The 111,541-nt window shown below is 68.7% G+C and carries 112 protein-coding genes and 1 pseudogene (2 of these 113 running past the window's edge); 60 read left to right on the plus strand and 53 right to left on the minus strand.

Going from position 1 to position 111,541, the window contains the following annotated elements:
- The 12 genes from glk to ACLBV5_RS05150 all read right to left on the minus strand — a co-directional run.
- Positions 1-35 carry the start of a glucokinase gene (gene glk / locus ACLBV5_RS05095; RefSeq protein WP_447605006.1) on the minus strand. The gene continues 934 nt to the left of window position 1, outside the view, so only the first 35 of its 969 coding nucleotides appear in the window; its start codon is at positions 33-35; its stop codon lies beyond the left edge, outside the window.
- An 11-nt stretch (positions 36-46) separates the two neighbouring features.
- Positions 47-1,936, minus strand: a complete 1,890-nt coding sequence (gene edd, locus ACLBV5_RS05100) for a phosphogluconate dehydratase (protein WP_447605007.1) — start codon at positions 1,934-1,936, stop codon at positions 47-49.
- Entirely contained in the window at positions 1,936-2,637 is a 702-nt protein-coding gene (gene pgl, locus ACLBV5_RS05105) for a 6-phosphogluconolactonase (protein WP_447605008.1), read from the minus strand. Before pgl ends, edd begins: the two co-directional genes overlap by 1 nt.
- Before the next feature lie 178 nt (positions 2,638-2,815).
- The gene (gene zwf, locus ACLBV5_RS05110; RefSeq protein ID WP_447605009.1) at positions 2,816-4,267 is read right to left on the minus strand and encodes a glucose-6-phosphate dehydrogenase; all 1,452 of its coding nucleotides are present in this window, start codon (positions 4,265-4,267) and stop codon (positions 2,816-2,818) included.
- A 41-nt stretch (positions 4,268-4,308) separates the two neighbouring features.
- The gene (hisIE, locus tag ACLBV5_RS05115; protein WP_447605010.1) at positions 4,309-4,935 is read right to left on the minus strand and encodes a bifunctional phosphoribosyl-AMP cyclohydrolase/phosphoribosyl-ATP diphosphatase HisIE; all 627 of its coding nucleotides are present in this window, start codon (positions 4,933-4,935) and stop codon (positions 4,309-4,311) included.
- A 160-nt stretch (positions 4,936-5,095) separates the two neighbouring features.
- Positions 5,096-5,863 (minus strand): imidazole glycerol phosphate synthase subunit HisF, encoded by a 768-nt coding sequence (hisF, locus tag ACLBV5_RS05120; protein WP_447605011.1) that lies wholly within the window; start codon positions 5,861-5,863, stop codon positions 5,096-5,098.
- A gap of 28 nt (positions 5,864-5,891) precedes the next feature.
- The gene (gene hisA / locus ACLBV5_RS05125) at positions 5,892-6,626 is read right to left on the minus strand and encodes a 1-(5-phosphoribosyl)-5-[(5-phosphoribosylamino)methylideneamino]imidazole-4-carboxamide isomerase (RefSeq protein WP_278070354.1); all 735 of its coding nucleotides are present in this window, start codon (positions 6,624-6,626) and stop codon (positions 5,892-5,894) included.
- Positions 6,623-7,222, minus strand: a complete 600-nt coding sequence (hisH, locus tag ACLBV5_RS05130) for an imidazole glycerol phosphate synthase subunit HisH (RefSeq protein WP_447605012.1) — start codon at positions 7,220-7,222, stop codon at positions 6,623-6,625. The genes hisA and hisH overlap by 4 nt, the downstream gene beginning before the upstream one ends.
- A gap of 184 nt (positions 7,223-7,406) precedes the next feature.
- Complete coding sequence (gene hisB / locus ACLBV5_RS05135) at positions 7,407-8,840, minus strand: imidazoleglycerol-phosphate dehydratase HisB (protein ID WP_447605013.1); 1,434 nt, start codon at positions 8,838-8,840, stop codon at positions 7,407-7,409.
- Positions 8,841-9,000: 160 nt separating this feature from the next.
- On the minus strand, positions 9,001-10,308 hold the full coding sequence (hisD, locus tag ACLBV5_RS05140; protein ID WP_447605014.1) for a histidinol dehydrogenase: 1,308 nt from the start codon (positions 10,306-10,308) through the stop codon (positions 9,001-9,003).
- A complete protein-coding gene (gene hisG, locus ACLBV5_RS05145) occupies positions 10,308-11,189 on the minus strand; it encodes an ATP phosphoribosyltransferase (RefSeq protein WP_447605015.1) in 882 nt (293 codons plus the stop codon). The genes hisD and hisG overlap by 1 nt, the downstream gene beginning before the upstream one ends.
- Positions 11,190-11,198: 9 nt before the next feature.
- Positions 11,199-11,495: a YerC/YecD family TrpR-related protein gene (locus ACLBV5_RS05150; RefSeq protein ID WP_376787726.1), complete on the minus strand. Its 297-nt coding sequence runs from the start codon at positions 11,493-11,495 to the stop codon at positions 11,199-11,201.
- 97 nt (positions 11,496-11,592) lie between these two features.
- Here ACLBV5_RS05150 and ACLBV5_RS05155 point away from each other — a divergent pair, with 97 nt between their 5' ends.
- The 4 genes from ACLBV5_RS05155 to ACLBV5_RS05170 all read left to right on the plus strand — a co-directional run bounded on the left by ACLBV5_RS05155 (position 11,593) and on the right by ACLBV5_RS05170 (position 16,427).
- Entirely contained in the window at positions 11,593-11,946 is a 354-nt protein-coding gene (locus tag ACLBV5_RS05155; protein WP_447605016.1) for an endonuclease domain-containing protein, read from the plus strand.
- A gap of 108 nt (positions 11,947-12,054) precedes the next feature.
- Positions 12,055-13,269, plus strand: coding sequence for an NAD(P)/FAD-dependent oxidoreductase (locus ACLBV5_RS05160; RefSeq protein ID WP_447605017.1), 1,215 nt, complete (start codon positions 12,055-12,057; stop codon positions 13,267-13,269).
- A 112-nt stretch (positions 13,270-13,381) separates the two neighbouring features.
- Entirely contained in the window at positions 13,382-15,667 is a 2,286-nt protein-coding gene (locus ACLBV5_RS05165; RefSeq protein WP_447605018.1) for a TonB-dependent receptor, read from the plus strand.
- A gap of 82 nt (positions 15,668-15,749) precedes the next feature.
- A complete protein-coding gene (locus tag ACLBV5_RS05170) occupies positions 15,750-16,427 on the plus strand; it encodes a Fe2+-dependent dioxygenase (RefSeq protein ID WP_447605019.1) in 678 nt (225 codons plus the stop codon).
- A 13-nt stretch (positions 16,428-16,440) separates the two neighbouring features.
- Here ACLBV5_RS05170 and ACLBV5_RS05175 read toward each other — a convergent pair whose 3' ends face one another.
- Positions 16,441-18,042, minus strand: a complete 1,602-nt coding sequence (locus tag ACLBV5_RS05175; protein ID WP_447605020.1) for an ATP-binding protein — start codon at positions 18,040-18,042, stop codon at positions 16,441-16,443.
- A gap of 118 nt (positions 18,043-18,160) precedes the next feature.
- Positions 18,161-19,549 (minus strand): UDP-N-acetylmuramate--L-alanine ligase, encoded by a 1,389-nt coding sequence (locus tag ACLBV5_RS05180; RefSeq protein ID WP_447605021.1) that lies wholly within the window; start codon positions 19,547-19,549, stop codon positions 18,161-18,163.
- Positions 19,550-19,625: 76 nt separating this feature from the next.
- On the opposite strand from ACLBV5_RS05180, the gene ACLBV5_RS05185 reads away from it, so the two are divergent.
- A complete protein-coding gene (locus ACLBV5_RS05185) occupies positions 19,626-20,465 on the plus strand; it encodes an LD-carboxypeptidase (protein WP_447605022.1) in 840 nt (279 codons plus the stop codon).
- Between the two features lie 21 nt (positions 20,466-20,486).
- Here the strand turns inward: ACLBV5_RS05185 and ACLBV5_RS05190 are convergent, their stop codons facing one another.
- Entirely contained in the window at positions 20,487-20,978 is a 492-nt protein-coding gene (locus tag ACLBV5_RS05190; RefSeq protein WP_025978628.1) for a retropepsin-like aspartic protease family protein, read from the minus strand.
- Positions 20,979-21,066: 88 nt separating this feature from the next.
- On the minus strand, positions 21,067-21,294 hold the full coding sequence (locus ACLBV5_RS05195; RefSeq protein WP_447605023.1) for a DUF1289 domain-containing protein: 228 nt from the start codon (positions 21,292-21,294) through the stop codon (positions 21,067-21,069).
- Between the two features lie 146 nt (positions 21,295-21,440).
- Here ACLBV5_RS05195 and ACLBV5_RS05200 point away from each other — a divergent pair, with 146 nt between their 5' ends.
- Both ACLBV5_RS05200 and ACLBV5_RS05205 read left to right on the plus strand, forming a co-directional pair.
- Positions 21,441-21,602 (plus strand): hypothetical protein, encoded by a 162-nt coding sequence (locus ACLBV5_RS05200; protein WP_167309526.1) that lies wholly within the window; start codon positions 21,441-21,443, stop codon positions 21,600-21,602.
- Positions 21,603-21,728: 126 nt separating this feature from the next.
- Positions 21,729-22,526: a crotonase/enoyl-CoA hydratase family protein gene (locus ACLBV5_RS05205; protein ID WP_134582286.1), complete on the plus strand. Its 798-nt coding sequence runs from the start codon at positions 21,729-21,731 to the stop codon at positions 22,524-22,526.
- Between the two features lie 194 nt (positions 22,527-22,720).
- Here ACLBV5_RS05205 and ACLBV5_RS05210 read toward each other — a convergent pair whose 3' ends face one another.
- The 3 genes from ACLBV5_RS05210 to ACLBV5_RS05220 are packed head-to-tail and all read right to left on the minus strand — an operon-like array spanning position 22,721 to position 25,685.
- Positions 22,721-23,737, minus strand: a complete 1,017-nt coding sequence (locus ACLBV5_RS05210; RefSeq protein ID WP_134582287.1) for an HlyD family secretion protein — start codon at positions 23,735-23,737, stop codon at positions 22,721-22,723.
- Positions 23,738-23,760: 23 nt separating this feature from the next.
- Positions 23,761-24,516 carry an ABC transporter ATP-binding protein gene (locus ACLBV5_RS05215; RefSeq protein WP_191744078.1) on the minus strand — a complete coding sequence of 252 codons (756 nt, stop codon included), beginning with the start codon at positions 24,514-24,516 and terminating at the stop codon, positions 23,761-23,763.
- Positions 24,513-25,685 (minus strand): ABC transporter permease, encoded by a 1,173-nt coding sequence (locus ACLBV5_RS05220; protein WP_134582289.1) that lies wholly within the window; start codon positions 25,683-25,685, stop codon positions 24,513-24,515. The genes ACLBV5_RS05215 and ACLBV5_RS05220 overlap by 4 nt, the downstream gene beginning before the upstream one ends.
- Positions 25,686-25,870: 185 nt before the next feature.
- Here ACLBV5_RS05220 and ACLBV5_RS05225 point away from each other — a divergent pair, with 185 nt between their 5' ends.
- The 4 genes from ACLBV5_RS05225 to ilvA all read left to right on the plus strand — a co-directional run bounded on the left by ACLBV5_RS05225 (position 25,871) and on the right by ilvA (position 32,482).
- Positions 25,871-27,964 carry a S46 family peptidase gene (locus ACLBV5_RS05225; RefSeq protein ID WP_447605024.1) on the plus strand — a complete coding sequence of 698 codons (2,094 nt, stop codon included), beginning with the start codon at positions 25,871-25,873 and terminating at the stop codon, positions 27,962-27,964.
- Positions 27,965-28,224: 260 nt separating this feature from the next.
- Complete coding sequence (locus tag ACLBV5_RS05230) at positions 28,225-30,342, plus strand: S46 family peptidase (protein WP_447605025.1); 2,118 nt, start codon at positions 28,225-28,227, stop codon at positions 30,340-30,342.
- Positions 30,339-30,866: a GNAT family N-acetyltransferase gene (locus ACLBV5_RS05235; protein WP_447605026.1), complete on the plus strand. Its 528-nt coding sequence runs from the start codon at positions 30,339-30,341 to the stop codon at positions 30,864-30,866. The genes ACLBV5_RS05230 and ACLBV5_RS05235 overlap by 4 nt, the downstream gene beginning before the upstream one ends.
- A 98-nt stretch (positions 30,867-30,964) precedes the next feature.
- Positions 30,965-32,482 (plus strand): threonine ammonia-lyase, biosynthetic, encoded by a 1,518-nt coding sequence (ilvA, locus tag ACLBV5_RS05240; RefSeq protein ID WP_447605027.1) that lies wholly within the window; start codon positions 30,965-30,967, stop codon positions 32,480-32,482.
- Positions 32,483-32,592: 110 nt separating this feature from the next.
- On the opposite strand, the gene ACLBV5_RS05245 is transcribed toward ilvA, so the two are convergent.
- The 5 genes and pseudogenes from ACLBV5_RS05245 to ACLBV5_RS05265 form a co-directional block, all read right to left on the minus strand.
- Positions 32,593-32,994 carry a host attachment family protein gene (locus ACLBV5_RS05245; RefSeq protein ID WP_025978619.1) on the minus strand — a complete coding sequence of 134 codons (402 nt, stop codon included), beginning with the start codon at positions 32,992-32,994 and terminating at the stop codon, positions 32,593-32,595.
- A 40-nt stretch (positions 32,995-33,034) separates the two neighbouring features.
- Positions 33,035-33,598: a methylated-DNA--[protein]-cysteine S-methyltransferase gene (locus ACLBV5_RS05250; protein WP_447605028.1), complete on the minus strand. Its 564-nt coding sequence runs from the start codon at positions 33,596-33,598 to the stop codon at positions 33,035-33,037.
- On the minus strand, positions 33,579-34,685 hold the full coding sequence (locus ACLBV5_RS05255) for a bifunctional transcriptional activator/DNA repair enzyme AdaA (protein WP_447605029.1): 1,107 nt from the start codon (positions 34,683-34,685) through the stop codon (positions 33,579-33,581). Before ACLBV5_RS05255 ends, ACLBV5_RS05250 begins: the two co-directional genes overlap by 20 nt.
- A 72-nt stretch (positions 34,686-34,757) precedes the next feature.
- Positions 34,758-35,885 carry a hypothetical protein gene (locus tag ACLBV5_RS05260; RefSeq protein ID WP_447605030.1) on the minus strand — a complete coding sequence of 376 codons (1,128 nt, stop codon included), beginning with the start codon at positions 35,883-35,885 and terminating at the stop codon, positions 34,758-34,760.
- A gap of 19 nt (positions 35,886-35,904) precedes the next feature.
- Positions 35,905-36,281 (minus strand): annotated as a pseudogene (locus ACLBV5_RS05265) (PadR family transcriptional regulator).
- A gap of 92 nt (positions 36,282-36,373) precedes the next feature.
- Here ACLBV5_RS05265 and ACLBV5_RS05270 point away from each other — a divergent pair.
- Complete coding sequence (locus ACLBV5_RS05270; protein ID WP_447605031.1) at positions 36,374-39,004, plus strand: M14 family metallopeptidase; 2,631 nt, start codon at positions 36,374-36,376, stop codon at positions 39,002-39,004.
- A 21-nt stretch (positions 39,005-39,025) separates the two neighbouring features.
- On the opposite strand, the gene uvrB is transcribed toward ACLBV5_RS05270, so the two are convergent.
- Positions 39,026-41,353 carry an excinuclease ABC subunit UvrB gene (gene uvrB / locus ACLBV5_RS05275; protein WP_447605032.1) on the minus strand — a complete coding sequence of 776 codons (2,328 nt, stop codon included), beginning with the start codon at positions 41,351-41,353 and terminating at the stop codon, positions 39,026-39,028.
- Between the two features lie 129 nt (positions 41,354-41,482).
- On the opposite strand from uvrB, the gene ACLBV5_RS05280 reads away from it, so the two are divergent.
- The 4 genes from ACLBV5_RS05280 to ACLBV5_RS05295 all read left to right on the plus strand — a co-directional run bounded on the left by ACLBV5_RS05280 (position 41,483) and on the right by ACLBV5_RS05295 (position 45,548).
- Positions 41,483-42,619: a beta-ketoacyl-ACP synthase III gene (locus ACLBV5_RS05280; RefSeq protein ID WP_025978612.1), complete on the plus strand. Its 1,137-nt coding sequence runs from the start codon at positions 41,483-41,485 to the stop codon at positions 42,617-42,619.
- Entirely contained in the window at positions 42,559-43,299 is a 741-nt protein-coding gene (locus tag ACLBV5_RS05285) for an iron-containing redox enzyme family protein (RefSeq protein WP_392354892.1), read from the plus strand. Before ACLBV5_RS05280 ends, ACLBV5_RS05285 begins: the two co-directional genes overlap by 61 nt.
- Positions 43,296-44,225, plus strand: a complete 930-nt coding sequence (locus tag ACLBV5_RS05290; protein ID WP_447605033.1) for a DUF6999 family protein — start codon at positions 43,296-43,298, stop codon at positions 44,223-44,225. The genes ACLBV5_RS05285 and ACLBV5_RS05290 overlap by 4 nt, the downstream gene beginning before the upstream one ends.
- A 102-nt stretch (positions 44,226-44,327) precedes the next feature.
- Positions 44,328-45,548, plus strand: a complete 1,221-nt coding sequence (locus tag ACLBV5_RS05295; protein ID WP_312446898.1) for a dicarboxylate/amino acid:cation symporter — start codon at positions 44,328-44,330, stop codon at positions 45,546-45,548.
- A 6-nt stretch (positions 45,549-45,554) separates the two neighbouring features.
- On the opposite strand, the gene ACLBV5_RS05300 is transcribed toward ACLBV5_RS05295, so the two are convergent.
- Entirely contained in the window at positions 45,555-45,773 is a 219-nt protein-coding gene (locus tag ACLBV5_RS05300) for a hypothetical protein (protein ID WP_278070378.1), read from the minus strand.
- A gap of 197 nt (positions 45,774-45,970) precedes the next feature.
- On the opposite strand from ACLBV5_RS05300, the gene ACLBV5_RS05305 reads away from it, so the two are divergent.
- On the plus strand, positions 45,971-46,297 hold the full coding sequence (locus tag ACLBV5_RS05305) for a hypothetical protein (RefSeq protein WP_025978607.1): 327 nt from the start codon (positions 45,971-45,973) through the stop codon (positions 46,295-46,297).
- Positions 46,298-46,398: 101 nt separating this feature from the next.
- Here the strand turns inward: ACLBV5_RS05305 and ACLBV5_RS05310 are convergent, their stop codons facing one another.
- The 6 genes from ACLBV5_RS05310 to ACLBV5_RS05335 all read right to left on the minus strand — a co-directional run bounded on the left by ACLBV5_RS05310 (position 46,399) and on the right by ACLBV5_RS05335 (position 49,298).
- Positions 46,399-46,689: a GNAT family N-acetyltransferase gene (locus ACLBV5_RS05310; RefSeq protein WP_025978606.1), complete on the minus strand. Its 291-nt coding sequence runs from the start codon at positions 46,687-46,689 to the stop codon at positions 46,399-46,401.
- Positions 46,690-46,715: 26 nt separating this feature from the next.
- Positions 46,716-47,090, minus strand: a complete 375-nt coding sequence (locus tag ACLBV5_RS05315) for a membrane protein (protein WP_025978605.1) — start codon at positions 47,088-47,090, stop codon at positions 46,716-46,718.
- A gap of 13 nt (positions 47,091-47,103) precedes the next feature.
- Positions 47,104-47,478: a serine/threonine protein kinase gene (locus ACLBV5_RS05320; RefSeq protein ID WP_447605034.1), complete on the minus strand. Its 375-nt coding sequence runs from the start codon at positions 47,476-47,478 to the stop codon at positions 47,104-47,106.
- 57 nt (positions 47,479-47,535) lie between these two features.
- Positions 47,536-47,925, minus strand: a complete 390-nt coding sequence (locus ACLBV5_RS05325; protein ID WP_447605035.1) for a dihydroneopterin aldolase — start codon at positions 47,923-47,925, stop codon at positions 47,536-47,538.
- A complete protein-coding gene (locus ACLBV5_RS05330) occupies positions 47,922-48,458 on the minus strand; it encodes a 6-pyruvoyl trahydropterin synthase family protein (protein WP_253119931.1) in 537 nt (178 codons plus the stop codon). The genes ACLBV5_RS05325 and ACLBV5_RS05330 overlap by 4 nt, the downstream gene beginning before the upstream one ends.
- Before the next feature lie 90 nt (positions 48,459-48,548).
- Positions 48,549-49,298 carry an SDR family oxidoreductase gene (locus ACLBV5_RS05335; protein ID WP_447605036.1) on the minus strand — a complete coding sequence of 250 codons (750 nt, stop codon included), beginning with the start codon at positions 49,296-49,298 and terminating at the stop codon, positions 48,549-48,551.
- A 193-nt stretch (positions 49,299-49,491) separates the two neighbouring features.
- Between ACLBV5_RS05335 and ACLBV5_RS05340 the strand changes: the two genes are divergently transcribed.
- The 10 genes from ACLBV5_RS05340 (at position 49,492) to ACLBV5_RS05385 (ending at position 58,726) form a co-directional block, all read left to right on the plus strand.
- On the plus strand, positions 49,492-49,965 hold the full coding sequence (locus tag ACLBV5_RS05340; RefSeq protein WP_447605037.1) for an NUDIX domain-containing protein: 474 nt from the start codon (positions 49,492-49,494) through the stop codon (positions 49,963-49,965).
- 8 nt (positions 49,966-49,973) lie between these two features.
- Entirely contained in the window at positions 49,974-50,420 is a 447-nt protein-coding gene (locus ACLBV5_RS05345) for a DMT family transporter (RefSeq protein WP_447605038.1), read from the plus strand.
- 16 nt (positions 50,421-50,436) lie between these two features.
- Positions 50,437-52,335 (plus strand): excinuclease ABC subunit UvrC, encoded by a 1,899-nt coding sequence (uvrC, locus tag ACLBV5_RS05350; RefSeq protein ID WP_447605039.1) that lies wholly within the window; start codon positions 50,437-50,439, stop codon positions 52,333-52,335.
- A gap of 168 nt (positions 52,336-52,503) precedes the next feature.
- A complete protein-coding gene (locus ACLBV5_RS05355; protein WP_447605219.1) occupies positions 52,504-53,004 on the plus strand; it encodes a carbonic anhydrase in 501 nt (166 codons plus the stop codon).
- Between the two features lie 79 nt (positions 53,005-53,083).
- On the plus strand, positions 53,084-53,710 hold the full coding sequence (gene pgsA, locus ACLBV5_RS05360) for a CDP-diacylglycerol--glycerol-3-phosphate 3-phosphatidyltransferase (RefSeq protein ID WP_025978596.1): 627 nt from the start codon (positions 53,084-53,086) through the stop codon (positions 53,708-53,710).
- Between the two features lie 167 nt (positions 53,711-53,877).
- Positions 53,878-54,957, plus strand: coding sequence for a quinolinate synthase NadA (nadA, locus tag ACLBV5_RS05365; protein WP_447605040.1), 1,080 nt, complete (start codon positions 53,878-53,880; stop codon positions 54,955-54,957).
- A 160-nt stretch (positions 54,958-55,117) separates the two neighbouring features.
- On the plus strand, positions 55,118-55,972 hold the full coding sequence (locus ACLBV5_RS05370; RefSeq protein ID WP_025978594.1) for a metalloprotease: 855 nt from the start codon (positions 55,118-55,120) through the stop codon (positions 55,970-55,972).
- A 3-nt stretch (positions 55,973-55,975) separates the two neighbouring features.
- Positions 55,976-57,550: an L-aspartate oxidase gene (locus ACLBV5_RS05375; protein WP_447605041.1), complete on the plus strand. Its 1,575-nt coding sequence runs from the start codon at positions 55,976-55,978 to the stop codon at positions 57,548-57,550.
- Complete coding sequence (gene nadC, locus ACLBV5_RS05380) at positions 57,551-58,426, plus strand: carboxylating nicotinate-nucleotide diphosphorylase (RefSeq protein ID WP_447605042.1); 876 nt, start codon at positions 57,551-57,553, stop codon at positions 58,424-58,426.
- A 90-nt stretch (positions 58,427-58,516) separates the two neighbouring features.
- Positions 58,517-58,726 carry a hypothetical protein gene (locus tag ACLBV5_RS05385; RefSeq protein WP_253119915.1) on the plus strand — a complete coding sequence of 70 codons (210 nt, stop codon included), beginning with the start codon at positions 58,517-58,519 and terminating at the stop codon, positions 58,724-58,726.
- Positions 58,727-58,732: 6 nt separating this feature from the next.
- Here the strand turns inward: ACLBV5_RS05385 and ACLBV5_RS05390 are convergent, their stop codons facing one another.
- Positions 58,733-59,815, minus strand: coding sequence for a cell wall hydrolase (locus tag ACLBV5_RS05390; RefSeq protein WP_447605043.1), 1,083 nt, complete (start codon positions 59,813-59,815; stop codon positions 58,733-58,735).
- Positions 59,816-60,242: 427 nt separating this feature from the next.
- Between ACLBV5_RS05390 and ACLBV5_RS05395 the strand changes: the two genes are divergently transcribed.
- The 4 genes from ACLBV5_RS05395 to ACLBV5_RS05410 all read left to right on the plus strand — a co-directional run bounded on the left by ACLBV5_RS05395 (position 60,243) and on the right by ACLBV5_RS05410 (position 62,989).
- The gene (locus ACLBV5_RS05395; protein WP_134582320.1) at positions 60,243-60,440 is read left to right on the plus strand and encodes a hypothetical protein; all 198 of its coding nucleotides are present in this window, start codon (positions 60,243-60,245) and stop codon (positions 60,438-60,440) included.
- Positions 60,441-60,661: 221 nt separating this feature from the next.
- A complete protein-coding gene (locus ACLBV5_RS05400; protein ID WP_025978589.1) occupies positions 60,662-61,024 on the plus strand; it encodes a DUF6481 family protein in 363 nt (120 codons plus the stop codon).
- A 167-nt stretch (positions 61,025-61,191) separates the two neighbouring features.
- A complete protein-coding gene (locus ACLBV5_RS05405) occupies positions 61,192-61,668 on the plus strand; it encodes a Dps family protein (RefSeq protein ID WP_025978588.1) in 477 nt (158 codons plus the stop codon).
- Between the two features lie 73 nt (positions 61,669-61,741).
- Positions 61,742-62,989, plus strand: coding sequence for a cell wall hydrolase (locus ACLBV5_RS05410; RefSeq protein ID WP_447605044.1), 1,248 nt, complete (start codon positions 61,742-61,744; stop codon positions 62,987-62,989).
- Between the two features lie 9 nt (positions 62,990-62,998).
- Here ACLBV5_RS05410 and trxB read toward each other — a convergent pair whose 3' ends face one another.
- The 11 genes from trxB to ACLBV5_RS05465 form a co-directional block, all read right to left on the minus strand.
- The gene (trxB, locus tag ACLBV5_RS05415; protein WP_447605045.1) at positions 62,999-64,006 is read right to left on the minus strand and encodes a thioredoxin-disulfide reductase; all 1,008 of its coding nucleotides are present in this window, start codon (positions 64,004-64,006) and stop codon (positions 62,999-63,001) included.
- A 76-nt stretch (positions 64,007-64,082) separates the two neighbouring features.
- Positions 64,083-64,424 carry a hypothetical protein gene (locus tag ACLBV5_RS05420; protein ID WP_134582324.1) on the minus strand — a complete coding sequence of 114 codons (342 nt, stop codon included), beginning with the start codon at positions 64,422-64,424 and terminating at the stop codon, positions 64,083-64,085.
- Positions 64,425-64,580: 156 nt separating this feature from the next.
- Entirely contained in the window at positions 64,581-65,558 is a 978-nt protein-coding gene (locus ACLBV5_RS05425) for a mitochondrial fission ELM1 family protein (protein WP_447605046.1), read from the minus strand.
- A gap of 157 nt (positions 65,559-65,715) precedes the next feature.
- Positions 65,716-66,189 (minus strand): transcription elongation factor GreA, encoded by a 474-nt coding sequence (gene greA, locus ACLBV5_RS05430; protein WP_003170051.1) that lies wholly within the window; start codon positions 66,187-66,189, stop codon positions 65,716-65,718.
- Between the two features lie 189 nt (positions 66,190-66,378).
- Complete coding sequence (locus tag ACLBV5_RS05435) at positions 66,379-66,579, minus strand: hypothetical protein (protein WP_227157431.1); 201 nt, start codon at positions 66,577-66,579, stop codon at positions 66,379-66,381.
- A gap of 42 nt (positions 66,580-66,621) precedes the next feature.
- The gene (locus tag ACLBV5_RS05440; protein ID WP_447605047.1) at positions 66,622-66,819 is read right to left on the minus strand and encodes a cysteine protease; all 198 of its coding nucleotides are present in this window, start codon (positions 66,817-66,819) and stop codon (positions 66,622-66,624) included.
- Positions 66,820-66,889: 70 nt separating this feature from the next.
- Complete coding sequence (locus ACLBV5_RS05445; protein ID WP_447605048.1) at positions 66,890-68,206, minus strand: amidohydrolase; 1,317 nt, start codon at positions 68,204-68,206, stop codon at positions 66,890-66,892.
- Positions 68,207-68,563: 357 nt separating this feature from the next.
- Entirely contained in the window at positions 68,564-71,863 is a 3,300-nt protein-coding gene (gene carB, locus ACLBV5_RS05450) for a carbamoyl-phosphate synthase large subunit (RefSeq protein WP_447605049.1), read from the minus strand.
- Between the two features lie 10 nt (positions 71,864-71,873).
- Positions 71,874-72,194, minus strand: a complete 321-nt coding sequence (locus tag ACLBV5_RS05455) for a ribonuclease E inhibitor RraB (RefSeq protein WP_134582329.1) — start codon at positions 72,192-72,194, stop codon at positions 71,874-71,876.
- Positions 72,195-72,369: 175 nt separating this feature from the next.
- Positions 72,370-75,690 (minus strand): TonB-dependent receptor domain-containing protein, encoded by a 3,321-nt coding sequence (locus ACLBV5_RS05460; RefSeq protein WP_447605050.1) that lies wholly within the window; start codon positions 75,688-75,690, stop codon positions 72,370-72,372.
- Between the two features lie 223 nt (positions 75,691-75,913).
- Positions 75,914-76,612, minus strand: a complete 699-nt coding sequence (locus ACLBV5_RS05465; RefSeq protein WP_025978577.1) for an HAD family hydrolase — start codon at positions 76,610-76,612, stop codon at positions 75,914-75,916.
- 133 nt (positions 76,613-76,745) lie between these two features.
- Between ACLBV5_RS05465 and ACLBV5_RS05470 the strand changes: the two genes are divergently transcribed.
- The 4 genes from ACLBV5_RS05470 to ACLBV5_RS05485 all read left to right on the plus strand — a co-directional run bounded on the left by ACLBV5_RS05470 (position 76,746) and on the right by ACLBV5_RS05485 (position 80,992).
- Complete coding sequence (locus tag ACLBV5_RS05470) at positions 76,746-77,459, plus strand: SDR family NAD(P)-dependent oxidoreductase (RefSeq protein ID WP_447605051.1); 714 nt, start codon at positions 76,746-76,748, stop codon at positions 77,457-77,459.
- Positions 77,460-77,468: 9 nt separating this feature from the next.
- A complete protein-coding gene (locus ACLBV5_RS05475; RefSeq protein WP_447605052.1) occupies positions 77,469-78,776 on the plus strand; it encodes an amino acid permease in 1,308 nt (435 codons plus the stop codon).
- Between the two features lie 86 nt (positions 78,777-78,862).
- Complete coding sequence (carA, locus tag ACLBV5_RS05480; protein ID WP_447605053.1) at positions 78,863-80,023, plus strand: glutamine-hydrolyzing carbamoyl-phosphate synthase small subunit; 1,161 nt, start codon at positions 78,863-78,865, stop codon at positions 80,021-80,023.
- Positions 80,024-80,992, plus strand: coding sequence for a hypothetical protein (locus ACLBV5_RS05485; RefSeq protein ID WP_025978573.1), 969 nt, complete (start codon positions 80,024-80,026; stop codon positions 80,990-80,992).
- 6 nt (positions 80,993-80,998) lie between these two features.
- On the opposite strand, the gene ACLBV5_RS05490 is transcribed toward ACLBV5_RS05485, so the two are convergent.
- Both ACLBV5_RS05490 and ACLBV5_RS05495 read right to left on the minus strand, forming a co-directional pair.
- The gene (locus ACLBV5_RS05490; protein WP_447605054.1) at positions 80,999-81,262 is read right to left on the minus strand and encodes a hypothetical protein; all 264 of its coding nucleotides are present in this window, start codon (positions 81,260-81,262) and stop codon (positions 80,999-81,001) included.
- A gap of 184 nt (positions 81,263-81,446) precedes the next feature.
- Positions 81,447-82,658 (minus strand): patatin-like phospholipase family protein, encoded by a 1,212-nt coding sequence (locus ACLBV5_RS05495; RefSeq protein ID WP_447605055.1) that lies wholly within the window; start codon positions 82,656-82,658, stop codon positions 81,447-81,449.
- Between the two features lie 172 nt (positions 82,659-82,830).
- Here ACLBV5_RS05495 and dnaG point away from each other — a divergent pair, with 172 nt between their 5' ends.
- On the plus strand, positions 82,831-84,705 hold the full coding sequence (gene dnaG / locus ACLBV5_RS05500; RefSeq protein ID WP_447605056.1) for a DNA primase: 1,875 nt from the start codon (positions 82,831-82,833) through the stop codon (positions 84,703-84,705).
- Positions 84,706-84,780: 75 nt separating this feature from the next.
- Complete coding sequence (gene rpoD / locus ACLBV5_RS05505; RefSeq protein ID WP_134582339.1) at positions 84,781-86,703, plus strand: RNA polymerase sigma factor RpoD; 1,923 nt, start codon at positions 84,781-84,783, stop codon at positions 86,701-86,703.
- Positions 86,704-86,900: 197 nt separating this feature from the next.
- On the opposite strand, the gene ACLBV5_RS05510 is transcribed toward rpoD, so the two are convergent.
- The 4 genes from ACLBV5_RS05510 to ACLBV5_RS05525 all read right to left on the minus strand — a co-directional run bounded on the left by ACLBV5_RS05510 (position 86,901) and on the right by ACLBV5_RS05525 (position 88,828).
- The gene (locus ACLBV5_RS05510; RefSeq protein WP_134582340.1) at positions 86,901-87,254 is read right to left on the minus strand and encodes a DUF1428 domain-containing protein; all 354 of its coding nucleotides are present in this window, start codon (positions 87,252-87,254) and stop codon (positions 86,901-86,903) included.
- Positions 87,255-87,413: 159 nt separating this feature from the next.
- Positions 87,414-87,908, minus strand: a complete 495-nt coding sequence (locus ACLBV5_RS05515) for a VOC family protein (protein WP_447605057.1) — start codon at positions 87,906-87,908, stop codon at positions 87,414-87,416.
- Positions 87,905-88,381 (minus strand): SRPBCC family protein, encoded by a 477-nt coding sequence (locus ACLBV5_RS05520; RefSeq protein ID WP_447605058.1) that lies wholly within the window; start codon positions 88,379-88,381, stop codon positions 87,905-87,907. The genes ACLBV5_RS05515 and ACLBV5_RS05520 overlap by 4 nt, the downstream gene beginning before the upstream one ends.
- Positions 88,382-88,384: 3 nt before the next feature.
- Positions 88,385-88,828: a VOC family protein gene (locus ACLBV5_RS05525; protein ID WP_447605059.1), complete on the minus strand. Its 444-nt coding sequence runs from the start codon at positions 88,826-88,828 to the stop codon at positions 88,385-88,387.
- A gap of 123 nt (positions 88,829-88,951) precedes the next feature.
- Here ACLBV5_RS05525 and ACLBV5_RS05530 point away from each other — a divergent pair, with 123 nt between their 5' ends.
- The 3 genes from ACLBV5_RS05530 to ACLBV5_RS05540 all read left to right on the plus strand — a co-directional run bounded on the left by ACLBV5_RS05530 (position 88,952) and on the right by ACLBV5_RS05540 (position 92,284).
- Positions 88,952-89,611, plus strand: coding sequence for a winged helix-turn-helix transcriptional regulator (locus ACLBV5_RS05530; protein WP_447605060.1), 660 nt, complete (start codon positions 88,952-88,954; stop codon positions 89,609-89,611).
- Positions 89,612-89,784: 173 nt separating this feature from the next.
- Entirely contained in the window at positions 89,785-91,782 is a 1,998-nt protein-coding gene (locus tag ACLBV5_RS05535) for a DEAD/DEAH box helicase (protein ID WP_312446954.1), read from the plus strand.
- A gap of 181 nt (positions 91,783-91,963) precedes the next feature.
- The gene (locus ACLBV5_RS05540; RefSeq protein ID WP_253119878.1) at positions 91,964-92,284 is read left to right on the plus strand and encodes an Mpo1-like protein; all 321 of its coding nucleotides are present in this window, start codon (positions 91,964-91,966) and stop codon (positions 92,282-92,284) included.
- A gap of 224 nt (positions 92,285-92,508) precedes the next feature.
- Here the strand turns inward: ACLBV5_RS05540 and ACLBV5_RS05545 are convergent, their stop codons facing one another.
- Positions 92,509-93,072, minus strand: a complete 564-nt coding sequence (locus ACLBV5_RS05545; protein WP_134582347.1) for a 3D domain-containing protein — start codon at positions 93,070-93,072, stop codon at positions 92,509-92,511.
- A 394-nt stretch (positions 93,073-93,466) separates the two neighbouring features.
- Here ACLBV5_RS05545 and ACLBV5_RS05550 point away from each other — a divergent pair, with 394 nt between their 5' ends.
- The 3 genes from ACLBV5_RS05550 to ACLBV5_RS05560 are packed head-to-tail and all read left to right on the plus strand — an operon-like array spanning position 93,467 to position 96,328.
- Positions 93,467-94,498: a S1/P1 Nuclease gene (locus ACLBV5_RS05550; RefSeq protein WP_447605061.1), complete on the plus strand. Its 1,032-nt coding sequence runs from the start codon at positions 93,467-93,469 to the stop codon at positions 94,496-94,498.
- 52 nt (positions 94,499-94,550) lie between these two features.
- On the plus strand, positions 94,551-95,486 hold the full coding sequence (locus ACLBV5_RS05555; protein ID WP_447605062.1) for a nucleoside hydrolase: 936 nt from the start codon (positions 94,551-94,553) through the stop codon (positions 95,484-95,486).
- Positions 95,483-96,328, plus strand: coding sequence for a ribokinase (locus ACLBV5_RS05560; protein ID WP_134582350.1), 846 nt, complete (start codon positions 95,483-95,485; stop codon positions 96,326-96,328). Before ACLBV5_RS05555 ends, ACLBV5_RS05560 begins: the two co-directional genes overlap by 4 nt.
- A gap of 178 nt (positions 96,329-96,506) precedes the next feature.
- On the opposite strand, the gene ACLBV5_RS05565 is transcribed toward ACLBV5_RS05560, so the two are convergent.
- Positions 96,507-96,716 (minus strand): hypothetical protein, encoded by a 210-nt coding sequence (locus ACLBV5_RS05565; RefSeq protein WP_025978559.1) that lies wholly within the window; start codon positions 96,714-96,716, stop codon positions 96,507-96,509.
- A gap of 125 nt (positions 96,717-96,841) precedes the next feature.
- Here ACLBV5_RS05565 and ACLBV5_RS05570 point away from each other — a divergent pair, with 125 nt between their 5' ends.
- Positions 96,842-97,615: a YebC/PmpR family DNA-binding transcriptional regulator gene (locus tag ACLBV5_RS05570; RefSeq protein ID WP_447605063.1), complete on the plus strand. Its 774-nt coding sequence runs from the start codon at positions 96,842-96,844 to the stop codon at positions 97,613-97,615.
- Positions 97,616-97,618: 3 nt separating this feature from the next.
- Here the strand turns inward: ACLBV5_RS05570 and ACLBV5_RS05575 are convergent, their stop codons facing one another.
- Positions 97,619-98,317, minus strand: a complete 699-nt coding sequence (locus ACLBV5_RS05575; RefSeq protein WP_447605064.1) for a hypothetical protein — start codon at positions 98,315-98,317, stop codon at positions 97,619-97,621.
- A 128-nt stretch (positions 98,318-98,445) separates the two neighbouring features.
- On the opposite strand from ACLBV5_RS05575, the gene ACLBV5_RS05580 reads away from it, so the two are divergent.
- From ACLBV5_RS05580 to tilS, 16 genes are all read left to right on the plus strand, one after another.
- Positions 98,446-98,964, plus strand: a complete 519-nt coding sequence (locus ACLBV5_RS05580; RefSeq protein WP_025978556.1) for a hemerythrin domain-containing protein — start codon at positions 98,446-98,448, stop codon at positions 98,962-98,964.
- Positions 98,957-99,658, plus strand: coding sequence for an MgtC/SapB family protein (locus ACLBV5_RS05585; RefSeq protein ID WP_447605065.1), 702 nt, complete (start codon positions 98,957-98,959; stop codon positions 99,656-99,658). The genes ACLBV5_RS05580 and ACLBV5_RS05585 overlap by 8 nt, the downstream gene beginning before the upstream one ends.
- A gap of 59 nt (positions 99,659-99,717) precedes the next feature.
- Positions 99,718-100,440 (plus strand): MgtC/SapB family protein, encoded by a 723-nt coding sequence (locus ACLBV5_RS05590; protein ID WP_253119865.1) that lies wholly within the window; start codon positions 99,718-99,720, stop codon positions 100,438-100,440.
- Between the two features lie 81 nt (positions 100,441-100,521).
- The gene (gene ruvC / locus ACLBV5_RS05595; protein ID WP_227157511.1) at positions 100,522-101,034 is read left to right on the plus strand and encodes a crossover junction endodeoxyribonuclease RuvC; all 513 of its coding nucleotides are present in this window, start codon (positions 100,522-100,524) and stop codon (positions 101,032-101,034) included.
- A complete protein-coding gene (gene ruvA / locus ACLBV5_RS05600; protein ID WP_227157510.1) occupies positions 101,031-101,657 on the plus strand; it encodes a Holliday junction branch migration protein RuvA in 627 nt (208 codons plus the stop codon). Before ruvC ends, ruvA begins: the two co-directional genes overlap by 4 nt.
- 172 nt (positions 101,658-101,829) lie before the next feature.
- Positions 101,830-102,861, plus strand: coding sequence for a Holliday junction branch migration DNA helicase RuvB (gene ruvB, locus ACLBV5_RS05605; protein WP_447605066.1), 1,032 nt, complete (start codon positions 101,830-101,832; stop codon positions 102,859-102,861).
- Positions 102,862-102,966: 105 nt separating this feature from the next.
- Positions 102,967-103,317: a hypothetical protein gene (locus ACLBV5_RS05610; protein WP_227157509.1), complete on the plus strand. Its 351-nt coding sequence runs from the start codon at positions 102,967-102,969 to the stop codon at positions 103,315-103,317.
- Positions 103,318-103,323: 6 nt separating this feature from the next.
- Positions 103,324-103,773 (plus strand): tol-pal system-associated acyl-CoA thioesterase, encoded by a 450-nt coding sequence (gene ybgC / locus ACLBV5_RS05615; RefSeq protein WP_303703085.1) that lies wholly within the window; start codon positions 103,324-103,326, stop codon positions 103,771-103,773.
- Positions 103,774-104,075: 302 nt separating this feature from the next.
- Positions 104,076-104,831, plus strand: coding sequence for a protein TolQ (gene tolQ / locus ACLBV5_RS05620; protein ID WP_025978549.1), 756 nt, complete (start codon positions 104,076-104,078; stop codon positions 104,829-104,831).
- A gap of 3 nt (positions 104,832-104,834) precedes the next feature.
- Positions 104,835-105,299 (plus strand): ExbD/TolR family protein, encoded by a 465-nt coding sequence (locus ACLBV5_RS05625; protein ID WP_025978548.1) that lies wholly within the window; start codon positions 104,835-104,837, stop codon positions 105,297-105,299.
- Between the two features lie 6 nt (positions 105,300-105,305).
- Positions 105,306-106,178, plus strand: coding sequence for a TonB C-terminal domain-containing protein (locus tag ACLBV5_RS05630; protein WP_227157508.1), 873 nt, complete (start codon positions 105,306-105,308; stop codon positions 106,176-106,178).
- A 124-nt stretch (positions 106,179-106,302) separates the two neighbouring features.
- Entirely contained in the window at positions 106,303-107,685 is a 1,383-nt protein-coding gene (tolB, locus tag ACLBV5_RS05635) for a Tol-Pal system beta propeller repeat protein TolB (protein ID WP_025978546.1), read from the plus strand.
- Between the two features lie 151 nt (positions 107,686-107,836).
- On the plus strand, positions 107,837-108,391 hold the full coding sequence (gene pal / locus ACLBV5_RS05640; protein ID WP_447605067.1) for a peptidoglycan-associated lipoprotein Pal: 555 nt from the start codon (positions 107,837-107,839) through the stop codon (positions 108,389-108,391).
- 107 nt (positions 108,392-108,498) lie between these two features.
- A complete protein-coding gene (locus ACLBV5_RS05645) occupies positions 108,499-109,647 on the plus strand; it encodes a DUF3667 domain-containing protein (RefSeq protein ID WP_447605068.1) in 1,149 nt (382 codons plus the stop codon).
- Positions 109,648-109,690: 43 nt separating this feature from the next.
- Positions 109,691-110,539 (plus strand): tol-pal system protein, encoded by an 849-nt coding sequence (locus ACLBV5_RS05650; RefSeq protein WP_025978543.1) that lies wholly within the window; start codon positions 109,691-109,693, stop codon positions 110,537-110,539.
- Positions 110,539-111,541: the 5' portion of a tRNA lysidine(34) synthetase TilS gene (gene tilS, locus ACLBV5_RS05655; RefSeq protein WP_447605069.1), read on the plus strand. It continues 389 nt past the right edge of the window; only the first 1,003 of its 1,392 coding nucleotides appear in the window; it begins with the start codon at positions 110,539-110,541; the stop codon falls past the right edge of the window. The genes ACLBV5_RS05650 and tilS overlap by 1 nt, the downstream gene beginning before the upstream one ends.

Consider the following 111,541-nt stretch of genomic DNA (forward strand, 5'->3'; position numbering starts at 1 on the left):
CCGACGTCGCCGACCAGAAGCGGGGCAGAGGTCATGCTTTCCTGCGTCATGCGTCCACCGCGCGATCGACCAGGTTCGGATCGGGCGGGCCGTCGTCATGGCCGTCGGCGCCGATGGGGGCGCTGAAACAGACGCTGGCGCCTTGCTCGGCCGTCGACACCGCCTGGCGGAAGGCGCCGAACAGCTCGCGCCCATAACCCCAGGACGAGCCCTCTGCGTGGGCGCGTGAGCGGGCGGCCGCAGGACGGGCCTTCAGGTCGCCGGCGCCGACGGTGGTCAGCACCCCCGCCTCGGGATCCAGCCGGATCACGTCGCCGTCGCGCACATAAGCCAGCGGCCCGCCCGCCAGCGCCTCGGGGCTGACATGGATGGCGGCGGGCGTCTTGCCGCTGGCGCCCGACATGCGGCCGTCGGTGACGAAGGCGACCTTGAAGCCCTTGTCCTGCAGCACGCTGAGCGCGGGCGACAGGCTGTGCAGTTCCGGCATCCCATTGGCGCGCGGCCCCTGAAAGCGCAGCACCACCACCACGTCGCGGTCCAGCTTTCCATCCTTGAAGGCCTGCAGCGCGTCTTCCTGGGTCTCGAACACGGCGGCGGGGGCCTCGACGATGCGGTTCTCAGGCTTGACCGCCGAGATCTTGATCACCGCCCGGCCGAGGTCGCCCTGCACCAGCCGCAAACCCCCCTCGCGGTCGAACGGGTCCGTGGCGGGCCGCAGGATGGTCAGGTCCAGGCTCTCACGCACCGTGTCGCGCCAGACCAGTTCGTCGTCCTCCAGCCGAGGCTCCTTGAAATAGGCCTCCAGCCCCTGGCCCATGATGGTCGTCACGTCGGGATGCAGGTTCCCCGCCTCGACCAGCTCGCGGGTGACGAAGGCCACCCCGCCCGCCGCCTGAAAGGCGTTCACATCGGCCGATCCGTTCGGATAGACCCGCGCCAGCAGCGGCGTGACCGACGACAGCTGGTCCATGTCGGTCCAGTCGATCAGCACCCCCGCAGACCGGGCCATGGCCACAAGGTGGATGGCGTGATTGGTCGACCCGCCGGTGGCCAGCAGGGCGACGATCATGTTGACGATGGTCTTTTCCGACACGACGTCGGCCATCCGGCCGCGCCCCTCGCGCGCCAGCTCGATCGCCCGCTTCGCCGCCGCCGCCGTCAGGGCGTCGCGCAGGCCGGTGTCCGGGTGGACGAAGGCCGTCGACGGCATATGCAGTCCGGCGACCTCCATCATCATCTGATTGGAGTTGGCCGTGCCGTAGAAGGTGCAGGTGCCGGGAGAGTGGTAGCTGGCGATCTCGCTCTTCAGCAGTTCGGCGCGGTCGATCAGCCCTTGCGCGTATTCAGCCCGAACGCGGGCCTTCTCGGCGTTGGGGATGCCGCTGGGCATCGGCCCGGCCGGGGCGAAGACGACGGGCAGATGGCCGAACGCCAGCGCCCCCATGAACAGGCCCGGCACGATCTTGTCGCACACCCCCAGCATCAGGGCCGCGTCGAAGGCGTCGTGGGTCAGCGCCACCCCGGTCGACATGGCGATGACGTCGCGGCTGAACAGGCTCAGCTCCATGCCGGGGCGCCCCTGGGTGACGCCGTCGCACATGGCCGGGGTTCCGCCCGCCACCTGGGCCGTGGCTCCCGCCTCGCGCGCCGCCTGGCGGATGATCTCGGGGAAGCGCTCGAACGGCTGATGCGCCGACAGCATGTCGTTATAGGCGGTGACGACGCCGAGGTTCGGCTGGGCGCCGGTCAGGGCCGTCAGCTTATCGGCCACGGTCTGGCCGGCGAAGGCGTGGGCCCAGTTGGCGCAGGACAGCTTGGCCCGGCCCGGTGCTGTGCCTGTCGCGGCGTCCATGCGGCGCAGATAGTCGGCGCGGGTCTGTCGGCTGCGTTCGACGATACGGGCGGTGACCTCGGCCACCACAGGATTGAGCGCCATCACTCGGCCTCCGTCCAGAGCACTTCAAGGGGAGCGTTCGCCGCGATCAGGGCGGCGATGGGGTTTACGGCGGGATCGCTCGCCGCCTCGCGCTCGAACACGGCGCGCTTGTTCGCGCCCGTCAGGGCCAGCACCACGCATCGAGCCCTGGCCAGCCACGGCAGGTTGAGCGTCAGCCGCTCCTGCGGCGGCGCCGCGCCGTCGCGCCCGGCCGGCACGCCATAGACGGCCGGTTTCAGCCCCGGCGTCAGCAGGGTGGTCAGCATCGGGCTGCCGGGGAACATCGAACAGATATGCCCGTCCTCGCCCATGCCCAGCAGTACGGCGTCCAGCGCCCGCCCCTCGGCCGCCAGAGCCTGAGAGGCGAGGGCGGCTGCGCGATCCACCGTCACGGCCGGGCTATAGAGCGGGACGAACCGGGCGCCCGCGGCCGGGCCGGTCAGCAGGGCGCGCTTCAGCAGGGCCGCGTTCGAATCCGGCGAGGCCTCGGGCACATAGCGCTCGTCCACCAGCGTCGCCGTGACCCTGGCCCAGTCCAGATCGGCCTGCGCCAACTGGGCGTAGATAGGCGAGGGCGTCGATCCGCCCGACCCGGCGAACAGCGCGCGCCCGTCGGCGGCCAGGGCCTCCGCCAGCGCTTCGGCCAGCCGGTCTGCGGCGGCCTCGGCCCAGGCCTCGCGGGTGGGAAAGTTCTGGATCATGCCGTCACGCTCCTTCTCCCCCGGGGGGAGAAGGTGGGCCGCAGCGCGGCTCGGATGAGGGGGACGCCGGATGCAGACGCAACTTCAAAGGTCGAGCGGGCGGACACAGCCCCCTCATCCGTCCTGCTTCGCAGGCCACCTTCTCCCCCGAGGGGAGAAGGAAGAGTGTTGGCGTTTCTCATCGCACGTTCCACTTCCGCCCAGTGCGCGACAGCAGCAGGTCCGCCGCCTCCGGCCCCCAGCTTCCCGCTTCATATTCCAGCGGCCACTCCCGGCACGACCAGGCGTCCGCCACCTCGTCCACCCATTTCCACGCCTGCTCGGCCTCGTCCCGGCGGACGAACAGAGTGGAGTCGCCGTGCAGGGCGTCCAGCAGCAGCCGCTCATAGGCGATGCGGCGGCGCGGAGCCGCGCCGTCCTTCCCGTCTTGCCCCCATGACAGGCTCATCTGGATGGGCTGAAGCTGCATCCGCTGCTCCAGCCCCGGCTTCTTGTTCATCACCGACAGGGAGATGTCCTCGTCCGGCTGCAGCTCGATCACCAGCCGGTTGTCGTAGATGGCCCCCCGCTCGCCATGGCCGAAGATGGAGTGGGGCACCGGCTTGAACTGGATGACGATCTCAGTGCGTTTCTCGGCCAGCCGCTTGCCGGTGCGCATGAAGAAGGGCACGCCGGCCCAGCGCCAGTTGTCGATATCGGCGCGGATGGCGACGAAGGTCTCGGTGTCCGACGGCTGGCCGCGCTCGGCTTCATAGCTCTCGACCGACCGGCCCTCGACCTCTCCGGCCCTATACTGGCCGCGAACCGTCACGCGCTCGGCGTCCTCGGCCATGATGGGGCGCAGCGAGCGCAGCACCTTCACCTTCTCATTGCGCACCGAGTCGGGGTCCAGGTCGCTGGGCGGCTCCATCGCCACCAGACACAGCAGTTGCAGCATATGGTTCTGCACCATGTCCCGCAGGGCGCCGTATTCGTCGTAATAGGGCCAGCGGTCGCCGACGCCGACCGTCTCTCCGACCGTGATCTGCACATGGTCGATCGTCAGATTGTTCCACAGCGGCTCGAAGATGGCGTTGCCGAAGCGCAGGGCGATCAGGTTCTGCACCGTCTCCTTGCCCAGGTAGTGATCGATGCGGAACACCTGCCGTTCGTCAAAGGCGTCGGCCACGGCGTCGTCGATTTCGCGGAAGCTCTCCAGATCGCGCCCGACCGGCTTTTCCAGCACGATGCGGTCGTCAGGTCCGGCCAGACCGGCCGTTTTCATGGCTGTGACGATGCGGCCGTACAGCGACGGCGACACCGCCAGAAAGGCCGTGATCGGCCCCTCGCCAGCGCGGGCCTTCAGCGGCTTCAGGCTATCAGCGTCGGTGGCGTCTACGGCCATGTATTCCAGCCGCTCAGTCAATCGCCGCCAGCTGTCTTCGCTCCAGGCGTTGTCGGCTTCGGCGCGCGGCTGCACCGCCTCGCGCACCTTCTTCAGATAGGCCTCGGTCGTCTCTTCGGTGCGCGCGGCGGCGATGATCGTCAGCCCGTCCGGCAGCAGGCCGTCGTGATCGAGGAAGTACAGCGACGGCAGCAGCATCCGCAGGGCGAGGTCGCCCCCGCCTCCGAACAGTATCAGCGCCGCCATTCAGGTCTCCTTCGCTTCAGGCCGACCCGCACAGCGGGCCGTCAGCCTTGATCTTCAGCCGGTTCCGCCCGCCGGGCCAGCACGTTCAGCACGTCCTGGAACACCATGTCACGGGCGTGCAGAAGCACCAGCAGGTGATAGATCAAATCCGCCGCCTCGCTGGCGAGTTCCGCATTATCTCCCGCCGCCCCGGCCAGAGCCGTCTCGACGCCCTCTTCGCCGACCTTCTGCGCCGCGCGCTTGGGGCCCTGCGCGATCAGGCGGGCGGTCCAGCTGTCGTTCGGATCGGCCTGAGCCCGAACATGGATGGTGCGCTCCAGCCGCCCGATGCGGCCCAGGCCGGGGGCGTCCTCCTCGCCGAAGCAGCTGATGCGGTTCAGGTGGCAGGCGTTGCCGACCGGGCGCACCTTCACCACCACAGCGTCGCCGTCGCAGTCAGGCGTCACCGAGACGACGTTAAGAAAGTCGCCCGACGTCTCGCCCTTCCTCCACCGCCCGCCGCGCGAGCGCGAAAAGAAGGTGGCCTGCCCGCTGTCCAGCGTCTCGCGCAGCGCCGCCTCGTCCATATAGGCCAGCGTCAGCACCTGCAGCGTGTCGGCGTCCTGCACCACGGCCGGGATCAGGCCGTTTCCCTTGGCGAAGTCGATCTGGGAGAGATCGACTGTCATTTTCCTTCTCCCCTCGTGGGAGAAGGTGGGCGCCGAAGGCGCTCGGATGAGGGGGCTGTGTCCGCACGCGAGACGGTGGAGGATGAGGCAGGCAGCCCCCTCATTCGTCTCGCTGCGCGAGCCACCTTCTCCCTCGAGGGGAGAAGGGAATCGATGGTCGTCATATCCTGACCTCCACGCCTTGCGCGTCCAGATAACGCTTCAAATCCGGGATCGAGATCGCGCCCGAGTGGAAAACGCTCGCCGCCAGCGCGCCCGACACGTCCGCCTCCACGAACACGTCCCTGAAATGCTCCACCGCCCCGGCCCCGCCCGAGGCCACCAGCGGAACGGTCAGCCGCCGCCGCGCCTCGGCCAGCTGAGCCACGTCATACCCTTTGCGCACCCCGTCCTGATCAATGCAGTTCAGCACGATCTCGCCCGCGCCCAGCCCCTGCGCCTCGACGATCCAGTCCATGGTCAGCCGCCCGGCGCCGCGCCGCGCGTTCGGATCGCCGGTGTATTGATGCACCCGCCATTCGCCGTCCTGAAAGGCGCTGTCGACGCCGACGACGACGCACTGGCGTCCTAGCCGCGCGGCCATCTCGCCGATCAGTTCGGGCCGCTCCAGCGCGGGGGAGTTGATCGACACCTTGTCCGCCCCGTGGTCGAGACAGCGCGCCGCCTGTTCCACCGTGCGGATGCCGCCGGCGACGCAGAAGGGAATGTCCAGCAGCCGGGCGATGTCCTGCACCCAGCCATAGTCCAGCGTGCGTCCTTCGGGGCTGGCGGTGATGTCGTAGAAGACCAATTCGTCGGCCCCCTGATCGCGATAGCGCGCGGCCAGTTCGGCGGCGTCGCCCATGTCGACGTGGCCCTCGAACCGCACGCCCTTGACCACCCGTCCGTCCTTGACGTCCAGGCAGGGGATGATGCGCCGGGCGGTCATCGGACCGCCCCTATGCAGAAATGGGCGGTCATCCCGCGACGGCTCTCAGCGCCTCGGCCACGGTGAAGCGGCCGGTATAGAGGGCGCGGCCGGTGATGGCCCCCGCGCAGCCGATGGCCTTGGCCGCCCTCAGGTCGTCCAGGTCGGCCACCCCGCCCGAGGCCTGGATCTCCAGCTCAGGCCGACGGCGAACGGCCTCGGACAGAAGGTCCTGGTTAAGGCCGGTCAGGGCGCCGTCGCGACCGACGTCGGTAATCAGGATGTGGCGCAGCAGCCCCGCCGGATAGCGCTCCAGCACGCTCCACAGATCCACGCCGGACGACTGGGTCCAGCCCTTCAGCGCGGGCACCGGCAGGCCGTCCTCATAGCGGACGTCCAGGGCCAGGGCGATGGCTTCGGGGCCGAACTGCTCCAGCCACTTCAGCACCAGATCCGTATCGGTGACGGCCAGCGAGCCGACGACGACGCGGCTGATCCCGGCCCCCAGCAGGTGTTCGATATCCTTTTCCGAGCGGACGCCGCCGCCGGACTGGACCTTGATGTCCACGGCCCGGGCCATGTCGCCGATCAGCGCATACTGACGCGCCTCGCCCGCCTGCGCCCCGTCCAGGTCGATGACGTGGATCCACTCGGCCCCTTCGGCCGTGAAGGCCGCCAGCCGGTTGGCGGGATGGGAATCGTAACGGGTCACGTGATTGAAATCGCCGTGCAGCAGGCGAACCGCATGGCCGTCGATCAGGTCAATGGCGGGATAGATGATCACGCGGGCAACTCCAGGAAGTTCTTCAGAATACGCGCTCCGGCGGCCGCCGAGCGCTCGGGGTGGAACTGGCAGCCCCAGCGGTTGGCGCTGTTGACCACGGCGGGCACGGGCAGGCCGTAGTCGGCTGCGGCGATGGTGGCGGGGCCGTCAGGGCAGACATAGCCGTGGACGAAATAGGCCCAGTCGCCGTCCTTGATCCCTTCCAGCAGCGGATCAGGCCGACGGAGGCTCAGCCGGCTCCACCCCATATGGGGCGAAGGACGCGACGGCGCGGGCGCGATCGCCCCCACCCGTCCGGGGATCAGGTCCAGCAGGTCGGCGCCCCTGTCCTCGTCGCTGGTCTCGAACAAGAGCTGCTGGCCCAGACAGACGCCCAGCAGGGGGCGAGGAAAAGCGCGCAAGGCCTCGACCAGACCCAGCGCCTCCAGCCGCTGCATCGCATAGCCCGCCGCGCCGACGCCCGGCAGGATGACCCGCTCGGCCTCGTCCACATCGGCCGGATCGTCGGTGATCCGCACCCGCGCGCCCAGCCGCTCCAGCGCGAACCGCACCGAGGCGACATTGCCCGCCCCATAACCGATCAGGGTGACGTTCATCGCCCTTCTCCCCCGCCGTAGTTCCCTTCTCCCCTCGGGGGAGAAGGTGGGCGCCGGAGGCGCTCGGATGAGGGGGCTGCCTCCGCAGGCGACAGGGCGGAGGGTGACGTCGACGTCCCCCTCATCCGTCTCGCTCCGCGAGCCACCTTCTCCCCCAAGGGGAGAAGGAAAGCGGCGGCCGCCATTACAGCACCCCCTTGGTCGACGGCACCACATCACCTTCCACCCGGATCGCCTGACGCAGGGCGCGGCCCAGGGCCTTGAACACGGCCTCGGTCTTGTGGTGGTCGTCGTCGCCGGTAACGCGGACGTGGACCGCCGCGCCCAGGTTCTCGGCCAGCGAGCGCACGACGTGGGCCGTCAGGTCGGTGCGATAGCCGCCCAGCATCGGCGTGGCGAACGTCCCCTCGAACACCGGATAGGGCCGTCCCGACAGGTCGATGGAGACCGACGCCTCGGCCTCGTCCATCGGCAGGACGAAGCCGTAGCGGCCGATGCCGCGCCGCTCGCCCAGCGCCTGTTTCAGCGCCTGGCCCAGGGCGATGGCGCAGTCCTCGATGGTGTGGTGCGGATCGATGTGCAGGTCGCCTTCGCACGCCAGACGGATCGCGAACCCCCCGTGCGCCGCCACCTGTTCGATCATGTGGTCGAAGAAGCCGACGCCGGTTTCGATTGTCACCGGCCCGGCGCTGTCCAGATCGACGGCGCAGACGATGCGCGTCTCCTTGGTGTCGCGGATGGCCTGACCGGTGCGGTTGCGCCGCGCGCCGGGGGCGGCGGCGCCGAGCGCTGCCAGCAGGCGGTCGTTGACCTCGGGCTTCAGCGAGACGGGCAGGCGCACCCGGTCGCCCGCAAGATCGGCAGCCAGCCCGTAGCGGCGCAGGGCCTCGAGCGCGCCCTCCGGATCGGAGGGTCTGGCGATGATCACCGGTCCCACGCCGGCCTCCAGCGCCATGATGCGCGACAGGGCCTCGGCGACGCGGACGCGCTCGCGGCGCACGCCGCTGATGCGTTCGGCCGTCTCCATCATCCGCGACGGGTCCAGCGCCTGCATCGCCAGCCGCACCGAGACCTCGGGCAGGGCGTAGGGCTCCAGCGCCTCAGCCAGCCGCGCCAGCGTCTGCGCCTGCGCGACCGCGGCCCCGACCCGCGCCCCGGCCAGCCCATAGGCCAGCGACAGGCTGCGCAGCACGATCAGATTGGCGTGGTCCTTCACCAGGGCGGCGGCCGAGGGCGCCTCGGCGAACTCGACCATCCCTTCATCGACGACCAGCAGGGCGGGGGCGACGCGCGCGGCCATCTCGGCTACGGCCTCGGGCGAGCTGAGGGCGCGGATGACCACGGCGGCGGTCCCGGCGTCAGCAGCCGGGCGGGCGTAGAGGGCGGCCAGTTGCGCATAGGGCTCGGCGTCGGGCGCCTGCACCTTCAGCCCGTCGCGCGCGGCCAGGCGCCAGACTAGCTCCAGCCCGTGCGTCAGCCCGCGCGTCGGCAGCGCCTGATCGGCGTCGACGCCATAGAGCGCGGCCATGCGGGCCGCCAGCGCAGCGGGCTCCGCCGGATAGCGCTCGAGGCCGTCGCCGCCCGAGACGAGCGGCGGATAGGGGGCGGGCAAGCTCATGACCCTTCTCCCCTCGTGGGAGAAGGTGGGCGCCGAAGGCGCTCGGATGAGGGGGCTGTGTCCACGCGCGAGACGGATGAGGGCGAAGCCAACGTCCCCCTCATCCGACCTGCTCCGCAGGCCGCCTTCTCCCTCAAGGGGAGAAGGAAGAAATCGTTGGTCATCCCGCGCTCCTCAGATCGGCCGCCCGGGCGTGGGCCTCCAGCCCCTCCAGCCGCGCCAGGGCGGCGGCGACGGGGGCCAGCGCTGCGGCGCCTTGTTCGGTGACGGTCTGCACCGACATCGCAGTCATGAAGCTGGCGGTGACGACCCCGCCCAGCGTCCGCGCCGCGCCGTCGGTCGGCAGGACGTGGCTCGGCCCCGCCGCATAGTCGCCCAGCGTCTCGGCCGCCCAGCGCCCGACGAAGACCGCGCCCGCGGCGCTGATCCGCTCGACCAAGCGTTCGGCTTCTTCCGTCTGGATCGACAGGTGTTCGGGACCATAGAGGTTCGCGACCTCGCACGCCTCGGCCATGTCGCGCACCCGGATGGCGCGGGCCTCGGCCAGCGACGCGCGGGCGATGGAGGCGCGCGGCAGGCTTTCGACCTGTCGTTCGACCTCGGCGATAATCTCGCTCAGGGCCGTGCCGCTGTCGGACACCAGGATCACCTGGGCGTCGGCGTCATGCTCGGCCTGGCTGAGCAGGTCGGCCGCGACGATCTCGAAATCGGCGTCGCGGTCGGCGATGACCAGCAGTTCCGACGGACCCGCCGGCAGATCCTGCGCCGGGCCGCCGGGCAGGGAGGCGGCGTAGCGCTTGGCCTCGGCGACATAGGCGTTGCCGGGACCGAACAGCTTGTCGACCGGCGCGATGACGCCGTCCTCCAGTTCGGCGCCGAAGGTCAGGGCGGCGATGGCCTGCGCCCCGCCCAGCAGCCACAGCTCGTCCAGCCCCGCCTCGGCGGCGGCGGCGATCATGGCCGGGTGGACCGAGCCGTCCTTCGACGGCGGGGTGACGGCGACGCGCCGCCCCACGCCAGCCACGCCCGCCGGTATGGCCAGCATCAGCAGCGACGAGAACAGCGGCGCCGTCCCGCCCGGAACATAGAGGCCCGCCGAGCCGATGGGCCGCCAGGCCAGCTTCGACTTCACGCCGGGCGTCGTCTCGATGAAGGGCGTGTCCTCGGGTTTCGTCGCCTGATGGAAGACGCGCACATTGTCGGCGGCGACCCGAAGGGCGCGGGCGGCGGCGGGCGGCAGGTCGCGACGCGCCTTGGTCGCAGCGGCTTCCGTGATTTCGATGCGGCGCGGCGCGGCGCCGTCCAGACGCGTGGCCCAGTCGGTCACGGCCTCGCCGCCGCGCGCCTGCACGTCGTCGAAGATCTCGCGCACCACGCTGGCGACAAAGCTCTCGGTGCGGCGCTGCGGGCGGGCCAGGGCGGCCTTGCGTCCGTCGGTGTCCAGTTGGTTCCAGTCGATACGCTTCATCACATCATCTTCTCGATGGGCAGGACCAGGATGGCCGACGCCCCTTCGGCCTTCAGTTTCTCCAGCGTCTCCCAGAAGACGGCCTCCTGGCAGACGGCGTGGACAGCCACGGCGTCGTCGCGCCCCGACAGGGGCATGACCGTCGGCGACCCTGCGCCGGGCAACAGGGCGGTGATCCGATCCAGCGCCGCGCGCGGGGCGTTCAGCATCACGTATTTGGCGCCCTGAGAGGACACCACGCCGGCCATCCGCTCGACGATGGAGTCCAGCAGGTGTTGAAGCCCCGCCTCGGGCGGCGTCGGCGCCTTGATCAGCACCGCCTGACTGTCCAGCACGGTGTCGCGCGCCATAAGCCCGTTGGCCTCCAGCGTCGCCCCGGTCGAGACCAGATCGCAGATGGCGGCGGCCAGCTTCAGCCGCGGGGCCACCTCGACGGCGCCGCGCATGGTGACGATGTCGGCGTCCACCCCCGCCTCATCCAGAAAACGACGCAGAATCTTCGGGTATGAGGTGGCGATCCTTAAGCCCTGCAACGACGACGGCCCGGCGTAGTCCAGCGCCGGCGGCGTGGCGATCTTCAGCGTGCAGCGGCCGAAGCCCAGCGGCATGACGACTTCGGCATTCGGCCCGCCGTTCCTGACCTCTTCCAGCACATTCTCGCCGACGATGCCCAGATCACAGACCCCGTCCGCCACGAAGGTCGGAATGTCGTCGTCGCGCACCCGCAGCAGGTCGATCGGATAGTTCTCGATCCGATACAGCAGGTCGTTGTTGCCCTTGACCACGCGCAGGCCCGCGTCGCGGACCAGGTCGAGGCTGCGTTCGGCCAGGCGGCCGGATTTCTGGACGGCGATGCGCAGCCGCCCCTGAACCGTGCTCATGATGTCGTCTCAGGCTTTCAGTCTGTCCAGCACCAGGCGATAGCCCTGGTGCGGCATGTCCTTCAGGGAGCGCGCGACCCGCACCACGGTGGTGGGGCTGGCCGGCGCCTCGGCGGCGATCTCGCGATAGGTCTTGTCCCCGGCGTCCAGCATCCGCGCCACCTGCCACCGCTCGGCCATGGCGCGCAGTTCGGCCGGGGTGCACAGGTCGGCCAGAAAGGCGTCCGCCTCCTCCCGCGTCTTCAGCGAGAGCAGGGCGTCCAGCAGGGCGGTCTTGGCGGCGTCGGTGCTCATGGCGCGTTCCATTATGCTGTAACAATGGAACGGTCAAGGGGGGGAAGTTGACCTCCGTCTTTCCTCCCCATGACAATGGGGAGGGGGACCACGAAGTGGTGGAGGGGCCATGCCGCCGACCGTCGAAGCCTATCGCCGCGCGTCCAGAATGCGCCGCGCTCTCACGCCGCCCGAGGCCCGCCTATGGGCGCAGATCAAAGGCGGCGGCCTCGAAGGCCTGAAGTTTCGCCGCCAACATCCGGTCGGCCCATACATCCTCGACTTCTACTGCGCCGTTGCTCGCCTGGCGGTCGAGATCGACGGCGCAACGCACGACGCCCTCGATCAAATCGCTCACGACGCGCGGCGAACCGCATGGCTGAAGGCGCATGGGATTGAGGTGTTGCGCATCCGGTCCACGGATGTTCGGGATCATCTCGACGGGGTTCTGGCCGTGATCCTGCTTCACGCAACGGGGCGGTAGAGAGCCCCTCCACCACTTCGTGGTCCCCCTCCCCATTGTCATGGGGAGGAAAAGCCTGACCGCCACTCGCCACTCGCCACTCGCCGCTCGCCGCTCTATCTGTCCGCCATGACCAAGGTTCTGATCATCGGCGCGGGACACGCGGGGGGCTCGGCGGCGGCGCTGCTGAGGCAGTATGGCTTCCAGGGCGAGATCGTCCTGGCGGGGCAGGAGAGCGCGCCGCCCTATCAGCGACCGCCCCTGTCGAAAGCCTGGCTGAAAGGCGAGGCGGGTCTGGAAGACCTGCTGCTGCGCCCCGAGAGCTTCTACGCCGAACAGAACATCGTCCTGCGCACCGGCGTCACGGCGACCGCCATCGACGCGGGCGCCAAGACCGTGACCTTCGCTGACGGGACGGTCGAAGCTTACGACGTGCTGATCCTGGCCACCGGCTCGACGGCGCGCAAGCTGGCCATCCCCGGCGCGGATCGGCCGGACCTGCTGGAGCTGCGCACGCTGGAGGACGCCGAGCGGCTGAAGGCGGTTCTGGCGCCGGGCAAGAAGCTGGCGGTGGTCGGGGGCGGCTATGTCGGGCTGGAGGCGGCGGCCTCGGCCCGCGCCCTGGGCGCCGAGGCGGTGGTGATCGAGCGCATGGACCGGGTGCTGGCGCGCGTGGCCTCGCAGCCCCTGTCGGCCTTCTTCACGGACCTGCACAAGAAGCACGGCGTCGAGATTCTGACCGGGGCCGAGGTCGCGGGGTTCGAGGATGCTGGCGTGCGTCTGGCCGACGGGACGCTGATCGCGGCGGATGCGGTGCTGGTCGGCGTCGGCGCCTTCGCCTGCGAGGCTCTGGCGCGCACGGCGGGACTGACGTGCGAAAACGGCGTAGTGGTGGATGAGACCGCCCGCACCCGCGACCCTTTCATCTACGCCATCGGCGATGTGACGCGGCGGCCGATCCCAGTCCATGGCGGCGTCATGCACCGGCTGGAGAGCGTGCCCAACGCCCTTGAACAGGCCAAACAGGCGGCCTCGGCCATCGTCGGCCGCGCCGCCCCGGCGCCGGAAGTGCCGTGGTTCTGGTCCGACCAGTACGACGTCAAGCTGCAGATCGCGGGCGTGCCCTTCGACGCAGACCGCCAACTGGTGCGCGGCGATCCGGCCAGCGGCGCCTTCTCGGTCTTCCATCTGGCGGGAGAGCGCATCGTGGCGGTGGAGGCGGTCAACGCCCCGGCCGACTTCATGGGCGGGCGCCTGCTGATCAGCAAAGGGGCGCCGGTCGACGACGTTCTGCTGGCCGACCCTGCGGTCTCGATCAAGGCGGTGGCCAAGACTCAGGCGTGACCTGCGTGTGACATTGAAGTCGCAAGTGCGATTTAGTCGCAGGAGTCAGATTGTCGCACCCCTAAATGGTGCTAATGCGAGCCGGTCTCAATCATAGATCGGTTCCTCCCCCATGTCCGACGCTCGCCCTGACACTCGCTCCGCCGCTCTCAAGGCGCTCCTGTTCGCGTCCAGCGCCGCCGGCATGCTGTGTGCGGCGCCCGCGATGGCGGCCGCCGCCGACGAAGCCGCTCCCGCCGATGGCGTGATCAGTCAGGACGCCACCCACCTGGGCACGGTGGACGTGAACGGCCATCGCGTGAAGCGCGAGCCGAAGGACCCGCAGTTCGTCGCCCCCCTGGTCGACACGCCGCGCGCCGTGACCGTGATCCCGCAGCAGATCATCGAACAGACGGCGGCCACCTCGCTGCAGGACATCCTGCGCACCTCGCCGGGCATCACCTTCGGCGCGGGCGAGGGCGGCCAGCCCCTGGCCGACCGGCCGTTCATCCGGGGCCAGGCCTCGGGCAACAACATCTTCGTCGACGGCGTGCGCGACACCGGCGGCCAGCAGCGCGAGGTCTTCAACCTGGAGCAGGTCGAGGTCATCAAGGGCGCCGATTCCGTCTATTCCGGCCGGGGTTCGGGCGGCGGCAGCATCAATCTGTCGTCCAAGGCGCCGCGCCTGACCAACTTCGTCCACGGCTCGGCCGGGGCGGGCACGGACGATTATCTGCGCGGCACGGTGGACGCCAACTGGCAGGTCGGGCCGACCGCCGCCATGCGCTTGAACCTCATGGCCTCGCAAGGCGACGTGCCGGGCCGCAACGGCGCCGATTTCGACAAATGGGGCGTCGGGGCGTCGATCGCGGCGGGTCTGGGCACGCCGACGACCGTCACGGCCAGCTACTACCACCTCGACAGCAATCAGCTGCCTGACTACGGCGTCCCGCTCTACACCAAGCTGGGCGGGGCGACGGCGCCGCGTCCGGACGCCTCGGGCGTGCTGGACGTCCCCTCCGACAGCTTTTACGGCCTGAAGGCGCGCGACTATCTGAACAATACGGTCGACAGCCTGACGCTGGAGGTCGAGCACCGCTTCAGCGACAATCTGGCCCTGCGCAACGTCACCCGCTACTCGCAGACGCTGAACGATTACGTCGTCACCAACCCCGGCGACGGCGGCGCGGCGCAGCTGATCGACGGCGTCTGGTGGATGAAGCGGGGCCTGAAGTCGCGCTGGAACCCGGCCGAGACCCTGGCCAACGTCACCGATCTGCACGGGTCCTTCCTGACGGGTTCGATCAAGCACGACTTCGACGTCGGCGTGGAGCTATCGCGCGAGAAGAACCGCAACGCCTCCTATACGGTCACGACCCTGACCGGCACGGCCTGCCCGGCGCCGCTGACGGGGCTGGACTGCACCCCCGTCTATGCGCCCAATCCGAACGACCCGTGGACGGGCACGAAGACGCGCGGTCTGGTCAGCCAGGCCGACACCGATTCCGTGGGCGTTTACGCCTTTGACGCCATTCACCTCAGCGACCGGCTGATCCTGAACCTGGGCCTGCGCTGGGACGACTATTCGGTCGAGGGGCAGAACGCCTCGGGCACGGTGGCGGCGCCGGTCTATACCGCCACGCGCGGCGACTGGGACTTCGTCAACTATCAGGTCGGCCTGGTCTATAAGCCGACGGCGAACAGCAGCGTCTACGCCGCCTGGTCGACGGCCTCGACGCCGCCGACCATCTCGGCCGGCGATCAGAACACGGGCACGACCAACGGCAGCGCCAACTTCGTCGCCACCGTTCTCGACCCTGAGGAGACCGAGAGCTTCGAGATCGGCGCCAAGGCCAATCTGTTCGGCGACCGTCTGGCGCTCAGCGGCGCCCTCTTCCACCTGACCCGCAAGAACGCCGCCATTCTTGTGGCGCCGGACCGCTATGAGCAGGCGGGCGAGGCCAGGGTGCAGGGTCTGGAGCTGGGCGTCTCGGGCAACATCACCGACAAGTGGCAGGTGTTCGGCGGCTACACCTGGATGGACTCCGAGCTGGTGCGCGGCGCCTACAACAGCATCAACGTGGGCGATCCTCTGGCCAATACGCCCGAGCACAGCGCCAGCCTGTTCACCACCTATCGCGTCCTGCCGAAGCTCAGCCTGGGCGGCGGCGTCTACTACGTGTCCAAGTCCTGGGGCGGCAACCAGGGCGGGGCCGGCGGCGGCGCCAATCGCGTCTATGCGCCGGACTACACGCGCGTCGACCTGTTCGCGTCCTACGACATCAACGAGCGCGCCTCGCTGCAGCTGAACGTCCAGAACGCCGGGGATGAGGACTACATCATCCGCACCAACGGCGTGCACCACGCCGACGTCGCCCCGGCGCGCCAGGCGATCCTGACGCTGAACGTCCGCTACTAAGAGGCCGCGTTTCGCGTCATCCTGTCGGCCCCGCGCTTTCACAAGTCGCGGGGCCGATATGTCTCCAGACGGTGAGAGAGCCATGCTGCTGCACATCCCCGACGTCTTCACCAAGGCCGAGGTGAAGGCGCTGCGCCAGACCCTGGACGCCGGTCCCTGGGCGGACGGCAACATGACCTCGGGCCATCAGTCGGCGACGGCCAAGAGGAACCGGCAACTGCCTGAGGACAGCCCACAGGCGCGCGAGGTCTCGGCCCTGGTCGTTCAGGCGCTGAACGCCAATCCGATGTTCGTCTCGGCCGCCCTGCCGCACACGATCTTTCCGCCCCTGTTCAATCGCTATGAGGGCGGCGGCGAGTTCGGCCTGCACGTCGACAACGCCATCCGACAACGCGGCGCGCACCGCATCCGCAGCGACCTGTCGGCCACCCTCTTCCTGTCCGAGCCCGAGGACTACGACGGCGGCGAGCTGATCATCGAAGAGATGTACGGCGCCCAGTCGATCAAGCTGCCGGCGGGCGACCTGGTCCTGTATCCGTCCAAGAGCCTGCACCGGGTGACGCCTGTGACGCGCGGCGCCCGCGTCTCCAGCTTCATGTGGCTGCAGAGCCTGATTCGCGACGACGCCGACCGCGAAAGCCTCTTTCGCCTCGACGTGGCGATTCAGCGCGTGAACCTGGACAAGGGGCCCAAGGATGCGGCCGTGATCGAACTGACCGGCGTCTATCACAACCTGCTGCGGCGCTGGTCCGAGGTGTGACGCCTCGGCGCGCTCAGGCCGCCTTCGCCGCCTCGCCGCGCGACAGGGCCAGCCGGATCGCGTTCAGCAGGGCGTCGGGCTGGATCGGCTTCTGCGCCACGCCGTCCATGCCCGCCGCCAGATAGGCCGCTTCGTCGCGCGGATCGGCGTTGGCGGTGAGGGCCAGAATGGGCAGGGCGGCGGCGGGGCCGGGCAGGGCGCGGATCGCCCGCGTCGCCGCCACCCCGTCCATCACCGGCATCTTCACATCCATCAGGATCAGGTCGAACGGCGCGGCGGCCGCGCGCTCCACCGCCTGGCGCCCGTTCTCGGCGGTCTCGTGAGTGCAGCCGAACAGCTCCAGCACCTTGCCGGCGACGAAGCGGTTGGCGGCGTGGTCGTCCACCACCAGCACGTGCAGGGTCTCATGCAGCGTCGGCGACGCCTGACGATCCTCGGCGCGGCGAGCGTCGCGCTCCGCCAGCGGCAGATGCAGTTCGAAGCCGAAGCGCGCCCCGCCCTGCGGCGAACGCTCCACGGTCAGCGCGCCGTCCATCCGTTCCACGATCTGGCGGCAAATGGCCAGGCCCAGCCCGGCGCCGGCGCCCTGTCGCCCCGCCTCGCCGGTGTTGAACGGCTCGAAAATGGCGCGCGCGGCCTCGTCGCTGACGCCCGGGCCGCTGTCGTCCACGGTCGCGGACAGGCGCACTCGTCCATCATCCAGCGCCGTCGCCAGCCGCACCGCGACCGATCCGGCCTCGGTGAACTTCAGGGCGTTGCCGATCAGATTGTTCAATAGCTGTTTGAGCCGCATCTCATCGCCGACGACCCATCGCGCGGCCGTCAGCTCCGCCTCGACCTGCAGTTCCAGCGCCTTCTCCTCGGCGCGCGGGCTCCACAGGGCCGACAGGTCTGCGGCCACCGACTGCAGGTCCAGCGGAGCGGGCTCCAGCGTCAACATCCCCGCCTCGGCCCGTGACATATCCAGCGCGTCGGTCAGCAGCCGCAGCAGGCTGGCGCCCGAATCGAGGATGGTGCGGACGTGGGGCCGCAGGTCGTCCTGCGTCAGCTGCCGCTCCATCAGGGCGGCCACCCCCAGAACGCCGTTCAGGGGCGTGCGGATCTCGTGGCTCATCACGGCCAGGAATTCGGACTTGGCCCGGCTGGAGGCGCGGGCTTCGGCCTCGGCCCTCACCAGGTCCTGGGCCAGATCAGCCATGGCCTCGGCGCGGCGTTTGTGGATGGCCACCCCGGCCTGGAGCACGTGCAGGCCCGCCCCCACGCCGACGTAACGGCCGCGCGAGACGACGATAAAGCCTTTCAGCAGCGCGCCCAGCCCGGCCGCGTCCATCGACTGGAACAGCATGTCGGCCGAGGCGTCGGCCTCCACCACCATCGGCGCCGCGTCCATCAGCGCCGAGATCGGGCGCCGGACATACAGGGCGCGTCCGAACTCGGCCGCCAGCTTCAGGGTGAAGGCGTTGCGCTCGATCAGGCCGACGGGGCGCCCCTCGGCGTCGGCCACGGCGATGACCAGGGTTTCCGGCTCGGCCTCGAACCGGGCCAGAGCCTCTGCGCCCAGGGCGTCGGGCGCCATCGGCGCCGAGGCGTCCACGAAATCTCCTATCCGGGCCATTTCCCAGCCGTCTCCTGCTTCTTGCCGGAGCAGGGTTAGGCGAGGCGGCTTAACAGCCGCTTTGCCGGAAATGAATGTTTTACAAGGCTAATTTGACGGATGGTCCGACGGCGGACAGTCAGATCCGCGCCAGCAGCTCGGCCGCAAAGGTCGACAGGCTGTCGTCGCGCGCGCCCATGACCACCACCCGGTCGCCGGGCCGGGCCATGTCCACGATGCGGTCGCCGCAGTCGGCGCGGGTCGCCAGCGCCTGCGCCCGACGTCCCGCCGCGCGCACGCCGGCCGCTATGTCCTCGCTGCCGACGCTGCGGTCGGTGGTCCCGCCGTAATAGACCGGCTCGGGCATCAGCAGCACGTCGTCCTGCCGCATCAGCCCGGCGAAGCCCTCGACGAACTCCTGCTGCATCAGCTTCAGCGGGCCGAAGCCGTGCGGCTGGAACAGGATCAGCAGCCGCCCGTCAAAGGCGTGCAGGGTCTTCAGGGTGGCGGCGATCTTGTCCGGGTTGTGCGCGAAGTCGTCGATGACGGTGACGCCGCCCTGCGTTCCCACCACCTCCAGCCGCCGCCGGATGCCGCTGAAGGTCTCCAGCGCCGCGACCGCCTGATCCAGGCCGACGCCCAGCGCCCGAACCGCGCCCAGCGCCGCCAGAGCATTGGCGACATTGTGCGCGCCCGGCACGGTCAGCGTCACCGCCCGCGCCGCCTCGCCGCGCACCCGCAGCTCGAAGGTCATGCCGGTCGGCAGAGGCTGAAGGTCGTGCGCCGACAGGTCCGCCTCTTCCTCGCCCAGCGCAAAGGTGATCGCCTTGTCGGGAGCCAGCGTCTGCGCCAGCGCCGCCGTCTCGGGATTGTCCAGGTTCAGCACCGCCGTCGCCGCCCGGCCGACGAAGCCGCCGAATAGGTCGCGCAGCTCCTCCATCGACTTGTGGTCCAGCGAGATGTTGGAGACCACCGCGACCGTCGGGTCATAGCGGGCGATGGAGCCGTCGCTCTCGTCCACCTCGGCGACGAACAGATCGGGACCGCCGACCAGGGCGCTGGCGAACGGCTGGTCGGGCGTGGCGAAGTTCTTCATCACCGCCCCGTTGACCACGGTCGGCGCGCGCCCGGCCTGATCCAGGATCCAGGCCACCATGCCGGTGATGGTCGACTTGCCGCTGGTGCCCGCCACGCCGATCGAGGTCGGGGCCGCGTTGAACAGTTCGCTGAGCAGTTGGGGCCGGGTCTTGATGACGGCGCCGACCCGCTTGGCCGCGCCGATGTCGGGCACGGTGTCCTCGACCGCCCCGGTGGCGACCACCACCTGATCGGCGCTGACCACGCCCGATCCGTCCTGCGGGTGAAGGGCGACGCCGTGGGCGCGCAGCCAGTCGAACTTCTCGGGCGTGCGTCCCTGATCCAGCGCCCGGTCGGAGCCTGAGATGCGGCCGCCCTGCGCCTGAACGATCATGGCCAGCGGCATCATGCCCGAGCCGCCGACGCCGCAGAAGAAGTAGTCTTTGTTCATCGGCTTGATTTCAATGCGGGAAACCGGGGAAGGTCCGGCCTGACTAGCACGCAAGACGCTCAAGGCCATCCCGTCCATGCAGACCAGACCGTTCCGAATCGGCGTCGTCAACGCCAGCTCCCGTCTCGAACCGGCGCGGGGCGAGGCGATCCGGGCCTGGGCGGCGGCGCAGTGGCCGGACGGGGCGGTCGAACTGGTGCTGCACCCGGCCCTGTATGACGTCCACGGCCATTTCGGCGGCGACGACGCCACCCGCGCCCGCGCCTTGGTCGAGACGGCCAACGACCCCGACATCGACGCCGTCTGGTTCGCGCGCGGCGGTTACGGCGCCTGCCGCATCGCCGAGGCGGTGATCCCCGAGCTGACCGCCCACGCCTGGGCCAAGCGCTATCTCGGCTATTCGGACGCCGGCAGCCTGCTGGCGGCGCTGTATCGCGCCGGGTTTCCCCACGTGGCGCACGGGCCGATGGCCTCGGACGGGTCGCGCCATGACGCCACGGGCCTGCGCGCCGTGAACTGGCTGAGGCACGGCGACCCGGCCTCGCTGGAGCCGTCCCTGCGGAGCGACCTGCGGCCCGCCGTCGGCTTCAACCTGACCATCCTCAACGAACTGGTCGGCACGGCGATCGAGCCGGATCTGACCGGCCACGTCGTCATGCTGGAAGAGGTGTCCGAGGCGCTTTACCGCGTCGATCGGATGATGTTCCACCTGACCGGCCAGGCCTCGATCCGCCGCATCGCCGGCATCCGTCTGGGTCGGGTGTCGGACGTGACGGCCAATGATCCCGAGTTCGGCCTGACGGCCGAAGAGATCGTGCGCCACTGGTGCGTGCGCTCCGGCATCCCCTATCTGGGCGCCGCCGACATCGGCCATGACCGGGACAATAAGGTCGTGCCGTTCGGCCCGCGCGGCTGAGGCCCAAGCTGCCTTTCAGGATCAGCCCTTCAGGATCAGCCCGTCGGGCCGCGCCTCAAAGGCCGACAGCCGGCCCAGGAAGCTCATCCCCAGCAGGGCGGCGGGCATGTCGCGGTCGATCACCAGGGCCTCGACCGAGGTCAGCTCGACCCCCGCCACCGACACGGACGTCAGCAGCACCCGCGCGGCGGGCGTCTGGCCCGAGGCGGTGTTCAGGGTCTGGTTGAAGTCATGCGGCTTCAGCCGCACGCCCAGCCGCTCGGCGTCGGCGCGGCTCAGCGTCACCGCGCTGGCGCCGGTGTCGACCAGCATCCGCATCGGCCGCCCTTCGACGGTCGCCTCGGCCCAGTAGTGACCATCGGCCGCGCGCGTCACCGACGGCGCCTCCTTCAGCGCTACGGCGGCGTAGGCCTTGGCCGGCCCCTCCCACCACATCAGGGCGCCGGCGCAGGCGCAGGCCGACGCCAGGGCGGCGGCGAAAACGACAGCAGAGCGCGGGTCAAAGCGGATCATGAAAGCGACTATGCCGCCGGGGTCTTCCCATGCGGTGAAGCGACGTGGCGAACGAAAGGTTGACGCCGGACCGCTGATCGCCGCCGGCTCACTCGCCCAACAGCCTGGGGTCGATCCGGCTCTTGCGGCCCGGCAGGTCGGCCATGACGTCGGCGCGGCCCTCGTCCGTCATCCGGCTCCAGGTCGCGATCTCCTGCAGCGTGCGCAGACAGCCCAGGCACAGGCCCGAGGCGCCGTCGACGGTGCAGACCATGACGCAGGGGCTGGCGATGGAGCGGGGCGGGGGCGTGGGACATGGTTCGTGACGGTATCGCAACAATGAGTCCGAGGACGGACTATAATTTCTTGACTTTTCGCGCCAGGCGGCTATATTCACCGTCGACGCGAAACGACTGACAGGGTGAGAGTCCCAAAAAGCACGACGTGTCTTCTTTCATCGTTCAACGAAAGGAGACGCCAAAAATGAACGAAAACAAAGAGCGTAATCTCCAGCACGCCATGATGTCCTTCGCCCTATTCGGCGGGATGCTGGTGAACACGAAGCAGATGAACGGCGCCGGCGACCGCGTGGTCAGCCACCCGTCCAACTTCGTACCCATAACGATCAAACGGCCGCGCGCGTAGTCGCGAGACTGGATGATCCAGCCAGAAGCCCCGGTCAGAACGACCGGGGTTTTTCAATTCCGCCCTTGCCATCGCCGCGCGCCCTGGCCGAAACCGACGGCTTCACCGGCAAGGAGGAAGCCCGCCATGAGTCTGATCGTCCAACAGCGCAAAGGCGCGGTCATGGTCTGGACGCTGGACCGGCCCGACCGGCTGAACGCCCTGCCGGACCTGGAAGACGGCGAGGCCTTCGCCGCCGCCTGCGACGCCGTCAACGCCGACCCCTCGATCCGCTGCGTCGTGATGACCGGGGCCGGACGCGCCTTCTCGGCCGGCGGCGATCTGAAGGCGATGAAGGACCGCCGCGACCTGTTCGAGGGCTCCGGCGCCGCCATCCGCGAACGCTATCGCCGCGTCGTCCACCGCATCGTGCGCGCCCTCTATGGGTTGGAGGTCCCGCTGATCAGCGCCGTCAACGGTCCGGCCATGGGGCTGGGTTGCGACATCGCCGGTCTGGGCGACATCCGCATCGCCTCCGAGCGCGCTAGCTTCGGCGTGCCCTTCATGAAGCTGGGCATCATCCCCGGCGACGGCGGCTCATGGCTGTTGCCTCGGAACATCGGCTACGCCCGCGCCGCCGAACTGCTGTTCACCGCCCGCTCGATCGACGCGGCGACGGCCGAGCAGTGGGGTCTGGTCAACCGCGTCGTCGCCCATGAGGCGCTGATGGACGAGGCGATGCAGACGGCGGACCAGATCGCCGCCCAGCCGCCCCAGGCCCTGCGCATGGCCAAGAGCCTGCTGCGTCAGGGCCGCGACATGAACTTCGACCAGATGCTGGAGCTGTCCGCCGCCATGCAGGCCCTGGCCCACCTGACCGACGACCACATCGAAGGCGTGAGCGCGGTGCTGGAGAAGCGGGCAGGGGAATTTACGGGGAACTGAGTTCCTCTCTTCCGCTCACCCCGGCGGACGCCGGGGCCCAGTGAGAGCCGCGTGCACAAGGTCTGCGATCCTTGTCATCGCGCTTGAGGCCAAAGGACTGGATCCCGGGTCCGCCGGGATGAGCGGGAGAGTATGCGCCAACAAAAAAGGGGCCCCTCGCGAGGCCCCTTTTCCGTCTTCATCCCGATCCGCCCTTACGCCCGGGCGGGGGCCTTCATGGCGCGCGTGGCGGGCACGCCGGTCGAGGCGTTGTCGCGCTTGGCGCCCGCCGTTTCGCCGGGCTTCATGAACTTGACCAGCACGCGCTGGCCGATCAGCAGCGGGGCCTCGTCGACGGCGACCACCACCTCGACCACGCGCTCGTCGGTGCGTTGCGACGGGTCGTCCGAGGCCAGCTTGCGGGCGCCGAAGACGGCGGCGCGGCGCAGCACCTTGCCGACATAGACCTTGGTCGGATCGCCTTCGGGAGTGATCTCGACGGCCTGATCGACGCTGACGTTGGGGATGTCGGCCTCGACGATCTCGGCGCGGGCGATGCGCGGGGCGGCGGGCTCCAGGTCGAACATGTTCGACACGTTCAGGGTCGAGGCGCCGGCGCCGGGGTTGGCGTAGCGGCGCACGATGCGGCCGTCGGCGGGCGAGCGGATCACCGTCAGCTCGACGTTATAGGCGGCCTGATCGCGGCGGGCGCGGGCGGTCTGGACGGCGGCCTGCTGCGAGGCGAGGCGGGCCTGCGCCTGGGCGATGGCGTCGCGGGCCTGATCCATGCGCTGGGCGGCGACGAAGTTGGTGGCGACCAGTTTCTGCAGCCGGTCGTGCTCGCGCTGGGCGGTGGCGATGTCGACGTTGATCATGCGCAGCTGGCTTTCGGCCTGTGCCAGATCGGCCGCCGCCGTCTGCAGCGACAGGCGCGGCTCGTCGTCCTCCTGACGGGCCAGGATCTGACCGGCCTTCACCAGGTCGCCTTCCTGCACCAGGACGTCGCGCACCACGCCGCCGCGGCGCGCCGCGATCTGGATGATGCCGCCCTCGATGTCGATCTTGCCGTTGGCGATGGCCGAGTAGGGGCTTTCGACCTTCTTGTCGGCGGCCTGCGCCAGTTCAGCCTTCTTGGCGGCGCCGGCCTTCTGCATCAGGCTCAGGCCGATGACGATGGCGATCACCAGCGCCAGGCCGATCCAGAGCCATTTGTTTTTCAGGAATGCGGGCATGGGGGTCCTCAAGGGGATCGGGGTCAGTGCGACGCCAGGATGGCTTCGGGATTGGGGGTGCGGCGCTGATCGTCGATGATCACGCCGTCTTCGATGTGGATCACCCGGTCGGCCCAGGCTTCCAGGCGCGGGTCGTGGGTCACGCAGATGACGGCTGCGCCGTGTTCGGTGGCCGCCCGGCGCAGCAGGCGGATGACCACCTGCCCGTTCTCGCCGTCCAGCGCCGAGGTCGGCTCATCGGCGAACAGGATCTGCGGGTCCTTGGCCAGGGCGCGAGCGATGGCGACGCGCTGCTTCTCGCCGCCGGACAGGGCGGCCGGGCGCTGGTGCAGGCGATGGCCCAGACCGACCTCTTCCAGCGCCAGGGCGGCGCGCTTCTTGGCCTTCTCCGGCGACAGGCCCTGATACTTCAGCACCGTCGTCACCTGCTGCAGCGCGCTGAGCGCCGGGAACAGGTTGAAGCCCTGGAAGATGAAGCCGCAGTGATCCAGCCGGAACTTGTCGATCTTGCCGCCCGACAGCTTCCACAGGTCGTCCACGTCCAGGGCGTCGACGCGCCCTTCCTCGGGCCGCAACAGGCCGGACAGGGCGGCGATCAGCGTCGACTTGCCCGAGCCCGACGGGCCCATGACCATGGTCAGGTCGCCGTGGCGGGCGTCGAAATCCACGCCCTTCAGCACCTCGACATAGGACCGGCCGGACTTGAAGCGCTTGACCAGTCCCTTGGCTTCCAGGGCGAACTCGCCGTGCCTGCCTTGAACTTTCGTATGTTTGTTCATCGCAGCAGGTCCGCAGGTTGGCTCTTCTTCAGGATGCCCATCGACAGGAAGCCCGACAGCATGGAGATGGCGATCAGGCCGCCGCCGACCACGATCAGCAGCATGGGCGGCAGGGCGATGATGACGGCGTTGGACAGGGCCAGCAGGGACAGCAGCCAGGTCAGCAGGATGGCCGCGCCGACCCCCACCATGCCGACCCAGAAGCTCAGCTCCATGACGATGCGGCGCAAGCTGCCCATGCCGACGCCCAGGGCGCGCAGAGAGGCGAACTCCTTGATGTTGGCCATGATGGCGCCGCGCAGGGTCTGCCAGGTGATGGCCACGCCGATGATGATGCCCAGCACGACGCAGCCGCCGATGATGATGACCAGGATGCCTTCCTCGAACATGGCGCCGGCGTTGGCGTCGGCCAGTTGCTGGCGGGTCCAGGCCTTCCACTGGCCGTTGCCCATGGCGTTCAGCTGGGCGACCACGACCTCGGCGCGGGCCGGGTCCTTGATCTTGAGCATCAGCGGGCCGACGCGCGGCCCCTCGAAGGCCTGGCCCAACATCCGCAAGCTGTCGCGCGACATGACGATCGTCGGCTGCATCATGTTGGGATAGCCGCGCAGGACGCCCACCACGGTCACGGTCTGGCCGTTGAACAGGGCCTTGTCGCCCAGCTTGACGCCCAGCGGCGTCAGCGCCGTCTCGTCCACCGCCACGGTGAAGGGCTGGCGCAGGGCCTCGACCAGTTCGTCGGAATAGTCGCGCGGGATGGTGACCGAGCCGGGCGCGGTGTCGATGATGTTGACCAGGACGCTCTTCTGGCGCGGCGCGCCCTGCTTGGCGCGATCGGCGGCCGTGGCAGTCGGGTCGACGTTCTTGATGTTCTGGAAATTGCCGCCCGACATGTCGAGCGTCTTCACCTCGACCACCTCGGGATGGTTGTAGGCCAGCGGGACAAAGCGTCGCGGCATGCCCATCGGCCCGCTGAACAGGGCCTTGGCGCCGGGCTGCATGATGAAGATGTCGGCGCTGGAGCGCTCGATGGCGGCGGTGAATCCCTTGCCGATGCCGATGAAGACCCCGGTCATGGCCAGAACCAGCAGCCCCGACAGGGCGAGCGCCATGACGGCGGCCATATAGCGGCGCCACTCAAAGAGCAGCGTGGATAGCGCGAGCGACATGACGCGTATTCATTCCCCTGACTTGCACTGTTATCTGACGCTCTGGCCGCGCTTGGCCAAGTTAAATCGGGGTAAGGCTGGCTCCGCCGGATTTGTTACGGGGCTTGAGGGGGCGCCCCTCGCGGGTTTAGTGACGACTTCAACAGCAAGGCGTGGGCGTGGTGTCCCGCCTCTCGGAGACGCCTATGTCGGTTCGCCGCACCCTTTCCTTCACCGCCTCGCTGGCCGCCCTCGGCATGGCCGCCGTGGTGGTCAACGCTCCCGCCTCGGCCGCGCGCGCCGACGAGGGGATGTGGACCTTCGACACCTTCCCGATCCAGACGGTCAATGAGAAGTACGGCACGCGCATCGACCAGGCCTGGCTGGACCGCGTCCGCAACGCCGCCGTGCGCCTGCAGGGCTGCTCGGCCTCCTTCGTGTCGGGCGAAGGCCTGATCCTGACCAACCACCACTGCGTCATCTCGTGCGTCCAGGACCTGTCGACGGCCCAGAACGACTACGTCAAGAACGGCTGGATGCCCGCCACGCGCGAGGAAGAGAAGACCTGCCCCGGCCAGACGGCCGAGGTTCTGACCGACATCACCGACGTCACCGACCGCGTCCTGGGCGCCGGCTCGGGCCTGGAAGGCGCCGCCTTCGTCGCCGCTCGCTCGGCCGAGATCGACAAGATCCAGAAGGAAGCCTGCGGCGACGACCGCAAGCTGACGTGTCAGGTCATCAGCTTCTATCGCGGCGGCAAATACGCCCTGTACAAGTTCCGCAAGTATGAGGACGTGCGTCTGGCCTTCGCGCCGGAGTTCCAGGCGGCCTTCTTCGGCGGCGACCCGGACAACTTCAACTTCCCGCGCTACGCCCTCGATGCGGCCTTCCTGCGCGCCTATGAGGACGGCAAGCCGGTCGCCTCGCCCAACCACCTGAAGTGGAACCCCAACGCCCCCACCGACGGCGAGCCGACCTTCGTGGCCGGCAACCCCGGCTCGACCTCGCGCCTGCTGACCATGAGCCAGCTGGAGCGCCTGCGCGACCAGCAGATCCCCATCACCCTGATCCAGAGCGCCGAACTGCGCGGCCGTCTGGTCGAGTATTCGACCCTGGGCGAGGAAGAAAAGCGCGTCGCGCTGGACCCCATCTTCGGTCTGGAGAACAGCTTCAAGGTCTACTACGGCCAGCAGGGCGCCCTGACGGACCCCGCCTTCATGGCCAAGAAGCGCCAGGAAGAGGCCGAGCTGCGCCAGCGCGTCGCCGCCGACCCGGCCGTGGCCGAGCGCATCGGCGACCCCTGGGGCGATCTTGAGAAGGTGCAGGCGACGGCCCGCGACCTCTATCTGCCCTATCGCCAGCTTGAGGCGAACGCCGGTGGCGGCTCGACCCTGTATTCCTACGCCCGCGCCATCGTCCGCGCGTCGAAGGAGCGCGCCAAGCCCGCCGCCGAACGCCGCGCCGGCTACGCCGACAGCGACATCGCCGCCCTGGGCCGCCGCCTGGCCTCGGACGCCCCGATCCCGGTCGGCGTCGAGGAGATCCAGCTGTCGCACTGGATGCTGAAGACCCGCGAATATCTGACGGTCGACAGCGCCGATGTGAAGGCCATGCTGGGCGCCGAAAGGCCCGAAACCATCGCCGCGCGCCTGGTGCAGAGCCGCCTGATCGACCCGGCCTTCCGCGCGCAGGCCCTGGCCATGACGCCGGAGCAGCTCGCCGCTTCGGGCGACCCGATGATCGCCTTCGTCCTGGCCAACGACGACGCCGCACAGGCCGTGCGCACCCAGTGGGACGCCGGGGTCAACGCCCCGACCGCCCGCGCCGCCGAAAAGGTCGCCCAGGCCCGCTTCGCCGTCTACGGCGACAACCTGTACCCCGACGCCACCTTCTCCTTGCGCCTGTCCTACGGCCAGGTGAAGGGCTGGACCTATCGCGGCGTCACCGTGCCGTCCTTCACCTACATGGGCGGCCTGTACGAGCGCGCCACCGGCGCCGAGCCGTTCAACGCCTCCGAGCGCTTCCTGGCCGCCAAGGACCGGATCAACAAGGACGTGGTCTACGACTTCGTCTCGACCAACGACATCATCGGCGGCAACTCCGGCTCGCCGGTGATCAACGCCAAGGGCGAAGTGATCGGCGCCGCCTTCGACGGCAACATCCACTCGCTGGGCGGCTCGTTCGGCTATGACGGCGAGCTGAACCGCACGGTCAGCGTCTCGACCGCCGCTGTCACCGAGGCCCTGCGCAACGTCTACAACCAGCCGCGCCTGCTGCGCGAACTGGGCGTGCGTCGCTAAATAAGGCGACTTTCTCCTCCCCACATCGTGGGGAGGGGGACCACGAAGTGGTGGAGGGGCCTGCGACAGCAGAACCAAGCAGCCCCTCCGTCTCGTCGGCTTCGCCGCCGATCCACCTCCCCATCGCCATGCGATAGGGAGGAAAGGTTACGCCCCCGTCTGACGCATCGGCCTACTAGCTTTCTTCCTGCCGATTTCAGACTATTCAGACGAATTAGACTCTGTTTTTTCCTCGCCGGAGTCTGAATCAGGAGCTTCTCATGCGTCACATGCTGTTCGCCTCGGCCGCCGTCCTGGCCTTCGCCGCCGCCTCTTCCGCCAAGGCCGAGGAGGGCATGTGGACCTATGACAACTTCCCCATCGCCCGCGCCAATCAGACGCTGGGCACGAACATCGATCAGGCCTGGCTGGACCGCGTGCGCCTGTCGTCGGTGAAGTTCGGCGGCTGTTCGGCGGGGGTCATCTCGGCCGAGGGGCTGGTGATGACCAACAACCACTGCGTCTCGTCCTGCGTCGCCAACCTGTCGACGCCCCAGCTTCAGTATAATGAGAGCGGCTTCACCCCCAAGAGCCGCGAGGAAGAGCTGCAATGCCCCGGCGCCTCGGCGGAAATCCTGACCGACATCACCGACGTCACCGAGCGGGTCCAGAAGGCGGGCGCTGGTCTGGACGGTCAGGCCTACACCCAGGCGCGCGAGGCCGAGGCCGGCCGCATCGAAACCGAAGCCTGCGGCGACGACGCCAAGATCCGCTGTCAGGTGGTCAGCCTGTATCGCGGCGGCCAGTTCAAACTCTACAAGTTCCGCAAATACTCCGACGTGCGTCTGGCCTGGGCGCCGGAAGACCGCGCCGCGACCTTCGGCGGCGACCTGGACAACTTCTCCTTCCCGCGCTTCGCTATCGATGCCGCCTTCATCCGCCTGTATGAAGACGGCAAGCCCGCCGCGACCCCGACCCACTTCACCTGGAACCCGAACAAGCCGACCGAGGGCGAGCCCGTCTTCGTCACCGGCAACCCCGGCTCGACCCAGCGTCTGCTGACGCAGGCCCAGCTGATGACCATCCGCGACGTGGTCCTGCCGCTGGACCAGCTGATCGCGTCGGAGCTGCGCGGGCGTCTGATCCGCTATTCGGAAGAGGGCGAGGATCAGGCCTTCATCGCCATGGACCCGCTGTCGGGCGTCGAGAACACCTATAAGCGCGGGCGCGGCCGGATGGCGGCTCTGATCGACCCGGCCTTTATGGATCAGCTGGCCGGGCAGGAAACCGTCTTCCGACGCGGCGTGGCAGAGAACGAGGCCCTGTCGGCCGAGGTCGGCGATCCCTGGGCCGTTTTGGCGCAGGTCCAGCCGATCGCGCGCGAGCTCTACGCCCCGATGGCCCTGCTGGAAGGCGGCACCGGCATGGGCACCACCTCGGTGGCGGGCGGCTCGCCCCTGTTCAGCTGGGCGCGGGCCATCGTGCGCGGGGCGCAGGAGCGCGCCAAGCCGTCGGATCAGCGCCTGCCCGAGTTCGCCGACAGCCGCCTGCCGGGCGTGCAGTCCAGCCTGTTCGCCGCCCGCCCGACCTATCCGGAGCTGGAGCAGATCCGTCTGGAATGGTGGCTGTCCAAGACGCGCGAATGGCTGACCGTCGACAGCCCTTACGTCCGCACCCTGCTGGGCAAGGAGAGCCCCGAGGGCCTGTCCGCCCGTCTGGTCGAGGGCACCAAGCTGGCCGATCCGGCCGTGCGCCGCGCCCTGTGGGAAGGCGGCCTGCCCGCCGTTCAGGCCTCCACCGATCCGCTGATCCAGTACGTCCTGGCCATCGACGCCGACGCCCGCGCCGTGCGCGCTGACTGGGACAACAAGGTCAAGGCGCCGACCGACCGCGCCTCGGAACAGCTGGCCGCCGCCCGCTTCGCCGTCTTCGGCGACGCCGTCTATCCGGACGCCACCGGCACCCTGCGCCTGACCTACGGCCGGGTCGAGGGGACCGACGTGCCGGGCCAGCGCATCCCCGCCTTCACCACCTTCGCCGGCCTGTGGGACCGGGCGACCGGCGCCGAGCCGTTCAACGTCGCGCCCAAGCTGCTGGCCGCCAAGGACCGCATCGACCCGAACGCGGTGATGAACATGGCCGTCTCGTCCGACACCATCGGCGGCTCGTCCGGCTCGCCCGCCGTGAACGCCAAGGGCGAGATCATCGGGGCCAACTTCGACTCCACCGTCCTGACCCAGCGCAACGCCTACGGCTATGACCGCAACGTCAACCGCAGCGTCATCGTCACCACCCAGGCCGTGACCACGGCCCTGCGCGACGTCTACGGCATGGACCACCTGATCAAGGAGTTGGGCGTGGATGCGCCCAAGGCCGCCCCGCGTCGGGCGCGCCGTTGAGCGCCCCGGTCTTCCGCCCCGCGGCGCCGGACGATGTTCCGGCGCTGCGCGCCCTGATCGAAAGCGCCTATCGCGGCGACGCTGCCCGGGCCGGCTGGACCCACGAGGCCGACCTGCTGGAGGGCCAGCGCACCGACGAGGCCGAACTGCGCGACATCCTCGCCGACGCCTCGCGGGTCATCCTGCTGGCCGAGGTCGACGGCGCCCTGATCGGCTGCGTTCAGGTGGCGGATCAGGGGCAGGGTCTGTCCTATCTGGGCCTGCTGACCGTCGACCCGGCGCGTCAGGCGGGCGGTCTGGGCCGGTTGCTGATCGAGGTCGCCGAGGCCGAGGCCGCCGCCCGCTTCGCCGCCACGAGGATGGAGATGACCGTCATCCGCCAGCGCGCCGAGCTGATCGCCTGGTACGAACGGCGCGGCTATCGCCTGACCGGCGAAACCCGCCCCTTCCCGCTGGACGACCCCCGCTTCGGCCTGCCCCGCACGCGCGACCTGGCCTTCGTGGTTCTGGAGAAGGCGCTTTAGATCAGGAGGGGAGGGCGCAATTTTCGTTCTCATAAGGTTTTGTCTGTCCTAGACGGGCACACGCTTCGTCCTCCCGTGGCCGCCTGATCGAGATCATCGTGCAAGACACCGTCCGCCGCATCCTGACCGCCCGCGTCTATGACGTGGCCGAGGAGACCCCCCTCGATCCGCTGAAGCGGCTGTCGGGGCGGATCGGGCGCCCCGCCCTGCTGAAGCGCGAGGACCTGCAGCCGGTCTTCTCGTTCAAAATCCGCGGCGCCTACAACCGCATCGCGGCGCTCAGCCAGGCCGAGCTGGCGCGCGGGGTCATCTGCGCCTCGGCGGGCAATCACGCGCAGGGGGTGGCGCTGGCGGCGGCCAAACGCGGCGCGTCGGCCACCATCGTCATGCCGACCACCACCCCCGGCATCAAGGTGGCGGCGGTTCAGGGGCTGGGCGGCCGGGTCGTGCTGCACGGCGAAAGCTTTGACGACGCCTACGCCCACGCCCGCGCGCTGGAAAAGGAAACCGGCGCGACCTTCGTCCACCCCTTCGACGACCCCGACGTCATCGCCGGGCAAGGGACGGTGGGGCTGGAGATCCTGCGCCAGCACGCCGATCCGATCGACGCCGTCTTCATCCCCATCGGCGGCGGCGGGCTGGCGGCGGGGGTGGCGGCCATCGTCCGCTTCCTGCGTCCCGAGACGCGGCTGATCGGCGTCGAACCGGCCGAGGCCCCGACGATGAAAAGCGCCATTGAGGCAGGGCGCGTCGTCGATCTGGATCAGGTCGGCCTGTTCGCCGACGGGGTGGCCGTGCGCCGCGCGGGCGACGAGACCTTCCGCCTGTGCCGCGACCTGCTGGACGAGATCGTCCTGGTCGACACCGACGCCATCTGCGCCGCCGTGAAGGACATCTTCGACGACGTGCGGGCGGTGGCCGAACCGTCGGGCGCCGTGGCGCTTGCCGGCCTCAAGGCCTGGGCCGCGCGCAACCCCGGATCGGGGGCGTTGGTCGCGATCAACTCGGGCGCCAACGTCAACTTCGACCGCCTGCGCCACGTCGCCGAGCGGGCCGAGATCGGCGAGGGCGCGGAAGGCCTGTTCGCGGTCTCCATGCCCGATCGGCGGCACGACTATCACCGCTTCCTGCAAAGCCTGGACGGCCGCTCGATCACGGAATTCAATTATCGCTGGTCCGGCGACGGCACGGCGCAGATCTTTGTCGGCGTAGCCCTGCGCGACGGCGCCGCCGAGCGTGAAAGCCTTCTGCGTCGCCTGACCGCCGACGGCTATGCCGTCGTCGACATGAGCGACAACGAGACCGCCAAGCTGCACGTCCGCCACATGGTCGGCGGACGCACCATCGGCCTGCCGCATGAGCGGCTGCTGCGCTTCGAGTTCCCCGAGCGGCCGGGCGCCTTCCTGCGCTTCCTCAACAGCCTTCAGCCCGCCTGGGCCCTGACCCTGTTCCATTATCGCAACCACGGCGACGACGCGGGCCGGGTGCTGGCGGGCGTCAGCGTCCCGCCGGATCAGGCGGCGGCTCTGACGAAGGCGCTGGACGACCTGGGCTATCCGTACGTCGACGAGACGGACAACCCGGCCTGCCGCCTGTTCCTGGACGGGGCGGCCTGACCACCGGCGCCGTCCCGGACGCGGCGCAGCCGCTGTCCGGGACCGAGGTCTGGGCGGTCCCGGCTCTCCGCCTCGCCAGCGCGGCCGCAGCCGGGATGACGGGCGTTATGTCACGCCCGGCTGATCGCCTCGGCCACCTCATCGGCCGGGCGGCCGGTCAGGTCCTTGGCGATTTCGCCGACCAGCAGGCCTTCCAGCGTCTTGTGCCAATGCTTGCGCAACTGCCCCAGGGTCTTGGGCGCGGCGACGACGGCCAGGGCCTCGAACTTGTTGGTCAGGGCCATGTGGTTCAGCGCCTCGGCCACGCCCATGGCGAAGCCGTCCTCGGCCTGGGTGTCGTTGTCGGGGTTGGCGTCGCTGGAGCGGCGGCCCGGCGCGCCGGACAGGCGCTCGGGGATTTCGGGAGTCGCCATCGGCTTGAGCTGGATGTCGAGGTTGTGGCCGGTGTTGCGGAACAGGCTCAGCTTCTCGCCGTCGGCGACGGCGACCAGAGCCCCGTTGGGCAGGTTCATATCAGACTCCACATATAAGCGCCGAAAGGAAAGGGCGCTGTCAGTCCAGCGCAAACGCCCCCTGTCCCGTTCCATCATCAGGGCCAAGCTGCGACGCTTCGTGCGCCAGCAGCCAGCGCTTGCGCTCCAGCCCGCCCGCGTAACCGGTCAGGGTTCCCTTGGCGCCGACGACGCGGTGGCAGGGCACGATGACGCCGATCGGATTGGCTCCGTTGGCCAGCCCCACGGCGCGCACCGCCGCGGGCCTGCCGATGGCCTGCGCCAGTTGGCCGTAGCTCCAGGTCCGTCCCGCCGGAATGGTGCGCAGCGCCGCCCAGACCGCGCGCTGGAAGTCGGTGCCGCCGGTCTTCACGGCGAGGCTGTCCAGCGCCGTCAGGTCGCCGTCGAAATAGGCGGCGACGGCGTCCCGCACCGCCTCAGGCGCGCGGCCGGGCGTCAGCTGAACCTCGCCGTAGTGGCGGGCCAGCAGCGTCATCATCCGCGCCTCATAGTCGGTGAAGTCGAAGGCGCGCACAGCCCCCTCCGCGTCCGTGACCAGCAGCACCTCGCCCATCGGCGTGGCGATGCGGTCCAGGGTGAAGACTTCAGGCTGCGTCTTTTTCATCGTCGCTCTCCATGATCGCCGCGCCGTCTACGCCTGCCTCGCGCAGGTGCAGCGCGCCATAGGCCCGCCAGGGCCGCCATCGCTCGGCCCGCGCCGCCAGCCTGTGATCTTCAAGCCGGTCGCTGGCCATGTCGCCCTCATCGTCGATCCAGGCGCCCGGCAGGCGCAGGCCGGGCCGCGCCTGGACCAAGGGCGCCAGAACAGGGTCGAGCGACAGGTCGCGCCGTATGGCCTCGGGGTCGGCCGACAGGTCGAACAGCCGCCGCACCCGCGCCAGCACGCCTGGCAGGGCCTTGAGGTCGTCCAGCGCCGCCGTGACCGCCAGGCGGTTCCCGTCCTCGAACCGGGCCGAGACCTCCCCCGTCGCCCCGTCCGTCGCGGGCGTCAGGACGCGGCGCCAGAGGCGCTCCTCGACCGTCTCGCCCCTCGCCTTCAGGGCCGCCAGCATGGCCTCGACCTCATAGGGCGGGCGATAGGGCAGGCTCAGCCGCACGCCCCCATCCCAAGGCCGCTCGGCCCGCGCCCGCAGCGCCGACGGGGGCCGCCCATACAGGGCCTGAAACGTCTCGTTGAAGCGGCGCACGCTGCCGAAGCCGGACGCCATAGCGACTTCGGCCATGGGCAGGTCGGTCTGGTGGATCAGGGCCTTGGCCAGCAGGACGCGGCGGGTCTGGGCCACGCTGACCGGGGCGGCGCCCAGGTGCTGGCGGAACAGGCGGCGCAGGTGTCGCTCGCCTACCCCCAGCCGCGCGGCCAGGGCGTCGACGTCGCCCTCATCTAGCGCCCCCGCCTCGATCAGGTTCAGCGCCCGGCTGACAGTGTTGGACGTCCCCCGCCACGCGCCCATATCGGGCGCGGTTTCCGGCCGACAGCGCAGGCAGGCGCGGAAGCCCGCCTCCTCGGCCGCCGCCGCGCTGATGACGAAGCGCATGTTCTCACGCTTGGGCGTCCGCGCCGGACAGACCGGACGGCAATAGATTCCGGTAGACTTCACGCAGGTGAAGAAACGCCCGTCGAAGCGCGGGTCGCGCGTCAGGACCGCCCGATAGCAGGCTTTCTGATCCAGCGTGTCGCGGGCGTTGTCCATGCCCGCACCTTGCGCCTGAGATCAGGGCCTGTCTCGCGGTTTTCGGACATGACGGCGCCGCAGCTCGGCAGATCACACCTCGCGCGTCGTCGCGAGCCGCCAGACATAGGTCGCGATGTTGACGACGAAACTGATCGCCATCACCGCGAACACCCAGGTCAGCACCGTACCCAGCGTCAGGGCCGTCCCCTCCAGATCGCGGCCCGCATCGTTCACCGCGCGCAGGGCGTCCAGGCTGATGTTCGTCGCCCCGCCCTCGACGCGGGCGCTCGCCGCGCCCTGGGTCAGGGTGAGCCACCAGCCCGCATCAAACAGTCGCCACAGCACCCAGAGCGCCGCGCCCGCCAGCGGGATCTTCAGCAGCAAGGTCAACCGCCCCTCGCGCCCGCGAATCAGGCTGACCGCGTCCACCGCCATGCCGCCGACGGCCAGGGCCAGGATGGGGCCGTAGAGGGCCGCCCACACCGGCGCCGCCTCGATCCCGACCGCGCCGCTTCTCAAGGAGAACTCGCCCAGGCCCGGAAAGCGGATCACGCCGATCCACCACATCACGAAGACGCCCCCGACGATCAGCGAGGCCAGCGCCTCCAGCCCTGGCTTGTCGTTCGCCGTCACGCCCCAGATGCGGGCGCCCTTCGGCAACCACTCCGCCTTGGCCTTCTCAGAGCCCGACAGCGAGGCGCCCCACTTCGCCGGATCGGCCAGGCCGAAGGCCGACAGGTCGCGCACCCGCCATTTCGTCAGCCAGGTCGGCTTGATGTCATAATGCTCCAGGATCGCGCCGGCCAGGGTCAGCGCTCCCAGCAGGGTCAGCCCCCCGGAGAAAAAGCCGTGGAAGGCCTGGCTGATCGCGCGTCCGAAATCAGCCGGAGCGCCCAGTACGCTGACCAACAGCCCCAGCGCCTGAACGGCCGCAATGACGATCAGCCCCGCCTTGGCGCCGAACAGCCAATAGGGAAACAGTTCCGGCCCGATCAGGCTGTCCGGACCCTTGCGATAGCGGGCGGCGACGATCAGCGGATGGCCGATCTCGTGCAGGATCGCCTCCTTCTCCTCGTCGCTCAGGGCCCGGCCCAGCTCCTCTTCGCGGGCCTCGACGCGGCTCAGGATCAGGTCGCGCAGCTCGGCGACGATGTCCTCGCGGTCCTCGGTCGGCAGCTGCGCCGCCACGGCCTCCAAATAGCGTTCGATGATGTCCATCGCGCCCTCTCCCGTCCCTTCAGAGAATTCGTTCCAGCGAGGCGTTGATGCCGCGCCATTCCTCGGTCAGGGCGGCCAGCATGGCCTCGCCCCCCGGCGACAGGACATAGAAGCGCTTCTTTCGCTTCTCCTCCTCGCGCCATTCGCTGGTCAGCAGCCCTTGTCCCTCCAGCCGCCGCAGCAGGGGGTAGAGGGTGGATTCCTCCATCTCCAGCCCATCCGCCGCCAGCGCCTGACGCAGGGTGTAGCCGTAGCGTTCGGTCCGCAGGCAGGCGAGCACCGCCAGGACCAGCGTCCCGCGCCGCAGCTCCAGCCGCATCGTCTCGAACAGTTCCCGATCCACGCCGTCGCCTCACCTGTCGCCACATAGTGTGTGACACACAGTGTATGCGACATACTGTGCGCCATAGTCAATACAGGATGTCCAGCCGCTTCCTTCACGCGACCCGCAAGGCTAAGTTGGCCGCTCCGTAGGGGGAGTATTCTGAATGTCGTATCGTCGCCGCGTCGCCTGTTCCTTGCTGGCGCTCAGCCTGGCCCTGGGCACCGCGCCTGCACTGGCGCAACAGACGCCGCCCGCGCTTCAGGCCGTCGTCGGCCATGACAGCGGCGAGCGCATCACCCGCTCGGCTGATGTGCGCCGCTATTTCGAGGCGCTGCGGACCGCCAATCCCGACCGCATGGTCATGGGCGACTACGCCCGGTCGTGGGAGGACCGCCCCCTGTTCTGGGCCGCCGTCGGCTCGCCGCGCAACATCGCCCGGCTGGATGCGATCAAGGCCGCGACCAACGCCCTGGCCGACCCGCGCAAGACCTCGCCCGAGCAGGCCCGCGCCCTGATCAACGACACACCGGCCATCGTCTGGATGGCCTATTCGGTCCACGGCAATGAGATCAGCCCCGCCGACGCCGCTCTGGCCGCCGCGCGCCGCCTGACCGACAGCCTCGACGCCGAGGCGCAGGGCTGGCTGGAGAACGTCGTGGTCGTCTTCGTCCCGACCCAGAACCCTGACGGGCGCGAGCGCTTCATCAACAGCTTCGAGGCGGGCCTGGGCGCCCAGCCCAACGGCGATCCTCTGTCGGCCGAGCGGGCCGAGCCCTGGCCGTCGGGCCGCTTCAACCACAATCTGTTCGACCTGAACCGCGACTGGTTCATCCAGTCCCAGCCGGAGACGCAGGGCCACTCGGCCCTGATCCGCGAATGGCGTCCGCAGGTGGTGGTCGATTCCCACGAGATGGGCACGGATTCCAGCTTCTTCTTCCCGCCCGAGGCCCAGCCGCTGAACCCGTGGATCTATCCGCCGATCCTGGACGCGCGCGAGCGGTTCGGCCGCAACACCGCCGGGCGCTTCGATCAGGCGGGGCTCGACTATTTCACCCGCGAGACCTTCGACGCCTTCTACCCCGGCTACGGCGACGGCTGGCCCGCCTATTTCGGCGCCGTCTCCATGACCTATGAGCAGGGCTCGTCGCGCGGATTGCTCGCGCGGCGCTCGTCGGGCGAGATGCTGACCTACGCCGATACGGTCAAGGGTCACCTGACCGCCACCCTGTCGACCATCGAGACCGCCGCCCGCGACCGCGAGAAGCTGCTCAGCGACTTCTACGCCTTCCATCGCGACGGGATTTCAGGCGGACGCGGGGCCTATGTCCTGTCGCGCTCCGCCGCCGCCGATCCGGCCGCCGCCGACAAGCTGGCGGGCCTGCTGGTCCGCTCGGGGCTGGAGGTCGGACGCGCGACCGCATCCTTCTCCGCCTGCGGCCAGACCTATCAGGCGGGCGATTACATCGTGAACCTGTCCCAGCCGCAGCGCCGCATGGCCGAGACCCTGCTGGCCAAGGACGTGCCGCTGGACCCGAAATTCCTGGCCGAGCAGGAGGCCCGCCGCGCGCGCGGTCTGGGCGATGAGATCTATGACCTGACCGGCTGGTCGCTGCCCCTGCTGTTCAATGTGCCGAGCCAGCGCTGCACCGGCGCCCCGTCGGTCCAGACGGCCGCCGTCGGCCCTGAACTGATCCGTCCCGCCGCCGTGGCCTCCGGCGACGCGACCTACGGTTACGCCATCCATCCGGGCACGGCGGGGATGCGTTTCCTGACGGCCGCCCTGACCGACAAGCTGCCGGTCCGCTCGGTCGAGGAGCCCTTCACCCTGGACGGCCGGGCCTATCCGGGCGGGACCTTTATCGTGCCGCGCGCCGGCTCGCCTGCCGACCTGGACGAGCGCGTCCGCCGCCTGGCCGCCGGCAGCGGCGCCCAGGTGACGCCCCTGGCGACATCGTGGGTCTCCAGCGGTCCCAACGTCGGCTCGGACAAGGCGACGCTCATCGCCGCCCCGCGCGTGGCCATGGCCTGGGACGACCCGACCGAGCCGGAATCGGCCGGATCCATCCGCCATGTGCTGGAGCGCGAATACGGCTGGCCCGTCACGGCCGTGCGCACCCGCCGCCTGGCGAACGCCGACCTGTCCCTCTACCAGGTGCTGATCCTGCCCTCGGGCGGCGACTATAAGCAGATCCTCGGCGAGAGCGGCGTCGCCAACCTGCGCGCCTGGGTCCAGGCGGGCGGCGTCCTGATCGGCGTCGGCTCGGCCAGCCGCCTGCTGACCGATCCCGACTCCAAGCTGCTGGACAGCCGCCGCGAGAGCGCCGTCTCCGGCGAGGGCGACAAGGACAAAAAGGACGGCGGCAGCGAGATCGCCACCGACGCCGAATACCTGGCCCTGACCGGCCACCACGGCGGCGCGCCCGATCCTGTCGCCGGGGTCCTGGCCAGCGCCGTGGTCGACAACGAACACTGGCTGGGCGCGGGCGTCGCCCCGACCCTCAGCGTCATGGTGCGCGGCTCGGACATCTACACCCCGCTGGCCCGCGACCAGGGGACCAACGTCGTGCGTCTGGCCGGACCGGATCAGGTGCTGGCGTCCGGGCAGCTGTGGGCCGAGAACCGCCGCCAGCTGGCCTACAAGCCCGTCGCCATGGCGTCCGAAGTCGGGCGCGGCCAGGTCGTCGCCTTCACCCAGGACGTGACGATGCGCGCCTTCCTGGAAGGGCTGAAGCCGCTGTTCCTCAACGCCGTCTTCCGCGGCCCGGCCCACACTTCCGGGACCAAGGGGAACTGAAGCGGATGAAGGGGAGGGGCCTCAGCGCCCCTTCCTGAACGCCTCGGCCTTTTCGGCCGCCGCTTCCCTGCGCCAGCGTTTGGGGGCGGACTTGTCGACCTCCTCGCCCGCGCCGGTGAGGGCTTCGTTGGCGAATTCGAGGTCGAGGAGCTTCATCTTCTTGATCTCGTCGCGCAGGCGGGCGGCTTCCTCGAACTCGAGGTTGGCGGCGGCTTCGCGCATCCGGCCTTCCAGATCCTTGAGCGCGGCCTGGAAGTTGGAGCCGATGAAGGGCTTGGCTTCCTCGGCGACGCCGGGGCGGGTCAGGCGGTCCAGGTCGCGCGACTCATAGGGGCTGTCGAGGATCTCCTTGATGTCGCGCTTGACCGTCTCGGGCGTGATGCCGTGTTCGAGGTTGTAGGCCTGCTGCTTCTCGCGGCGGCGGTCGGTCTCGGCGATGGCGCGCTCCATCGAGCCGGTCATGCGGTCGGCGTAGAGGATGACGCGGCCGTCGACGTTGCGCGCGGCCCGGCCGATGGTCTGGATCAGGGAGGTCTCGGAGCGCAGGAAGCCCTCCTTGTCCGCGTCGAGGATGGCGACCAGGCCGCATTCGGGGATGTCGAGGCCCTCGCGCAGCAGGTTGATGCCGATCAGGCAGTCGAACGAGCCCAGGCGCAGGTCGCGCAGGATCTCGATGCGCTCCAGGGTGTCGACGTCGGAGTGCATGTAGCGGACGCGTACCCCCTGTTCGTGCATGTATTCGGTCAGGTCCTCGGCCATCTTCTTGGTCAGGGTGGTGACCAGGGAACGGTAGCCCGCGCGGCTGGTGGCCTTCACCTCGTCGATGACGTCGTCGACCTGGTTGCGGGTCGCGCCGGAGACGGGGCGGATCTCGACCGGGGGGTCGATCAGGCCGGTTGGGCGGATGACCTGTTCGACGAAGACGCCGCCGGTCTTGTCCAGCTCCCAGGCGCCGGGGGTGGCCGAGACGAAGACGGTCTGGGGCCGCATGGCGTCCCATTCCTCGAACTTCAGCGGCCGGTTGTCGATGGCCGACGGCAGGCGGAAGCCGTACTCGGCCAAGGTCGACTTGCGGCGGTAGTCGCCGCGATACATGGCGCCGATCTGGCCCACGGTGACGTGGCTCTCGTCGACGAACAGCAGGGCGTTGTCGGGGATGTATTCGAAGAAGGTCGGCGGCGGCTCGCCCGGCGCGCGGCCGGTCAGCCAGCGGCTGTAGTTCTCGATGCCGGCGCAGGAGCCGGTGGCCTCCATCATCTCCAGGTCGAAGCGGGTGCGCTGTTCGAGGCGCTGGGCCTCCAGCAGCTTGCCGTTCTCGACCATCCAGTCGAGCGTCTCCTTCAACTCGGCCTTGATGCCGGTAATCGCCTGATTGAGCGTCGGGCGCGGGGTGACGTAGTGGCTGGCGGCGTAGACGGTGACTTCGTCCAGCGCATTGGTCTTCTTGCCGGTCAGGGGGTCGAACTCGTCGATGGCCTCGATCTCGTCGCCGAACAGGCTGATGCGCCAGGCGCGGTCTTCCAGGTGGACGGGGAAGATTTCGAGGGTGTCGCCGCGCTTGCGGAACATGCCGCGCTCGAAATGCAGGTCGTTGCGCTTGTACTGCAGGGCGATGAGGTCGGCGCGCAGCTTGGCCTCGTCGATCTGGTCGCCGACCTTCAGGTTGAAGGTCATGGCGGTGTAGGTCTCGACCGAGCCGATGCCGTAGATGCAGCTGACCGAGGCGACGACGATGACGTCGTCCCGCTCCAGGATCGCGCGGGTGGCGGCGTGGCGCATCCGGTCGATCTGCTCGTTAATCGACGAGTCCTTCTCGATGTAGGTGTCGGTGCGCGGGACGTAGGCCTCGGGCTGATAGTAGTCGTAGTAGCTGACGAAATACTCGACCGCATTGTCCGGGAAGAAGGCCTTGAACTCGGAGTAGAGCTGGGCCGCCAGCGTCTTGTTGTGGGCCAGGATCAGGGCCGGGCGCTGGGTCTGTTCGATCACCTTGGCCATGGTGAAGGTCTTGCCCGAGCCGGTGACGCCCAGCAGCACCTGTTCGCGTTCCTCGTCGTTCGCCTGGGCGACCAGTTCGGCGATGGCGGAGGGCTGGTCCCCCGCGGGCTGGTATTTCGTTTCCAGCCGAAACGGGATGCGCTTCTTGTTGGTCGGCCGGTCGGGGCGGTGAGGGACCCAGTCGGCGGGCGCGGCGGGCGCTTCCTCGGGCGTCAGGCGCGGACCGCTCACCGGCGCGAACATCGGCGTACGACCGTGATCGAAGGCGACGGGCGCCTCGCTGAGACCGGGATTGGGCGTGTGCACGGGCTTGGTCAGCTTCGGGGACGGTGTCGCGGGAGAACGGGCCATGAACATCAAGGTAATGCCTGCGCCTGCGCGACGCTAGGGCGAGCGGAACGGCGATTTCGATAAAGGGCGGCGTCTGAAACGGCGATTTCCCGGTTGTGCGATTGGGGCCGTATCGCCAAGGTCCGCGCCATGAGTGAGCTTCGCGACGTCTTCATCACCGGGACCGGCGCCGTCCTGCCCGGCGAGCGGATCGGCAACGATCGGATGGAGGATTTCATCGGCCGGATCGGCGGGCGGCCGTCCGCTGTCGGGCGCCGCGCCCTGCGCTGGAACGGGATCGAAGGGCGGCACTACGCCCTGAACGAAGACGGGGCGCCGTTGCACTCCAACGCCTCCATGTGCGCCGAGGCGGTGCGGGCGGCGCTGGACGCAGCGGGGCTGAGCCTGGGCGACCTGCAGCATCTGGGCGCGGCGGCGACGCAGGGGGACTATCTGGTGCCCGGCCACGCCAGCGCCGTTCAGGCCGAACTGGGCGCGGGGCCGCTGGAGGCGTTCAGCTATCAGTCGGTCTGCGCCAGCGCCCTGATGGCGGCCAAGGGGGCGTGGCTGAGCGTGCGCGCGGGCGAGGCGGATGTCGCCGCCGCGTGTGCGGGCGAGTTTTCCTCGCGCTGGTTCCGGCCCGCCTTCTATGAGGGCACGGCGCTGGTGGACGAGAAGGGGCGGGCGCGGATCGAGGCGGACTTCCTGCGCTTCACCCTGTCGGACGGGGCCGGCGCCGTGGTGATGGAGCCGAGGCCGAAGCCCGACGGCCTGAGCCTGAAGGTCGAATGGATCGACATGACCTCGCTGGCGGGTCGGTTCGATCCCTGCATGTGGGCCGGATCGACGCCGGAAGCGCGCGCCGACATGACCAGCGCCTGGAGCCATGCGGGACCGGCGGCGGCCCATGCGGCGGGGGCGGTGGCCCTGTTGCAGGACTTCGAGCTGCTGAAGATCGTCATCCGCGCCTGGATCGGCGTCTGGCTGGAGAAGGTGGACGCCGGGCGGATCGTCCCGGATCAGGTCGACCACCTGTTGTGCCATTACTCCGCGCGGTCGCTGCGTCAGGAGATTGTCGGCCTGCTGGAAAGCACGGCGGCGATGATCCCGGAGGAGAAGTGGTTCACGACGTTGGCCGACAGCGGCAATGTCGGCTCGGCCTCGATCTGGGTCATGCTGGACGCCTTCCTGAAGTCGGGACGCGGAAAGCGCGGAGACAGGGTGTTGTGCATCGTGCCCGAGAGCGGGCGGGCGATGATCGGCTTCATGATGCTGGAGATTGTGTGATGGCGGAACGCGAAGCCGAGGCGGCGGTGGCCGATACTCTGAGGAAGCTGGCGGTTGTCTTCGCCGATTTCGAGCAGCGGCTGGAGGCCACGCCCCTGATCCGCAAGCTGACGCGCGGGCGGTTCGAGGTCGCCGACTACCACGCCTTCCTGATCAACCTGCGCCAGCAGGTGAAGGACGGGGCGCTGTGGATGAGCCGGGCGGCGTCGAACATCGGCGAGGATCATCTGGAGCTGCGCTCGACCCTGATGCGCCATGCGGTGACGGAGCATCGCGATTTCCGCCTGCTGGAGGCCGACTTCACAGCCTCGGGCGGGGCGCTGGAGGATATTCAGTCGGCGCCGAAGAATGTGGGGTCCGAGGCCCTGTCGGCGTGGATGTTCCATGAGGCGTCCAAGCCCGATCCCTTCGGCCTGCTGGGCGCCATGTTCATCATCGAGGGGCTGGGCTCGATCAAGGCGCGGCCGTGGGGCCTGAAGGTGCAGGAGCGGCTGGCCCTGCCCGACGAGGCGGTGCGCTTCCTGCTGTATCACGGCGACAACGACGCCGAGCACATGAAGGAGTTCGAGGAGATGCTGGGCATGGTCCTGCCCGATCCCTTCATCGCCGAACGCATCGTCACGACGGCCAGGGTGACGGCCCGCCTCTACGCCCTGCAGATCGAGGAGATCGCGGCGTGAGATACTACAAGCCGGGGGAGGATCCGTTCGACCCGGCGCGGTTCGATCCCAAGGATCCCGACCCGTGGATGGCGCTGTATCTGGACCACAGCCTGCCGATCGACGACGGGGCCAAGCGCGACCTGCTGCTGGGGGCGCGGTCGCGCTCGCGGCGCTGGCTGTTCCCGGTGGCGCGGCCGCTGGTGTTGCTTTTCTTCTGCCTGGTGAAGGTGCTGCGGGTCATTTCGCCGAAATACCCGAACCTGAACGGCCTGCTGCACAAAACCATCCACTGGGGCCTGCGGACCTTCGCCACGCCCGAGGCCAACCGGGTGATCCTGCGCCACTTCCACGTCGGGTCCGAGCTGACCGCCTTCGTGCGCGAAAACGCGGGCGTAGGCGACAAGGTGACGAAGTGGCCGCTGACGCCGACGCGGCTGAAGGACATCGAGCCGGACCTGTTCCTTCAGCACGATCTGAACATCTTCAACTTCGTCATCGAGCTGAACGCCGCCCTGCGCGCCGAGGGACGAGAGCTGACGCCGCCCGAACGCATCGACTTCTCCATGATCTCGGACGAGTTTCCGCCCTTCGAGGAGTTTCCGCGCAAATGGCATAACTTCGTCGACGTGCAGACGGCGGTGGAGTTCTACACCCCGATCTACGCCCTGATGCTGCCGCGCGACGACTTCGTGCGGGCGTCCAGTTCGCTGCAACTGGATGAAGTGATCGCCATCTACATCGCCCGCATCCTGGGCACGAGCTACCACATGGCCTTCGTCAAGAACGGCCACCCGCTGGTGGCGCTGTCGACGCTGCAGGCGGGCTATCGGCTGATGATGCACGGGCTGGATTCAGAGGCCATGCACGGCTGGCTGCGGGTGATGAAGGCGCGTCAGGCGGCGGGCCTGCCGCTGGACCCGGCCAATTCAGGCACGCCGCATTAAGGCAGGAGGCGGTCGCCGATTTCCGCTGGCGCACGGCGCGGCGGCTGCTAGCGTGGCCGGATGAAATCGGCGCGTTCCTTTCTGACCTCTCTCAGCACGCTTGTGTTGCTGTCGCTTGTGCTGGGCCTGGTCGCCGGGGCGGCGGCGCAGCGCTGGGGCCTGCCGGGCGGGCATGTGACGGCCGACCTCATCCAGGCGCTGGGCCAGCTGTGGCTCAATGCGCTGAGGATGACGATCATCCCGCTGGTGTTCAGCCTGCTGGTGACGGGCATCGCGTCCATCGCCGATGCGGCGCGGACCGGGCGGCTGGCGCTGAAGGCGGTGGCCTGGTTCGGGGGGCTGATCGTCTTTGCGACCATGTACGCCGTCGCGGCGGCCTATGGGCTGCACGCCGTGTGGCCGATCGACCCGGAAGGCGCGCGCCTGCTGCTGGCCATCAAGCCGGAAGGCGCCGAAGGCCTCGGCGCGGGCGCGCCGTTCAGCGAGTTTCTGAAGACCATCGCCCCGTCCAACCCGATCCGCGCGGCGGCCGAGGACGCCATCCTGGGCATGGTGGTGTTCGCCGTCTTCTTCGGCTTTGCGGCCTCGGGACTGCCCGAGCGGCTGCGCGCGCCTCTGATCACCTTCTTCGAGGCGGTGGGCGAGACGATGATCGTCATCGTCCGCTGGGTGCTGAGCGTCGCGCCGCTGGGCGTCTTCGCCCTGTCGATCGGGGTGGGGCTCACGGCGGGCGCCAGCGCGGCGGGGGTGCTGCTGCACTATGTGGCGCTGATCTCCATCGCCTGCATCGGCATCGGCCTGATCTTCTATCCGCTGGCGGTCATCTTCGGCCGGGTGTCGCTGGGCCGGTTCGCGCGGGCGGCGGCGCCGGCGCAGGTGGTGGCCTTCTCGACCCAGTCGTCGCTGGCCAGCCTGCCGGTCATGGTCGAGCGGGCGGTCGACGAGCTGGGCGTCAAGCGGGCGACGGCGGGCCTGGTCCTGCCGCTGGCGGTGGCGGTGTTCCGCATCACCAGCCCGGTCGCCAATCTGGGGGTCGCCATCTACTGCGCCCACCTGTTCGGGCTGGAGCCCTCGGCGGGCCAGCTGTTCGCGGCCATGCTGACGGCGGTGCTGATCTCGATCGGCACCGTGGGCCTGCCCGGCCAGGCCAGCTTCTTCGCCTCCATCGCCCCCATCTGCATCGCCATGGGCGTGCCGCTGGAGCTGCTGCCGCTGCTGTTGGCGGTCGAGGTCGTGCCCGATATCTTCCGCACCCTCGGCAACGTCACCGCCGACTTGGCCGTGGTCCGCATTGTTCAGGGCGGTGAGGCGGCGTCGGACTGAAGGCCTCTAGTCTTCCATCGCCTCAAACATGGCCTCGGCCTCATCGAAGGTGTCGTAGTCGAGGCGTTCGGGCGGGCGCACGATGACGAAGCGGGTCAGGACGGGGGCGGCGGGCTCGGGACGCCGGTCCCACTGCCAGAAGGTGCGGTCGAGCCGGCTTTGCAGAAGGGTCCACTCGCCTGCTTCTCCCTGAGGCGGCTTCGGCGGCGGAACGGTCTGTCTCATCAGCGTCTCCCTGTGCGGCGACAGCAAAGCGCGGCTGGACCACAGTGTCAAAGAGCGTAACACAAGCGGAACCGTTGGCGGCGGTCGTGATTGATGCGGCCTTGGCGCAACATGCGGCGCCGTCCTTGCAGCTTGGCTGCAGATGGGATGCGACCCTAAGGCGAAAATGAGGCATGCTGTCGCCAGGAGAATATGCGATGACCAAGTCCAGCAATGAATCCGACGCCCGCGCCGCCCTGCGCGTGGTCTCCTCGCCGGAAGCCGAGGTCTATGACCTGATGCGCGCGCCCGAAACCACCGCCGAACGGGTCAAGCGCCTGCAGGCCGAAGCCCGCGCCCTCGCCCTTGAACAGGTCGAGGCGCTCGAAGCCGCCCTGTGCAAGGCCGCCGACATGGCCAAGGAGATCGCCGACGGCGGCGACGCCTATCCGGTCGGCGCCCGCGAACTGGCCGCCCGCCTGGTTGCGGACCTGCCTTCCAAGGCCGAGACGATGAAGGCCATCGTCGCCAAGAGTCATCCTTGATCTAAGGGCGCTACCGCTCGCCGCGCGGCGGCTCGCTGCTTGAGCGCGCGAAGCGCCAGGCTGCGTCGGGTCGAGAAGGCGGGGCCTTCTGACGCAGCCCACTAAGAACCGAGTACGTCTTCGTACTCGGGATGGCGTTTCAGCCAGGCGACGGCGTAGCTGCAGTGGGGGATCAGGGTCAGCTTTTCGGCGCGGGCGTGTTCGGCCAGGGCCTGCATGAAGCGGCCGGCGGCGCCCGTGCCGCGCAGGGCCGGGTGGGCCTCGACGTGCAGGATGATGCGGGCATGACCGCGCACGGCGTATTCGGCCCAGACGGGATGCTCGGTCCCGTCAGAGTCGGCGAATGTCTGCTGGAAGCGGTGGTCGGCGGCGTGGTCTTTGAAGGCGGACACGAAAGGCTCCTCCTGAAGGGGTCAGATCAGGCCGGCCGATCGTTCAACAGGGCCAGCAGACCCAGAACGCTTTTCACCGTGAACCAGATCGACACCAGCAGCAAAAGAAGTCCGAACAGCAGAAGGAACGGAATGCCGATCAGGAAGGCCGAAGCCACGGCGCTGACGGCCACTAGCACCCACAGGATGGCGCTGATCCAGAACACCGACCAGAACAGCTTGATCTGCGCCTCGACATGCTGGGCCGCCAGACCCGTGGCCGAGCCGCGCGTGATGTAGGCCACCACCAGACCGACCAGCACCAGCACGTTCGCGCTGGGAATCGACAGGATGTAAAGGATCCACGCCACGATGGCGCCGTCGCGGCCCGCAATGGGGGCGGCCGGGTTCTGCTCGCTCATTAAGGCGGTCCTTTCAGTAGAAGAGGCGGCGGGGCTCAGCGATAGGGCGTCCGTTCAGCAGGTCCTTCAGCCCCAGAGCGCCGCGCACGATGGTCCACACGGCCATGATGAACAGGACGAAGACGCCGACGTTGACCAGGATCAACACCGCGCCGGCGATGATGGCGCAGACGGCGGCGAAAAGGGTGCGCTGCTGAAAGATGAAATGGCTGCGCAGAATCGGATCGACCGGCGCGGAACGGCGCCAGACCCGCAGCAGCCCGACCGCCGCCGCCACGCCGAAGGTCGGCGCCGCCAGCAGGATCAGCGCATAGCCGACATAGAGCCCGGACAGGTCAGCCGAAACCTCGCCGCCGCTGTTGCTGGTGTAATCGCCGGACTGGACCATCGGAACCTCTTGTCAGAGCGAGATGATGGCGGGACGGAGGGCCCCGCGCAACCAGCCTCAGCGCGAATAGGCGACTTCGCAGGCGGCGGCCGCGGCGTCGGGAATGGCGCCTGGCTTTTCGACCCGCACGATGACGCCCAGCACGCGGGGATCGGCCAGGCAGGCGACCGCCGTGCGTTCGGCGAAGGTTTCGATCAGGGCGATGTGCGGTCCGGACGCCAGTTCGCGCACGATGCGGGCGACGCCGTCGTAGTCCAGGGTGTCGGCCAACCGCTCGACCGGGGCGTCGCCCAGGTCCAGCTCGACCTCCACGACCAGAGGCTGGAGCCGTCCATGCTCGTGGTCATAGAAGCCGATGGAGGCTTCGACCTTCAGCGCCCGCACCATGACCTTCAGGCCCAGGCGGCGCGGCTCGGCGGAGGGCAGGGGGGTGACGACGGCGCTCAAGACCAGGTCTCCGGCGGCAGAAGATCATTGATGCTGAAATCGGCCCGGTCGCACCAGGCGCCCATCGCCCAGGTCCGCTCCGCCTCAGTCAGGCCTCGCGTCAGGACGGTGTTGGTCGGCGTTTCCTCGATGGCCAGCTCGGCCAGGCGGAACGGCAGGCCCTCGGCTTGCAGGATGGCTTCCAGCTTGCGCCACAGGGCGATGACCAGGGCCTCGGTCGTCGGGTCGCCGTCGACCGTCAGCACCTGGTTGAGCCTGTGCGGTTCATGCTGCTGGAACCAGCCGAGCAAGGGGTCGGCGCGGTTCAGCTGGAACGCGTGGTCCAGGCTGCGGTCGACGAAGCCGTGCCAGCGCGCCTTCAGCCGCTCGAACGAGGCCGCATAGTTGGCGCCGCCGAAATCGATCTCGGCCGTCGGCTCCAGCGTCACGGTCACGAACTCGTTGTGCCCATGCGGTACGGCGCACTTCGACCCCGCATCGGCGATCAGCCGGTGCGCCATCGAGAAGCGGCGAGTGAAACGGACAGCGGGCATGAAGGTCTCAGGATGAACGGCGGCAGCTAAAGCACCAACCTATCGGCAAATAAAGGTCATGTGGCGGCGAACGACGCCGCCGCTGACGGCTCAGGCGAACTCCAGGTCGCGGTCGCGGCGGGTCAGGGACGCCCCGGCGTCGACCACCAGATTCTGTCCGGTCAGGCTGCGCGCGGTCAGGATGAAGGTCAGGGCGGCGGCCAGATCCTCGACCTGGACGGGCCGTTTCAGCGGCGTGGCCTCGGCCCCGGCCTGATAGTCGGCCTCGGGCCACCCGGCCGAGGGCAGGGTCAGGCCCGGCGCAATGCCGCAGACCCGGATGCGCGGCGCCAGGGCCAGCGCCAGGGCGCCGGTCATGTGGGCGATGCCCACGCGGCTGACGGTATAGGAGAAGAAGTCGGGGTTCGGCGCCGTGACCTTATAGTCCAGCATATTGACCACCACGCCTTCGTCCGTCTCGGGCAGGCGCGCGGCGAAGTCGCGGATCAGGGCCAGCGGCGCCAGGACGTTGACCTCGTGATGAAGGCGCAGATCCGCCTCTTGAAAGGTCTTCAGCTGGTCATAGACGAACAGGGAGGCGTTGTTGACCAGCACCCGCAGCGGCCCGAAGGCGAAGGCCTGATCCATCAGGGCGGCGCGCGCGCCGGGGTCCGTCAGCTCGGCGTGAACGGCGACCGCGCGCTGTCCAATGGCCTCGATGGCCTGAACGACGTCATGCGCCCCGTCCGCGTCGGAACGATAGTGGACGACGACGTCATAGCCCGCCTGAGCGGCCGCCTTGGCCAGCACCGCCCCGATCCGGCCCGAGGCGGCGGTGACCAGCGCTGCGCCTCTCGACAAGGGCGGCGAAGGGGCGTCAGCGCGCCCGGACTCAGTCAACCCGGCCGAACTCGTAATAGTTGACGGCGGCGATGGCGGCGATGAAAACGAAGATGGTGGCGATGGCCAGCATGGTGCAGCTCCTGATTTTGTCCCCGAATAGGGGCAAGCGCGCCCCTGTTCAAGCCGCCCGACCGCAGCCTATCGTGCGCGCATGGCGAACTGGCGCACGCGCATCGAACCCTTCACCCGGCCTTTGTTCTTCGCCTGGTCGCGTATGAGCCGGGGCATGACGCTGGGCGTGCGCGGCGCGGCGGTCGACGCGGAGGGCCGGGTGCTGCTGGTCAAGCACACCTATCTGGAGGGCTGGTGGCTGCCGGGCGGCGGGGTGGACAAGGGCGAGACGACGCAGGCCGCCGTCATCCGCGAACTGCGCGAAGAGGCCGGGCTGATCGTCAGGGGCGAGCCGCGCCTGCTGTCGGTCCACTCCAATGAACGCTTCTTTCCGGGGGACCATGTGCTGGTCTTCCGCATCGACGCCTTCGACCTGACCGAGCGGACCAGCCACGGCGAGATCGCCGAGATCGGCTGGTTCCATCCCCACGCCCTGCCCGACGACGCCACCCGCGCCACTCGCGCCCGCCTGGCCGAGATCTTCGGCGGCGCCGCGCCCGACCCGAACTGGTGAGACAGCCTATGCAGCTTCCCGTCCTCGCCCTGCTGGCCATGGTGCTAGGCGGCGCCGCCACCGCGCTGCAGGGGCCGACCAATGCGCGACTGGCCAGCGCGGTCGGGTCGCCAGTCAATGCGGCCTTCGTCTCCTTCTTCGTCGGTACGGTGGCGCTGGGGCTGCTGGCGATGGCGTTGCAGACGCGGCCGGACGCGCAGGCGATGAAGGCTCTGCCCGCCTGGGCCTGGATGGGCGGGCTGTACGGCTGCGTCTTCGTGGTGGCCGCCGCCTGGGGCGTGCCCAAGATCGGCGTGGCGCTGACCATCACCCTGATGGTGGCGGGCCAGCTGGCGCTGAGCCTGATCCTCGACCACTTCGGCGTCATGGGCGTGCCCCAGCAGCCGCTCAGCCTGACCCGCATCGCCGGGGTGGCGCTGGTGATCGGCGGGGTGCTTCTGGTCCGGCGCGGCTGAGCCTATATCCCGGCTGATGACCGATCCGACGCCCGATACTCCGGAAACGCCCAACTCGCAGGCGAACGCCCTTCCGCTTCAGGCCGCCGAGCTGATCGCGGACGAGGCCCGGCGCGCGCCCGACAAGCCCGGCGTCTATCGCATGTACGGCGAGGACGGCGCCTGCCTCTATGTCGGCAAGGCCAAGTCGCTGAAGAAGCGGGTGGTCCAGTATGCGCAAGGCCGGTTTCATACCCAGCGCATCGGCCTGATGGTGTCGCTGACCCGCTCGATGGAGCTGGTGGTCACGGCGTCCGAGACCGAGGCCCTGCTGCTCGAATCCAACTTCATCAAGAAGCTGAAGCCGCGCTTCAACGTCGTGCTGCGCGACGACAAGTCCTTCGCCGAGCTGATGATCCGGCGCGACCACCGCGCGCCCCAGGTCCGCAAGCACCGCGGCGCCCATACGATACCTGGCGACTATTTCGGCCCCTTCGCCTCGACCTGGGCGGTGAACCATACGCTGAACACCCTGCAGAAGGCCTTCCTGCTGCGGTCCTGTTCGGACAGCGTCTATGAGACCCGCACCCGCCCCTGCATGCTGCACCAGATCAAGCGGTGCTCGGCGCCCTGCACCGGCCTGATCTCGCTTGAGGATTACGGCGATCTGGTCACTGAGGCCGAACAGTTCCTGCGCGGCAAGTCGCGCGCCGTCATCGGCCGTCTGTCGCAGGAGATGCAGGCGGCCTCGGACGACCTGGACTTCGAGACCGCCGCCCGCGTGCGCGACCGGATCCGCGCCTTGTCGGCCATTGCGATGGAGAGCAGCATCAACGCCGACGGCGTGGCCGAGGCTGACGTCTTCGCCCTGCACGCCGAGGGCGGCCAGGCCTGCGTTCAGGTCTTCTTCTATCGCGCGGGCCAGAACTGGGGCGGGCGCGCCTATTTCCCGCGGGTGGACAAGAGCGACAGCGACCCGGAAATCCTCGCCGCCTTCCTGGGCCAGTTCTATGAGGACAAGCCGATTCCGCGCCTGATCCTGTCCAACGTCCGCCCGCACGAGCTGGAGTTGCTCGAGGAGGCCTTCAGCATGAAGGCCGAGCGCCGGGTCGAGATCGCCCGCCCGTTGCGCGGCGGCAAGGCCAGTCTGGTCGACCACGCCCTGACCAACGCTCGCGAGGCGCTGGGCCGCAAGCTGGCCGAGAACTCGGCCCAGTCGAAGATTCTGGACGAGGTGTGCGAGGCCTTCGGCCTGGACGCCCGGCCCGAGCGGATCGAGGTCTACGACAACGCTCACATCCAGGGGACCAACGCCGTCGGCGGCATGATCGTCGCGGGGCCGGACGGCTTCCGCAAGAATCAGTACCGCAAGTTCAACATCCGGGGCGAAGACCTGACGCCCGGCGACGACTACGGCATGATGCGCGAGGTCATGCGCCGCCGCTTCGGACGGCTGGTGAAGGACGAGGAAGCCGGCGAGGCGGTCGAGCGCCCCGACCTGCTGCTGATCGACGGCGGGGCGGGCCAACTGGCCGAGGTGCTGGCCGTCATGGCCGATCTGGGCGTCGACGACATCGCTGTGGTCGGCGTGGCCAAGGGACCGGACCGCGACGCAGGCCTGGAGAAGTTCTTCATGCCCGGCAAGGCGCCCTTCATGCTGCCGCTAAAAAGCCCGGCCCTCTACTACCTGCAACGCCTGCGCGACGAGGCGCACCGCTTCGCCAACGGCGCCCACGCCAAGCGCCGCTCGATGGACATCAAGAAGAATCCGCTGGACGAGATCGAGGGCGTCGGACCGGGACGCAAGAAGGCTTTGCTGCACGCCTTCGGCTCGGCCAAGGGGGTCAGCCGCGCCTCTGTCGCCGACCTGGCCAAGGTGGACGGGGTCAGCCACGCTCTGGCCGAACGCATCCACGGCTTCTTTCACAAGTCGTGAGAGACGACGATTCCGGGTTGAGCGACCGAGCGTCGCGGGTTTAGGAACGATCTCATGATCTCCGAGCTGACCAAGGGCTACCATCGCTTCCGCGCGAACCGGTGGCCGTCTGAACACGCTGAATACGAGGCCCTGGCCGCCAACGGCCAGAAGCCGCACACCCTGGTCGTGGCCTGTTCCGACAGCCGCGCCGACCCGGCCCTGATCTTCGACACGGCCCCCGGCGAGCTGTTCGTGGTGCGCAACGTCGCCAACCTGGTCCCGCCCTATGAGCCGGACGGCAAGCTGCACGGCGTCTCGGCGGCGCTGGAGTTCGGCGTCAATGTTCTGAAGGTCCGGCACATCGTCGTCATGGGTCACGCCTCATGCGGCGGGGTGAACGCCATGCTGAACGGCGCCCCCGCCAACTGTCAGGACTTCGTCGCCCCCTGGGTCGAACAGGCCGCCCCCAGCGTGCGGCGCGCGGTCCAGGCCATGCCCGACGAACAGGTCGAATGCGCGGCCGAGGAAGCCGTGGTGCGCCTGTCGCTGGACAACCTGCGCACCTTCCCCTGGATCGCGGAGAAGGAAGCGGCGGGCGAACTGAAGCTCAGCGGCCTGCACTTCGGCATCGCGCTGGGCATTCTGTCCAAGCTGACGGGGCCGGGACGGTTCGAGCGGCTGGACTGACGCCAGCCCCGCGGCTTACCCCGCCCTCGCCTCTGGCCGCGAACCATGGCACACCGGGCGTGTTGCAACGGAAGACGTCATGGCCCCTGCCTACAAAGCCATCCCCAACATCCTGACCGGCCTGCGGCTGGGGGCGGGGATTCTCATGTTCCTGCTGCTGGCGGGGGCGACCAGCGGCTTCCCCTTCGTCTCGGCCTGGCTGAGCCCTGACGACCAGTTCGCCATGTACCGGACGGGGTTCTGGATCTTCGTCATCGCCGCCTCGACAGACTGGATCGACGGCTATCTGGCTCGCCGCTGGAACGCCGAGACGCGCTGGGGCGCCATCCTGGACCCCATCGCCGACAAGATCCTGGTCACCGGCGCCGTGCTGGGCGTGCTGACGAGCGGTTCGGTGCAGCAGATCATCATCCCCTGCGGCTTGATCCTGTTCCGCGAGTTCGCCGTATCGGCCCTGCGCGAAACGATGGCCGGCCGCATCAAGCTGCCGGTCACCCTGGCCGCCAAGTGGAAGACGACGCTGCAGATGGTGGCTCTGGGGTGCCAGCTGTTCGCCCGCAACTGGGACGGTTGGGGCTTGCCGTTCGACTATCTGCCAGCCTTCCAGCTGTTCTCGGACGCCCTGATCTGGCTGGCCGCTATCGTCACCCTGTGGACCGGCTGGCAGTATTTCAGCGCGGCGCAAAAGCAGATGCGCGACCTCTAAGCCGCCCAGTCTCTCCACCTAAGGCAAGCCAAGCTTTCGCCCCGCTCATCAGGCGGCGGCGTCCTTTTCCCTTGCGCCGTGGGCGGAACGGCCTACACTGTTCCTGCTTATGCTAAGTTTGAGCATAAGTCGGGGCCGCGCAGACGGCCGTTGCAGGAGTAGGGATGATGGCGGACGGCGCTTTCGGTCTGTCGAGGGAACTGGCGGAAGAGACCGCTCCGGTGTGGGACAAGGTCAAGGACTTCGTCACCCCGCTGGAATGGCCGCAGCAGGCGCGGCTGATCAGCGAGATCAACCGGCTGAAACGCGAACGCGACGCGGTCATCCTGGCCCACAACTACATGACGCCCGAGATCTTTCACGGGGTGGGCGACTATGTCGGCGACAGCCTGGGGCTGGCCAAAGAGGCCGCGCGCTCGGACGCCAAGGTGATCGTTCAGGCGGGCGTTCACTTCATGGTCGAGACGTCCAAGATCCTGTCGCCGGACAAGACGGTGCTGATCCCCGACCTGCGCGCGGGCTGTTCGCTGGCTTCCTCGATCACGGGGGCGGACGTGCGGCTGATCAAGGAGCGGCACCCGGGCCTGCCGGTCGTCACCTATGTGAACACCACGGCCGACGTGAAGGCCGAGACCGACATCTGCTGCACCAGCGCCAACGCCGTTCAGGTGGTGGAATGGGCGGCGAAGGAATGGGGCGTCGACAGGGTCATCCTGATCCCCGACGAATATCTGGCGCGCAACGTCGCGGCCCAGACGACCGTGGGCATCATCGCCTGGGCGGGCCGCTGCGAGGTGCACGAGCGTTTCACCGCCGACGACATCAAGGAGATGCGCGCCGCCTATCCGGGCGCTGAGATCCTGGCCCACCCGGAATGCCCGGGAGAGGTGCTGGCGGCGTCGGACTTCGCCGGGTCGACGGCGGCGATGATCGACTATGTCGCGGCGCGCAAGCCGAAGCAGGTGGTGATGATCACCGAGTGCTCCATGGCCTCGAACGTCAAGGGCGACGTGCCCGGCGTCGACTTCATCGGCCCGTGCAACCTGTGCCCGCACATGAAGCGCATCACCCTGGAGAACATCCGCGACTGCCTGCGCGACATGAAGTTCGAGGTGACGGTGGCGCCCGAGATGGCCGAGCGCGCCGCCCTGGCGGTGCAGCGGATGATCGACCTGCCGCCGCCGTCGAAGCCCGCACGCTACGATCTGGTCAAGGCGCGGCATCACGTCGAGGTGGAGCTGATCTGATGGCCCTATCCGCAATCCTTCTCTCCTCGGGGGAGAAGGTGGGGCGCGCAGCGCCTCGGATGAGGGGGCTGCCTGATAAATGCTGGACGTCGAAGGGGTGGCGAGCGTCCCCCTTGTCCGTCCGGCTTCGCCGTCCACCTTCTCCCCCGAGGGGAGAAGGATGAGCGTTCAGGGGCCTTGGGGCGCGCGCGACGGGTCGACGCCCCCGCCTGTGCGAACGCCGGAGCGCGAGACTCCGCGCTACAGCGCGCGTCACGACACGCCGCGCGAAGACAAGGGGCAGCACCCGGTCTGGGCGGTGGTCTCCACCCTGTTGATGGCGGGTTTCCTGTGGTTCCTGACCGGCAGTTGGGTCGTGGCGGGGGCGGTCCTGTTCGGCCTGTTCGTGCACGAATACGGCCATGTGCTGGCGATGAACCGCGTCGGCATGGGCCCGGCGCGTATCTACATCATTCCGTTTCTGGGCGGACTGGCGAAGGGCCAGCGCGCGCCGAAGAGCGAATGGCACGGGGTGCTGGTGTCGCTGGCGGGGCCTGCGTTCGGCCTGCTGGCGATGATCCCCTTTGTGGCCGTGGGCGTGACGATGAAGTCGCCGGAATGGCTGATGGGCGCCTTCTTCATCGCCATGATCAATCTGTTGAACCTGCTGCCCGCGCCGCCGCTGGACGGGTCCAAGGCGCTGGGGCCGGTGCTGACGCGGGTGCATCCGCGGCTTGAGCAGGTCGCCCTGCTCGCCGTCGGCGGCCTGGCGGTGTGGTGGGGGCTGTCGACGGGGCGGCTGATCCTCGCCGTCTTCCTGGGGCTGGCGGTGATCGGCCATCTGAAGCGCGGCGTGTGGCGGGCGGCCTGGGGACAGCTGAGCTGGCCCGAGGCGGGACGCAGTCTGGCCCTCTATCTGCTGACGGCGGTTGTCTGCGCGGCGGCGGCGATCGGCGCCCTGCTGCCCCTGACAGGCGGGGCGGTCGAGCCGGCCTTCGAGATGGGGCTGCGTTTCTTCGGGGTGGGAGGCCGCTAGGCCATGGCGCGCATCCGTCATGACGGGCCCCTGATCATCGGCGGCGGGCTGGCGGGCCTGTCGGCGGCGCTGGAGGCGGCCGAGGCGCTCGGTCCGAACGGCAAGGTGCTGGTGGTGACGCCGGAGCCCTTGCTGAACGCCTGTTCGTCGGCCTGGGCGCAAGGCGGGATGGCGGCGGCCCTGTCGCCGCAGGACAGCGCGGCCTTGCACGCCAAGGACACCGAGGGGGCGGGCGCCGGTCTGGTCGAGGCTGAGGCGGCGCGCGCCCTGACGACGCGGGGGCGCGAGACGGTCGAGTGGCTGGCGGCGCTCGGCGCGCCGTTCGACCGCGACGCCGACGGCGGCTTTTCCGTCAGCCTGGAGGCGGCGCATAGCCTGCCGCGCGTGGCGCGGGTCGGCGGCGACGGCGCCGGGCGCGCCATCCTGTCGGCCGTGGTCGCCGCCGCGCGGGCGGTGAAGGGCATCGAGATCTGGGAGGACGGGCGGCTGCGCGGCTTGATCCGCGACGTCGACGGCCGGGTACGCGGCGCGGTGATCGAGCGGCGCGGCGGCCGGGGACATGGAAGGCTGGACGAGGTGTTCGCGCCCGCCGTGGTCCTGGCGACCGGCGGGATAGGCGGCCTGTTCGAGGCGACCACCAACCCGTCCGCCCTGCGCGGCGAGGGGCTGGCGCTGGCCTATCTGGCGGGGGCGGAGATTCTCGACCCCGAGTTTGTGCAGTTTCACCCCACGGCCATCGATGTGGGCCTTGATCCAGCCCCGCTGGCGACCGAGGCCCTGCGCGGCGACGGGGCGCGGCTGGTCGACGGAGGCGGAGCCTTCCTGCTGGGCGATCAACCCGACGCCGATCTGGCGCCCCGGGACATCGTGGCGCGGGCGGTGCACGCGGCGAGGGTCGAGGGGCGCGGCGCCTTCCTGGACGCGACCCGGGCCGTGGGCGAGGCCTTTCCGCATGAGTTTCCGGCCGTCTTCGCCGCCTGCATGCGGGCGGGGCTGGACCCGCGCGTCTGCCCGATCCCGGTGGCGGCGGCGGCCCACTATCACATGGGCGGCATCGTCGCCGACGACGAGGGGCGCACGACCGTCCTCGGCCTGTTCGCGATCGGCGAGTGCGCGGCGACGGGGGTGCATGGGGCCAACCGGCTGGCGTCCAACTCCCTGCTGGAAGCGGGCGCCTTCGGACGGCGCGCGGGCCGGGCGGCGGCGGCGGAGGTTCAGCCCGAGCGGCGGCCGCTGGCGGCGGTGCAGGCGATGACGGATCTGCCACCCGAGGCTCTGGCGACCTTGCGCGCCGCCATGACGCGCCATGCGGGCGTGGTGCGGGACGAGGCGGGGCTGACGGCGCTGCTGGCCCTGATCGACGACCTGGCGAAGGCCCATCTGACGGCGGCGTGCCTGACGGCGGCGCGGCTGGTGGCCGAAGGGGCGCTGAACCGGCGCGAGAGCCGGGGCGGCCATTATCGGCGCGACTTCCCCGACAGCCTGCCGAGGGCCGAGCACACGCGGATGCGCGCGGCGTCGGCGCGCGGAGAAGAGGCCGAGGCGGCGACGCTCGCCGCCCTGGCCGCCGTGATCTGAATGACGAAGGACGTTTCCGTGACTCGAACCCTGCCGGACCTGCTGATCGAGCCTGTGGTGCGCATGGCGCTGGCCGAGGACCTGGGACGCACGGGCGATGTGACGGCCCAGGCCTGCATCCCCGAGGACGCCCGCTTCGGCGCCGTCTTCGCGGCGCGCCAGGCCGGGGTGATGGCGGGCGGGGCGGTGGTGCGGATCGCCGTCCATGCGCTCGACCCTCAGGCGACGGTGACGGTCAAGGTCGCCGACGGCGAGGCGTTCGAGGCGGGGGCCGTGCTGGTCGCGGTCGAGGCGAACGCCCGCGCCCTGCTGGCGGCCGAGCGGACGGCGCTGAACCTGCTGGGCCGGATGTGCGGCATCGCTGCCCTGACGCGGACCTATGTGCAGGCGGTCGCAGGGACGCACGCGCGCATCGCCGACACCCGCAAGACCACGCCGGGCCTGCGCGCGCTGGAGAAGCATGCGGTGGCCTGCGGCGGCGGGCTGAACCATCGCTTCGGCCTGGATGACGCCATCCTGATCAAAGACAACCACGTCGCCGTCTGCGGCGGGGCGGGCGAGGCGGTGCGCCGCGCCAAAGCCTTCGCGCCCCACCTGATGAAGGTGGAGGTCGAGGTCGACGGCCTGGATCAGCTGGACGAGGTGCTGCCCGAGCGGCCCGACGTGATCATGCTGGACAATTTCAGCCTGGACGACATGGCCGAGGCGGTGCGGCGGGTGCGGGACAGCGCCTTCGGGCCGGTGGTGCTGGAGGCGTCAGGCGGGGTGAATCTGAGCACGGTCGCGGGCATCGCCGCGACCGGCGTGGACGTCATCTCCGTGGGCGCGTTGACCCATTCGGTGATGCAGCTGGATATCGGCTTGGACGCCGATTGAACGGACGCGGACCGGGGTTTTTCGGGGAACGGGCCCCGCGGGGGGCCGTTCTCATGGGGCGGGAGGGCGCGACCTCGAAGGAGCGACGCCATGACCAAGGTTCCACATCCGCCCCCGGAGCAGCGCAGCTTTGCCGACCGCGGCCATCGGCCGATGGATGAAGCCGCAGCTGGACGACGCCACAGGGCGGAAGGCGTGCAGTCCGACCAACCCGGCGACGCCGACGTCAATCTGGGCCAGCAGGGGCGCTTCGGCAATCTGCATCAGAACCTGACCACCCGCCGCATGAGCCATCCGTAGGAGGGATCAAGCCTCGGCGCTGACCGAGACCGGAGCGCCCGGCTTGGGCGACGGCGCAGCGCCCCCCGAGCTGGACGGCGTCGGCGGCGGAGTCTCGGCCTTGCCTGAAGCCAAGACCTCGCGCGCCACAACGGCGGTGTAGGCCACGGCGCCCGAAGCGTTGCGGGCGGCTTCGACCGGATCGAGGCTGGCCTGCACCAGGCGGGGCGCGGCCTCGGCCGGACCCGAGGGACGGGGGTTGTAGGCGAAGGCCTGGCTGGCGCCCGAACGACCGCCGAAGCGATAAAACAGGTGATCGCCGACCTGATTCACGCGGATCAGATTGTTGCGCCATGACGGCGAGACGGCGGTGGTGTGGAAGTGGGTGGCGTTGCCCACGGCGCTGAACACCTGGCCGGACAGGGCCTTGGTCGCCACTTCGCGGGCGCGGTTCCAGGCGCTGCGGTTGACGGCGCCGCGCATGGCGCCGTTGCAGGTGAAGCTGAACTGGCAACCCGTGCCGCGGTTTGCGCCCTGATAGACGACGGCGCAGACCGTCTTGGGGAAGGCGGGGTGGCGGGCGCGGTTCAGAACCACCTGAGCCACCGCCTTCATGCCGTCGCGGCCTTCGCCGCGCGCTTCATAATAGACGGCCTGGGTCAGGCATTCCAGGTCGCGCGATTGGTCCAGCGCGCCGTCGAGGCGGAAGGGGCGGGCGGCGGAAATCTTGGTCGCGCCGCCGGTTTGCAGATTGGCGCGGCGCAGGCCGTCCTGGCCTTCAAGCTGTTCCAGGCGGGCGGTCAGCAGCTCGGCCTGGCGGTCGCGTTGGGCCGAGCCGGCGACGGAGTAGGGGTCGTGGCGGTGGGCGATCGCCAGGGCGCTGGAGTCCAGTCCGCCGGCCGCTTCGGCCAAGGCTTCCTGAGTATAGGCGCCCTGCAGGCGCTCGGCCTGTTGGCGCACGGTCGAGGCCTGGGCGGCCAGGCCGCCCAGATAGGCCCCTCCGACTGCGAGGCCGACCACGCCGCCGAACGCCGCCGCCGCCGTCGTGGGGCGCAGGCGGAATGAGCGGGCGGCGTGCATCAGCGCGCGCGTCTGCGAGGAGAAAGACAAAGGCGTAGTCCTGTACAACAGGGCGAGGATGCCGCCCCCGTAGTTCCCGAACCCTGGCGACAAGGACGCGTCGCGCTTCAAGCGGGTCGGGTGAACGCCGACTGAACGCCGGCCCTCGAAGGCGGGCCTTTATCCATTGGTTTATGGCCTCAATGTGACTGATTCGCTAGAATCACAATTTCTGCAGCATCCAGAAATTGTCTAAAAGTCATTATTTTCACTGTTTTAAATCATGACGAAATTGCGCGCCAGACTTTCTTGCGAATACCGTATTGAGATGTTGACTGAAGATTTGGTGGGCCGCATCGGATTGTCGAATAAGCTATTTAAGGGGGTGTGACATCTTGGATGACAGAGTCGTGCCTTAGATGGGAACCGGGCGGTAATTTTCGCGTTCCAAGCTGAGCTATTTCAAGGAGTTGACCCCATGACCCACATCGTATCTCGTCTGGCCGTTCTGACGCTGATCGGCGCCGGCGCCCTGGCCCTGTCGGCCTGCGGCCATACCGTGGAACAGAAGGCGGCGACCGGCGCCGTGGCAGGGGCCGTGGTCGGCGGTCCGGTCGGCGCGGCTGTCGGCGGCGCTGCAGGCGCTGCGGTGGGCCACGCTCAAAAACCGCACTAACGACGCGCCTCTTCGTCGCGAACCGTGGTCGAGAGGCGTCAGTCGCATTAAATCCCATGAAATCGGGCTGTAGAGCTTGATTTCGGCGCGAAATTCGGCTTTGCCCTCCCGCCGGGCCGAGCGTGTTGAAACGCGCTCATCGCCCCGTCTTGCGGCCGTCGCTTCTCCGATCGGCCCCATTCGCCGTTTCCATTCGCTATCAAGGACACCCGCCTCTCAGCATGCGCGACCTCAAGAACACCGGCTTCAACGACCGCCTGTCCGCCCAGAAAGACGCCAAACAAGCCCTGCTGGCCCGGTTCAAGCCAAAGCCGATGGTTCAGGACCCCGAGTTCGAAAAGCTGGCCGCCAAGCGCGCCGCCGAGAAGGAGGCCCTTCGCCAGCAACACGAACTCGCCAAGGCCGAACAGCGCCGTGAGAAGGCCGAGAAGGACGCCGCCCGCCTGGCCGCCGACATGGCCGCCCAGGAAGAGGTGGACGCCGCCAAGCGCGCCGCTCGCAAGGAGCGCAAGCAACTGACCAAGGAAGAGCAGAAGGCTGCTCGCGACGCCCGTTACGCCGCCCGCAAGGCGCGCAATCGCTGATTATGACGGTTCGTGCCCCTTCCTGACCGGGAAGGGGCGAGGCTGACGCCGCTCTGACATGTCAGGGCGAAGATTCCTGCGAAGTGACGTCGCCGGCCCCTTGGAACGGGGGCCAGACGACCTAACTGCAAGGCTGATCTTCCCCAGCCATGCGAACAGGAGCCGTCATGAACGCCATCGACACCGGTCTGAAGCCCAAGGAACGCGCCGACGTCGCGCGCGAACTGTCCAAGGTTCTGGCCGACAGCTACGCCCTCTATCTGAAGACGCACGGCTATCACTGGAACGTGCGCGGGCCGGAGTTCTTCAGCCTGCACAACCTGCTGGAAGAACAGTACCGCGAGATCTGGGCCGCGCTGGACGAGATCGCCGAGCGCATCCGCGCCCTGGGCGAGCTGGCGCCGCAGAGCGCCGCGGCCTTCGCCAATCTGACCTCGATCAAGGACGGCGATCCTGAGAAGGATTCCGCAGCCATGCTCAAGGAGTTGGTCAAGGACCACGGCGTGGTCATCGCCACCGCCCGCGCCGCGCTCGACGCCGCCGATGAGGTCGGGGACGAAGCCTCGGTCGACCTGATGACGGTGCGTCTGGCCGCGCACGAAAAGGCCGCCTGGATGCTGCGCTCCAGCCTCGGAGACCGATAGCAGGCCGACGGATCGCCGGCCCGCCTCACGGAACGGTAATCTTCGCGTCTGAAAAGCGCCGGATTGAGCGGTCATGCAGATCGCTGGTTTCCGGCGCCGTCAGGCGTCGCTATACGGACAGCGCATGATCCTCGGCCGCCTCACGCCGCTGAAGACGACTGGACGCCGCGCCCTGGCTGCGGCGCCCGCCGCCATGGCCGTGACCCTGGCGGCGATGGGCGTGGCCATGTCAGCCAGCTCGACGCCCCGCCCCGACATCGACCGCACGGCCGAGGCCCTGGCCCACGCCACCGGCGGCGACCTGGGCCCGAACGGTCTGGCGGCCGTGATGGCGCGCATGGACGCGGGGCAGCTGGCCGTGGCGCGACGGCACGACCCGGCGCTGGGCCTGCCCGAACTGTATGGCCTGACGCCCGGCTGGGAGAGCCTGACCTTGGGCGGCAAGCCCGGCCTGGATCAGGGCGTGGCCGGCGTCGCCGCCCAGCAGCTGAACGCCGCCATGCCCAACGCCCTGGGCGCGCTTCAGCCCGCGCGGCCCTTTGTTTTCCGCCCCGCCGATGAGGCGTCGCGCCGGCGCGCCCTGCGCTGCCTGACCCAGGCGGTCTATTATGAGGCGGCCTTGGAGCCGACCGAGGGGCAGGAGGGCGTGGCCCAGGTGGTGCTGAACCGGGTGCGCGATCCCAACTATCCCTCCAGCGTCTGCGGCGTCGTCTATCAGGGCGCCGAGCGGACCACGGGTTGCCAGTTCAGCTTCACCTGCGACGGCTCCCTGGCGCGCGGGCCGGCGCGCTGGGCCTGGGACCGGGCCGAGCGGGTCGCGGCTCGCGCCCTGAACGGCCATGTGGCCGAGCGCGTGGGCACGGCCACGCACTACCACGCCGATTACGTCCACCCCTGGTGGTCGCCGACCCTGGCCAAGATCACTCAGGTCGGGGCGCACATCTTCTATCGCTGGAAGGGCTCGGCCGGAGAGACGGCCGCCTTCGTCAACGCCTATGCGGGCCGCGAGCCGTCGATCGACGAGGCCCGCTTCGCCCAGTCGCGCGTTTTGCTGGCCACGGCGGCGGACAGCGTCGAGGAGGCTCTGGCGGGCGCCAAGTCCGGCGAACTGCGCACAGTCGAGATCGACGGCCAGACCCGGGTGGTGGGGATCGCCAGCCTCGGCGGCCGTCGGCAGGCCAGTAAGGACGAGATCGCCGCCATCAACGAGCGGCTGAAGGCCTTTGAAAGCGGCGCCGTCCCCAGCGTGACCGTAACCGCCCCGCCGCCCGCCGGGGTCACCCCCATGGCCGTCGAAGAGGTCGGCAAGCCGCAGGGGTGAGAGCGTGGTTCACCAGGCGCCGATCTTCTCGGCCTCCTTGTGGCTGATGGGATTTTGGGCGGCCTTGTGGTCTTCCTCGGCCAGGAAGCGGGCGGCCTCCAGCGCAGCCATGCAGCCCATGCCCGCCGCCGTCACGGCCTGGCGGTAGACGTCGTCTGTGACGTCGCCGGCGGCCCAGACGCCTTCGATGGCCGTCGCCGCCGTGCCCGGCTTGACGACAAGATACCCGCCGGACTTGGTCTCCAGCTGACCCTGGAACAGCTCTGACGAGGGCGCGTGGCCGATGGCGATGAAGACGCCGTCGGCGGGAATTTCGCTAAATTCGCCGGTCTTGACGTTCTTCAGGCGCACGCCGGTGACGTTGCGGGCGACGCCGTCCACGACCCCGACAATCTCCTCAACGGCCGAGTCCCAGATCACCTTGATCTTGGGGTGGGCGAACAGGCGCTCCTGCAGGATCTTTTCGGCGCGGAACTCGTCGCGGCGGTGAACCACGGTGACGGTCTCGGCGAAGTTGGTCAGGAACAGGGCTTCCTCGACCGCGGTATTGCCGCCGCCGACGACCACCACCTGCTTGCCGCGATAGAAGAAACCGTCGCAGGTGGCGCAGGCGGACACGCCGAAGCCCTGATATTTTTGCTCGCTCTCCAGCCCCAGCCACTTGGCCTGGGCGCCGGTGGAGATGATGACCGTTTCGGCCAGGATTTCCGCGCCTGAATCGAGCGTCAGGCGGAAGGGGCGCTGGGACAGGTCGGCCTGGGTCACGATGTCATGCAGGACTTCCGTGCCGACATGTTCAGCTTGGGCCTGCATCTGCTGCATCAGCCAGGGGCCCTGGATGGTCTCGGCGAACCCGGGGTAGTTCTCGACGTCCGTGGTGATAGTGAGCTGGCCGCCAGGCTGAAGCCCGGCGATCATCACCGGGTTCAGCGAGGCGCGGGCGGCGTAGATGGCTGCGGTCCAGCCGGCGGGGCCGGAACCGATGATGGCGACGCGGACGTTACGAGCTTGGGTCATGGCGCCTATTTAGGCGCTGATTCCCTGAAGCGCGATCCCGGTTCGACATTTCACGCCCTGCGGCGCCCAGAGGGCGTCAGGCGTGCGCCAGCTGGCCCTCAGAACTGCGGGCGGCGCGCAGGTTCTCCAAGGTGTCGGCGACGTCGGACAGGAACGCCTCACGGCGCGCAGCCGCCTCGGCGGGGTCGGTGCCGTTGCGCATGACGCGGCCGTTGAAAACGGCGGCCTCTTCGCGGATTCGGGCCACCAGTGCGGCGAGGTGTCCCTTGCCCTTATGTTGGTCCATGACTTGGGCGTGGTTGTCGGCATCTCGCAGACGCCGGGCCAGAGCATCATCGACATCCTGTCCCAACTCGGCGCGGCCAGCCATCTGGCTGAAGTCGTGGGCGTACATCCGGATGAAGTTTTCTACGATCAATTCGAAGCGTCCTTTCGGTGGAAAAAGAGCCACAGAGTTCAAGGCGCGGTCGGCCGCCCGGCGGTTCCGCCGTCGGATGGGGGCCGGGTTTTGCCTTGATGCCTACATATGGGGATGGCGAGGGCGGTTCGCCACCCTAGCCGGGCGGGTCCCCACTCAGCGGGTCTGCAGGGCCGCCAGGATGGCGCGGGCGGCGCGTTCCGTCTCGTCCAACGGCGCATAGGTCCACGGCGTCATCGCCCCGTCAAAGGGGCGGGCGGCGCCGCGCGCCTGAAGGTCGGCGTGCAGGCGGGCGAACTTGCCGGACGCCTTCTTCGCGACCATCGGCAGGATATGGACGGGCTTGCCGGTCGAGGCGGCCTCGGCGGCCATGTTGGCGCTGTCCTCGGTGACGAGGATGTGGTCGGCGGCGTCGAGCATGGCGAACAGGGGGTTGTCGCCCTCGCCGTTCCAGATCCAGCCGGGCAGGGCCGACAGGCGCTCGGTCATCGCCGCCTTGGCGGCTTCCGGCGTGCGGCGCGAATAGGTCAGCAACAGGGAGCCCTTCGCAGCGGCGACGGCTTCGGCGATGCGCTCGGCCAGATCGGCGGCGTGAGCGGGCGGCAGTTCGAAGGCGGAGGAGGTTCCGCCGATCATCACCGCTACGCGCGGATGGGGCAGGGGGGCGATGCGCGCGGCGAAGGCGGGCGCCGCTTCGGCCAGTCTTGCGCGCGTGATGCGGTGGGGGCTGCCGGTGATCGACAGGACGTTGGGGCCGCTCAGGCGGTCATGGGCCGGGGCGACGATCAGGTCATAGCGGTCGTTGCGCCAGCGCGGGTCCTGGGTCTGGACGACGAAGGTCTTGCCGCCGCTCCAGTCGCGCACGCGCGCCGACAGGGGCAGGCTGGCGCGGCCCGTGGCGATCCACAGGTCGGGCCATTGGGTCACGGTGCGGGGATCGAACGACCCCGGCGCCAGCATGGCGGGGGACTTCAGCGCCGAGGGGAGCCGGTCGAAGGCGGGGCGCCAGCGGACCTGCTTGATCTCGATCTGCGCGGGGGTCAGGCGGGCGACGGCCTCGGCCAGGCCCAGGGCCTGGTTCTGGATGCCGGTTCGGCCGTCGGAGACGACCCAGATGGCAAGAGGGGCGCTCACCCCTCTCCCTCCCCGTCCCGGGGAGGGTGGTCGCGCAGCGATCGGGAGGGGAGGGCCGGGTGATACGAACGCGGCGCTTGAATAGCCAAGCCGCCCCCACCCGGCCTCGCCTGCGGCTCAGCCACCCTCCCCGGGACGGGGAGGGAGAGGCTTTGTGTTACTTCCACTCGACCTTGAGGATCTCATAGGCCTTCACGCCGCCGGGCGTGTTGACCTCGACCACGTCGCCGACCTCCTTGGAGATCAGGGCGCGGGCGATCGGCGAGGCGATGGAAATCTTGCCCAGCTTCACGTCGGCCTCGTGTTCGCCGACGATCTGGTAGACGCCTTCTTCCTCGGTGTCCTCGTCCACGAAGGTGACGGTGGCGCCGAACTTGACCTGGTCGCCCGACAGTTTGGACACGTCGATGACCTGGGCGCGGGACAGCTTGTCCTCGATCTCGGCGATCGAGCCCTCGATCCAGCCCTGACGCTCCTTGGCGGCGTGATATTCGGCGTTTTCAGACAGATCGCCATGCTCGCGGGCTTCCGCGATGGCGGCGATCACGCTGGGTCGCTCCACCGACTTCAATTGCTTGAGTTGGTCGTCGAGGGCGCGATAACCCTCGGCCGTCATCGGCACTTTTTCCATTGTGTCGTGAGTTTCTTGCTACGCCCGAAGACAGATGAGAGACGGTTTGGTGCACCGCGGCCACGGGGGCGTCGCGTGACCGGCCAAAGAAGGTAGGGCGCCCCGCGCCCAAACTCAAGATGGGCCAGGCAGGTCGCTGGACGTTGTTCGTCGCGGCGGGACAGCGCAAGCCGCGCTTCGCCGCCCCTTCTATTCGCTAGACGGCGGCCGTGGCAGACGATCTTTGCCGAAGGCGCGGCGCAGAGCCGTCCAAGCGATAAAGCCCAGCGCCGCCAGCGCCAGCAGCATGAAGGCGCCGGAGACGACGGCGACGCCCGTCGCGATAAAGGCGATGATGAAACAGACGGCCGAAAACAGGGCCGCGATCACTTGGATTACAGACAGGCGCATGGGGGTGTTAACGCCTCACGGATCGCCGGGTTGCGACTGAGGTCAGCGCCGGGGCCTGCGTCGCGACGCGGGGGCCGCCTTGACCGCAGGCGCTTCCTCAACGGGGCCGCGACGGCGCTTCCACAACTGCCAGGCTATCCCCGCCAGAGCGATCTTGCCCATGTGGCGGCCCATCATCGCGCGGCCGCGACGCGACAACAGCAGACTGCTCGCCAGGGTCGGCAGGCTAGGCAGGAACATGGGCGCGTCTCCGGACGGAAAGGGAATGTTCCTGCCTCAACGACCAGGACGCCGCCCGGTTCATCAGCCTTTACCGTTTCGGCATCAGGGCCTCGGCGGCCAGCACCGAGCCTTCGACGCCCAAGGTGACGGCGGGCTCGGGCGTGATGCGGAACAGGCCTGAGTGGTGGCCCGGCGCGCCCTTGACCTGATCGGCCGGGGTGCCGCCGACGCGGAAGTAGACGCCCTTCACCCCCAGTTCCGGGGTGACGAACTCGGCGAAGTCCTCGGCGCCCATGCCGGTGCGCGGATTGTCGATCAGGACGCCATCGCCCAGACCGGCCGTTAGGGCCTCGCGGACGCGGGCGGCCGTCTCGGCGTCATTGATGGTGGGCGGCGTGTTTTCCAGCGGCGATCGCACGACGGTCGGCAGCTTGTCTTCGGGCACGCCCAGGGCGCGGGCGGTGTTCGCCGAGATGCGGTCGATGCCGTCCAGCAGCTTGGCGCGAACCTCGGGGCTGTCCGAGCGGACCGTCAGCTGCATGTCGACGCGGTCGGAGATGATGTTGTGTTTAATGCCGCCCTTGATGGCGCCGACCGTGACCACGGCGCCCTCCAGCGGGCTGGTTTCGCGGCTGCGCAGGGATTGCAGCGCGACCACGATATGCGAGGCGACCAGGATCGGATCGACCCCCAGGTGCGGCGAGGCGCCGTGGGTGGCGACGCCGTGCACGGCGATGTCCACGCTGTCCGAACTGGACGAGGTGATGCCCAGCGGCACGCCGATCCGACCCGTCGGCGTGTCGGACGAGACGTGGAAGGCCAGGGCGTAGTCCGGCTTGGGGAAGCGGGAGTAGAGGCCGTCCTGCACCATGGCGCGGGCGCCGAAGATGCGTTCCTCGGCCGGTTGGGCGACCAGCACCAGGGTGCCGGACCAGTTGGCCTTGCGCGCCTGCATCTGGCGCGCCGTGCCGACCAGGGCGGTGATGTGCACGTCGTGGCCGCAGGCGTGCATGACGGGCTTCTCCACCCCGTCGGTGTCGACCTGACGGGCGGTGGAGGCGTTGGCGAGGCCCGACTTCTCCTCGACCGGCAGGCCGTCCATGTCGGCGCGGATCATGACCGTGGGGCCGGGGCCGTTGCGCAGGACGGCGACCACGCCTGTGCCGCCGACGCCGGTGGCGACCTCATAGCCGAGAGCGCGCAGCTCCTGCGCCATGCGGGCCGAAGTCTGGACTTCGAGGCCCGACAGTTCGGGGTTGCGGTGGAAGTGGTCGAACAGGGCGCCGAGGTTGGCGTCGTAGTCGGCCTTGACGGCAGCCTTCAGGGCGGCGTCCTGCGCCACGGCGGGCGCGGCGCCTGCGGCCAGAACGGCAGCCAGAACGGCGGTGAGCGTGGTCTTCTTCATAATGGCGTCCCCTCCAATGTCACGCACGACCTTAGCCGCTGGTGGGGATCGGGCAACCGGGGAAGGGCGTTCCCCGCCGTCATCCTCGGGCTTGACCCGAGGATCCAGCCGTCCGCCTGCATGAAGTCGGCAAGGAAGAGCGCGGCGCTGCACTGGATCCTCGGGTCAAGCCCGAGGATGACGGCGGAAGGCGGAAGGCGGAAGGCGGAAGGCGGAAGGCGGAAGGCGGTGGGGGGAAGCGCGTGAAGCCGCCCCTCCACCGCTTCGCGGTCCCCCTCCCCATGAAATGGGGAGGAAAGGAAAAAGCCCCCGACGATCGCTCGGCGGGGGCTTTCTGGTTAAGGACTGAGCTTGATCTCAGTTGTAGCTCTGGATCGGACGCACATCCATTTCGCCGTGGCGGACGGCGGCGATGCCCTGGGCCGCGGCCAGGGAACCCGCGGCGGTGGTGTAGTAGGGGATCTTCATCATCAGGGCCGTGCGGCGGATGGAGAAGCTGTCGGCCAGGGCCTGCTTGCCGTCCGTGGTGTTGAAGACCAGCTGGACCTCGCCGTTCTTCATGGCGTCGACGATGTTCGGACGGCCTTCCAGCACCTTCTTGACCAGGCCGACGTCCAGGCCCCGCTCGCTCAGATAGGCGTGGGTGCCGCCGGTGGCGATGACGGCGAAGCCCTGGGCCAGCAGCGTCTTCACCGCCTCGACGATGAAGGGCTTGTCGGCGTCCTTGACCGAGACGAAGGCCGTGCCCTCGGTCGGCAGGATGGTGCCGCCGCCGGTCTGGGACTTGGCGAAGGCCCGGGCGAAGGCGGGGGCCAGATCGGCCTCGCCCTCACGCTTCCAGTCCAGGCCCATGACCTCGCCGGTCGAGCGCATTTCCGGGCCCAGGATGGTGTCGACCCCGGCGAAGCGGGCGAAGGGGAAGACGGCTTCCTTGACGGCGATGTGGTCCAGTTCCTTGTCGACCAGGCCGAAGGAGGCCAGCGGAACCCCGGCCATGACCTTGGCGGCGATGGCGGCGACCGGCTGGCCGATGGTCTTGGCCACGAAGGGCGCCGTGCGGCTGGCGCGCGGGTTGACCTCGAGCACGAAGATGCGCGGGTTCTCGCTGTGCGGCTCCTCGATGGCGAACTGCACGTTCATCAGGCCGCGCACCTTCAGGGCCTTGGCCATGGCGGCTGTCTGGCGCTTCAGCTCGGCCACGGTCTCGGGGCGCAGGGAGAAGGGCGGCATGGAGCAGGCGCTGTCGCCCGAGTGGACGCCGGCTTCCTCGATATGCTCCAGCACGCCGGCGACGAAGACGGTCTCGTCGTCGCACAGGGCGTCGACGTCCACCTCGGTGGCGCGGTTCAGGTAGTGATCGATCAGCACGGGGTCGTCGCCCGAGACGCGCATGGCCTCGTGGACGTAGCGGTCCAGCTGCTCGCGGTCGTGGACGATCATCATGCCGCGGCCGCCCAGAACGTAGGACGGGCGCAGGACGACCGGATAGCCGACCTCCTCGGCCTTCTCGGCGGCTTCCTCGGCGGAGCGGGCCAGACCGTTGGGCGGCTGGATCAGGCCGATCTCGTTCAGCATCTGCTGGAAGCGCTCGCGGTCCTCGGCCAGGTCGATGCTATCGACGCTGGTGCCCAGGATCGGCACGCCGTCTTCCTGCAGCGCATGGGCCAGCTTCAGCGGGGTCTGGCCGCCGAACTGGACGACCACGCCGATCAGCTCGCCCTTGGAGCGCTCGACGTCGATCAGCTCCAGCACGTCCTCGGCCGTCAGCGGCTCGAAATACAGGCGGTCGGAGGTGTCGTAGTCGGTCGAGACGGTCTCGGGGTTGCAGTTGACCATGATGCTCTCGACATCGATGTCGGCGAAAGCGAAGGCCGCGTGGCAGCAGCAGTAATCGAACTCGATGCCTTGGCCGATGCGGTTGGGACCGCCGCCCAGGATGACCGCCTTCTTGCGATCCGAGGGGGCGGCCTCGCAGGCCGGGACCTGGCCCAAGGCGCCGGTCTCATAGGTCGAATACATATACGCGGTGGCCGAGGCGAACTCGGCGGCGCAGGTGTCGATGCGCTTGAACACCGGGCGCACCTCCAGGGCGCGTCGGGCCTTGCGGACCTCGCCCTCGGTCTTGCTGGTCAGGGCGCCCAGGCGGGCGTCGGAGAAGCCCTTGGCTTTCAGCTTGCGGAAGTCGGCCGCCTCGGTCGGCAGGCCCTGGACGCGGACATGGCCCTCGGTGCGCACGATGTCGGCGATCTGGCGCAGGAACCACGGTTCATACGAACAGGCGGCGTGGACCTCCTCGACCGTCAGGCCGTGGCGGAAGGCCTGGGCGATGACGCGGATGCGGTCGGGCGTCGGCAGACCCAGGGCGCGGATCACCGCCGCCTTGACCGAGGCGTCGTCCTCGGCGCCGGTCACGCCGTCGATCTCGATGTCGTCGAAGCCGTTGAGACCGGTCTCCAGCCCGCGCAGGGCCTTCTGCATGGATTCCTGGAAGGTGCGGCCGATGGCCATGACCTCGCCGACCGACTTCATCGCCGTAGTCAGCGACGGCTCCGAGCCCGGATATTTCTCGAAGGCGAAGCGCGGGATCTTGGTGACCACGTAATCAATGGCCGGCTCGAAGCTGGCCGGGGTCACCATGGTGATGTCGTTCTTCAGCTCGTCCAGCGTATAGCCGACGGCCAGCTTGGCGGCGATCTTGGCGATCGGGAAGCCGGTGGCCTTGGAGGCCAGGGCGGAGGAGCGCGACACGCGCGGGTTCATCTCGATGACGACCAGACGGCCGTCCTTGGGGTTGACCGCGAACTGGACGTTCGAGCCGCCCGTCTCGACGCCGATCTCGCGCAGCACGGCGATCGAGGCCGCGCGCATCATCTGATATTCCTTGTCCGTCAGGGTCATGGCCGGGGCGACGGTGATGCTGTCGCCGGTGTGGACGCCCATCGGGTCGATGTTCTCGATCGAGCAGATGATGATGCAGTTGTCCGCATGATCGCGGACCACCTCCATCTCATATTCCTTCCAGCCCAGCACCGACTCTTCGATCAGGACTTCGGTGGTCGGCGACAGGTCCAGGCCCCGCTCCACGATCTCGTGGAATTCCTCGACGTTGTAGGCGATGCCGCCGCCGGTGCCCGCCAGGGTGAAGGACGGGCGGATGATGGCCGGCAGGCCCACGAAGGCCAGGGCCTCGTCGGCTTCCTCGATGTGGTGGATGGCGCGCGAGCGGGGCGATTCCAGGCCCAGCTTGTCCATGGCGTCGCGGAACTTCTGACGGTCCTCGGCCTTGTCGATGACTTCGGCCTTGGCGCCGATCATCTCGACCCCATGGCGGGCCAGAGCGCCCGAGGCGTTCAGCGCCAGGGCGGTGTTCAGCGCCGTCTGGCCGCCCATGGTGGGCAGCAGGGCGTCCGGCTTCTCCTTGGCGATGATCTTCTCGACCATCTCGGGCGTGATCGGCTCGATATAGGTGGCGTCGGCCACCTCCGGGTCGGTCATGATGGTGGCGGGGTTCGAGTTGACCAGGATGACCCGGTAGCCTTCCGCCTTCAGCGCCTTGCAGGCCTGAACGCCGGAATAGTCGAACTCGCACGCCTGGCCGATGACGATCGGACCGGCGCCGATGATCAGGATGGACTTGATGTCTGTGCGCTTGGGCATCGGCGTCTACTCAGTTCGTCACGACCGCGCACTCCCAGCCGTCGTAGTCGAGCTGGAAGGCCGCGGCCCAGGTTTGCATCATGGCCGACACAGGCGCAAAAGACGCCTCGTCGACCGGCATGGTGGTCTCCAGGACGGTCATGTCGCCCTGGCCCCGCGTCAGGAAGCCCGCACGGCGGGCCACCTCGCACAGGTCGCCGTGCGCCTCTTCCTCGCCGTAGAAGTAGAACAGCGTATGGCGCGGGGTGATCCCGCTGTCGCCCTGCTCTGCGAGCGCGGCGCGCACCATGGCGTCCTTTTCTTCATGACTGGTCAGGGCGGCGGTCTCCACGCGCGCAGACGGCCGGGCGCGAGCGCTGTCGCGGCCGATCCGTTCGGGTTGTCGGTTAAGCGGCCCGTTTAGAGAGGAGGGGGCCGGGGGGCAAGGGCTTATCCCCCCCGAGCGCACAAGAAAAAGGGGCGGCCCGTAAGGACCGCCCCCAAGAGTTTCAAACCTCGTCCGTCCTTTAGAAGGGACGGAAGTTCAGGCCGACGAAGAAGCGACGGCCGTACGGGTCGAAGTTGGAGTAGATGGTGGTGCCCAGGATGTCGCGCTGTTCGGCGTCAAACAGGTTCACCACGCCGGCGCGCAGCGTCAGGTCGTCACGCACGTTGTAACGCACGGTCAGATCGTGACGGACGAAGTTGCCGGTGTCCATCTGGTCGGCCAGACGCGAGTCCGCGTTGTTCACGAAGTCGCGGGCGCGGACGATGTTGGTGGCGGACTGCCAGTCGGCGGTCCAGTTCACGTTCCAGATGTCGTTCGGACGCCAGGACAGCGACGAGGCCATGCGGACGCGCGGGTAGGCGTTGGTGCCGCTCAGGCCGATGCTGGCCGCCAGTTCATTGTAGTCCGACGGATCCGCCTCGTTCAGGTACTGCTTTTGCTCGATCAGCCACGAGCCTTGCAGACGCCAGTCGAAGGAGCCCCAGTTCTTGCCCCAATCCGCAGTGTCCCACGAATAGTTGGCGCCGAAGTCCAGACCGCGGGTTTCCAGGGCCGCGTAGTTGAACGAACGCTCGATGAAGCCGCCGATGGGATCGCCCGAGGGGGCGCCCATGCCGAACGGAATGTTCGGGTTGTTGCGGAAGATCGAGTTACAGGCGTCCATGTTCAGTTCGGCGCCGCTCACGCAGTTGGCGGCGATGCCGGCAGCCGACACGGCGGCGATGACCTTGTCGATGCGGATTTCATAGTAATCCAGCGACAGGGTCAGGCCCGGGACGTAGCTCGGCTGATAGACGGTCGAGAAGGTGAAGGATTCCGACTCTTCCGGCTTCAGGTCCGGGTTGCCGCCCGAAACGCCGGCGATGCCCGAGGTGTAGTTCGGACGGAAGTCGTCGGTGTTGGTGGCGGTTGCGCCGGCGAAGTCGAACGACAGGCCCTGCTGTGCGGCCAGGGCCGTACAGTTCTTCACGCGGTTGGCCTTGATCTCCTGGTCGTCCAGATTCGCGATGTTGGCCGTGGCGCACGGGTCGCTGAAGTTGTTGGCGAACGTCTGGCCGTAGGGCGAGTAGTTCTCACCCAGGTTCGGCACGCGGACCGAAGTGTTGAAGCTGGTCTTGAAGGTCAGATCGCGGATCGGACGGTAGACCAGGTTCACGCCGTAGACATCGACGTTGCCCACGGTCGAATAGTCGGCCCAGCGGTACGAGCCGCTGAGTTCGGCGTATTCGCCCATGAAGGAGTCGCGGAACAGCGGCACGGAGACTTCCGCGAACAGTTCCTTGGACTCATAGCTGACTTCCGGGAAGTCGGCGCCGGTGTTCAGGAACAGCAGGCGGTCGCCGGCCGTGGTGCTGCGGCCGACGGCCGAGGTGGTTTCCTTGCGCCATTCGCCGCCGAAGGCGAAGCCCAGGTTGCCGGCGCCCCAGAAGTCCCACAGCTCGGTCGAGATCGAGCCGAGGAGCTGGTGCTGCTCGTTCATTTCCTCGACGCGGACGAAGGCGTCGACGTAGTCCAGAGCTTCGGCCGACTGGTTGCCGGCGCCGAAGATGTTCAGCGGGGTGCACTGGGCGATGGCGTTGCGGCCATACTCGGTGTCACGCAGGTCGCCGCCACGGACCTGGTCGGCGATTTCGGCGACGCCGCGAGCGTTCAGGAGGGTCGAGCGGCAGACGATGGCGCCGGGGGTTCCCAGCAGGCCCGTCGTGTCGACCACGGCGTCAGCGGCCAGGGCCATGCGCTGCACGTCCACGCCACGCTCGATGTTTTCGATCTCGACCTTGCCGTAGGTGTAGCCCAGATCCCACGACAGGGACTTGGCGAAGCCGATCGGACCGTGGTCGCCGTCGAAGCCGACGACGTAGCGCTGCAGGTCGCGGGTGTTCTTCTGCGAACGCTCGGGACCGAAGAAGCTGTGACGCGCGATCGGCAGGGCTTGCGAACCGATCAGCTCGCCGGCGTTCTGGGCCGTCGGCGGGGCGTAGATGTCGATCTTGTTGTTGGCGATCGCGCTCTTCATCGACTGCGGCAGGAAGGCGTTGTCGTCCCAGCGCAGGTCGAAGGCCGAGGTGGCCCAGATCGAGTTTGCTTCACCGGCTCCGTAGGAGTCGTTGTCCAGGTCGACGTCGAAGAACGTCGGCTGGCCGCGCATGAAGGTTTCCTCGGTGATGTATTTGGCCGAGGCGTGGAAGTTGATCGAGTCGGTGACCTTGAAGTTGGTCCCGACCTGATAACGCTGCGATTCCGACGCCGGAATGCGGCTGTAGCCGGCGACTTCGCCGATCGGCATGCCGTCGCCGCCGATGTTGTACGGGCGGTTGATGCCGACGTTGCCGACGCGTTGACCGAAGTTGGCTTCACGGGCCGCGCCGCCGTCATAGACGAAGGTCTTGCCCGGCATGATGCCGTAGCAGTTGGCGGCGTAGGTGAAGTCGCCGTCCGAGAAGCAGTTCTGGTACGGGACGTTCGGGTTGGTCAGGTCGCTGGGACGCTGCAGGTTTGCCAGGGTGGTCTGACCCCACGGCAGGATGTCCAGGCGGTTCAGGCCGTAGAAGACCTGGGCGTCCAGACGGCCGTCATACGAATTGTTCGTCGGGTCGGCGTCGATGGCCAGACGGGCCGGGCCGCGACGGATCCAGTCGATGTCCATCGAGTCGACGTTGTCGATCTTCTCATACTCGGCGTGAGCATAGACGTTCAGACGGTCGTCGAAGAAGTTCTTGCCGATCAGGCCCGAGATGCGGCGGGTGGCTTCGCCGTTGTCGTTGATCTGGCCGTAGTTGGCGTCGATCTCCAGGCCTTCGAAATCCTTCTTGAGGATGAAGTTCAGCACGCCCGAGACGGCGTCGGCGCCGTAGACCGACGAAGCGCCGCCGGTGATGATCTCGACGTTCTGGATCAGCAGACGCGGGATGGCGTCGACGTCGACCGACAGTTCGCCGCCCGAAGAGCCGACGTGGCGACGACCGTCGACCAGCGTCAGGGTGCGGTTGGCGCCCAGCGAGCGCAGGTTGGCCAGCGACAGGCCGCCGGTGTTCAGGCTGGAGCCGGTGGTGTCGGACGGCACCGTCGAGTTCTGCAGAGCCGGGATGGTGGCCAGGTAGTCGATCAGGCTGGTCTGGCCGGTCGACAGGATCTCTTCCTGCGTAACCTGGATGATCGGGGTCGGCGCGTTGGCGGCGCTACGACGGATACGCGAACCGGTGACGACGATTTCGCCGACTTCAGTGGCTTGGGCGTCCGACGCGGGCTGTTCAGCGACCTGGGCCGAAGCAACGCCAGCGGCGGCGATGGCGCTGATCAGAACAGTGCTGCCCAGCAAACGGGAGCGGGTAATACGCATACAGTTAAGCCTCACATTGCGACACGGTACGAACCATGATCCGCCACAGGATTGCCTCAACCAGATGAGGTCAAGTTGCATCGCTCGCATGAGGGCCGAAGTACGACGGTAATGTTGCCGTGTTGCAAATTTGGGACGAAATCTGTCCAATAATGACGAGATAACGGCACGTTATTGTGACAAATGGGGCGAACTATGTTTGAAAGTGGGCCAGGTAACCTGGTTATGGGTCGACTGTCTGAAGCCAGTCTGACACTTCATCGAAACGGCTCAGGCTGACGAAACGAGGATGGCCTTCGGGGGCTTCGGCCAACTCGTGCGCCCATGTGATCGGGTATGGGATATGGATTCCCCAGGCGCCGGCCTCGATGGCGGGCAACACGTCCGATCGAATGGAATTGCCGACCATTGCAGCGTCGGCGGGGGCGACGCCGTGACGGGAAAATACCGTTTGGTAAGTTCCCCGGTCCTTTTCCGACACAATTTCGACGCCCGAGAAGTAGTCGCCCAGTCTTGAGGCGGCGAGCTTGCGTTCCTGGTCCATCAGGTCGCCCTTCGTGATCAGAATGAGGCGGTAGCGCGTCGACAGATCGGCGACCGTCTCGGCGACGCCTGGCAGCGTCTCGACCGGGTGGACCAGCATTTCGCGCCCGGCGGCCAGGATTTCCCGCACGATGTGGGGCGGGGCCGAGCCGTCGCACAGCTCCATCGCCGTCTCCAGCATCGACAGGGTGAAGCCCTTCACGCCGTAGCCGTAAAGACGAAGGTTGCGCCGTTCGACCTGCGCCAGGCGGTCCATCATCACCGGCTCTTCGGCATGGTCGGCCAGCAGTTCGGCGAACCGCTTCTGGCTTAGGCGGAAGAGAGTCTCATTGTGCCAGAGGGTGTCGTCGGCATCGAGGCCGACCGTGGTGATGCTCATGGGGGCGTCGTCCAGGCGCGAGGGGGCTGCCCGCTTCCTAAACCCGCGTGGATGGCGAAGGTAGGGCGTCATCGGTCCAGAGGCGGTTCAGCGGCGTATTCCCGGCGACAGGCGCGCGCGAAAGGCGAAAGAAATGAGGACGGGTTCGGCGATCATCGTGGGGGTGTCGGGCGGCGTGGGGAGGGCGCTGGCGCAGCAACTGGGTCAGGCGGGCGACCGCGTGGTGCACGGCCTGTCGCGTACGCCGGCGGCGCCCATCGAGGGCGTGACGCACGGCTATCTGGATCTGGAGGATGAGGCCAGCATGGCCGCCGCCGCCGCGCGCATCGCCGAGGGTCCTGCGCCGACCCTGGTCATCGTGGCGACCGGGGTGCTGCACTCCGGCCAAACGCCCGAACGGAGCTGGCGCGAGTTGTCGGCGGAGCATCTGATGCGCGACTATCGGATCAACGCCGTGGGGCCGGCTTTGGCGGCGCGTCACTTCCTGCCCTTGCTGCCGCGCGACGAGCGGGCGGTGTTCGCGGCCCTGTCGGCGCGGGTCGGGTCAATCGGCGATAACCGGCTGGGCGGCTGGCACAGCTATCGCGCGTCCAAGGCGGCGCTGAACATGATCCTGAAGACCCTGTCGGTGGAACTGGCGCGCACCCATCCGCAGGCGGTGGTCGCGGGCCTGCATCCGGGCACGGTGGACACGGCCCTGAGCGCGCCCTTCCAGCGCGGGGTCAAGCCCGAGAAGCTGTTCTCGCCCGCCTTTTCCGCCGCCAGCCTGCTGACGGTGATCGAGGGGCTGACGCCGGCCGACAGCGGCGGCGTATTCGCATGGGACAGCGCGCGAATTCCCGAGTAAAGGGCGCGTATGAGCCAACTGGACGTCCTGCCCGAACCGTCGCGCCGCATCGGCTGGGGTCTGGCCGCCCTGGTGGTGGCCGGCAATATGATCGGATCGGGCGTCTATCTTCTGCCCGCCACCCTGGCGCCGACCGGCAGCAGCAGCCTGATCGGCTGGATCGTCTGCGGCGTCGGGGCCGTGACCCTGGCGCTGGTGTTCGGCGGTCTGGGGCGAATGCAGCCCGAGGCCGACGGCCTGTCGGATTTCGCCCGGCGCGGTCTGGGGCGGTTCCTAGGCTATCAGACGGGACTGGCCTATTGGGCGGCCTGTCTGACCGGCAATGTCGCCGTGGCGGTGGCGGGGACCGGCTATCTGGCCTTCTTCTTTCCGGCGCTGAAGGAGCCGCTGTGGGGCGCGCTCAGCAATCTGGCGCTGATCTGGCTGACCACGGCGGCCTATGCGGCCGGATCGAAGACGGCGGCGCGCTTCGGGGCGATCACCCTGGTGCTGGGGCTGATCCCCATCGGCCTGGCCATCATCGCCGGCGTCATCGCCTTCAGCGGCGACACCTTCGCAGCGTCGTGGAGCCCGGCGGGCGAGCCGCTGATGAAGACGGTTCCGGCGTCGCTGGCCGTGATCTTCTGGGCCTTCCTGGGCGTCGAGAGCGCCGCGGCCCTGTCCAGCCAGGTGAAGAATCCGGCGACCGATGTCGGCCGCGCCTCGCTGGGCGGGGTTTTGCTGGCCTTCGTCGTCTATGTGGCGGCCAGCGTGGCGGTGTTCGGCGTCATCCCGGCCGATGTCCTGGCCCATTCCACCAGCCCTTACGCCGATCTGGTGGCGCGGGTCATGGGAGCCTCGGTGGCAGGCCTGGTGGCGGCCTGCGCCGTCATCAAGGCGACCGGCACCATCGCCGGCTGGACCATGATGGGCGGCGAGACGGCGCGCGCCTCGGCCGAGGCGGGCTGGCTGCCGCGCTGGTTCGGCGGAGCGCAGAAGGGCAAGACGCCCCTGTCCAACCCCCTGATCAACGGCGTCATCATGAGCGCCATGGTGATCGCCAGCGCCCAGCCGACGCTGGGCCAGCAGTTCGGCGTGCTGATCGGCGTGACCTCGGTGTTGACGCTGTGCCTGTACGCCCTGTGTTCGGTAACGCTGTGGAAGCTGACGACCAAGCCGGGCTGGCGTCTGCTGGCCGTCGGCGGAGCGGTGTTCTCGGCCTTTGCGGTTGCGGCGGCGGCGGGCGGGTACATCTGGCCCAGCGTCGGCTTCTTCGCCGTGACCAGCCTGGCCTGGTTGTGGGTTCGCAAGCGCCAGGGGCGCTTCCAGACGGCATAATCGCAGGCCGTGTTGACACGGCCCCTTCATCTCTTTAGCGACCCCGCCGTTTGTCCGCCCGTATTCACTGCTAGGAGCCCTGCGCCATGACGACTCAAATCCTGTCCGGCGCCACCGGCGTCCTCGTGCTCGCAGATGGAACGGTGCTGTCGGGAATCGGCGTCGGGGCGACCGGATCGGCCGTGGGTGAAGTCGTCTTCAACACCGCCATGTCGGGCTATCAGGAAATCCTGACCGATCCTTCGTACATGAGCCAGATCCTGGCCTTCACCTTTCCGCACATCGGCAACGTCGGCGTGAACCTGGAAGACGTCGAGCAGATCGGCGAGGCGCCTGAGCGCGCCGCGCGCGGCGTCATCCTGCGCGACGTGCCGACTGAGCCGGCCAACTGGCGCGCCACTGGAAGCCTGGATGGCTGGATGGCGTCGCGCGGCGTCATTGGCCTGGCCGGCGTGGACACCCGCGCCCTGACCCAGCTGATCCGCGACAAGGGCGCGCCGCACGCCGTCATCGCCCACGACCCGGAAGGCCGGTTCGACCTGGAGGCCCTGACGGCCCAGGCTCGCGACTGGAAGGGCCTGGTCGGCCTGGACCTGGCCAAGGACGCCTCGACCACCCAGGCTTTCGAATGGACCGAGGGCGCCTGGGAATGGCCGACCGGCTACGCCAAGCCTGAGGCCGGCGACAAGTCGGTGGTCGTCGTCGACTATGGCGTCAAGCGCAACATTTTGCGCGCCCTGGCCTCGACCGGGGTGAAGATCACCGTGGTCCCCGCCTCGACCACGGCCGAGGACATCCTGGCCCGCAATCCCGACGGCGTGGTCCTGTCGAACGGTCCGGGCGATCCGGCCGCGACTGGCGAATACGCCGTGCCCGAGATCAAGAAGCTGCTGGATAGCGGCAAGCCCCTGATGGGCATCTGCCTGGGCCACCAGATGCTGGCCATCGCGCTCGGCGCCAAGACGCTGAAGATGGAACAGGGCCACCACGGCGCCAACCACCCGGTCAAAGACTTGACCACGGGCAAGGTCGAGATCGTGTCGATGAACCACGAGTTCTCGGTCGACGGCGCCAGCCTGCCCGAGACGGTGGTTGAAACACATGTGTCGCTTTTCGATGGCACAAACTGCGGCATCGCGATGAAGGACCGTCCGGTGTTCAGCGTGCAGCATCACCCGGAGGCCTCGTCGGGTCCGACCGACAGCCTCTATTTGTTCAAGCGTTTCGTGGATTCCATGAGGGCGTAAATGGCTTCACCGGCGGCGAAGTCGGCCTATCTGGGCTGGGTAACCGCCGCGATCGCGGGCGAGAGGGGGGCCTCTCCGACCTTTGCGGCGGCTGAGCATGATCTGATCCTGGGCTACGCCACCGGCTATGAAGCGGCCGATGTGGCGGTCTTTGTGCGTTCCTTGCGGGCGGTCTACGCCGGGCCCGTCGTGCTGGTGACGGATCAGGAGCCGGCGCTTCTGGACTTTCTGGCGCAGCATGGCGTGGAGTCTGCGCCGCCGCCTTCGGCCTGCAACGGCGTCTGGCGTCCGCATCCCGTAATGCAGCGCTTCGCCGCCTTCGACGCCCTGATGAGCGAGCGGCCCTGGGCGCGCCAGGTGTTGCTGACGGACGTGCGCGACGTGGTCTTTCAGGCGCCGCCGTTCGATCCGCCGCCGCAGAAGCTCGAGTTCTTCGTCGAGTATGACGGCGGGCTGAAGGGGCATGCCTTCAACATGAAATATCTGCGCGGCGTCGGCGGCGAGGCCGTGGCGCGCGCTTTGGCGGACAAGCCATGCGTCTGTGTCGGCACCGTCGTGGGGCCGCGCGCGTGCATGATCCGTTTTTGCCGCACCTTGTTGATGCTGGCGGCCATCCCCCGGTCGGAGATCGGCGGCGCCTTCGGAGCGGATCAGGCGGCGTGCAACATCGCTCTGCACCTGGGCCTGATCGAGGGAGAGACGCGGCCCAACTACGGCCGGATCGCCACCGTCGGCCTGACGCCCGGCGACGCGCTGTCGCTGGACGGGACGGGCCGGATCGTGAACCCGGACGGCGGGGTCAGTCCGATCGTGCACCAGTATGATCGCCACCCGGCGCTGATGGCCGCCATGCACGAGCGCTGGGGTCAGGGTTTCGAGGCGCGCGAGCGGCGTCGGGGCAAGAGCCTGTCCGAGCGGGGGCGCAAGCTCAGAGATTCCGTCGCGCGACGCCTGCCGGAGCTGCGCTGAGGCGCCCTAGGGCAGGAAGGCCGGTTCGGCGCGACGCAGGGCGGCGGCCTTGCTGACGGCGACGCAGGCCGCATGCAGCCAGTAATCGGCGTCGTCGCTGCGGTTCTCCTGACGCCGGAGCCAGCCGCGCTGACGGCGCAGGGCGGCGTTGGCCAGCAGGCGGGCGTGTAGCGCGCGCGGGTTGAGCAGGGGAACAGCGGGAGAGCCGGGGACGGCGACGGCGTCGGGGCCTTGGGGCTCCACCGCCGGGCGGGCGATGGCGATGAACATGAGAATACCCATCTGAAAACGGCGGTGGTCGCGGTCTGCGACGGGGCCGTCGGCAAGCGTCTCCGTTTCTCGGAGACGTTAGAAGAATCCACAGATGCTGTGGATAGTTCCGCTGTTATACGAGAAATATTGTTCGTAATCAGATGGTTGTGGCCGCATTGCGGTCAATATGGTTAATGAAGTCCTAATGTCTCGGCGGAGCAAGGACCACCGTGGCCGGCGCCTGCTCGCCGGATCGACGGCCTGTGGGGCGCGGTTCGGACGGGTCGACGCGCCGGTCGAAGGCGCGGCCGGCCAGGGCTTCCGCCTCGCCCGTCTGGAACAGCGCGGTCATATGAGCCTGGGTGAAGTCCAGGGTGTTGGCCTCGGCGTGGTCGGGGATGGCGGCGACCGCCAGCGTCAGATCATAGCGCCGGGCGAACTGGGTGATGGCCGTCAGATCCGAGCGTTGCAGGGCCTTCATCATGGTGTCGAAGCTGCGGGCGGCGATGCTGATGGCCGAGATGCGCGAGACTTCGAAGCGCGGGTCCCACTTGCCGTTGACCACGATCCAGATGCGGGCGTCGTCCAGCGGGCGGACGTTCGGCGCGTCCAGCAGCAGGGCCTGGGGCACCACCAGGAAGCTGGACACCGTGCCGCCGTCCACGTGCAACTCCTGAATGCGGCGCCCCTGATGCTCGACATTCAACAGTACGGGCGGAAAGGCGCCGGGGATGCTGGCCGAGGCGATCAGCACATTGACGAACAGCAGACGCGAGGCCTCGTCGTTTTGCTGGGCGATGGCGCCCATGTCCCAGACGACCTGGGTCTGGGTGTCCAGGCTGGTGGTCGAGACGTAGAGGCGACGGCCCTTGCGATGCTCCTCGGCGATGGCGGTCAACAGCTCGGGCGAGATGTTGTTCAACACCAGGTTGGTCAGGGGCTCGGGCTTGAACACGCCCGGCAACGTCAGGGCCAACAGGCCGCGCGATTTCAGCAGATCGTCCGTCTGTCCGCTGGTGTAGGCGTGCTCCAGCGCCGCGTCGAACCTAGAGCCGGCGAAGACGAAGGGGGCGATCAGGGCGCCGGTGGAGACCCCGGTCACCACCTCGAACTGGGGCCGGTCGCCGGCCTGGCTCCAGCCGACCATGACGCCAGCGCCATAGGCGCCGTTGGCTCCGCCGCCTGACAGGGCCAGGATGTCGAACGTCCCGTCCGTCGCTGCGTTCTGGGCCCTGACCGTCTCACGCACGAAGCGGTCGCGCGCCTCTGCCGTCAGGAAGTCGTAGCGCCACGGCGGGCTGGCGGCGGCCAGATCGGCGGCGTCGAAGGCCGGGCGCGGGATCGTCTGGCAGGCGCCGAGCGTCAGCAGAACCGCCGGCAAGAGCATCAGGATCAGAAGACGAAGACGGCGCATGGTCGCAAAGGCTCCGGCGAGGCTTGAATGAGTTAAAGCCCAGACGCTCGCCCGAAGGAAGTCAGCGGTTGTCCCCGCACTTATCCCCAGGCGAGGTTTTGCTCGGGGGCCGTCCGTTCGGCGCAGCGCCTGGGGCTGGCTTTCGCCCGCCATCGGACGGCATAGGTCCAAGGTGCGATTTGACGAGCGGTTCATTGAAGAGCTGAAGGCCCGCCTTCGGCCGTCCGACATCATCGGGCGGACGGTGAAACTCAAGCGTCAGGGACGCGAGTTCGTCGGCCTGAGCCCCTTCTCGAAGGAGAAGTCGCCCAGCTTCTTCGTCAATGACGACAAGGGCTTCTTCCACGACTTCAGCTCGGGCAAGCACGGCGACGTCATCACCTTCCTGCAGGAGACGGAGCGGCTCAGCTTCGTCGAGGCGGTCAGCCGACTGGCGGGCGAGGCCGGGATGCAGTTGCCTGCCGAAGACCCCCATGCGGCCGAGCGCGAACAAAAACGTCAGGGGCTGGCCGACTGGATGGACCTGGCCCAGAAGTGGTTCGCCGCCAATCTGCGCCGCAACGTCGGCAAGGTGGCGCGCGACTATCTGGAAAAGCGCGGCCTGCCCGAGGACCAGTGGGAGCGCTTCGGCCTGGGCTATGCGCCCAACGACCGGGAGGGCCTGAAGCAGGCGCTGGTCCAGCGCGGGGCGCGGCCGGGCGACCTGGTCGAAGCGGGGCTGCTGATCGCGCCCGAAGGCGGGGGGCAACCCTACGACCGTTTCCGCGACCGGCTGATTTTCCCGATCCTGGATGCGCGCGGGCGCATCGTCAGCTTCGGCGGCCGGGCGATGAACCCCGACGACCGGGCCAAATATCTGAACGGGCCGGAGACGTCGCTGTTTCACAAGGGCGCGACCCTCTACGGCCTGCCCGAGGCGCGGCGGATCATGGGGGCCGAGAGCCGGGGCGAGCAGGGGATCATCGTCGTCGAGGGCTATATGGACGTCATCGCCTGTCACCGGGCGGGGCTGCCGGCTGTGTCGCCGATGGGCACGGCCCTGACCGAAGAGCAGATGGCGGTGCTGTGGCGCGTATCGTCCGAGCCGGTGCTGAGCTTCGACGGCGACGCAGCGGGCCTGCGCGCCGCCTATCGCTCGATCGAGCGGGCCCTGCCGCTGCTGAAGTCTGGCAAGTCCTTCCGCTTCGCCCTGCTGGAGGGCGGGCAGGATCCGGATGATATCCTGAGGGACAAGGGGGCGCCGGCCCTGCGCCAGGCCATGGCGTCCACGCGGTCCTTCGCCGAGGTGCTGTTCCGCCGCGAGGTCGAGGCTGAACCGCTGGACACGCCCGAGCGCAAGGCGGGGCTGAAGGGGCGGCTGCGACAGGCGGCCAATGCGGTGCAGGACAAGGATCTGGCGGAGCAATATCGCCGCGACCTGTTCGACCGTTTCGACGCCCTGTTTCCGCGCCAGCCGCGGCCGCAGCCGCAGGGCGGTCGACCGGGACCGGGCGGGCGCTGGCGCGGCCCGCCGCCGCTGCAGGGGCAGACCGCCGAGGGCGCCCAGGCCATGCAGGCCCTGTTCCGCTCCATAGAGCCGATCGCGGCGGCTCTGGCGCACGGGGCGCTGGACGACCCGGAGCGGCTGGACGACCACATGGAGGCGGTGGCCCGCTACGGCTTCGGCGATCCGGCGTTGGACGGGCTGGCGCAGGAGATGGTGCGCCTGCGTTTCTCAGGCCGGACCCTTGACTCCGCCGCCCTGCGCCGCCATCTGGCCCAATCGGGTCATGACGCCATGTTGCGCGAGGTCGAGAAGGCGGCGGCGAAGTCCGGCGCGCCATTCCTGGCTACAGACAAGCCCCTCGGCGAGGCGAGGACCCGGTGGTCGCAGGCGTTCGACGCTCTGACCCGCGCAGCGGCGTTGGACGAGGCGCTCGCTTCGGCAAAGTCGGAGGCCCACAAGGCTTTCGACACCTCGGCTTTCGCTCTGGTGAAGGCCGAGCGCGATGCGTTGCGACGGGCCATCAAGACCGGAACGATATGGGAAGACTCGGCTTCTTCGTAGTGAACGAAGTTGTCGGGCGTTGTATTTTCGCCGCAGGGGCCTGATCACCCCCCGTCGGCCGTGGAGACAGACTGAATGAGCGCGCAGACCGAGACGCAGGACGCCGAAACCAACGCCGACGGGCCCCTGCTCGATCTCACCGACGCCGGGGTGAAGAAATTCATCCGCCAGGCCAAGACGCGCGGCTATGTGACGATGGAGGAGCTGAACAAGGTCCTCCCGTCCGAGGAAGTCACGCCGGACCAGATCGAAGACATTCTGGCCATGCTGTCGGAGATGGGCGTCAACGTCGTTGAAGCCGAAGAGGACGCCGCCGAGGCGACCGGCACCGACGTGGCCGCCGCCGCCGAGACCTCGGTCGCCGAGGCGCCCGCCAAGTCCGCCTATGACCGCACCGACGACCCGGTGCGGATGTATCTGCGCGAAATGGGCACGGTCGAGCTGCTGAGCCGCGAGGGCGAAATCGCCATCGCCAAACGCATCGAGGCCGGCCGCGACGCGATGATCTCGGGGCTTTGCGAAAGCGCCCTGACCTTCGAAGCCATCATGGTGTGGCGCGAAGAGCTGGCCAACAACCGCATCCTGCTGCGCGAAGTCATCGACCTGGACGCCACCTACGGCATCCTGAACCCCTCGTCCCTGCCGCATAACCAGCCCGCCCCGGCCCAGCCGACCGGCGAGCCGGACGGCGACGGCGAAGAGGATGACGAGGACGATTTCGACGACGGCGGCGCCATGTCGATCTCGGCGCTGGAAGCCGAGCTGCGCGACGGCGTCATGGAGGTGCTGGACGCCATCGCTCTGGACTTCGGCGAGTTCCGCAAGTTGCAGGACAAGCTGGTCGAGGCGCGCCTGAAGGGCGATGTCCTGACCGCCAAGGACCAGAAGACCTATGAGTCCCTGTCGACGGCGATCTCGGACCGTCTGAAGACGATGAAGCTGAACAACGCCCGCATCGAGGCGCTGGTCGAGCAGCTCTACGCCATCAACAAGCGTCTGATCGGTCTGGAAGGTCGCCTGCTGCGTCTGGCTGACGGCTACGGCATCTCGCGTCCGGAATTCCTCAAGGCCTATTTCGGCTCGGAGACCGACCCTAACTGGGCCGAGCGCATCAAGGAGATGGGCGTCCGCTGGACCAAGTTCAGCGAAAACGAGACCAGCCAGATCGCCGACATCCGTAGCCGGATCGCCGCTGTGGCGTCCGAGGCCGGGGTGCCGATCGACGACTATCGCCGCATCGTCCAGATGGTTCAAAAGGGCGAGCGCGAGGCCCGTCAGGCCAAGAAGGAAATGGTCGAGGCCAACCTGCGCCTGGTGATCTCCATCGCCAAGAAATACACCAACCGCGGCCTGCAGTTCCTGGACCTGATCCAGGAGGGCAACATCGGCCTGATGAAGGCCGTCGACAAGTTCGAGTACCGCCGCGGCTACAAGTTCTCGACCTACGCCACCTGGTGGATTCGTCAGGCGATCACCCGCTCGATCGCCGACCAGGCGCGCACCATCCGCATCCCGGTGCACATGATCGAGACGATCAACAAGATCGTCCGCACCCAGCGCCAGATGCTGCACGAGATCGGCCGCGAAGCGACCCCGGAAGAGCTGGCCGAACGCCTGGCCATGCCGCTGGAGAAGGTCCGCAAAGTGCTGAAGATCGCCAAGGAGCCGATCAGCCTTGAGACGCCCATCGGCGACGAGGAAGACAGCCACCTGGGCGACTTCATCGAGGACAAGAACGCCATCCTGCCGATCGACGCCGCCATCCAGTCGAACCTGCGCGAGACGACGACCCGCGTGCTGGCCTCGCTGACCCCGCGTGAAGAGCGCGTCCTGCGGATGCGCTTCGGCATCGGCATGAACACCGACCACACCCTGGAAGAGGTCGGCCAGCAGTTCTCGGTCACGCGCGAACGCATCCGTCAGATCGAGGCCAAGGCCCTGCGCAAGCTGAAGCACCCCAGCCGGTCGCGGAAGCTGCGGAGCTTCCTGGACTCCTAAACGATCAAAGGGCGGCTCCGACGGAGCCGCCCTTTTTTCTCCTCCCCATGACATGGGGAGGTGGATCGGCGGCGAAGCCGTCGAGACGGAGGGGCTGCTCGCTTCCGCTGTCGCAAAGCCCCTCCACCACTTGGCTGCTCCGCGCCGCCCTTCGGGTCGTGGTCCCCCTCCCCACGATGTGGGGAGTAGAGCGCCGCTTACTGCTTCTCGTCGAAAACCGTCTCGAACCCGCCCCACATCATGCGCTTGCCGTCGAAGGGCATGTCCATGTCGGCCATGGCGGGGTCGTCTTGCATCTTGGCCCAGGCGTCGTCGGCGGTCTTTTTGTCGGGCCAGATCAACCAGGAGAAGACGACGACCTCGCCGTCCTCAAGCTTCACCGACATGGGGAAGCTGGTGACCTTGCCGTCGGGCACGTCGACGCCCCAGTTCTCGACATGGGCCAGGGCGCCGTAGCCCTTGAACAGCGGCCAGGCGACGCGGGCGGACTCGATGTAGCGGTCCTTGTTCTCGACCTTCACGGGGGTCAGGAAGCCGGTGATGTAGGTCATTTTAGCTCTCCTTCGGAGGGTTGGCCCCTATCGCTCGCCGCGCGGCGGCTCGCTGCTTGAGGGGCGGGGCGGATAGTCGGGGCAGGCGCAAGCTCAGGCTTGGTGGAAAGCGACAGTTCAGGTCGGGTCGAGAAGGCGGAGCCTTCTGACCGCGGCCCACTAGGAAGAAACCGCATCAGCGGCGGCGTCGAGGGCGCTGATGTCGATCTTGTGCATGGTCATCATGGCCTCGAAGGCGGCCTTGGCGCGGGCGGGGTCGGGATCGTCGTAGAAGGCCATCAGGCGACGCGGCGTGATCTGCCAGTTCACGCCCCAGCGGTCCTTGCACCAGCCGCAGGCGCTTTCAGCCCCGCCATTGCCGACGATGGCGTCCCACAGGCGGTCGGTCTCGGCCTGATCCTCGGTCATGATCATGAAGGACACGGCCTCGGTCTGAGGGAAGATCGGGCCGCCGTTCAGCCCCATGTAGCGCCTGCCGGCCAGGGTGAACTCCACCACCAGTTCGGCGCCTTCGGGATTGGACGGATTGTCGGCCGGGCTGGCGACGACGCGGTCGATGCGGCTGTCGGGCAGGCCGAGCGAGACGTAGAACTCGGCCGCCTTCTTCGCCTGGCCCAGGTCGTACCAGATACAGGGAATGATCTTGTCGCTCATGACGCGCCCTCCTGCGGCGAGAGATTTTCGGCGACCTTGGCCAATTGGTCGGCGGCGGCGCCCCACCCGGTCTCGAAGCCCATGTCGCGGTGGGTCTGCATGGCTTTTTCGGTCCAGTGGCGGGCGCTGGCCGTGTAGCGCGTGCCGTCCCCTTCGGGCTCGAAGGTGTCGATGCGGACGAAGTTCATGTCGCCGGGCTGCGGGATCCAGCCCTCGGTGAAGGCGCCGGTCGTCACCAGCAGGCGGCTCGGCTCCACCTCCAGGACCACGCCGCGATACTCATGCCGCTCGCCCTCGGGCGACTGCATGACGACATCGGCGCGGCCGCCGGGGCGCAGGTCATGGTCAACCGACACCGTGCTCCACGGGCGCGGGGTGAACCATTCGGTCGCGTGCCGGGTCCAGGCGCGCCAAACCCTCTCCGGCGGGGCCTGGATGAAACGGCTGACGCTGAGTTCGTAAAGCTCGCTCATGGCTCAGCCTCCGCCGACCTGGGAGGCGAAGCCTTCCGGACCTTGCGCAGCGGCTTCCGGGTCCATCCACATGATCTCCCAGATGTGGCCGTCGGGGTCGGCGTAGCTGCGGCTGTACATGAAGCCGTAGTCCTGTTTGGCGCTGGGGTCGGCCTGGCCGCCGGCCTGGGTCGCGCGCTCGACCGCGGCGTCGACGGCCGCGCGGCTGTCCTCGGACAGACAGAGCAGCACCTGGGCCGTCTTGTGCGCGTCGGGGATGGCGCGGTCGGTGAAGGTCGCCCACTTCTCATGGGTCAGCAGCATGACGTGGATGGTCTCGGAAAAGACCATGCAGGCCGCCGTCTGGTCCGAGAACATCGGATTCATCTTTGCGCCGACCGCCTCGTAGAAGGCGACGGAGTGCGGCAGGTCGGCGACCGGCAGGTTGACGAAGATCAGCTTGGGCATCGGCGGGTTCCTCCCTCTGCGCGGCCCTCCCTCCCCGGACGGCCTGCCCTGTAGTGTGGCGATTTCTGCGCCTCGATGTTATGTTAGTCAACTATGCAGTTAGAAAAAGTAACTAATGAGCCCTTGTCCCGTGCTCGCCGGTATCACGACGCCTGCGGGGCGGCGCACGGGCTGGACCTCGTGGGCGAGCGCTGGGCCTTGCTGGTGATCAGAGAACTCATGATGGGGCCGCGTCGTTTCAGCGATCTGCGAAAAGACCTGTGCGGCCTGTCGGCCAATGTGCTGACGCAGCGGCTGGAGGGGCTGGAGGCATCGGGCGTGATCCAGCGCCGTAAGCTGCCGCCGCCCGCCTCGGTCCAGGTCTATGAGCTGACCGACTGGGGCTATGAGATCGAGCCGGTCTTCATGGTGCTGGGTCGTTGGGCCGCGCGTTCGCTCCAGCACGACCCGACCCTGCCGATCAGCGCCGTCTCCGTCATGCTGTCGTTCAAGACCATGTTCGACGCGGCGCGGGCCCAAGGCGCAACGATGCGGCTGGGCTTTGTGCTTGGCGAGGACCCGATGGTCGTGACGGTCGCGGGCGGCGTCATCGACGCCATGCGCGGCGACGTCGAGGGTTGCGATGTGGTGGTGCGCGCCCCGGCTCGGGCCGTTGCGGCTGCCGTTTACGGCAAGGCCCCGCTGCAGGCTCTGGAAGGCGAGGGGGCGATGGCGGTCGAGGGCGATCGGGCGGTGTTCGAGCGGTTCGTCGACTTCTTCCACCTGCCTGCCAAGGCAGGGTAGGGGGCCGTCCTGTTTCCCGCTCCGGTGGGGAACGCGGGTCGATTTGTGAAAATCGGCCCCACCGCGGCCGTTATTCGTGTATAGGGAGCGCCTTTCCCGACGCCCGGCAGGCTGCGACGCCTCGCCGGGCGCGGCCGTTTAACGGTCGCCTCATCTGAATTTCCAGGCCCTTCATGCCCTTTCCCGCGATCCATCCCGCGCTTGACCGCGCCTTGCTGAACAAGGGCTATCTTGAGCCCACGCCGGTCCAGGCGGCCGTGCTGGAAGGCCACGGCGAAGGCGATCTGCTGGTCTCGGCCCAGACCGGCTCGGGCAAGACGGTGGCCTTCGGCCTGGCCGCAGCGCCGACCCTGCTGGGCGAGGACGAGCGGTTCGGCCAGGCGGACACGCCGCTGATGCTGGCCATCGCCCCCACGCGCGAACTGGCGCTGCAGGTCGCGGCCGAGCTGGAGTGGCTCTATGCCGAGGCGGGGGCCAAGATCGTCACCTGCGTCGGCGGCATGGACGCCCGCAAGGAGGCCCGCGCCCTGAACCACGGTGCCCATGTCGTGGTCGGCACGCCGGGCCGTCTGAAGGACCATATCGACCGCGGGGCTCTGGACCTGTCGGCCGCCCGCGTCGTCGTGCTGGATGAAGCCGACGAAATGTTGGACATGGGCTTCCGCGAGGACCTGGAATACATCCTGGAACAGGCGCCGGAAGAGCGCCGCACCCTGCTGTTCTCGGCCACCATCGCCCGCGACATCGCGATCCTGGCCAAGCGCTATCAGAAGGACGCGGTGCGCATCGACACCGTCGACCGCAGCCAGCCGCACAACGACATTGAATACCGCGCCATGCGCATCGCGCCGAACGAGATCGAGCGCGCCGTGGTCAACGTCCTGCGCTATTTCGAGGCGCCGGGGGTGCTGGTCTTCTGCTCGACGCGGGATTCAGTGCGTCACCTTCAGGCCTCGCTGCAGGAGCGCGGCTTCGCCTCGGTGTCGCTGTCGGGCGAGATGGGCCAGCGCGAGCGCAATGAGGCGCTGCAGGCCCTGCGCGATCGCCGCGCCCGCGTTTGCGTCGCCACCGACGTGGCCGCGCGCGGTCTGGACCTGCCTGACCTGGGTCTGGTGATCCACGCCGAACTGCCGATCAACAAGGCGACCATGCTGCACCGCTCGGGTCGCACCGGGCGCGCGGGCAAGAAGGGGATCTCGGTCCTGCTGGTCCCGCACAGCCGTCGCCGCAAGGCCGAGATGCTGCTGGGTTCGGCCGGGGTCGAGGCCGTCTGGTCCGGCGCGCCGACCGCCGAGGAGATCCGCGCCCAGGACGAACAGCGCCTGCTGGCCGCGCCCGTCTTCGCCGAGGAAGGCTCGGACGAGGATGCTGGCCTGATCGAGACGCTGGTCAAGGAGCGCACGCCGGACGATCTGGCCCGCGCCCTGCTGGTGCTGCTGCGCAAGAACCTGCCGGCGCCCGAAGATCTGAGCGATCCGGGCGAAGGCCCGCAGCGCAAGCCGCGCCGCGAACGCGATGCGGCGGGCGGCGACGACTACGCCCCTGCCCCTTGGCCGGGCGACCGCCTGCAACCGGACGAGGTCCGCTGGTTCCGCCTGGACATCGGCCGCAACCGCAACGCCGACCCGAAATGGCTGATCCCGCTGATCTGCCGCATCGGCGGCGTGACCAAGCAGCAGATCGGCTCGATCCGCACCTTCCCGGAGGAAACGCGGTTTGAGATCGCCCTGAGCCACGCCGACGCCTTCGCCCGCTTGGCTGAGATGAGCAAGGAAGAGGCCCGCATCACCCCGTCCGAGGCGCCGACGCCCGGGTCGATGAAGGGCGCGCGCAATCGCAATGCTGAACGGGACGGCGACGCTCGCCCCTACGCCAAGAAGCCCTTCCGCCGCGACGAGGACGGCCAGAGCCGCCCGCCGTTCAAGAAGAAGCCGTGGAGCCCTGACGGCGACGCGGCCCGCAGCGCGGATGGCGAACGCCCCTTCAAGAAGAAGCCCTATGCGCCCCGCGCGGATGCAGCGCCGGGCGAAGGCGGTTTCAGCAAGAAGCCGAGCTTCAAGGACAGGAACGACAAGAAGCCGTTCACGCCCAAGCCGGGCTTCAAGGGCAAGCCGGACTTCAAGGCGGGCGCCAAGCCTTTCGCCAAGGGGCCGAAGGGCAAGCGGGCTTAAACACCCGCGGTTGTTTCCGTCATCCCGGCCGAAGCCTCTCTGGCGAGGCTTAGAGCTGGGGACCGCCCAGAGGCTGGCGTCCGTATTCCGAGCCGTCCCGGATAGCGGCTGCGCCGCTTCCGGGATGACGGGGAGAGGGGCTCTCTTGCCCCCGGCGCGATCCGGGGGCAGGCTGGGGCCCATGAGCATCGAGCAACCCCAAGGGCGGTACGCCTCGTTCGAGGCCTTTTACCCCTATTATATTCATGAGCATTCCAACCGGACGTGCCGCCGCATCCATGTGGTCGGGACGGGGCTGGTGATCGCGGCCTTCGTGGCGTTTGTGGCGACGCGCAACGCCTGGTGGCTGCTGGCCATGCCGTTGGTCGGCTACGGCTTCGCCTGGGTCGGGCATTTCTTCTTCGAGAAGAACCGGCCGGCGACGTTCAAATACCCGCTGTGGAGCCTGATGGGCGATTTCCGTCTGTTCCTCGAGACGGTCAGAGGCAAGCGGAAGTTCTGAAGGCGCCTTTCCTCCCCATGAAATGGGGAGGGGAACCGCGAAACGGTGGAGGGGCAGGAACGGCGAGTCCTGTGCGGGCGGTCAGGTTTTAGGGCGCGGAACCAAGCAGCCCCTCCGTCACGTCGCCTCCGGCGTCGCGCCACCTCCCCACTGCGTAGGGAGGAGAACAAAAAAGGGCGGCCGGTTCGATCCGGCCGCCCTTTTTGTCGTCAGGCTCAAAGGCCTTAGTTCGAGGCCGTTTCCCACGCCGGGGGGCAGCCGTCGAAATCGCCCGCGTCGGCGATGGTCAGGGTCTTCATGTTCAGGGTCCGGGCCTGCTGCATCGAGCCGCGGCCGTGGCCGGTGTAGAGGTCGACCTTGGCGCCCTTGATCGCGCCGCCGGTGTCGGACGCATACCAGTAGCCGTCGTGCACCGTGCCGTCGCTCATGCGCAGACCCACGGTCTCGCGGATGAACAGCTTGGTGCGGCGCGGGATGACGCGCGGGTCCACCGCGACCGTGCGCATCGGAATCGGTCGGCAGCCCAGGGAATCGTTGCCCGTCGCTCCGCCGCCGCCGGCGTGATAGAGGCGGGCCGAGGCGCGCCAGTCGGGATCGCCGGCCATCAGCTCAAGCTGTTCGGCCGACAAATCCGCCGTTTCGACGGATTCGATGGAACCAGGGGCCGTCGCGGCGGCTTCTACGATTGCGGCGTCGCGGACGACGGCGGTTTCGTACGGGACAGGCTCTCCGGACCCGGAGAAGGCCATGGTCCACAACATGGCAAGCGCGGCGGCCGTGCTCAACATCGTTCAAACTTCACGCAGCACCGGTCCCGACACGCTCCGGCACGGCGGTTTTTGACGGCCAATTACGGCGCAATTGCGGCGAATGAGATCAGTCGCTGTATCGATAGTGGATAAGGCGCAAATGGGGCCAGTCTATCGCCGGTCGGTCTCAGACTATCATGACTATATCATATCAGTATTGACCCGATTTAAGTTCTATACTTTGACGAGCGTCTGCGTCGTTAACGACTTGATCGTTCTCGCTAACACTTTATTGGCAAGAAAAGCTGGCGATAACGACAAGATAACGGCGGCGTGATGGGCGCTTCGGCTGTCGTCCGGGGCGGGTAGAGGCGGGCGCCGGAATGGGATAAGCCGTCGTTTCCCCTTCTGAAATTTCCGATGGCGTCGCCCTATGAACCGACAAGTCAAACGACTGATGATTTCCGCCGCGGCCCTCATGCTGGTCGCGGTGCCCGCCGTTCAGGTCGAGGCGTGGGGCAGTTCGGGCCATCGGGTGATCGGCGTGGCGGCGATGCGCCACCTGCCGGGCGATCTGCCCGCCTTCCTGCGCACGGCCGGGGCCGCCGCCGACGTCGGCGAATATTCGCGCGAGCCGGATCGCTGGAAGGGCGCGGGCCAGCCCCACGACCGCGAGCGCGACACCGCCCATTTCGTCGACATGGACGATCAGGGCCGGGTGATGGACGCGCGCGGCATGACCATGGCCGATCTGCCGCGCCTGAAATCGGAATACGACGCCGCCCTGACCCGCGCCGGCCTGGACGTGGATAAGGCCGGCTATCTGCCCTACGCCATCATGGACGCCTGGCAGAACCTGGAGCGCGACTTCGCCTATTGGCGCGTGCTGAGCGCCGCCGAGGCGCGCGAGACGGACCTGGCCAAACAGGCCTGGTATCGCGCCGACCGTCAGCGCCGCGAGCAGTTGATCCTGCGCGACATCGGGGTGTTGAGCCACTTCGTCGGCGACGCGGCCCAGCCGCACCACACGACCATCCACTTCAACGGCTGGGCCGGCGAGACCAATCCGGAGCGTTTCACCACCTCGCGACGCACCCACGGCGACTTTGAAGGCGCCTTCACCAGCCGAACCCTGCGTCAGGATGCGGTCGAGGCGGCCATGATCCCGATGAGCATCGAAGGCTTCGACGTGCGGGCCCGCACGGCCTCGCACCTGAACGCCACCCTGGCGACGGTCATCCCCTTCTATCGCATGGAAAAGGCGGGCGCGTTCAACGACACGGACCCGCGCGGCGCGGTCTTCGTCACCGAGCGGCTGGCGGCGGGCGCGTCGGAACTGCGCGACTTCGTGTCGGCCGCCTGGCGCGTGTCGGCCAGCAGCAGCATCGGCTGGCCCGCTGTCAAGGTCGCCGAGGTCGAGGCTGGACGCGTCGATCCCTGGACCTCGATGGTCGGCGAAGACTGATCTCAGGCGAAGCGCGATTGATTCGCGCCGCGGCAGGCGGCACATCAGGCCGGTGAAACAGAGCCTGATCATTGATTGCGACCCGGGCGTGGACGACGCCACCGGGTTGCTGACCGCCTTCGCCTCGCCTGACCTCGACCTGCTGGCCGTGACTACGGTCGGCGGCAACGTCAGCGCCGCCAAGACCGCCCGCAACGCCCGGATCCTGCGCCAGATCGCTGGGCGCGAGGACGTGCCGGTCTATGCCGGCGCCGAACGGCCCCTGCGCCGCGCCCCGGCCGGGGCGGGCGAGTTTCATGGAGCTGAGGGGCTCGGCGACCTGACGCCGTTCGAGCCCGTGGCCCCGGTCGCCGAGGGGACAGCGGCGGGCGCCATCGTGCAGCAGGTGATGGCGCGTCCGGCGGGCTCCGTGGCCGTGGCGGTCATGGGGCCGATGACCAATCTGGCTCTGGCCCTGCGCGCCGAGCCCGCGCTGGCGGCGCATCTGGGACCCGTGGTGGCTATGGGCGGCGCGCGCGCAGAGGGCGGCAACATCACCGCCTCGGCCGAGTTCAACATCTGGGCCGACCCGGACGCGGCGGCCGAGGTCTTCGCCTCCGGCTGCCGCATGATCGTCATGGGGCTGGACGCCACCCACCAGGTGCGCGCGACGGAGGAACGGATCGCGGCCATAGAGGCCCTGCCCACGGCCTCGGCGAGGACGGCTGCGGCCATGCTGCGCTTCTCCCAGCGGGTGGAGCGTCAGATCGTCGGCTGGGACGCCGGGCCGCTGCATGACCCCTGCACCGTGGCCTGGCTGCTGAAGCCGGAGCTGTTCGAACTGGCCCCCTGCCGAATCGCGGTCGAGACCGAAAGCGAGCTGACCCGCGGCCACACGGCGGTTGAGTTCCGCGTCGAGGCGGCGAACGCCAACCACTTCTGGGCGACCAAGGCCGATGCGGCTGGAATCTTCGCCCTGATCAAGCAGCGTTTGGGAGAAGGCGCATGAGGATCACCGTCGTCGGCTCGATCAATCTGGACTTCGTGGCGGCCGCGCCGTCTCTGCCGGCGCCGGGCGAGACGGTGACGGGAGCCAGCCTGTCCCGACATCCCGGCGGCAAGGGCGCCAATCAGGCGCTGGCGGCGCGCCGGCTGGGGGCCGAGGTCAGTTTGATCGGGCGCGTGGGCGATGACGAGATGTCCGGCGCGGCGGTCGCCCTGATGCTGGCCCACGGGGTCGACCTGTCGGGGGTGGAGACGGACATTGCGGCCCCCACCGGGGTGGCGCTGATCACCGTCGATCCAACCGGCGAGAACCAGATCACCGTGGCCGCCGGCGCCAACCACTTCGCCACGCCGGAACAACTGCCTGCGCGCATCGAATGCCCGCTTATCGCCCAGCTGGAGCTGCCGATCGAGACGGTCGAGGCGGCGGTTGGGCGGGCGACGGACTTCGTCTGCGTCAACCTGGCGCCGGCCGCGCCGGTGTCGGAGGCGCTGCTGCGCCGGGCCGACCTGCTGGTGGTCAATGAGACGGAGGCCGCGTTCTACGGCGACGCCCTGCACGTCGGCGGGGGCATGGTGGTCGTCACCAAGGGCGCGCGCGGGGCGGTCATGTATCGACGCGGGGTCGAGATGGCCTGGGCCACGCCGCCGCGCATCAAGGCCGTCGATGCGGTGGGGGCGGGCGACGCCTTTGTCGGGGCGATCACGGTCGCGCTGCTGGAGGGCATGACGCCGAACGACGCGCTGCATTTCGCCTGTGCGGCCGGGGCGCTGGCGGCGACCCGACCAGGCGCGCAGCCGTCGCTGGGCGACCGCGCTGAAGTCGAGGCCCTGATGGGGAAATAAAACAAGCGCCGCCTTTCTCCCTCCCCGTCCCGGGGAGGGTGGTCGCAGCGAAGCGGAGACCGGGTGGGGAGGGCTTGGCTATTCAGTCGCGCGCCTTCATCGCCAAGCCGCCCCCACCCGGCTTCGGCCTGACGGCCTCAGCCATCCTCCCCGTCCCGGGGACGAAGAAATCTGAGCCTTAGTCCCGGTCGTACAGACGCATGACGGCCAGGGCGCCGATGGTGGTCAGAACCCCCAGGGCGAAGGCGCCGACCAGGGAGCTGGTGGCGGCGGCGGTGGAGACCGTCACCGGGCGCTTTGCGTACCATTGTACGATCTCGCCGGCATGGGCGTGGTCGATGCCTTCGTCATAGGCGTCGTCCAGATAGGTGTCGTCAGCGGCGGCCATCGGCGTCTCCCAATCATGCCCGCGCTTAATCCCCGGCGCGGTTCGGCGGTTCCCCTCAGGTGACAGAAGGGAGCCTGTCCATTAAAGGACCTGCCCCAACTTACAAATTCCTGTCGGGTGAGACCATGGCCGGCCATTCGAAATTCAAGAACATCATGCACCGCAAGGGGCGCGCCGATGCCGTGCGCTCCAAGCTCTTTTCGCGTCTGTCACGGGAAATCACCGTGGCGGCCAAGTCGGGCATGCCCGACCCGGCGATGAACCCCCGGCTGCGCCTGGCGGTGAACAACGCCAAGGCCGAATCGATGCCGAAGGACAACATCGAGCGCGCCATCAAGAAGGCCTCGGGCGGCGAAGTCGATGCGATGGAGGAGATCCGCTACGAGGGCCGCGGCCCCGGCGGCGTCCAGGTCATCGTCGAAGTCCTGACCGACAACCGCAACCGCGCCGCTTCGGGCGTGCGCTCGGCCTTCGCCAAGAACGGCGGGGCGTTGGGCGAGAGCGGCTCGGTCACCTTCATGTGGGACCGGGTGGGCAAGATCCATTACCCCGCTGAAGCGGGCTCCGAGGACGCCGTCATGGAGGCCGCCATCGAGGCGGGCGCCCAGGACGTCGAGAGCGATCTGGTCAAGCCGGACATCTATGAGGACGCGCCGGGCCACACCATCTGGACCGCCTTCGAGGACCTGAACGAAGTCGCAGAGGCCATGTCCAAGGTTCTGGGCGATCCCAAATCGACCTCCCTCGTCTGGAAGCCGCAATCGGAAATCGACCTGGCGGGCGACTCCGTGGGCGTCCTGTTCAAGCTTCTGGACGCGCTGGACGCCGAGGACGACGTGCAGCAGGTCTATTCCAACGAGAACATCTCGGACGAAGACGCAGCCAAATACGCGGGCTGATCCCTAGCTGCAGTCCGCAGACCAATCTGAGTCGGGCTCGGCGGCCCTGAGGCCGTCGAGCGTCGGGATGCGCCGTTCCGCGTCCGCCGTGACCGTCAGGGTGGACCAAGCGGCGCCTGTCGGCGCCTCGCGTCGATAGACGGTCATGGCAAAGGGGACGTGTCCCGCCGCCTCGACGCGGTAGACGGTGTTGGATTCGCCGGCGCCGAAGGCGTAGCAACCGACCGGGACGACGCGAGCGCCGCGCGTCCGCAAGGCCTCCACGACCTCATAGGGCACGGGTTCGCCGACGGCGGTCCACCTCAATTCCAGCACGGCGCCCGGTGCGCGACGCGCCACGGCCTTCACAGGTCCGATCGCGCCTTCGAACGCCTGGACGCCAGGGCGTGCGGGCAGCCAGCGCACGGCGGAGGTCCGCGCCTTCACATCGGCGGGATCCAGCGCGGCGGGCGTTCCCTCGACGAACGGGGCCAGGATGGCGTCGACCAGAGGATTGGAGCGCGTCACCGCCGGCCAGGTTTCGGCGCAGTAGGAGTCGGCCCAGTCGACGCCAGGATTCTGCGCCAGGGCGCGCTCGCGGCAGCGGCTCATGAAGTCGGCGCGAGCATCCTGGGGGAATGAGGCGGCGGACGCGGTGGCGCTCGCGGCGGCCGCCAGGCTCAGACCGGCGATGACAAGCAAGCGAAGGATACGAGGAGACATGGGACGGCTCCGACGTTTGTTCCAGGCCGCCATTATGCCTCAATTCTCGCCGGCGCGGGAGCCGGGAACTCACAAGCGTCACCACGGCTTCTAGAGGGTCAAGCCTGGCCGCTAGGGAGCTTTACGCCATGGACATCACCCAGCTGATCCTCGACGACCACGCCGAACAGCGGCGTCTCTTCTCGCTCATCGAGCAGATCGACGGCAAGGACGTAGAGGCGCTGGAGGCGGTGTGGGGGCGGCTGTCGGCGTTCCTGGACGCTCACGCCGAGGCCGAGGAACAGCATTTCTATCCCCAGTTGCTAAAGCTGGGCGAGGGGGCCAACGACGCCGAGGACGGCACGGTCGAGGGCGAGACCGAGGACGCCATCGAAGACCACAACAAGCTGCGCGACGCGGTCAAGGCCGTGGCCCAGCACAAGGTCGGCAGCAAGGCCTGGTTCGAGGCGGTGGGCGAGGCCAACGTCGTCAACTCCAAGCACATGGGCGAGGAAGAGCGTCAGGGGCTGACGGATTTCCGCATCAACGCCGACCTGAAGACGCGTCATGAGCTCGGCGTGCGCTACGCCGCCTTCCAGGCCCGCCACATCACCGGGGTCAAGCCGGTCAACAAGGACCCCGAAGCCTACGTCGAACAGCATGGTTGACGCGGCCTGGCTGGAAACGATCGTCCTGCCCATCGCCGGGGCGCTGGTCGCCGGCGGCGCGATCGGCTTTGAACGCGAGTGGCGGGGCCGGGCGGCGGGGTTCCGCACCCACATCCTGGTCAGCCTGGCCTCGTGCCTGTTGATGCTGGCGGCCATGACGCAAGCCGATTGGGCCTTCCGGGCCCTGCCGGACGAGAACATCGTCACCGACCCCACCCGCATGGCCCACGGGGTGCTGACCGGGATTGGTTTCCTGTGCGCAGGCGTCATCTTCCGCACGGGCTTCTCCATTCACGGGCTGACGACCGCCGCGTCGTTGTGGATCACCTCGGCCATCGGCCTGCTGTTCGGGGCGGGGCTGTTCGGTCTGGGCGCGGCAGGGACGGTGATTACGGGCCTGATCCTGATCTCGCTCAGGGTGGTGAACGCGCGCCTGCCGGATCGCACCCTGGCGGACGTAGAGGTACGATGGCGCCGCGACGCCCCCTCGCCGGAGGCGGAGGTCGAAGCCGCCCTGCGCGCCTTGGACCCGGCGTCTGCCCCCGATCGCTTCGAACTGATCGACGAGGGCGCCGTGGTGCGCCGCAGCTGGCGCGTCCGCATCGAGGGCGAAGGCGCGCTGAAGGCCTTGGCGGCGCGGCTGTCGGCCCTGCCTTCCGTCTGCGGCTATGTGGTGGATCCGCGCGACGACTGACGACTTGCCCGGCGCCCCGGCGCGGTTCAACCTGAACGGTCGTTGGGAGCGGTTGTGACATGGCGATTGACTGGGGCGTGACGCATTGGGGCGTCGAGGATCTGAGCCTGCTGGCGCCGGCGGCGGCCGCCATGATCGCAGGCGGCCTGATCGGGATCGAGCGGACCTATCACGGCCATCCGGCGGGGTTCCGCACCCATATCCTGGTCTGCATGACCTCCTGCGTGCTGATGCTGGCGGCCATGCACCAGGCCAGCTGGGGGTTCGTCGCCCTGCCGGAGCAGCGTCTGGTGATCGACCCGACGCGCATGGCGCACGGCATCCTGACCGGCATCGGCTTTCTGTGCGCCGGGGTCATCTTCCGCGAGCGCTTCTCGGTGCACGGCCTGACCACGGCGGCCTCGCTGTGGACCACCTCGGCCATCGGGGTCATGTTCGGCGTCGGCCTGTGGAAGCTGGGGCTGATCGCGGCGGGCGCGACCCTGCTGGTGCTGGCCATTCTGCGCTTTTTGGATGCGCGCCTGCCGCACGTCGGCGTGATGGACGTCACCCTGCGCTGGACGCGCGGCGCGGCTCCGGACGAGAAGGTGCTGCGCGCCTTGCTGGCCGACAGGGGGCTGAGACCGACCCGCATCGGTCACGTCGTCAGCCCCGACGGCCTGATCCATGAACACCACGTCAAGGCGCGCGGACCCATGCCGCTGCAGGTCGACGCCCTGTCCAGCGTCCTGGCCGAACAGGCAGGCCTGGCGGGCTTTTCAGTCATGCCCCGAGACGACTGAGCCGACGACTGCCGACGACCGAGGCTGACCGGCGAGCGCCCGGTCATTGTTCGCTAACCCTCTTTGGGGCAATAGGAACGGATGGCGAACGAAACGACTCGGATCCTGGGGCTGGACCCCGGCCTGCGCCGCACCGGCTGGGGCGTCATCGAAAGCGAGGGCAGCCGCCTGCGCTGGATCGCGCACGGCGTCGTCGCGCCCAATGAGAAGGCGCCCTTCTCCGAACGGCTGCTGCATCTGTTGGAGCAGGTCGGCGAGGTCTGCGCCGCCTATGATTGCGACGAGGCGGCGATCGAGGAGGTTTTCGTCAACGTCAATCCGGCCTCGACGCTGAAGCTGGGCCATGCGCGGGCGGCGGTCATGCTGGCCCCGGCGCGGGCGGGCCTTTCCGTCGCCGAATACGCCCCGACCCTGATCAAGAAGGCGGTGGTGGGGGCCGGCCAGGCCGACAAGAGCCAGATCGCCTTCATGGTGAAGCGGCTGCTGCCCGCTTCCGGCGAAGTGAAGGCCGACGCCGCCGATGCGCTGGCCGTGGCCGTCACCCACGCCCATCACCGGCGGTTCAAGACGATAGCAGTGAGAGGGGCGGCATGATCGGTCGTCTGCGGGGTGTTCTGGCCGAGGTCGGGGAGGCGGAATGCCTGATCGACTGCGGAGGGGTGGGTTATGTCGCGACCTGCGGGGCGCGGACGCTGGGCCGCCTGCCGGCGCCGGGCGACGAGACCACCCTGTTCATTCACAGCCAGTGGAGCCAGGATCAGGGGCCGCGCCTCTATGGCTTCCTGACCCGCGACGAGCGCAAGGTCTTCACCCTGCTGCAGACCATTCAGGGCGTGGGGCCGAAGGCGGCGCTGGGCGTGCTGGACGTGCTGCCGCCTGCCGAGCTGGCCGCCGCCGTCGCGCGTGAGGACAAGGCCGCCGTGGGCCGCGCCAACGGCGTGGGGCCAAAGCTGGCCCTGCGCATCGTCACCGAACTGAAGGGCAAGAGCCTGACCGACGGCGTCTTCGCCCCGACTGCGCCGGGCGTCCACGCCGAGGCCGCCGTCGCCGCCCCGCCGCCGCCCAGCGTCACGGGCGAGGCGGTCGCCGCCCTGCTGGGCCTGGGCATCGCCGAGGTCAACGCCCGCCGCGCCGTCGATCACGCCCTGATCAAGCTGGGCGAGGAGGCCGAACTGCCCCTGGTCATCCGCGCGGCCCTGCAGGAGCTGGGACGATGAGGGTCGCCCTCTTGCTTCCTTCTCCCTTGAGGGGAGAAGGTGGGCGCCGGAGGCGCTCGGATGAGGGTGCTGTGTCCGCGCGCTCTTCCGGAAAAGGTTGCGCCCGTGTCGGGCCTCACCCTCATCCGTCTCGCTGCGCGAGCCACCTTCTCCCCTCGAGGGAGAAGGCGAAATGACCGACGACCGCATCATCTCGCCCGCGCCCGCGCCCGGCGAACAGTATGACCGCGCCTTGCGGCCCCAGACCCTGTCGGAGTTCGTCGGCCAGTCGGCGGCTAAGGGCAATCTGAAAGTCTTCATCGACGCTGCGCGCGGCCGTTCCGAGGCGCTGGATCACGTCCTGCTGTTCGGGCCTCCGGGCCTGGGCAAGACGACGCTGGCGCAGATCGTGGCGCGCGAGCTGGGCGTGGGCTTCCGCGCCACCTCCGGCCCCATTCTGGCCAAGGCGGGGGATCTGGCGGCGATCCTGACCAACCTCGAACCGCGCGACGTCCTGTTCATCGACGAGATCCACCGCATGGCCCCGCAGGTGGAGGAAATCCTCTATCCGGCGATGGAAGACCATATGCTGGACCTGATCATCGGCGAAGGGCCGTCGGCGCGCAGCGTGCGCATCGATCTGGCGCCCTTCACCCTGGTCGGGGCGACGACGCGGGCGGGCCTGCTGGCGACGCCTCTGCGCGACCGATTCGGCATTCCGCTGCGGCTGGAGTTCTATACGCCCGAAGAGCTGACCGCGGTGATCCGGGGCGCGGCGCGCAAGATGGGCGCAGCCATCACCGAGGACGGGGCGATGGAGATCGCGCGCCGGGCGCGCGGCACCCCGCGCATCGCCGGGCGCCTGCTGCGCCGGGTGCGGGACTTCGCCGATGCGGAAGGGACCCCCATCGACCAACTGGCGGCGGCGCGGGCGCTGGCGCGGCTGGAGGTGGACGAGGCCGGACTGGACAGCCTGGACCGCCGCTTCCTCAAGGCCCTGATCGAAAACTATGGCGGCGGGCCGGTCGGCATGGACACGCTGGCGGCCGCCATCGCCGAGGCGCGCGACGCGGTCGAGGACGTGATCGAACCCTATCTGCTGCAGCAGGGCTTCATCCAGCGCACGCCGCGAGGCCGGATGGCCTGCGCCAGGGCCTATGAGCACCTTGGGCTGGAGACACCCGCCGCGCCGCCCGCCGCCGCCCCGGACCTGTTCGGCAAATAAGCCGCGACTCTTTCGCAACAAGGGCTTCACCTTGGCGGCGAAGCCGGTCATCCTCCGTTTTCCCAGAAGGAGGCGGTTTTGGCCCACCCTCGCAGGATGAACCGGATGATCGTCGCGCTTGGCGCGGCTGTCGTGGTGCTGGGCGGGTTCAGCCTCTATGCCGTCAATCAGGGCGCGCGCTTCGGGCCGCGTCAGACGACGCCGGCGGAGCGGGCCTTGTCTCAGGTGCGCGAGCAGATGGGGGCCGAGGCCGAGGTGCGCTATGTCGAGGCCGGGCGCGGCCGGGCGGCCTGCGGCTACGCCGGGCTGAAGGGCCGCAAGGAGGCGGTGGCCTTCGTCTCGCGGCCCAACCGCATCCTGATGAGCCACGATCCGCTGACCGGCGAGTTCGCGACGTTGAAATCGCGCTATTGTCCGGGCTTCGACGCCCCTGTTCCCGCCGCCGGCAAGAGCTGACCGACCATGACCGATCAACCCAGCGCAGGCCGTTTCGACGGCCGCGACCACCTGTTGCCCGTGCGCGTCTATTACGAGGACACGGACTTCACCGGCCTGGTCTATCACGCCAACTATGTCCGCTATTTCGAACGGGGGCGGTCGGACTTTTTGCGTCTGGCCGGGGTGGGACATGCGGACCTGCTGGAGCAGGATGAGCCGCTGGCCTTCGTCGTCTCGGACCTGGCGATCAAATATCTGAAGCCGGCGCGCATCGACGACGCCTTGGTGGTGCGCACCCGCTATGAGGCGATCAAGGGACCGCGCCTGATCATCCGCCAGACGGTCGAGCGGGACGGAGAGGCCTTGTGCCGGGCGGATGTCGTCGCCGTCTGCATCCACCTGGACGGACGGCCCCGGCGGCCGACGAAGCGGCTGGTGGAGCTGGTCACGCCCTGGCTATCGGGGACGGAATAGGCGCAACGTCTCCCTCCCCTTCATGGGGAGGGTGGCTGAGGCGAAGCCGAAGCCGGGTGGGGGCGGCGAGGCTATTCAGACGCCGAGGCTAAGACCACCCGGCCCTCCCCACGCGGTCGCTGCGCGACCACCCTCCCCATGAAGGGGAGGGAGAGGTGGAGCGCTTGTTTCCTCAATAACGAGGTTGTCACCCTTTCGCCTGATGACGCCGGGCGCGACGCCGGTTAGACCGCCGCCATGAAACCGCCATGTCCGCCCGGTGCAACTGGCGGACTGATCGGACCCTTCGCCAAGGACCACGCATGACACCGCCCGTCGACGCCTCTCTGCTGAACCCCATCGAGCTGTTCATGACCGCCGACTGGGTGGTGAAGACGGTGATGATCGGCCTGGCCGTGGCTTCGGTCTGGTCCTGGACCATCATCATCGACAAGGCGGTGCGTTTCTCGCGCATGAACGCCCGCGCGACCGAGTTCGAAAAGCAGGTTGAAGGCGGCCGCTCGCTGGAAGAAGTCGCCGCCCAGGCCGGGCCGCAGCCGGCCGACCCGCTGCCGCGCATGCTGGTGCTGACGCTGCAGGATTGGCGCGAGGCGCGCGCGCGCGGCGCCATGACCGACACGCAAGGCTCCATGCTGATCGCCCGCATCGACCGCGCCCTGGATTCCGTCATCGCCCGCGAGAGCCAGAAGATCGAGAACGGCCTGGGCGTGTTGTCGGTGGTCGCCACCGCTTCGCCCTTCATCGGCCTGTTCGGCACGGTGTGGGGGATCATGAACGCCTTCGACAGCATTGCGGCGGCGGGCAACACCAATCTGACGACCGTGGCCCCGGCCATCGCCGAAGCCCTGTTCGCCACGGCCATCGGTCTGGCGGCGGCGATTCCGGCCTATATCGCCTTCAACGCCTTCTCGGTGTCGGCGGGCAAGTTCACCGGGCGTCTGGAAGCCTTTGCGGACGATCTGCAATCGGCCATCGCCCGTCGTCTGGGCGCGCCTGCGACCCCGCCGCCTCCGCCCCCGCCGCCGTCTGCGGACCTGAACCTGCGCCGGGGCGCCTGATCCATGGCCCTGGGTGGAGGAGGCGGCGGAGAAGCGCGCGGACGCGGCCGTCGCCGTAGCCGGAAACGGCCGCTGAGCGAGATCAACGTCACGCCTCTGGTGGACGTCATGCTGGTGCTGTTGATCATCTTCATGATCTCGGCGCCGCTGCTGACGGTCGGGGTGCCGCTGGAACTGCCCAAGACCGAGGCCAGCGCGGTCGAGACGACCGACAAGCCCGTCACGGTCAGCATCGACCAGAACGGCGCCATCTTCATCGGCGAGGGCGAGGTCCGCTGGGAGCAGCTGGCCCTGCGCGTGGCTGAAGAAGGCGGCGACAAGGCGCGCGAGAAGCCGATCTTCATCCGCGCCGACGGCCGCGCGCCGTATCAGGCCGTGGCGCGGGTGATGGCCCGCCTGTCGGCCTCGGGCTTCACCAAGCTGAACCTGATCACCGACACCGCCGCCGACGAGCCGACGGAGGGCTGACGGACCTTGCGCCGCCCCAGTCCCGCCATCCTCGGCTCCATCGCCCTGCACGCGGGGGTGGTGGCGCTTGCCCTCGTATCGTGGTCGTCGAAGGACGAGCTGAAGCCGCTGGTGAACTCAGTGCCGGTATCGATCGTCTCGGATATCGAGATCGCCGCCGCTCCGGCGGACAATCCGCAGGAAGAGCCTTCGCCCGACGACGGCGAAACGGCGCCGGTCGAGACCCTGCCGGAACCGACGCCGCCGGAACCTGAGCCGACCCCGCCAGCGCCTCAGCCGCAACCGCGCCCGACGCCGCCCGCGCCGCGCCCGACGCCGACGCCGCCGCAGAAGAAGGCGCCGACGCCCGCGCCCGCGCCGACCCCGCGCCCGACGCCGACGCCGCCGGAAAAAAAGGCGCCGACCTCGCCGCCTCGGCCTACGCCTGCTCCGCCCGAAAAGAAGGCGCCCGCGACGCCGGCGCGCCCGGCGCGCCCGGCGCCGGGTCTGGACCTGGACGCCCTGGCAGGACCGCCGCGCCCGACCCAGAATTCCGGCCGTCCGGCCGCGGGCCAGCAGGGGGCGGGCGCCGCGCCGCGCGCCACCGGACCGCAACTGGCCGCTCTGGGCGCCCAGGTGACGCCGAACTGGAACATCAACTGCGACATGCCGGGCATGGATGATCTGGTCATCCGCGTCACCGTGCGCCTGAGCGCCGACGGCCAGATCATCGGCACGCCGCGCCTTCAGGACGTGCAGAACGATCCGACCTGGCGGGCGGCGTCCGACGCCATGCAGCGGGCCTTGCGAGCGACCTCGCCGTTCACCGTGCCGGACGGTTTCCAGGCCCAGGACGTGCCGTTCCGCTTTGAGACCAAGCGCCAATGCGGGAACCGTTAGGGGCTAAGGCCGTCTATCACCCCAAAGTCGCCCAAATCCTTGTGAAGCTGGCGATTGTCGGTCGCGCTGATGCTATGAGGGGCGACCGGGCCCGACCCTGTCACGATCTGCGAAGGAATGACCCATGCGCCTGAACCGTTTTCTCGCCTCGGCCGCTGCGTTGGCGTTGACCGCCCCTCTGGCGCTGGGCGGATCGGTGCAGGCCCAGTCGACGGCGCCGTCATCGGCGCCGATGCAGGACGTGGTGGTCGATGAGGGCGTCCTGCGCCCGCTGCAGATCGCCGTTGTTCCCTTCACCGGCCAGAACGGGTCGCAGATCTCGGGCGTCATCAGCGGCAATCTGAAGCGGTCGGGCTTCTTCGATCCGCTGAACCCGGCCAGCTTCGTCGAGACGGGCCTGACCCTGGCCAATGCGCCGAACTTTCCGCAGTGGACCTCCATCGGCGCCCAGGCGGTGCTGTACGGCGGCGTGACGCCGCGCGCGGACGGTCGGATCGACGTGGGCTTCCGTCTGTACGACCCCTACCGCCAGTGCCAGTTGGTCTCCTACCAGTTCACCGCCACGTCGGAGCAGTGGCGCCGCATCGCGCACAAGATCTCGGACGTGGTCTATCAGCGCCTGACGGGCGAGGCGGGCTTCTTCGATTCGCGCGTCCTGTTCGTGTCGGAAAGCGGCACCCAGCTGAACAAGCTGTCTCGCCTGACCATCGTGGATCAGGACGGCTACAACCCCGTCTTCCTGACCCAGGGCGACGAGGTGATCATGTCGCCGCGCTTCTCGGCCTCGAACCCCGATGAAGTGACCTATGTGGCCCTGGGCAGGGACTACAGCCGCATCTACCTTTACAACCTGTCGACCGGCCGCCGCGAAAGCCTGGGCGAGTTCGACGGCCAGGTGCTGGCGCCGCGCTTCTCGAACGACGGATCGAAGATGGCCTTCTCGATCATCCGGGGCGGCAACACGGACGTCTATGTGATGAACCTGCGCAGCCGTCAGTTGTCGCGCCTGACGACCGATCCAGGCATCGACACCTCGCCCTCGTTCAGCCCCGACGGCAATCAGATCGTCTTCACCTCGGACCGTTCGGGCTCGGCGCGCCTCTACACCATGCGGGCCGACGGCTCGGGCCAGCGCCCGATCAGCCGTGGCGGCGGCCTCTACACCGCCCCGGCCTGGAGCCCGCGCGGCGACCTGATCGCCTTCACCAAGCAGCAGGGCGGCCGTTTCCACATCGGCGTGATGAAGTCCGACGGCACCGGCGAGCGCATCCTGTCGTCCTCCTATTTCGAGGAAGGCCCGTCCTGGGCGCCGAACGGCCGCTACATCGCCTTCGCGCGTCAGAGCCCGGGCGGCGACACCCGTCTGTGGACGGTGGATCTGTCGGGCCGCGTCGTGTCTCAGGCGGGCTATGACGGGCGCGGTTCCGACCCCGCCTGGTCGGGGCTGCTGGATGCGCCGCCGGTCAATCTGGGCATCGGTCAAGGCCCGGATTCCTGCCCGGCGTAACGCGGATTCGCCGTCGCTGCGTCGGTAGCGGAGCCATTGCCATAAACTGTGCGTTATCACCGCTAGCGTACCGCTGCATAGCGCTGTAGCAGCCGTGAAATACAGCTAAGCTAGAGGCATCGGCCTCGAACCGAATGAGAAGGAGAATTACATGAACGCCTCCACCCTGATCCGGCTCGCCGCCGTCGGCGGCGCCGTGACCTCGCTGGCCGCCTGCACCAAGCCCAAGGTCGAGCCCGCCGTCCCGACCGAAACCCCTCCGCCCGCCACCGGGCCGCAGTATCCGACCGCGCCGAGCACCCCGGTCACCGGCGGCAACGTCGGCGCCGCCGCGCCGGGCTCGGAACAGGACTTCGTCGTCAACGTCGGCGACCGCGTCTACTTCGACCTGGACTCCTATTCGGTGCGTTCCGAGGCCCAGCCGCGTCTGGACGCGCAGGCCGCCTGGCTGGCCCGCTACCCGCAGGTGACCGTCCGCATCGAAGGCAACGCCGACGAGCGCGGCACGCGCGAATACAACCTGGCCCTGGGCGCCCGTCGCGCCGAGGCCATTCGCTCTTACCTGATCAGCCGCGGCGTCGCCGCCAGCCGCATCGACACCATCAGCTTCGGCAAGGAACGTCCGATCGCTGAAGGCTCCAATGAGGCGGCCTGGGCCCAGAACCGCAACGGCCGCACGGCCATCGTGTCGGGCGCCCCGCGCTAAGCCGCAGGCGAAGAACTGAGGGATCGAGGCGTCGGCGCAAGCCGGCGCCTCTTTTCTTTGCGCCCAGTGAGGATCAAAGTCCGCCTTGAATCGGGGGGAGGCGCGGTATGGATCTGGAGGCGGCAGGCGGGGCCATGACGGCAGGCGTCATCGCTGGAGCGATCGAGAAGCCGACCGGCCAAGCGGGTCAGCCTCGTAGCGTGTGCGCCGACTGCGGCGCAGAGGTCACGGGCCGGTTTTGCTCCAACTGCGGTCAGCCGGCCCACGTCCACCGCACCCTGCTGCATCTGGGCGAAGAGCTGCTGCACGGGGTCATGCATTTCGACGGTCGTCTGTGGCGGACCCTGCCGCTGCTGATCGTCAACCCTGGGCGGCTGACGCGCGAGTGGGTTGAAGGCAAGCGGACGCGCTATGTGTCGCCGCTGGCGATGTTTCTGTTCACCCTTTTCGTCATGTTCTTCGCGCTCAGCTTCATGCCCGAGCGGGAGGTGACTTTGGCGTCCTTGCCCCAGCAGATCGAGGCTCAGAAAGAGGCCGTGACCGCCGCCGAAGCGGCCGTCGCCGCCGCGCGGAAAGAGGCGGACCTCGCACAGACGGCCTCGCAGCCCGTTGACGGGTCGCCCCCGCCTGTCGACAGCGGCGCTCGGGCCGGGGTGGCCGCCGGCGTGCTGGCTGCGGCCGAAGCGGGGCTGATCAACGAGAAGGCGCGACTTGAGCGCCTGCAGAAGGACGCCGTCGAGGGGCGCAAGGACGGTCTGGCGCCGGGAAGCTGGCAGGCTCAGGTGGCTGACATGGCCGCGAGCGCCGGAGAGGACGGCAAGACCAACGGCCTGACCAAGACGATCGCCAAGAAGCTGAAGAACCCTGACCTGGCGCTCTACAAGCTGCAGCAGACCATCTACAAATTCGCCTTCCTGCTGGTGCCGTTGTCGATCCCGTTCGTGGCCCTGATGTTCCTGTGGAAGCGAGGCTTCACGCTCTACGACCATGGGGTCTTCGTCCTTTACTCCCTGACCTTCATGTCGCTCTTGTTGATGGCGGTCGTCGTCGTGGCGACGACGCTGAAGGGGGCGGGCGGAGCCGTCGGCGTCATCGCGGCCCTGATCGTGCCGGTGCACATGTTCGCCCAACTGAAGGGCGCCTACAGCCTGTCGGTCTTCTCGACCCTGTGGCGGACGGTCGTGCTGTTGATCTTCTGCGAGATCGCGGCGACGCTGTTCATCGTCTCCATCCTCTATCTAGGCTTCGGACATTGATCTGGGCCTTGCCGTCGCCGCAAATCGGTGGGACGACAGAGCCATGCTGAAGACGCCTTTCCGCCTTACGAAACCCGCCGTCCTGACGGCGATCGGCCTGACGTTGATCGGGGGCGCCGTCGTCGCCCAGGTCCAGCCGATGGAGCCGATCCAGTGGGACAAGCGCCGCCTGGACCAGCTGGACCGCAACGTCCGCCGTCTTGAGCGCGCCCTGACCCAGCGCAACGCCGCCGGAGAACCCGTTCTGGTCGAGCTGGACCCCGAGGTCGTGGCGCTGCAGGGGCAGGTCTCGATCCTAGAGCGCCGTCTGGGCGACGTGGAACAGACGTTCCAGCGCATGAACGCCGACAGCGAGCGGCTGACGTTCCAACTTGACGAGGCGACGCGCGAGAATACGCAGTTGAGCCGTCGCCTGCGCGATCTGGAAGGTCGGGTCGAGCGCGCCGAGAAGGCTGCTGAGGAAGCCGCTGAACTGAACGGCCCGGTGGTCGCCAACTCGCCCACCGGCGACGCGGCTCAGGACCTGCAGGCCGCCATGCGTCTGGCGGGCGAGGACGCCGTGCGTGGCGGCCGCGCGCTGGAGACCGTCATCGTCACCTGGCCGAACACGCCCCAGGCGCGCGAAGCCAACAGCCGTCTGGGCGACCTGCACGTCGCCGCGCGCGACAACGCCGCGGCGGTCCAGGCCTATGCCGCGGCTCTGAACGGCTGGCCGCGCACGCCGTGGGCGCCTGAGACGACGCTGAAGCTGGCCGAGGCCCTGCGCGCCACCGACCGTGCGACCCAGGCCTGCGGCGCCCTGACCGAGTTCGGCCGCCGCTATGCCGAGGCGGCCACGGCGGCGCAGAAGACCCGCGCGACCCAGCTGCGGACGCGCGCCAGCTGCAGCTGATGAGCGATCTGGCCGGCCGGGTCTTCGCCCGGCTGGACGCGCGTCTGAACCACATTGGACCTGAGCCGGTCGCCCTGGCCCTGTCGGGCGGGGGCGACTCCATGGCCCTGCTGGACCTCGCCGCCGAATGGGCGCGCGCGAGGGGGCGGGGGCTGCTGGCCCTGACGGTCGATCACAACCTCAATCCCGACAGCGCGGCCTGGACGCGGTTCGCCGCCGAGGCAGCGCGCGCGGCGGGCGCCGACTGGCGCGGTCTGGTCTGGGCGCAGGCGCGAGGCGGCGCCGGGCTTCCGGCGCGGGCGCGGGCGGCGCGCCACGCCCTGCTGGCCGAGGCGGCGCGGGATGCGGGGGCGCGCGTCATCCTGACCGGCCACACTGCCGATGACGTCGCCGAGGGCGAGTGGATGCGGGCCGAGGGCGCGACGCTGGGACGCCTGCGCCGCTGGTCGCCGTCGCCCGCCTGGCCCGAGGGGCGCGGGCTGATGCTGCTGCGCCCGGTGCTGGAGGAACGGCGCGAGGCGTTGCGCGGTCACTTGCGGCGACGGAGCCTGACATGGCTGGAAGACCCGGCCAACAGCGACGTGCGCTATGGGCGAGGCCGGGCGCGGGCGGCCCTTTCTAAAGCCCTCCCCCTCGAGGGGGGAGGGGTGGGCGGGGGTGTGGACGCTGTGCCTTCCGCTCAGGCGCGGGTGACGGCGCCTTCTCTTGAGGCTCCTTCCCAGGCGTCGTGCGCCCACCCCCATCCCCGGCCCTTTCCTCCTCAAGGGGGAAGGGGGAGTGACAGCGATCAGGCGTGGGCCGGGGTTTTGCCTCTGTCGCGCGACGCATCCGCCTCGGCGCTGGCCGCCGTCCTGCTCTGTGCAGGCGGAGGCGCGACGCCGCCGCGCGGGGACCGGCTGGCGGCTCTTCAGTTCCGGCTGGCGTCCGGAGAGGATTTCACCGCCGTCCTGTGCGCCGCCCGCATCGAGGCGTCTGGCGCCCGCGTGCGAGCGATGCGCGAGC

Source organism: Brevundimonas sp. M1A4_2e, assembly GCF_053345555.1.

Coding starts and splice junctions, on each gene's coding strand:
- edd (WP_447605007.1), bottom strand. CDS start 1,936: ATGGCGCTCAATCCTGTGGTGGCCGAGGTCACCGCCCGTATCGTCGAA.
- pgl (WP_447605008.1), bottom strand. CDS start 2,637: ATGATCCAGAACTTTCCCACCCGCGAGGCCTGGGCCGAGGCCGCCGCA.
- zwf (WP_447605009.1), bottom strand. CDS start 4,267: ATGGCGGCGCTGATACTGTTCGGAGGCGGGGGCGACCTCGCCCTGCGG.
- hisIE (WP_447605010.1), bottom strand. CDS start 4,935: ATGACAGTCGATCTCTCCCAGATCGACTTCGCCAAGGGAAACGGCCTG.
- hisF (WP_447605011.1), bottom strand. CDS start 5,863: ATGACCGCCCGGCGCATCATCCCCTGCCTGGACGTCAAGGACGGACGG.
- hisH (WP_447605012.1), bottom strand. CDS start 7,222: ATGAACGTCACCCTGATCGGTTATGGGGCGGGCAATGTCGCCTCGGTG.
- hisB (WP_447605013.1), bottom strand. CDS start 8,840: ATGAGCTTGCCCGCCCCCTATCCGCCGCTCGTCTCGGGCGGCGACGGC.
- hisD (WP_447605014.1), bottom strand. CDS start 10,308: ATGAAGCGTATCGACTGGAACCAACTGGACACCGACGGACGCAAGGCC.
- hisG (WP_447605015.1), bottom strand. CDS start 11,189: ATGAGCACGGTTCAGGGGCGGCTGCGCATCGCCGTCCAGAAATCCGGC.
- ACLBV5_RS05150 (WP_376787726.1), bottom strand. CDS start 11,495: ATGGAACGCGCCATGAGCACCGACGCCGCCAAGACCGCCCTGCTGGAC.
- ACLBV5_RS05155 (WP_447605016.1), top strand. CDS start 11,593: ATGCCGCCGACCGTCGAAGCCTATCGCCGCGCGTCCAGAATGCGCCGC.
- ACLBV5_RS05160 (WP_447605017.1), top strand. CDS start 12,055: ATGACCAAGGTTCTGATCATCGGCGCGGGACACGCGGGGGGCTCGGCG.
- ACLBV5_RS05165 (WP_447605018.1), top strand. CDS start 13,382: ATGTCCGACGCTCGCCCTGACACTCGCTCCGCCGCTCTCAAGGCGCTC.
- ACLBV5_RS05170 (WP_447605019.1), top strand. CDS start 15,750: ATGCTGCTGCACATCCCCGACGTCTTCACCAAGGCCGAGGTGAAGGCG.
- ACLBV5_RS05175 (WP_447605020.1), bottom strand. CDS start 18,042: ATGGCCCGGATAGGAGATTTCGTGGACGCCTCGGCGCCGATGGCGCCC.
- ACLBV5_RS05180 (WP_447605021.1), bottom strand. CDS start 19,549: ATGAACAAAGACTACTTCTTCTGCGGCGTCGGCGGCTCGGGCATGATG.
- ACLBV5_RS05185 (WP_447605022.1), top strand. CDS start 19,626: ATGCAGACCAGACCGTTCCGAATCGGCGTCGTCAACGCCAGCTCCCGT.
- ACLBV5_RS05190 (WP_025978628.1), bottom strand. CDS start 20,978: ATGATCCGCTTTGACCCGCGCTCTGCTGTCGTTTTCGCCGCCGCCCTG.
- ACLBV5_RS05200 (WP_167309526.1), top strand. CDS start 21,441: ATGAACGAAAACAAAGAGCGTAATCTCCAGCACGCCATGATGTCCTTC.
- ACLBV5_RS05205 (WP_134582286.1), top strand. CDS start 21,729: ATGAGTCTGATCGTCCAACAGCGCAAAGGCGCGGTCATGGTCTGGACG.
- ACLBV5_RS05210 (WP_134582287.1), bottom strand. CDS start 23,737: ATGCCCGCATTCCTGAAAAACAAATGGCTCTGGATCGGCCTGGCGCTG.
- ACLBV5_RS05215 (WP_191744078.1), bottom strand. CDS start 24,516: ATGAACAAACATACGAAAGTTCAAGGCAGGCACGGCGAGTTCGCCCTG.
- ACLBV5_RS05220 (WP_134582289.1), bottom strand. CDS start 25,685: ATGTCGCTCGCGCTATCCACGCTGCTCTTTGAGTGGCGCCGCTATATG.
- ACLBV5_RS05225 (WP_447605024.1), top strand. CDS start 25,871: ATGTCGGTTCGCCGCACCCTTTCCTTCACCGCCTCGCTGGCCGCCCTC.
- ACLBV5_RS05230 (WP_447605025.1), top strand. CDS start 28,225: ATGCGTCACATGCTGTTCGCCTCGGCCGCCGTCCTGGCCTTCGCCGCC.
- ACLBV5_RS05245 (WP_025978619.1), bottom strand. CDS start 32,994: ATGAACCTGCCCAACGGGGCTCTGGTCGCCGTCGCCGACGGCGAGAAG.
- ACLBV5_RS05250 (WP_447605028.1), bottom strand. CDS start 33,598: ATGAAAAAGACGCAGCCTGAAGTCTTCACCCTGGACCGCATCGCCACG.
- ACLBV5_RS05255 (WP_447605029.1), bottom strand. CDS start 34,685: ATGGACAACGCCCGCGACACGCTGGATCAGAAAGCCTGCTATCGGGCG.
- ACLBV5_RS05260 (WP_447605030.1), bottom strand. CDS start 35,885: ATGGACATCATCGAACGCTATTTGGAGGCCGTGGCGGCGCAGCTGCCG.
- ACLBV5_RS05270 (WP_447605031.1), top strand. CDS start 36,374: ATGTCGTATCGTCGCCGCGTCGCCTGTTCCTTGCTGGCGCTCAGCCTG.
- uvrB (WP_447605032.1), bottom strand. CDS start 41,353: ATGGCCCGTTCTCCCGCGACACCGTCCCCGAAGCTGACCAAGCCCGTG.
- ACLBV5_RS05280 (WP_025978612.1), top strand. CDS start 41,483: ATGAGTGAGCTTCGCGACGTCTTCATCACCGGGACCGGCGCCGTCCTG.
- ACLBV5_RS05300 (WP_278070378.1), bottom strand. CDS start 45,773: ATGAGACAGACCGTTCCGCCGCCGAAGCCGCCTCAGGGAGAAGCAGGC.
- ACLBV5_RS05305 (WP_025978607.1), top strand. CDS start 45,971: ATGACCAAGTCCAGCAATGAATCCGACGCCCGCGCCGCCCTGCGCGTG.
- ACLBV5_RS05315 (WP_025978605.1), bottom strand. CDS start 47,090: ATGAGCGAGCAGAACCCGGCCGCCCCCATTGCGGGCCGCGACGGCGCC.
- ACLBV5_RS05320 (WP_447605034.1), bottom strand. CDS start 47,478: ATGGTCCAGTCCGGCGATTACACCAGCAACAGCGGCGGCGAGGTTTCG.
- ACLBV5_RS05330 (WP_253119931.1), bottom strand. CDS start 48,458: ATGCCCGCTGTCCGTTTCACTCGCCGCTTCTCGATGGCGCACCGGCTG.
- ACLBV5_RS05340 (WP_447605037.1), top strand. CDS start 49,492: ATGGCGAACTGGCGCACGCGCATCGAACCCTTCACCCGGCCTTTGTTC.
- ACLBV5_RS05345 (WP_447605038.1), top strand. CDS start 49,974: ATGCAGCTTCCCGTCCTCGCCCTGCTGGCCATGGTGCTAGGCGGCGCC.
- uvrC (WP_447605039.1), top strand. CDS start 50,437: ATGACCGATCCGACGCCCGATACTCCGGAAACGCCCAACTCGCAGGCG.
- pgsA (WP_025978596.1), top strand. CDS start 53,084: ATGGCCCCTGCCTACAAAGCCATCCCCAACATCCTGACCGGCCTGCGG.
- nadA (WP_447605040.1), top strand. CDS start 53,878: ATGGCGGACGGCGCTTTCGGTCTGTCGAGGGAACTGGCGGAAGAGACC.
- ACLBV5_RS05370 (WP_025978594.1), top strand. CDS start 55,118: ATGAGCGTTCAGGGGCCTTGGGGCGCGCGCGACGGGTCGACGCCCCCG.
- ACLBV5_RS05375 (WP_447605041.1), top strand. CDS start 55,976: ATGGCGCGCATCCGTCATGACGGGCCCCTGATCATCGGCGGCGGGCTG.
- nadC (WP_447605042.1), top strand. CDS start 57,551: ATGACGAAGGACGTTTCCGTGACTCGAACCCTGCCGGACCTGCTGATC.
- ACLBV5_RS05385 (WP_253119915.1), top strand. CDS start 58,517: ATGACCAAGGTTCCACATCCGCCCCCGGAGCAGCGCAGCTTTGCCGAC.
- ACLBV5_RS05395 (WP_134582320.1), top strand. CDS start 60,243: ATGACCCACATCGTATCTCGTCTGGCCGTTCTGACGCTGATCGGCGCC.
- ACLBV5_RS05400 (WP_025978589.1), top strand. CDS start 60,662: ATGCGCGACCTCAAGAACACCGGCTTCAACGACCGCCTGTCCGCCCAG.
- ACLBV5_RS05405 (WP_025978588.1), top strand. CDS start 61,192: ATGAACGCCATCGACACCGGTCTGAAGCCCAAGGAACGCGCCGACGTC.
- ACLBV5_RS05410 (WP_447605044.1), top strand. CDS start 61,742: ATGCAGATCGCTGGTTTCCGGCGCCGTCAGGCGTCGCTATACGGACAG.
- trxB (WP_447605045.1), bottom strand. CDS start 64,006: ATGACCCAAGCTCGTAACGTCCGCGTCGCCATCATCGGTTCCGGCCCC.
- greA (WP_003170051.1), bottom strand. CDS start 66,189: ATGGAAAAAGTGCCGATGACGGCCGAGGGTTATCGCGCCCTCGACGAC.
- ACLBV5_RS05435 (WP_227157431.1), bottom strand. CDS start 66,579: ATGCGCCTGTCTGTAATCCAAGTGATCGCGGCCCTGTTTTCGGCCGTC.
- ACLBV5_RS05440 (WP_447605047.1), bottom strand. CDS start 66,819: ATGTTCCTGCCTAGCCTGCCGACCCTGGCGAGCAGTCTGCTGTTGTCG.
- ACLBV5_RS05445 (WP_447605048.1), bottom strand. CDS start 68,206: ATGAAGAAGACCACGCTCACCGCCGTTCTGGCTGCCGTTCTGGCCGCA.
- carB (WP_447605049.1), bottom strand. CDS start 71,863: ATGCCCAAGCGCACAGACATCAAGTCCATCCTGATCATCGGCGCCGGT.
- ACLBV5_RS05460 (WP_447605050.1), bottom strand. CDS start 75,690: ATGCGTATTACCCGCTCCCGTTTGCTGGGCAGCACTGTTCTGATCAGC.
- ACLBV5_RS05465 (WP_025978577.1), bottom strand. CDS start 76,612: ATGAGCATCACCACGGTCGGCCTCGATGCCGACGACACCCTCTGGCAC.
- ACLBV5_RS05470 (WP_447605051.1), top strand. CDS start 76,746: ATGAGGACGGGTTCGGCGATCATCGTGGGGGTGTCGGGCGGCGTGGGG.
- ACLBV5_RS05475 (WP_447605052.1), top strand. CDS start 77,469: ATGAGCCAACTGGACGTCCTGCCCGAACCGTCGCGCCGCATCGGCTGG.
- carA (WP_447605053.1), top strand. CDS start 78,863: ATGACGACTCAAATCCTGTCCGGCGCCACCGGCGTCCTCGTGCTCGCA.
- ACLBV5_RS05485 (WP_025978573.1), top strand. CDS start 80,024: ATGGCTTCACCGGCGGCGAAGTCGGCCTATCTGGGCTGGGTAACCGCC.
- ACLBV5_RS05490 (WP_447605054.1), bottom strand. CDS start 81,262: ATGTTCATCGCCATCGCCCGCCCGGCGGTGGAGCCCCAAGGCCCCGAC.
- ACLBV5_RS05495 (WP_447605055.1), bottom strand. CDS start 82,658: ATGCGCCGTCTTCGTCTTCTGATCCTGATGCTCTTGCCGGCGGTTCTG.
- rpoD (WP_134582339.1), top strand. CDS start 84,781: ATGAGCGCGCAGACCGAGACGCAGGACGCCGAAACCAACGCCGACGGG.
- ACLBV5_RS05510 (WP_134582340.1), bottom strand. CDS start 87,254: ATGACCTACATCACCGGCTTCCTGACCCCCGTGAAGGTCGAGAACAAG.
- ACLBV5_RS05515 (WP_447605057.1), bottom strand. CDS start 87,908: ATGAGCGACAAGATCATTCCCTGTATCTGGTACGACCTGGGCCAGGCG.
- ACLBV5_RS05520 (WP_447605058.1), bottom strand. CDS start 88,381: ATGAGCGAGCTTTACGAACTCAGCGTCAGCCGTTTCATCCAGGCCCCG.
- ACLBV5_RS05525 (WP_447605059.1), bottom strand. CDS start 88,828: ATGCCCAAGCTGATCTTCGTCAACCTGCCGGTCGCCGACCTGCCGCAC.
- ACLBV5_RS05535 (WP_312446954.1), top strand. CDS start 89,785: ATGCCCTTTCCCGCGATCCATCCCGCGCTTGACCGCGCCTTGCTGAAC.
- ACLBV5_RS05540 (WP_253119878.1), top strand. CDS start 91,964: ATGAGCATCGAGCAACCCCAAGGGCGGTACGCCTCGTTCGAGGCCTTT.
- ACLBV5_RS05545 (WP_134582347.1), bottom strand. CDS start 93,072: ATGTTGAGCACGGCCGCCGCGCTTGCCATGTTGTGGACCATGGCCTTC.
- ACLBV5_RS05550 (WP_447605061.1), top strand. CDS start 93,467: ATGAACCGACAAGTCAAACGACTGATGATTTCCGCCGCGGCCCTCATG.
- ACLBV5_RS05560 (WP_134582350.1), top strand. CDS start 95,483: ATGAGGATCACCGTCGTCGGCTCGATCAATCTGGACTTCGTGGCGGCC.
- ACLBV5_RS05565 (WP_025978559.1), bottom strand. CDS start 96,716: ATGGCCGCCGCTGACGACACCTATCTGGACGACGCCTATGACGAAGGC.
- ACLBV5_RS05570 (WP_447605063.1), top strand. CDS start 96,842: ATGGCCGGCCATTCGAAATTCAAGAACATCATGCACCGCAAGGGGCGC.
- ACLBV5_RS05575 (WP_447605064.1), bottom strand. CDS start 98,317: ATGTCTCCTCGTATCCTTCGCTTGCTTGTCATCGCCGGTCTGAGCCTG.
- ACLBV5_RS05580 (WP_025978556.1), top strand. CDS start 98,446: ATGGACATCACCCAGCTGATCCTCGACGACCACGCCGAACAGCGGCGT.
- ACLBV5_RS05585 (WP_447605065.1), top strand. CDS start 98,957: ATGGTTGACGCGGCCTGGCTGGAAACGATCGTCCTGCCCATCGCCGGG.
- ACLBV5_RS05590 (WP_253119865.1), top strand. CDS start 99,718: ATGGCGATTGACTGGGGCGTGACGCATTGGGGCGTCGAGGATCTGAGC.
- ruvC (WP_227157511.1), top strand. CDS start 100,522: ATGGCGAACGAAACGACTCGGATCCTGGGGCTGGACCCCGGCCTGCGC.
- ruvA (WP_227157510.1), top strand. CDS start 101,031: ATGATCGGTCGTCTGCGGGGTGTTCTGGCCGAGGTCGGGGAGGCGGAA.
- ruvB (WP_447605066.1), top strand. CDS start 101,830: ATGACCGACGACCGCATCATCTCGCCCGCGCCCGCGCCCGGCGAACAG.
- ACLBV5_RS05610 (WP_227157509.1), top strand. CDS start 102,967: ATGATCGTCGCGCTTGGCGCGGCTGTCGTGGTGCTGGGCGGGTTCAGC.
- ybgC (WP_303703085.1), top strand. CDS start 103,324: ATGACCGATCAACCCAGCGCAGGCCGTTTCGACGGCCGCGACCACCTG.
- tolQ (WP_025978549.1), top strand. CDS start 104,076: ATGACACCGCCCGTCGACGCCTCTCTGCTGAACCCCATCGAGCTGTTC.
- ACLBV5_RS05625 (WP_025978548.1), top strand. CDS start 104,835: ATGGCCCTGGGTGGAGGAGGCGGCGGAGAAGCGCGCGGACGCGGCCGT.
- tolB (WP_025978546.1), top strand. CDS start 106,303: ATGCGCCTGAACCGTTTTCTCGCCTCGGCCGCTGCGTTGGCGTTGACC.
- pal (WP_447605067.1), top strand. CDS start 107,837: ATGAACGCCTCCACCCTGATCCGGCTCGCCGCCGTCGGCGGCGCCGTG.
- ACLBV5_RS05645 (WP_447605068.1), top strand. CDS start 108,499: ATGGATCTGGAGGCGGCAGGCGGGGCCATGACGGCAGGCGTCATCGCT.
- ACLBV5_RS05650 (WP_025978543.1), top strand. CDS start 109,691: ATGCTGAAGACGCCTTTCCGCCTTACGAAACCCGCCGTCCTGACGGCG.